The sequence below is a fragment of the Citrobacter sp. CK191 genome (assembly GCF_030333435.1).
Lineage (GTDB): Bacteria > Pseudomonadota > Gammaproteobacteria > Enterobacterales > Enterobacteriaceae > Citrobacter_B > Citrobacter_B koseri.
Genome location: NZ_JAOWFX010000025.1, coordinates 1 through 85646, shown reverse-complemented (window position 1 = coordinate 85646; position 85646 = coordinate 1). Strand labels below are relative to the sequence as shown.

The following is an 85646-nucleotide window of genomic DNA, read 5'->3' as shown; positions in this document are numbered from 1 at the left end:
TTGTTCCGTGTCAGTGGAGGCGCATTATAGGGAGTTATTCCGGCCTGACAAGGGGAAATTTAAAATTATTTTCCGACTGCGTGTTTTTTATTCTTTACGTTTATTTTGCCAACGATTTGTTGGTTAATTGGGCGATGTCGCGGGCAAAATTCGCCACTTGTTCCCAGTCGGTATAGACCACTTCTTTACTCGTATCCGTTTCACCGCCAGACATCTTCATAATGAGTTTAATCATCAGACGGTCATACCAGCGGTAACGAGGGTAACGAAGCGCGCCTGCAATAACGGCGCAAAGATCGGGTCGCCACTGCGAACTCATCAGAAACTTGCGCGCGTAGCTGTTGGTCTGCGGTGTGCGCTTTTCAGGTTTACGCGCGACCAGGTTAACGGAATAAAACGCACTCGGCATCGCGTTCAGGCGCGTAGCATGCTTCTTCACAAACTCCTGGAAAGCGGCATGGTAATGCCCATAACGAATAGAGGCGCCAATCACCACGCGATCGTAACTTTGCCAGTCCAGCTCTTCAGTACGATGGAGATTAATCACATCCGCCCAGATCCCCAGCTCCTTTAATTCCGAGGCCAGATAAGAAGCTATCTCGCGCGTTTGTCCGTCCCGGGTAGAAAAAAGAATCAATGTTTTCACGTGTTACTCCATTATTCACGCCAGAAGGTAGGGGTAAAAAGTACCAGCAAAGTAAAGACTTCAAGACGACCAAATAACATATTGGCGATCAGAATCCATTTCGCAACAGGGTTCATGCTGGCAAAGTTGTCCGCAACCACACCTAACCCTGGCCCCAGGTTGTTAAGGGTCGCCACAACGGAGGCAAACGCGGAAAAGTCATCCACGCCAGTCGCGATAATGGCCAGCATACTGACAATAAAGACTAAGGCATAAGCAGAAAAGAATCCCCATACCGCTTCGAGGATACGTTCCGGTAGCGCACGGTGCCCCAGTTTTATACTGTAAACCGCATTCGGATGGACCAGACGCTTCAGTTCACGGTTCCCCTGTTTGAACAGCAGCAGAATGCGGATCACCTTCAGCCCGCCGCCCGTTGACCCCGCACAACCGCCGATAAACGCAGAGCATAACAGCAGCACCGGCAGAAAGAGCGGCCAGCGGGCGATGCTGTCGGTGGTAAACCCGGCGGTTGTCGCCATTGATACGACCTGAAAGAACGCCTGGTTGAGCGTGGTCAGCGCCGAGTTATAGATATCGTGGAACCACAGCACCAGCGTACAGATCACCACCAGCGTCAACTGAACGCCAATGAACATGCGAAATTCAGGGTCACGCCAGTAAACTTTCAGGCTGCGCCCGCTTAATAAAGAGAAGTGCAGACCGTAGTTACAGCCAGAGATCAGCAAGAAGATAGCCATGATGCTGTTAATGGTCGGGCTATCGAAATAACCGACGCTGGCATCGTGCGTAGAGAAACCGCCAATGGCGATAGTAGAAAAACTGTGCCCAATGGCGTCAAACGCGGGCATTCCGGCGAACCATAGCGCCAGCGCGCAGGCCACCGTCAGTAACACATAAATCAGCCATAGCGTCTTTGCCGTTTCCGCAATACGCGGGCGCATTTTATTGTCTTTCAGCGGCCCCGGCATTTCTGCGCGGTAGAGCTGCATCCCCCCGACGCCGAGGATAGGGAGAATCGCCACCGCCAGCACAATGATCCCCATCCCGCCAAACCATTGCAGCATCTGGCGGTAAAAGAGAATCGCGTGCGGTAAAGAGTCCAGCCCCACCAGCGTCGTCGCGCCCGTTGTCGTTAAGCCGGAGAATGATTCAAAAAAAGCATCGGTAATAGTGAGGTTCGGGCTTTCAGAGAAGATAAACGGCAACGCCCCCACGCTTCCCAGTACGGTCCAGAACAGCACCACAATGAGAAACCCTTCGCGGGATTTAAGCTCGCCTTTCTCCCGGCGGTTGGGCCACCACAGCAGAGAGCCGATCACCAGTGCGACAAAGAATGTCTGCGTGAATGCCCGCCCCGCCCCATCACGGTAGATCAACGCAACCAGTCCAGGGAGGATCATTGTTCCCGAAAATAAAATGACCAACAGTCCAACGATTCGGGTAATGGCGCGAAAATGCATCTCTGCCGCTTCCTTTGTTCTTCAAAATGAGGTGGGATTATTCTTCAATCGCTAACAATTGCAATGAACCACGGCTAAAATCCGCCAGCCTTGCTGAAAATTCATCCACATTCGCATAAGGAAGCGCCACCCTGAGCCGAACGAATGCCTGATAATCGCTGGTAACGATTTGACCGGCAAACTGCCCTAATAATGCTTCTATTCCGGCCAGTTGGCCGTACTCACACTGCAAAGTATATTCGGTTAACGGCGTCTTGCGCTGCGTCGTTAACTGACGCAACGCCTGATTCACGCCGCCGCCGTAGGCTTTTACCAGCCCACCGGTGCCGAGCAGAATACCGCCATAGTAACGCACCACGACAGCGGTGATCTCGCCAACGCCTCTGCCCATTAGCTGGGCAAGCATCGGTTTGCCCGCCGTTCCCGCCGGTTCGCCATCATCAGAAAATCCCAGCTGTTGTGAATCATCCGGCGCGCCCGCCACCCATGCCACGCAATGATGACGCGCATCTGGATGCGCCGCTCTGACAGCATCAACAAAGGCTTTCGCCGCTTCAACGCCGTCCGTGTGGGCGAGCAGCGTAATGAAGCGGCTTTTTTTGATCTCTTCCTCGACAGTGACCGGCGCCGCAGGGATTAACCAGCTGTCCATCACGCCAGTTTCAAATCCCGCGTCATATTTTCAACACCGTTTTCGTGAATCACCACGTTGTCTTCAATACGAATGCCGCCGAACGGTTTCAGCGCTTCAATTTTCTGCCAGTTGAAGTGCTTGCTGAATTGCCCCTCGCGCCACGGCGCCAACAGCGATTCGATAAAGTAGATCCCCGGCTCAATGGTCAACACCATGCACGGTTGCAGCACGCGGGTGCAGCGCAGATAAGGGTATTTCGACGGCGCGGCCAGATGCGTCCCGGTATCGTCCTGCATAAAGCCTGCAACATCATGAACCTGAAGACCCAGTTGATGACCAATACCGTGCGGCATAAACGGCCCGGTGAGATTGTTCTCGACCATCGCTTCTTCGCTGATATCGGTGACAATCTGATGCTTACGCAGCAATTTCGCGATGCGTTGATGGAACTGAATGTGATAATCCACGTAGCTGACGCCCGCTTTCATGGTCGCAATCAGCGCCAGCTGTTCGTCATTCACATCTTTGATTAACTGAGCGTAATCGGTGTCATTGTTTGCCGCCCAGGTACGCGTCAGGTCTGCGGCGTAACCGTTATATTCCGCCCCGGCATCCAGCAGGAAGCTGCGCATTTCAGACGGCGCGCGATGATCCAGTTTGGTGTAATGAAGAACCGAAGCGTGCTCGTTGAGCGCCACGATATTGCTATAAGGCACATCGGTGTCACGGTGGCCGGTCGCGGTCAGGTAAGCCAGGTTAATGTCGAACTCGCTCATACCGGAACGGAACGCTTCTTCTGCCGCGCGATGGCCGTTCACCGCCGTTTTCTGCGCTTCACGCATACAGGCCAGTTCGTAATCCGTTTTGTACGCACGGTAGTAATGCAGGTAATCGATCACCCCTTTCGGGTTGATGTTGCTGGCGGCGATATCCAGTTGCAGCGCACGCTCCGGCACCGGACCGATGTAACCGATATTACCGCGCGCGGCAGGGAGCTGGCTGCCAATACCGTCGGCTTTCGGCAGGGCAATCACCTCTACCTCTTCGGTCCAGAACGACGTGGGCAGCGGCTCAACGTTGTGCCAGTAATCCACCGGCAGGTAGAACCACAGTTTGGGTTTATTCACGCCATCGACCAGCAACCAGCAATTTGGAACCTGTGTGACCGGTACCCAGGCTTTAAACTGCGGGTTAACTTTAAACGGATAGGGATGGTCGTCGAGGAAGACGTTGATAAGCTCGCCGGAGTGAATAAGTAGCGCATCCAGCTTAAAACGCGCCAGTGCGTCACGCGTCCGTTCTTGTAAGGTAACGATATGATTTTTATAGAGTGCGGCCAGTGATTCCATTTTCTACCCTTCTGTTTTTTTGACCTCGAGTCTCCGCATCTTAGCACATCGCTCCGGGAGAGCGTGATTTCTGCCGAGCGTGATCGCATCGGCATTTTTTTAATCTCTCATTTGCATTTTTTTAACACAAAATACACACTCGCTTCATCTGGTATGACCAGATCACCTTGCGGATTCAGGAGACTGACATGCTTTACAAAGGCGACACCCTGTACCTCGACTGGCTGGAAGATGGCATCGCCGAACTGGTGTTCGATGCCCCAGGATCGGTCAATAAACTCGACACTGCGACCGTCGCCAGCCTCGGCCAGGCGCTGGACGTGCTGGAAAAGCAAACAGATTTAAAAGGGCTGCTGCTGCGCTCTAACAAAGCAGCCTTTATTGTCGGTGCTGATATCACCGAATTCCTTTCGCTGTTCCTTGTTCCTGAAGAACAGTTAAGCCAGTGGCTGCACTTTGCCAATAGCGTCTTTAATCGCCTCGAAGATTTACCGGTGCCAACGCTTTCCGCCATCAACGGCTATGCGCTGGGCGGCGGCTGCGAGTGCGTACTGGCAACCGATTATCGTCTGGTGACGCCGGATCTGCGCATTGGCCTGCCAGAAACGAAGCTGGGCATCATGCCGGGCTTTGGCGGTTCTGTCCGTATGCCGCGTATGCTGGGCGCTGACAGCGCGCTGGAAATTATTGCTGCCGGGAAAGACATCGGCGCTGAGCAGGCGCTGAAAATCGGCCTGGTCGACGGTATCGTGAAACAGGAAAAACTGCTTGATGGCGCAATAGCGGTATTACGTCAGGCGATTGACGGCTCACTGGACTGGAAAGCTAAACGCCAGCCGAAGCTGGAACCGTTGAAGCTCAGTAAAATTGAAGCGGCGATGAGCTTTACCATCGCCAAAGGCATGGTGGCGCAGACGGCCGGGAAGCATTACCCCGCCCCGATGACCGCCGTGAAAACGATCGAAGCCGCCGCACGCTTTGGCCGTGAAGAAGCCCTGAATCTGGAAAATAAAAGCTTTGTCCCGCTGGCGCATACCAATGAAGCCCGCGCGCTGGTCGGTATCTTCCTCAACGATCAGTTCGTGAAAGGTAAAGCGAAGAAGCTGACCAAAGACGTTGAAACACCGAAGCAGGCAGCCGTACTGGGCGCAGGTATTATGGGCGGCGGCATCGCTTACCAGTCAGCCTGGAAAGGCGTGCCGGTGATCATGAAAGATATCAACGACAAATCCCTGACGCTGGGCATGACCGAAGCGGCGAAACTGCTGAATAAGCAGCTGGAACGCGGCAGGATCGACGGCCTGAAACTGGCGGGCGTGATTTCAACGATTCACCCAACGCTGAACTACGCCGGTTTTGATCGCGTTGATGTGGTGGTCGAAGCGGTAGTGGAAAACCCGAAAGTGAAGAAAGCGGTACTGGCGGAGACCGAAGACAACGTCCGCCCGGATACCGTGCTGGCGTCAAATACGTCCACCATTCCAATTAGCGAACTGGCAAGCGCGCTGAAGCGCCCGGAAAACTTCTGCGGCATGCACTTCTTTAACCCGGTACACCGGATGCCGCTGGTTGAAATCATTCGCGGCGAGAAAAGCTCGGATGAAACCATCGCTAAAGTCGTCGCCTGGGCCAGCAAAATGGGCAAAACGCCGATTGTGGTCAACGACTGCCCCGGCTTCTTTGTTAACCGCGTACTGTTCCCGTATTTTGCCGGTTTCAGCCAGCTACTGCGCGACGGCGCCGATTTCCGCAAAGTCGACAAAGTGATGGAGAAACAGTTTGGCTGGCCGATGGGCCCGGCTTATCTGCTGGATGTGGTCGGGATTGATACCGCGCATCATGCGCAGGCAGTCATGGCGGCCGGTTTCCCACAGCGTATGCAGAAAGATTATCGTGATGCCATCGACGCGCTGTTTGACGCCAGCCGCTATGGTCAGAAAAACGGTCTCGGCTTCTGGCGCTATAAAGAAGACAGCAAAGGCAAGCCGAAGAAAGAAGAAGATGCGGCCGTGGACAGCCTGCTGGCAGAGGTCAGCCAGCCGAAGCGCGACTTCAGCAATGAAGAGATTATCGCCCGCATGATGATTCCGATGGTTAACGAAGTGGTGCGCTGTCTGGAAGAAGGCATCATCGCCAGTCCGGCAGAAGCGGATATGGCGCTGGTTTACGGTCTGGGCTTCCCTCCGTTCCACGGCGGCGCGTTCCGCTGGCTGGATACGCTCGGCAGCGCAAAATATCTCGATATGGCGCAGCAGTATCAGCACCTCGGCCCACTCTATGAAGTGCCGGAAGGTCTGCGTAACAAAGCGCGCCATAACGAACCGTACTATCCCCCGGTTGAGCCAGCCCGCCCGGTTGGCGACCTGAAAACGGCTTAAGGAGTCACAATGGAACAGGTTGTCATTGTCGATGCAATTCGCACCCCGATGGGCCGTTCAAAGGGCGGCGCATTTCGTAACGTGCGGGCAGAAGATCTCTCCGCACACTTAATGCGCAGTCTGCTGGCGCGTAATCCCGCGCTGGAAGCAGCCGCTATCGGCGACATTTACTGGGGCTGCGTGCAACAAACGCTGGAGCAGGGTTTTAACATCGCCCGCAACGCCGCGCTACTGGCTGAAATCCCCCACTCCGTTCCGGCGGTCACCGTTAACCGTCTGTGTGGTTCCTCCATGCAGGCGCTGCACGATGCCGCACGGATGATCATGACCGGTGACGCACAGGCGTGCCTGATTGGCGGCGTGGAGCATATGGGCCATGTGCCAATGAGTCATGGCGTCGATTTCCATCCCGGCCTGAGCCGCAACGTAGCCAAAGCCGCCGGGATGATGGGGCTGACGGCAGAAATGCTTTCCCGTATGCACGGCATCAGCCGTGAAATGCAGGATGCGTTTGCCGCACGCTCACACGCCCGCGCCTGGGCAGCCACGCAGTCCGGCGCGTTTAAAAACGAGATCATCCCGACCGGTGGTCATGACGCCGACGGCGTGCTGAAGCAGTTTAACTACGACGAAGTCATCCGCCCGGAGACCACCGTCGAAGCGCTGTCGACTCTGCGCCCCGCGTTTGATCCGGTCAGCGGCACCGTGACCGCAGGCACCTCTTCCGCCCTCTCCGATGGCGCAGCCGCCATGCTGGTAATGAGCGAAAGCCGTGCGCGTGAACTGGGTCTGCAACCACGCGCCCGCATTCGTTCAATGGCGGTTGTCGGTTGCGATCCCTCAATTATGGGTTACGGCCCGGTTCCGGCGTCAAAACTGGCGCTGAAAAAAGCAGGGCTTGCCGCCAGCGATATCGATTTGTTTGAAATGAACGAAGCGTTTGCCGCGCAGATCCTGCCGTGTATAAAAGATCTGGGACTGATGGAGCAGATTGACGAGAAGATCAACCTCAACGGCGGCGCGATCGCACTGGGCCACCCGCTGGGTTGTTCCGGGGCGCGCATCAGCACCACGCTGTTGAATCTGATGGAGCGCAAAGACGCCCAGTTTGGCCTGGCGACGATGTGTATCGGATTAGGTCAGGGTATCGCGACAGTATTTGAGCGAGTTCAATCATAGAGCGTTATTTATTGCAGGCCGGGCAAGCGAAGCGCCCCCGGCGACCATGCCGGATGACGACGCTCAGGCGTCTTATCCGGCCTACAACGCAAATGCCACTCTATAACAATTTAGTTGCCGTTCTTCCCGCCTGTCAGGGGCGGGTTTTTTTATTGCTTAGATAAAGGCAAACGCATCGCCAAACAGGCGATCTTCCCGCGCGTTACGCTCATTGCAGAACAGGTCACGAGCGATTTTCGCCATCTCAAAACGACCGGCAATGTAGATATCATGCCCCGCCAGCGTACCGTGATCCTGCAATACCGCAGTTAATACCGTGCCCGTGCGGCCACGCCAGCCTTCTTCCGGTTGCTCTACCACCGGCTCAACGCGCAGATTCGGGTGCTGAACCGAAAGCGCCTCCAGCTCAGCGAGATCGTAGAGATGTTTCTCTTCACGTCCGCCCCAGTAGATCGTCACGTCGCGATTCGGATTACGCGCAAGCGCCGTCAGCAAAATTGAACGGACATAGGAGAAACCCGTTCCCCCCGCAATCAGAATCAGCGGACGCTCTTCATCATCACGCAGCCAGGCTTCGCCATGCGGAATATCGACGACAATTTCTCTGTCTTTCAGAATGCGATCCATCACCGCCATCGCATACAGATTAAGCTCCGAAGCGCCAATGTGCAGCTCAATGAATCCGTGCTCATCCGGCGTGGAGGCCATAGAGAACGGACGCTTATCCCGCTCATCCATTACGACCATCAGATACTGACCAGCGCGAAAGGAAAACGCCGCGTCTGGCACTAAACGAACGCGATATACGGTATCGGTGATAGCTTCTACCGAGGTCACTTTACAGCTTAAGGTTGTCATGCGCTCCCTCTGTCGGGTCTATAGGGCAAAACGATCGCGCCTCAGGCGCCTTTACCGTCGTTAAAGATGGCCAGCTCATCCCAAATCGCGTCAATACGCGCAGTCACTTCAGGATCTTTCTTGATAGGGCGCCCCCACTCACGTTGGGTTTCGCCCGGCCATTTGTTTGTGGCATCCAGTCCCATTTTTGAACCTAGCCCGGAGATCGGCGAGGCAAAATCCAGATAATCAATGGGGGTGTTTTCTACCAGCACCGTATCCCGCGCCGGGTCCATACGGGTGGTGATCGCCCAAATCACATCATTCCAGTCGCGTGCGTTGACGTCGTCATCGCAGACGATAACAAATTTGGTATACATAAACTGGCGTAAAAATGACCAAACGCCCATCATGACGCGTTTCGCATGACCCGCGTACTGCTTTTTCATCGTTACAACGGCCAGTCGATAAGAACACCCTTCCGGCGGAAGATAGAAATCAACAATTTCCGGGAACTGCTTTTGCAAAATCGGGACGAAGACTTCATTCAACGCCACGCCGAGCACAGCAGGCTCATCAGGCGGTCGGCCGGTATAAGTCGAGTGATAAATGGCGTCTTCACGCTGCGTAATGTGCGTAACGGTGAAAACCGGGAAGTTATCCACTTCATTGTAATAACCGGTGTGGTCGCCATACGGCCCTTCCGCCGCCATTTCGCCCGGTTCAATATAACCTTCCAGGACGATTTCCGCACTTGCAGGTACTTCAAGATCGCTGGAGAGACATTTAACCACTTCCGTCTTTGTGCCACGCAGCAGCCCTGCAAACGCGTATTCCGACAGCGTATCCGGTACGGGGGTCACTGCGCCGAGAATGGTGGCCGGATCGGCGCCCAGCGCCACCGCAATCGGGAAACGCTCGCCAGGATGCGCCGCGCACCACTCCTGGAAATCCAGCGCGCCGCCACGATGCGACAACCAACGCATGATCAACTTGTTTTTGCCGATCAGTTGCTGACGGTAGATCCCCAGATTTTGCCGCTCTTTGTGAGGACCGCGCGTCACGGTCAGCCCCCAGGTAATAAGCGGAGCTGCATCTTCCGGCCAGCAGGTCATGATGGGAATACGCTGTAAATCAACGTCGTCGCCAGAGAACACTTTCTGCTGGCACGGCGCGCCGCGTAGCCGTTTGGTCGGCATGTTCAGCACTTGCTTAAACTGCGGCAGCTTATCAAACAGGTCGCGGAACCCTTTCGGCGGCTCCGGCTCTTTCAGAAACGCCAGCAGCTTGCCGACTTCGCGCAACGCGGTGACATCTTCCTGGCCCATGCCCATTGCGACGCGTCTGGGCGTGCCAAACAGGTTACACAGCACCGGCATCGCATAGCCTTTGGGATTTTCAAACAACAGAGCAGGCCCGCCCGCACGCAGCGTACGGTCAGCAATTTCAGTCATTTCCAGATGAGGATCTACCGCAAGCGTAATGCGTTTGAGTTCACCCTGCTGTTCCAGCAGCGTCAGGAAGTCGCGTAAGTCGTGATATTTCATGGCGTCAGTTGTGGCCTCTTTGTAAGCGCCTCATTATACGGCGTTCATCATCGTGATGCTGTATTTTTGTTAAATTAGCGTGAACTCTGACGGTACAGGGGAACCCAGGGGTTATCTACCCAATGAATTTCAGGTTGCGGCGAGGTAGTCAACAAAGAAGCAGCCTGAAATACAACGGGTATAATTAACTTAGCGCATGGCTTTTGTTATGCTTGCGCCCCGGACAAGCGGATAAGAGTTATTATGCAATCCTGGTATTTACTGTACTGCAAGCGCGGGCAACTTCAGCGTGCCCAGGAACACCTCGAAAGACAGGCGGTAAATTGCCTGACGCCGATGATCACGCTGGAAAAAATGGTGCGCGGCAAACGTACCGCCGTTAGCGAACCGCTCTTTCCTAACTATCTGTTTGTTGAATTCGACCCGGAAGTGATTCATACCACCACGATCAACGCCACGCGCGGCGTCAGCCACTTCGTGCGGTTTGGCGCGCACCCTGCCACCGTTCCGTCCAACGTGATTCATCAACTTTCTGTCTACAAACCGGAAGGCGTTGTTGATCCCGAAACGCCCTACCCGGGGGACAGCGTGATTATCACTGAAGGCGCATTTGAAGGTCTGAAGGCGATTTTTACCGAACCGGATGGCGAAGCGCGCTCCATGCTGCTGCTTAACCTGCTGAATAAAGAGGTGAAGCAGAGCGTGAAAAACACCGCGTTTCGTAAAGTTTAAGCGCGCTTTAGAAGGCAATCCCAAACAGCGTTTTGACATTGGCATCCGTTGTGGCCGCCAGCCATTGCGGGTCTTCCCCACGCCAGTGGGCAACGCGCGCAAGAATGTGCGCCAGATGCGCCGGTTCGTTACGCCGCGAAGCCGGTTTAGGCGTGAGATCGCGCGGCAACAGGTAGGGGGCGTCGGTCTCAATCAACAGTTTTTCCGCAGGGATGAAGGGCAGCAACTCACGCAATTCAAGACCGCGACGTTCATCGCAGACCCAACCCGTGATACCAATATAAAGCCCTCTGTCTATGCACTCCTGCATCTCCTTACGTGTACCGGTAAAGCAATGCAACACCGCGCCCGGGAGTTTATCCAGCCACGGCTCAAGCAGCGCCAGAAAACGCGCATGCGCATCCCGACAGTGCATAAAAACGGGCATCTGCAACTCAGCGGCAATGCGCAACTGCGCCTGGAAGGCGCGTTCCTGTTCTTGCGGCGTGGAAAAATTACGATTGAAGTCCAGACCACATTCGCCAATCGCCACCACGTCCGGCTGTCTTGCCAGAGCGACGATCGCGTCTTCAGTTTCTGATTGCCACTGACTGCTGTCATGCGGATGTACGCCAGCCGTCGACCAGCAGCAGGCATAACGCTGCGCCAGTTTTTGCGCCTGCTGGCTTTCGTGCAGATTGGTTCCGGTCAGAAGCATACCTGACACCCCGGCCGCCAGCGCGCGCGTCACCACGTCATCGCGATCTTTCGCAAATTGCGAACTGGTTAAATTAACGCCGATATCAAACATGCTTCCTCCCATATAACAACCGCCCTGACGGGCGGTTGCGTTTATTCTTCAGTTTTCCCGGCCTGCTCAGTCTCGGCCTCGTCATCTTCTTCTCGTGGACGTCGTTTACCGACATAGAAGCGAGAGAAGAACACGCCAACCTCAAACAGGCAGTACATCGGTATCGCCAGCAATGTTTGTGAGAAGACATCTGGCGGCGTCAGCAACATCCCCACGACAAACGCGCCAACCACGACGTAAGGGCGCTTCTTACGCAAGTCCTCAGGGGTAGTTACCCCCATCCAGCAGAGCAGGACAATCGCGACGGGCACCTCGAAAGAGACGCCGAATGCCATAAATAACGCCATCACAAAGCTGAGGTAACTGGCGATATCGGTAGAAACCTGTACGCCCTGCGGCGCGGTATTGGCAAGGAAACCAAACGCGAGCGGGAAGACCACAAAGTAGGCGAACGCCATGCCGATATAGAACAGCAGCGAGCTGGACACCAGCAGCGGCACGACAAGACGACGTTCATGCTTATACAGCGCAGGGGCAATAAACGCCCACACCTGGTACAAAATCACGGGCGCAGACAGGATCAGCGACACCATGAAAGTCAGTTTGATAGGGGTGAAAAACGGCGAGGCCACGTCGGTGGCGATCATCGTCGCACCCTGCGGCATCTGTTCGATCAGCGGCGCGGCAACCATGTGATAAATGTCATTGGCGAAATAGACCAACGCCAGAAAAATCACAATAACCGCAATAATGCAGTTCAACAGACGCTTACGCAGTTCAATCAGATGCGTAATAAGAGGTTGGGTATCATCTACAGCCATGTTTACGATTTATCACTCGACGAGGGGGAGGATTCGACAACAGTCGCGGCGGATTTCTTTTCTGCGTCCATCTCGTTTACGGAAGCGGCTTCCGTCTGTTCAGGCTGCCCGGCATCAGCCGTTTCCGGTGTTTGCTCAGGAGAATTGGCCTGGGTTTCAGCGGCGGCAGGTGTAACCCCTTCATGCTGCGCTTCGTTATCCTTCACCACCGGATTATGGATGGTATGCGCTTCATCGCTCGCTTTTTCAGGATCGTTGGCGCTGTAGGAACGCTTCATCGACTCCGCGGCCTGACGAAGTTCATCCATCGAGGCTTTCAGTTCTGGAGTCAGGTTCTGGAGGCTTGCTTTTTCGACCTTCTTCAGACTGTCCTGAAACTCCTGGAGCTTCAGCTCCTGGGTCAGTTCATTCTGAACCGTGGTCGCAAGGGATCGCAACGCGCGTACCCAGCCCGCTACCGTTTTTACCGCTACCGGCAATCGTTGAGGCCCCAGAACGATGAGGCCGATCACGAATACCAACAGCAGTTCGCTAAAACCGATGTCAAACACGAATTATACCTGCTCTTTATCGTGACTTTTGGCGTCTTCTTTCTTCGCTTCGCCTTGCGCTTCACCTTGCTTATCAGCGATAGATTTAGCGGTAAAATCAGCGTCCTGACTGGTTTTATCCTGCTTCGCATCATCATCGCTCATCGCTTTTTTGAAGCCTTTAATGGACGCGCCAAGATCGGAACCGATGGAGCCGAGCTTTTTGGTGCCAAATAGCAGTACAACGATGACGGCAATGATCAACAACTGCCAAATACTGATACCACCCATACGAGTTCCTCTGTGATAGATGATGAATTATTAAGGTCGCATTATACACGACTTGCCTTGAGCGATGAAAAAATCAGCGAGTTTTACGCCAGCCAATCAGCCAGGCGACTAGGCCTCCAGCCATTAACCAGCAAGGCATCAGCCCCCATTCCGGGCGGCTGACAAGCAGGAATGTCCCACTTAACAACAACGTCGCGCCAATGCCCAGTAAATAGCGGGATTGTCCCTGACGCACATGATTCTCCTGAAGCTCGCGCGCAATCTTATCAACACTGTGCTGTAAATATTTGCCCTGGCGCAAACTGTCATACACCAGTTCAGGTATTTCTGGCATTTTTTCGACCCAGAACGGCGCTTTTTCCTTAAGTGCTCTGGTGAGCGCAGGAATGCCAACCTGATCTTTAATCCAGGATTCAAGAAACGGCTTCGCCGTTTTCCACAGATCCAACTGTGGATAGAGCTGGCGTCCAACCCCTTCAACATACAGCAATGTCTTTTGTAACAATACCAGCTGTGGCTGGACTTCCATGTTAAATCGACGCGCCGTATTGAAAAGGTTTAATAAAACGTGACCAAACGAGATTTCCGCCAGCGGTTTTTCGAAAATAGGCTCGCACACGGTGCGGATAGCGAACTCAAACTCTTCAACATTGGTATCCGGTGGCACCCACCCTGAATCCACATGCAGTTCCGCTACTTTGCGGTAGTCACGGTTAAAGAACGCGATGAAATTCTCCGCCAGATAGCGTTTATCCTCTTTGTTCAGCGACCCCACAATGCCGCAATCAATCCCAATGTATTTCGGATTTTCAGGATGCTCATAGCTGACGAAGATATTGCCAGGGTGCATATCCGCATGGAAAAAACTGTCGCGGAACACCTGGGTAAAGAAGACCTGTACGCCACGCTCAGCCAGCAGCTTCATGTTGGTGCCGTTCTTTTCCAGCGTCGCCACATCCGAAACGGGAATGCCGTAAATCCGCTCCATGACCATCATGTCCTGACTACAGTAGTCGGAATAGACTTCGGGAACATACAGCATGGGGCTGTTTTCGAAATTACGCCGTAGCTGGATGGCGTTTGCCGATTCACGCAGCAAATTCAGCTCATCGATCAGCGTTTTTTCATACTCGCGAACGACTTCGGTCGGGCGAAGGCGTCGTCCATCCGGCAGCAGGCGCGGCACCCAACGGGCAAGACGGTAGATCAGTTTTAAATCGGCTTTAATAACCGGCAGAATATCCGGGCGGATAACCTTAATCACCACCTCTTTACCGTTCGACTTCAGCCGCGCGGTATGTACCTGGGCAATCGACGCAGAGGCTAATGGCTGGATGTCAAAGTCATCAAACCACTCTTCAACAGGCAGGCCGCCCATTGCTTCTTCAATTTGTGCTTTCGCCAGCGCGCCATCAAAAGGGGCGACTTTATCCTGCAATAGCGCAAGCTGATCGGCAATCTGAGGCGGAAAAAGGTCACGACGGGTGGAAAGCATTTGACCAAATTTGATCCACACCGGCCCCAGCTCCTGCAAAGCCAGCCTTAATCGTTCACCCAGCGGTTTGTCTTTATGCCGGTTCGGCATCCAGAATAATGAGTAACGCCATAACCGAAGCGGCAGCGTGATACGCATTTTGGGGATCAGCTCATCAAGGCCGTAACTTAAAAAGGTGCGAATGATGAAATAAAGGCGCCGTACTTCACCTGGCGTCATTTGGCCTCCAGTTTTTCCAGCCGTTTAGTCAGCGCGTCTACTGCACGCTCAACGGCTGCCGTTTCTTCTGCAAACCATGCCACTTCCAGCGGCCCAGGCGCCATACGCCACTCTTCAGTTATCGCCTCAGCGATATAACGCTGCTGACGCTGAATGTTATGACGTAAAAACTTAGCGCCGCCACGCAGGACTTTGCTGATCCCTTCCGCCGCGATATCGCCGGTATAAGGCGCCAAAAGCTCTGCGGGATCGAATTCCGCCAGATCGGCCAGCGCCACAAAATTCTGTACCACCTGAATATCGCCCTGAACCTCCAGCTCGCCGCTGCGAATAAGCGCGGTAAGCCGCTGGCGATCGCGCAATTCAGGCAACACGCTGGCATGCGTGATGACCGTGCAATCAGCCTCGCCTTCCCATGCCCCCAGCACATCGACCTGGCGTTCACTGAACACCAATACGAGCGGCGTCGAAAATCCTTTGAGCTCCACACGCAGCACCTTGTCCTGCAAACGCGCTCTGGCGGATTTCAGCGCCGGTGAACGGTACAGAAAGGTATTGAGCAGATTTTCGATTCCTGCGGTCACGAAGGGTGTAAAAGGCATCCCCGGTCTCCTGTCAGAACTTATAGCCACGATGCAGCGCAACAACGCCCGCCGTCAGGTTGTAGTAATCGACGCTTTCAAACCCGGCGTCCTGCATCATCGCTTTTAAGGTGTCCTGATCCGGATGCATACGGATAGATTCCGCCAGATAGCGGTAACTGTCCGCATCATTCGCCACGACTGAGCCAATACGCGGCAAAATGTGGAATGAATATGCGTCATACGCTTTGCTCAGCGGCTCGATAATTGGTTTAGAAAACTCAAGTACCAGCAAACGCCCGCCCGGTTTCAGTACACGGTACATGGAACGCAGCGCTTTCTCTTTTTCCGTCACATTACGCAGACCAAACGAAATGGTGATGCAATCGAATGTGTTATCCGGGAAAGGTAGCGCTTCGGCGTTGGCCTGCACGTACTTAACATTGCCAATCACGCCAATGTTACGCAGCTTCTCGCGGCCCATTTTGAGCATCGAGTCATTGATATCCGCCAGGATAACGTTGCCGGTTTCGCCAACCAGACGCGAGAATTTGGCTGTCAGGTCGCCTGTACCGCCCGCCAGGTCAAGAACGGTCTGACCACGACGTACGCCGCTACAGTCGATGGTGAAGCGCTTCCACAAGCGGTGAATGCCAAATGACATCAAGTCATTCATGACATCGTACTTTGACGCCACAGAATGAAAAACGTGGGCCACCATGTCAGCTTTCTGCTCTTTAGCGACGGTCTGAAAGCCAAAGTGCGTCGTTTCTTGTGAATCTTCCACCATCTCAGTGCCTGCTCATCAATAAAATGTTCGAGAAGTGTAACAGATTGGGCCAATTTGCCCTACCCTTCAACCGGGCTCCGCTACCCCGAAGGAACTAGTGCGATTGCTGATTTACCCGCTCATCATCAGCACAAGGCGTATCCTGTTGATCTTCAGGAACCGCGCGTAAACGATACTCTTCATCCTGCGAGGTCGCACGTTCAACCAGATCCGGATTTATCTCGCGTTTGATTTCCACCCCCAGCTCACGAAAAGCCTCCGCCTGCGCCAGCACATTTCCACGCCCTGAGGAGAGTTTTTTCATGGCTTGCCGGTAGTTGTCCTGCGCTTTGTCCAGACTCTGGCCGATGGATGACATGTCATCGATAAATAAGCGCATCTTGTCGTAGAGTTTGCTGGCCCTGTCTGCGATGCGCTGCGCGTTACGGCTTTGATGCTCATAGCGCCATAAGTTGGCAATCGTACGCAACGCCACCAGCAACGTCGTCGGGCTGACCAGCATAATATTATTTTTAAGCGCTTCGGTAATCAGTTCGGGCTGTCTGTCCAGCGCCAGTAAAAACGCAGGCTCGACAGGAATGAACATCAGCACATAGTCGAGCGTGCGTAACCCCGGCAACTGCTGGTAATCCTTGCGCCCCAGCAAGCGAATATGGTTACGTACTGACGCGATGTGCTCCTGCAACGCGCTTTCGCGCGTGTACTCATCTTCAGCGTTAAAATAGCGCTCATAGGCAACCAGCGTCATTTTGGCGTCGATGACGACATCCTTCCCTTGCGGCAGACGCACAATAACATCCGGCTGCATACGCGAGCGGGCGTCATTTTCAATACTCACCTGGGTTTCATACTCATAACCTTCACGCAGACCCGAGGCTTCAAGTACGCGCGTCAGCACCACTTCTCCCCAGTTACCCTGGGTTTTATTATCGCCTTTCAACGCGCGCGTCAGGTTCACCGCTTCCTGCGTCATTTGCGCATTCAGCTGTTGTAGATTGCGGATCTCATGCGCCAGGGTGTGGCGTTCACGCGCCTCCTGACCAAAGCTGTCCTGCACCTGGCGACGGAAGCCATCCAGCTGTTCGCGCAGCGGCGTTAACAGGCTATTCAGACTCTGGCGGTTTTGCTCATCAACCCGGCGGTTGCTCTGCTCGAAGATGCGGTTGGCAAGGTTCTCAAACTGTTCGCTTAAGCGCTGTTCGCTGTTGATCATCTGGCGGATTTTATCTTCCGCATGCAGCTGAGTGGCCTCCAGCCGCGTGGTGACTTCACGCAGGTCCGCTTCCAGCGAGGTGTTGATGTCCCGCAGATTGCGCAGTTCGTTATTGAGCAGTTCACACTCCTCGCGCCAGTGTTCGCTTAGTGCAACCTGCTGTCTTGCAGCGCTGAGCGACGCCACAATCTCTTCACGTTCCGCCAGCTGTTCGGCCTTATGCTGCGCCTGTTGATAACTGGCGATCAGCCAGCCTACCCCCACACCTGCCAGCGCCAACACGGCATACAAAATGATTGTGATATCCACCACGCCCCCTGCATCAAGGAATTACCCGCACAAAATAGAATTGTGCTGTATAAACGTCCAGTTTGAAAGGGTTTTCCTGCGAGGCGCTACGCAAAAAGAAAAGGCCGAACGCGTCGGCCTTTCGTGGGGAAGGGAAGAATTACAGCAGACGACGCGCTGCTTCCACGACAATTTTCACCGCATGGCTTTCGGTCTGTTTCATCGTTTCCGCATTCGGGATCTCTTGCTGAGTGCGGTTAACGATAACGCCCGCCACCATACCGGCACGCAGACCCTGGCTTGCGCACATGGTCAGCAGCGTGGCGGATTCCATTTCGTAGTTCATGACGCCCATCGATTGCCACTCTTCCATAGAACCTTTGAAACGACGAACGACGCGGCCAGAGAAGGTGTCGTAACGTTCCTGACCCGGATAGAAGGTGTCAGAAGAGGCAGTAACGCCAACGTGAGTGGTCGCGCCCACGGATTTCGCCGCTTCAACCAGCGCAGTCGTACATTCAAAATCGGCGACGGCCGGGAACTCCATCGGCGCAAAGTGCAGGCTCGCTCCGTCCAGACGTACAGACGCGGTTGTGACCAGCACATCGCCCACGTTGATATGCGGCTGAATAGCGCCAGTGGTGCCGATACGCAGGAAAGTACGAATACCCAGTTGCGCCAGTTCCTCTACCGCAATAGAGGTGGACGGGCCGCCAATACCGGTAGAGCAGACGATGATAGCTTTACCATCCAGCTCAGCACGCCAGGTGGTGAATTCGCGATGAGATGCCAGCTTAACCGGCTTTTCCATCAGCGCGGCGATCTTTTCCACACGCTCCGGGTCGCCAGGGACGATAGCCAGCGTAGCCCCTTGTAAATCATTTTTGGTGAGGCCGAGATGAAAAACATCAGACTTGGACATAAAAACTCCTCTGTGAATCGGGTTTGTCAGAAGAAGCAAAAAGACACTTTACCGAAGAGCTAAAAATAGTTTCGTGACGCTCATCACCATGAAGTAAATAAATTGCATTGAATTACCATGAAATAGTGAGTTATATCACATAAATATATCAATACCGCGCACCATTGCACAAAAGATAGCCTGTTTCAGGCAATGTGATTTGTTGCATGCTGTCTATATTTAACATTGCGCTATTTCCTTAAGGGTACGGAGAATACCATGACAACGATACAACAATCTGGCTTTGCACCTGCTGCTTCCCCCCTTGCTACCACAACGGTTCACACCCCGGATGACGCCATTATCGCAGGCGTAACATCCATTCCTACTCAGGGTGATGAGATGCCCGCCTGGCACGCGCGGCCAAAAGTGAACGATGGCGCGTTACCCGTTGTCATTGTGGTGCAGGAGATCTTTGGCGTTCATGAACATATTCGCGACGTTTGCCGTCGCCTGGCGCTGGAAGGGTATCTGGCTATCGCACCAGAACTCTATTTCCGCGAAGGCGATCCGAACGATTTTGCCGATATCCCAACGCTGTTAAGCGGTCTGGTGGCCAAAGTACCGGACTCTCAGGTACTGGCGGATCTGGACCACGTCGCCAGTTGGGCCTCCCGCAACGGCGGCGATGTGCATCGTCTGATGATAACCGGCTTTTGCTGGGGCGGGCGCATTACCTGGCTGTATGCAGCACACAATCCACAGTTAAAAGCCGCGGTAGCATGGTATGGAAAGCTGGTCGGGGACAAAACCCTGAACTCGCCCAGACACCCGGTGGATATCGCGACCGATCTGAACGCGCCGGTTCTGGGGCTGTATGGCGGGCAGGACACTGGCATTCCCGTGGATACCGTCGAAACCATGCGGCAGGCGCTGCGCGCAGCAAACGCCAAAGCGGAGATCGTCGTTTACCCGGATGCAGGGCATGCTTTTAATGCGGATTATCGTCCAAGCTATCACGAAGAATCGGCGAAAGATGGCTGGCAAAGAATGCTGGAGTGGTTTGCGCAGTACGGCGGGAAGAAATAAACGTTAATTGCCCGGTGGCGGCTATGCCTTACCGGGCCTACAACAGTTGCGATTTCCTGTAACCCGGGTAAGCGCTAGCGCTTCCCGAGCACCGAATTATGCCTGACGCAGATTCTGCGCGGCTTTGACCATGTTCGCCAGCGCGGCGCGGGTTTCCGGCCAGCCGCGGGTTTTCAGGCCGCAGTCCGGGTTCACCCACAAACGTTCCGCCGGAATACGCTGAGCGGCTTTATTCAGCAGGGCTTCAATCCACTCGACGCTCGGTACGTTCGGCGAGTGAATGTCGTAGACACCCGGCCCGATTTCGTTCGGGTATTCAAATTCTTCGAACGACTCCAGCAGCTCCATATCAGAACGCGACGTTTCAATGGTAATCACGTCCGCATCCAGCGCCGCGATAGAATCCATGATGTCATTGAACTCGCAGTAACACATGTGGGTATGGATCTGGGTATCATCCTTCGCCACCGCAGCGTTGATGCGGAAGGCTTCCACACCCCATTGCAGGTAAGCATCCCAGTCGCTGCGACGCAGCGGCAACCCTTCACGCAGTGCTGGTTCATCAATCTGAATGATGCCGATTCCCGCCGCTTCCAGATCGGCAACCTCATCACGCAGCGCCAGCGCAATCTGTTTAGCGATGGTTTCACGGCTCACATCTTCACGCGGGAATGACCAGCAGAGGATCGTCACCGGGCCGGTCAGCATCCCTTTCACCGGTTTATCAGTCAGGGACTGCGCGTATTTCGCCCACTCCACGGTGATCGGTTCCGGGCGGCTGACATCGCCAATGACGACCGGCGGTTTCACGCAGCGGGAGCCATAGCTCTGCACCCAGCCATTCTGGGTGAAAACAAAACCATCCAGATGCTCACCGAAGTACTCCACCATGTCGTTACGCTCGGCTTCACCGTGTACCAGTACGTCTAAACCTAAACGCTCCTGCTCAACGATCGCCTGTTTGATGTGTTCAGCGATGCCGGTACGGTAGTGATTTGCATCAAGGTTGCCCTTTTTGAAGTCCAGACGCAGGCCGCGGATTTCCGTCGTCTGCGGGAATGAGCCGATCGTGGTGGTCGGCCATGACGGCAGGTTAAAACGGTTACGCTGCGCCTGGGCACGTTCGGCATAAGGGCTGGCACGCTGGCTGTCCTGGGCGGTAATCGCCGCCAGACGTTTCTCCACCGCCGCGTTGTGCACGCGGGTGGAGTGGCGACGAGCCTGAATCGGCGCGCTCCACGCTTCAAGTTTTGCCGTGTCGCCGCTGTTCAGCGCATCGCACAGCAGCGCCAGTTCACCGCATTTTTGCAGCGCGAAAGCAAACCAGCTCTTCACTTCCGCATCCAGACGAGTTTCGACGCTCAGGTCGATCGGGCTGTGCAGCAGAGAGCAGGATGAGGCCACCCACAGGTCGCGTTTGCCGACAATGTCCTTAATTTGCGCATATTTTTCCGTAAGATCGGCGCGCCAGACGTTGCGACCGTTAACCAGCCCCGCAGACAGCAGCCAGTCAGACGGCAAACGCTTGTGCAGTTCGGCAACGTCATCTTTACCGTGTACCAGATCAACGTGCAGACCCTGCACCGGCAGCGCGGCGATGGTATCCAGATTCGGCGTGACGCCTTCAAAATAGGTCGTCAGCAGCAGCTTCACCTGGCCTTGCAGCGCATCATACGCAGGCTTGTAAGCATCCAGCCATTCCTGCGGCAGTTCCAGCACCAGCGCAGGTTCATCAATCTGTACCCATTCAACGCCGCGTTTCGCCAGCTCGGTCAGTACCTGTTTGTAGACCGGCAGAATGTCGTTCAGCAGGCTCAGACGGTCGAACGACTCACCTTTCACTTTACCCAGCCACAGGTAGGTTACCGGCCCCAGCAGTACCGGTTTCACCTTGTGACCCAGCGCCAGCGCTTCGTCCACTTCATCCAGAAGCTGAGTCCAGGTCAGTTTAAACTGCTGACCCTTCACAAACTCCGGCACCATATAGTGATAGTTGGTGTTAAACCATTTGGTCATTTCCGCCGCCGCAGCCGGTTCACCGGTCGGCGCGCGACCGCGGCCAATGCGGAACAGAGTGTCGATATCCACCGAGCCGTCGCTGTTCTGATGACGAGCCGGTACATTGCCCAGCAACAGGCTGGTGGTCAGAACATGGTCGTACCAGGCGAAATCGCCCACCGGCAGCAGGTCGATGCCCGCCTGCTTTTGTTGATCCCAGTGGCGCGCACGCAGTTCACGTCCGGTTGCCAGCAGGTCTTCACGTGTGGCGTTGCCCGCCCAGTAGCTCTCTTGCGCTTTTTTTAACTCACGACGCAGGCCAACGCGAGGAAAACCGAGGGTGTGATTGCGGATTGTCATGTTTATTCCTCTCTTATTTCATTGAATCTGAATAGAAAACTCTAAATAGTTCGGCTTGCAGGAAGGCGGCAACGATGCGCATCCCCAGGAGCTTACTGAAGTAAGTGACTGGGGTAAGCGAGGAAGCCAACGCATCTGCAAGTCGAAACATGACGAGTTTTAGACGTCCAGATGTTTACACATCTATAATTGGCAGGTACTGTATATTCCTCAAGCGCAATTTACTCATGCCGAAGTGAAGGACTTTCATGATCGAGATTAAACACCTGAAAACGCTCCAGGCGTTGCGGAATAGCGGTTCGCTGGCGGCTGCGGCGGCTACGCTGCACCAGACCCAATCCGCCTTGTCTCACCAGTTCAGCGATCTGGAACAGCGCCTTGGCTTCCGGTTATTCGTCCGTAAGAGTCAGCCGCTGCGTTTTACGCCACAGGGGGAAATTCTCCTGCAACTGGCAAACCAGGTACTGCCGCAGATTAGCCGCGCCCTACAGGCCTGTAACGAACCACAGCAGACACGATTACGCATTGCGATTGAATGTCATAGCTGTATTCAGTGGCTGACCCCGGCGCTGGAAAACTTCCACGCCAGGTGGCCGCAGGTTGAGATGGATTTCAAATCCGGCGTGACGTTTGATCCCCAGCCCGCATTGCAACAGGGGGAGCTGGATCTGGTGATGACATCAGACATCCTGCCGCGCAGCGGGCTGCACTATTCGCCGATGTTCGATTTTGAAGTACGACTGGTGCTGGCGCCCGATCATCCGCTGGCCAGTAAGACGCAGATTACGCCGGAAGATTTAGCCAGCGAGACGCTGTTGATCTATCCGGTACAGCGCAGCCGACTGGATGTCTGGCGGCATTTCCTGCAACCCGCCGGCATCAGCCCGTCACTGAAAAACGTGGATAACACCCTGCTGCTGATTCAGATGGTCGCCGCCAGAATGGGCATTGCCGCCCTGCCGCACTGGGTAGTGGAGAGTTTCGAACGCCAGGGGCTGGTCGTCACCAAAACCCTGGGCGACGGTTTATGGAGCCGCCTCTACGCTGCAGTGCGCGATGGCGAGCAGCGTCAGGCGGTGACTGAAGCGTTTATTCGCTCGGCGCGGAACCACGCATGCGACCATCTGCCGTTTGTACGGAGCGCGGAGCGACCCACTTCCGATGTACCCACAGGGAAGCCAGTATCACAAGCGCGCCTGTAATAAAACTCGGCCAGTGGGGCTGTTGATGCCAGATCGCCAGATTAACCAACAGTCCCGCAGGCACATGCATATTGTTCATGATGCCTAACGTACCGGCATCCACCTGGGTCGCGCCATAGTTCCACATGAAGTAGCCGATGCCCGACGCCGCCACGCCCAGGAAGATCAGAATGCTCCACTGTAGCGTCGTTTCCGGCATATTCTGCGCGTTCCCCAGCATAGACCAGGCGACAACGGCCACCAGAAATGCCCCGACGTAAAACCAGGCGAACGCGTTATGCTGCGGCATAGGCCGGGTTTCCATCAGACGCTTGTAGCCCACCATCCCGATGGCAAAACTGATATTGGAAAGCTGTACCAGCAGTAACCCCGTCCAGAAATGATCGGTAACCTGGTCGTAACGAATAATCCCAGCGCCGATGACCGCCAGCAACGCGCTGAAGGCATAACCCCAGCGCAGGCGACGCTTGCTCATCAAATCATAAATCAGCGTGATATAAAGCGGCGTAAGGACGGTAAACAGCAGCAGTTCGGAGACCGTCAGATAGAGATAGGCGCGGAAACTCAGCATATACATAATGCCAAGCTGCATCGCCCCCACCAGCATATACAAGCCAATGGTTTTTACGCTATGCCCACGGGTACGCAGAAACGGGAGAAACACCAGCGCTGCCAGCCCAACACGCACCAGCACCGCAAAATAGCTATCAACATGACCCGCGAGATACTCGCCGAACAGGCTAAAGGAGAAGGCCCACAGGATAGTGGTAATGATGAGTAGCGCCACAATGGATGTCTCTTTGAATAAAGGGCACCCATTGTAGCGGAGAGTTTAGTTGACAACTGGTCAACTAAAGAGCAATCGCATTACCGCAAAAAGAGCTTACGCAGATAATGCGGTACGGCATCGTCGGCATTGATGCCAATGATTTCCAGGCCCGGATGCAGATCTTTCAGGCGCTGATGGGCATTGCCCATAATGCAGCCTTTCCCCGCCATCGAGAGCATTTCCGCGTCGTTCATACCATCGCCAAACGCAATGCAATCCTGCAATTTGTAACCCATCGCTTTCGAGACGGCTTCCAGCGCATGCCCTTTCGACACGCCTCCCGCCATCACTTCCAGACAGGTCAGCGTAGAGAAACTGACGTTCACGCGATCGCCCCAACGTGCGTTAATCGCCTGCTCCAGCGGCAGTAGTTTTTCATGCGCATCGCTGGTGAAGAACACTTTGCTGACCCCTTCAGGCTCCAGCATCGCCGGTTCGAACAGCGAATAGTGAAATACTGCTTCTTTGAAGAAACGCATTTCATCCGGGCGGTGGCGGTTCATAAACCACTCGTCATCGCGATAGACGTTAGTCACGATATCCGGGCTTGCATTCACTACGCCAAACAGATCGCTGGCGATGTCGCGGTCAAGGTTGTGGGTGAACACCAGGTTCCCATCGGTGTCATGCACGCGCGCGCCGTTGGAGGTAATCATGTAAGACTTAATCTCAAGATTATCGCGGATTTGCCCCACATCGACGTGGTGGCGGCCAGTCGCGAACACAAAATTCACGCCACAGGCGGTCAATAATTTCAGCGTCTCTTTCGCGTAAGGGGACAACGTGTGATCGGGAGAGAGCAGCGTACCATCTAAATCAGACGCAACAACCTGATACATAAGAAAATTAAACCTCAAGGCAAAGCGGTTTCCGCTGGATGAATTAGTTATGCCTGTCGAAAAATTCGACAATGGCGTTAAGCGCGACTGAGCGCATTGCGTCCTTTTCAAAAAGGATCTCATGGTACGCGCCTTTTATGACAAGCGGTCGCTCTCCCTCTACGGGATGGCCCGCTGCGGCGCGGATTTCACAAAAACGGTCATGCGCGCGGTTATCCACCACACGCTCTTCTTCAGCCTGAACGAGTAGCACAGGGGTTGCGTCATCACCCGCCCCCACCAGAGCCTGCTCACCGGCCAGAATACCTTCACGCACCCAGTGGTAAGTCGGCCCCCCGACGCGCAGCCGGGGTTCATCGGCATAGAAACGTAAATTGCGCCGATAGCGCTGCCGACTGTGCGTTAGCACATTCATACTAAAGGGCAGCGCTCGCCAGCGCCCGGTGCCAATGGCATACCCTTCACGGATTCGCTGATGCCCCTCGGCCCAGTCAAGAATGTGGCGCACCATCCATTCCGGTAAGCGCATCACGATACCAAACATCGGCGCGCAAAGCGCGATGGCATCACACTGGACGGCGTTGCGTTGCAGGAACAGCGTGGCGATAGCGCCCCCCATAGAGTGCGCCAGAATGTAGCGTTTCCGCCACGGCCCCGATTGCACTTCCTGCTGCCAGAATGCGGTTAAGTCATCGACATAATCGTTAAAATTGACCACATGACCACGGTGCGTATCCGACAGCAAACGCCCGGAGCGCCCTTGCCCACGGTGGTCGATGATGAGGACATCAAAACCAAGATGGAACAGGTCATACGCCAGTTCGGCATACTTTACGTAGCTTTCAATGCGACCTGGACAGATGACGATGACACGATCGTTTTTCTTTGCGTGAAAGCGGACAAAGTGTACGGGAACGTCGTCCACGCCCGTGAATTCTGCTTCTTCCCGCTGACGCCAGAAATCTGTCAGTGGCCCCATAGAAAAAGCAGCGAACGCGTTTTCTCTCGTTTCCCAGTCCTTTTGCTGCTGAAACATCGGGTATCCAGCCTCGTTTACCAGGTAAAAATCGTTTTCTTTATGATGCCTGACACAATACAGCGACAGTAGGGTATTGTGGCATAAAAACAGACAATCAGGGAGTTCCTCATGACCTTCGAATGGTGGTTCGCTTATCTGCTGACATCCATTATTTTGAGCCTTTCTCCCGGCTCCGGCGCCATCAATACCATGACCACGGCAATCAGCCACGGCTATCGCGGCGCAACGGCGTCTATTGCGGGTTTGCAGACCGGGCTTGGCATTCACATCGTACTGGTTGGCGTGGGCCTGGGGACGCTGTTTTCACGTTCCGTCGTCGCATTCGAAGTCCTGAAATGGGCGGGCGCCGCTTATCTGATCTGGCTGGGTATCCAGCAATGGCGTGCCGCAGGCGCTATCGATCTCAACACGCTGGCGCACGCACAGTCCCGAAGCCGTCTGTTCAGGCGCGCGGTATTTGTAAACCTGACCAACCCAAAGAGCATTGTTTTTCTCGCCGCGCTATTTCCGCAGTTTATCAAGCCGCAGGAGCCGCAGCTGATGCAGTACGTCGTGCTCGGCATCACAACCATTGTCGTTGATATCATTGTGATGATCGGTTACGCGACGCTGGCGACACGTATCGCAGGCTGGATTAAAGGGCCGAAGCAAATGAAGGCGTTGAATAAGGTATTTGGTTCGCTGTTTATGCTGGTGGGTGCGCTACTGGCGTCCGCAAGGCATGCCTGAGAAACTGGAATAGCGCTCGCAACATAATGTTAATCATATGAGCGCCTGAACCTGGCCTTTCGGGAAAGGTCGCAAACAAAGAAAATTATTTTTTATCATGCTATTGCGTTGCTGACGCCAGTGCCAGAATACCGCCGGACTCTCTTATTCATGGATGATAACGATGGCGGAAGCGACAACTCCACATGATGCGGTTTTTAAAACTTTCCTTTCCTGCGTGGAGACCGCGCGGGATTTTATTAAAATCCACCTGCCGCCCTCATTACTTGAGATTTGCAAACTGGATACGCTTCGCCTGGAACCCGGTAACTTTGTAGAAGATGATCTTCGCCCTTATTTCAGCGACATTCTGTATTCTCTGGAAACCACCAGCGGTCGTGGCTATGTACATGTCCTGATTGAACATCAAAGCTCACCTGACAAACTTATGTCGTTTCGCTTGATGCGCTATGCCGTGGCGGCAATGCACCAACACCTGCAAGCTGGCTACAAAACTCTACCGCTGGTTATCCCAGTGCTCTTTTATCATGGACAACAAAGTCCCTATAAAGGCGCCATGAACTGGCTGGATCACTTTGACGATGCGGATGCTGCCCGGAAGCTGTACAGCAATGCGTTTCCACTGGTAGATATTACGGTCATACCTGATGATGAGATTATGCAGCATCGTAGTATGGCCGCGCTGACGCTGGTGCAAAAACACATCCGCCAGCGTGATATGGTGTTGTTGCTGGATAAACTGACTCATCTGTTTATGCTAAAGGAGATGAGCGGACAACAAATAACCGTGCTGGTAAACTACATGGTGCAGGCAGGGAATACGCAAGATGTTCGAACATTACTGTATGAGCTGGCACAGCGCGTGCCGCAGCATGGAGAAAAACTGATGACAATAGCGGAGCAACTTCGGGAAGAGGGCAAACACATTGCCCTGTTAGATGTCGCAAAAGCAATACTAAAGCGAGGTTTTGAAATCGAAGCAATTATGGAAATGACCGGTCTTTCACAGGATGAATTGCGGCAACTCCAGAATTAAAGAGCATTACCCGCGCGGAGGCCTCCGGCGGGTAACAGGCTTAACGCGAAATAATCAGGTGAATGCCGAAACCGGCAAACAACGCACCGGCAAAACCGTCGATCCACTTCGCCAGGCGCTGATAACCGCGACGCATTTTCGGTAGCGCGAACAGGCTGGCGACCACGGTAAACCAGGCCAGCGTTTCCACGATAATCAACGCGAAAATACCCCAGCGCGCAGCTACGCCGACGTTATCGCCAACGAACAGTGAAAAGACCGATCCGAAATAGATGATCGCTTTCGGGTTCGCCAGGTTCGTCAGCAAACCTTTCACAAAGCTACGACCGCTTTGCGCCAGTTCAATCTGCGGCGCAGGCGCGGCGACGTCCTGTTTTTTCAGCGCGCCACGCAGCATCTGATAGCCCATCCAGCACAGGTACAAACCACCACCCACCATAATGATGGTATGCAGCCAGGCCATTTTCTCGATAATCAGATGCAGGCCGAGCAACGCAACGCCCGCCCAAACCATGACGCCGCAGGTAATGCCCAGCACGCCCATCATTGCTTCCTTGCGCGAGCGGCTCACGGCGGTTTGAGAGACAAAGAAAAAGTCCGGTCCAGGACTCATTAACGCAACGATATGCACCATCGCCACGGTGAGAAATAGCATCAACATAAAAATGACTCGCGGGGGAATAGTTTACCGAGTCACCATCCTGGCACTTTTTTACCTGGCTGACTACTCTTCGTCGTCACCATCGACATGCGCGCGGATCAGCGCCATAAACTCTTTACCGAAACGCTCCAGTTTGCGCATGCCGACGCCGTTAACGCTCAGCATTTCGCTCGGCGAAACCGGCATCTGTTCGGCCATTTCAATCAGCGTCGCATCGTTAAAGACGACATACGGCGGGATATTCTCTTCATCGGCAATGGCCTTACGCAATTTGCGCAGTTTGGCGAACAGTTTGCGATCGTAATTGCCGCCGAAGGATTTCTGCATCACTCGCGGCTTCAACGCGACGATACGCGGCACGGCAAGCTGCAACGGCACTTCGCCACGCAGCACCGGACGCGCCGCTTCGGTTAACTGCAACGCCGAATGTTGGGCAATATTCTGCGTAACCATACCCAGATGAATAAGCTGACGAATCACGCTGACCCAGTGCTCATGGCTCTGATCGCGACCAATGCCGTACACCGGCAATTTGTCATGCGCTAAATCGCGGATACGCTGATTGTTCGCGCCGCGCAATACTTCCACCACATAGCCCATACCAAAACGCTGATTAACGCGATAAATCGTCGACAGGGCTTTACGCGCATCCATCAGGCCGTCGTACTGTTTTGGCGGGTCGAGGCAAATATCGCAGTTGCCGCAGGGTTCCTGCCGCCCTTCGCCAAAGTAGTTCAGCAGCACCAGACGACGACAGGTCTGCGCTTCGGCAAACGCCCCCATCGCGTTCAGCTTATGCCGTTCAATATCCTGTAGCTGCCCGGCGGGTTTCTCCTCCAGACAGCGGCGCAGCCACGCCATATCAGCCGGATCGTAGAACAGCATCGCCTCTGCGGGCAGGCCGTCACGCCCGGCGCGGCCGGTTTCCTGATAGTAGGATTCAATGTTGCGGGGAATATCGAAATGCACCACAAAGCGCACGTTAGGTTTGTTAATGCCCATACCAAATGCGACGGTCGCCACGACGATTTGCAGATCGTCGCGCTGGAACTTCTCCTGCACATCGGCGCGCACGTTATTTTCCAGACCGGCATGATACGCCGCCGCGCTGATGCCGCGACTTTGCAGACGTGCGGCGGTGTCCTCCACCTTCGCCCGGCTGTTACAGTAGATGATACCGGACTTGCCGCGCTGTTCCTGCACATAGCGCATCAGCTGATCGAGCGGCTTAAATTTCTCCATCAGCATATAGCGGATGTTCGGACGGTCAAAGCTGCTGATCTGGATTAACGGATCGTTCAGCCCCAACAGGCGAACAATATCCAGTCGGGTGGTGTCATCTGCGGTGGCGGTCAACGCCATAAACGGCAGGGAAGGAAAACGCTGGCGGAGCTGACCGAGCGCGGCGTATTCCGGGCGGAAGTCATGCCCCCACTGCGAGATACAGTGCGCTTCATCGACGGCCAGTAAGACCGGATTCCAGTGCGCCAGATGCTCAAGGAAGTTATCCAGCATCAGGCGCTCCGGCGCAATATACAGCAGGCGAACCTGCCCGGTTCGGCAACCGGCCATCACCTCATGCTGCTGTTCACGGCTCTGCGTCGAGTTCAGGCACGCCGCCGCCACGCCGTTTGCCAGCAACTGGTCGACCTGATCTTTCATCAGGGAGATAAGCGGCGAAACGACAACGGTGAGTCCGTTAAGCAGTAAGGCTGGAATCTGGTAACACAGGGATTTGCCGCCGCCGGTCGGCATGACGACCAGGCAATCACGACCCGAGACGACCGTCTCAATGATCTCTTCCTGGCCTGGGCGAAACTGTTGGTAGCCAAAGGTTTCCTGTAAAACCTGTTTAGCCCCCAATTCCAGATTCAACACTTCCGCCTGCGCCACATTAACCCCGTTTGCCTGAAATAAAAACAGGCGCTATTTTCAGCGCCTGCGAAAGAAACTGCAATGTTTTAAACACAATCATTGCGCAGATCAGAATATGTCATTCAGCATAACACCCACGCCGACACGCGTCTGATTAAAGTTATAGTCGATTAACGATTCGCCATAGCCACTGTATACCTGGGTATAGAGACGCACATGTTTCGTCATCGGGTAACTTAACCCCACTTCCGCCCCGCCGTAACCGGTATTCCAGTTGTACTGGCCCTTCGCACTCAGCACCGCATCTCCCAGGTGATAGCCGATTTTAAGCTGATAGTAGCCCATATATTTAGTGATATCGGGGTTATCGCCGGTGCCGCCAACGACGTACCACGGTTTCACTTCCATCAGCCAGTTACCGTTTTGCGCCATCAGACGCGTATACAGGCGGTTCCAGCTCCGCGAAGTCGGATCGGAACGCCCGTTGGAGTTATGGTTATACCCCATCTCCACATCGCGCAGCGTCCAGCCTGCAAAGTGGTAATCCGTGGCAAAGCCGAGGAACAACTGCGGTTCGTAGTTAGTCTCACGAAACGGCGAGGACTCTTCGCTGTTGGACAACTGCCACCAGGATTTCTGCGTGTACGACGCCCCCAGCACCGAGTTTGGCCCAACAATCCCACGCCAGAACGGGAAGGCCAGGCTCAGCTGAAACTTCACTTCGTCTTTGCGCGCGTTTTCAGACCAGTTATAAGAGCTGATCGCTTCTTTGTTCAGATCGCTGGTATTGGTGTAGATCAGGTAGTTCGTATCATAAGGATAAAGCGTGAAGGGATTATCATGCACCTGCAACATGTTTGCGATAATACTGCCCTGTACCGCAGGCGCGTCATGAATTTCTTTCACTGTCGCTTCCTGCGCATATACAGCCAATGGCATCATTGCTGCTGGTAATAACCAACCCAAAATCGCCCGCATCGGTCGTGTTCTCCTGAACGCAATAAGTGTTGAATGGTATAATTATCTGCCAGCCATTCTACATACTTACTTAATCCCTGTTTAGTTATCCTCTCTTAAAGTAGAAAACAACAAATAAGAAGCATAATATCAACATTTCATTAACCAATGGAGTGTCTGGATCGTATCTCTTCCGTACTTACCGCTGAGCAGGCCCTGAAACTGGTGGGCGAGATGTTTGTTTACCATATGCCTTTTAACCGGGCATTAGGACTGGAGCTGGAACGCTATGAAAAGGAGTTTGCCCAACTGGCCTTTAACAATCAGCCGATGATGGTAGGCAACTGGGCGCAAAGTATTTTACACGGCGGAGTGATCGCCTCCGCGCTGGACGTCGCCGCCGGACTGGTGTGCGTGGGCAGCACGCTGACCCGCCATGAGACCATCAGCGAAGACGAGCTACGCCAGCGCATGTCGCGTATGGGAACTATCGATCTGCGCGTTGACTACCTGCGCCCGGGCAGAGGCAACCGCTTTACCGCCACCAGCAGCCTGTTGCGCGCGGGCAATAAAGTTGCTGTGGCGCGTGTGGAACTGCACAACGAAGAACAGCTTTACATTGCCAGTGCGACCGCAACTTATATGGTGGGATAAAAACAGGTAAACTGTTGTTACATTTCTGATATGAGTTTTCCCGATGGATGCTAAGCAAACGCGGCAGGGCGTGTTACTCGCTCTTGCCGCCTATTTTATTTGGGGCATCGCACCCGCGTACTTCAAACTGATTTACTACGTGCCCGCAGACGAGATCCTGACGCACCGCGTGATCTGGTCATTTTTCTTTATGATCGCGCTGATGAGCATCAGCCGCCAGTGGTCTGGCGTTAAAACACTGCTGCAAACGCCGAAGAAAATTTTCATGCTGGCGCTGTCAGCCGTGCTGATCGGTGGAAACTGGCTGCTCTTTATCTGGGCGGTCAATAACCACCATATGCTGGAAGCCAGCCTCGGGTATTTTATTAACCCGCTGGTTAACATTCTGCTGGGAATGCTGTTCCTCGGCGAGCGCTTCCGTCGTATGCAGTGGCTGGCGGTGATTCTGGCGGCCTGCGGCGTACTGGTGCAGCTCTGGACCTTCGGCTCTCTGCCGGTCATCGCACTGGGGCTGGCGTTTAGCTTTGCGTTTTACGGCCTGGTACGTAAGAAGATTGCGGTTGAAGCACAAACGGGGATGCTGATCGAAACGCTGTGGCTATTGCCGGTCGCCGCGATTTATCTGTTTGGCATCGCGGATAGCCCAACCAGCCATATGGGGCAGAATCCGCTGTCACTGAATCTGTTGCTGATTGCGGCAGGTATCGTCACCACGGTACCGCTGCTGTGCTTTACCGGGGCGGCGACGCGCCTGCGCCTCTCCACGCTGGGTTTTTTCCAGTACATTGGCCCAACCCTGATGTTCCTGCTGGCCGTGACGTTCTATGGAGAAATACCGGGCGCCGATAAGATGGTGACGTTTGCCTTTATTTGGGTGGCGCTGGCGATTTTTGTGATGGATGCGATTTATACACAAAGACGCAAAGTTCGAGGATAAAAGCGTGCCGATGGCGCGTCGCTTATCCGGCCTACGGATCAGTAGGCCCGGTAAGCGACGCACCACCGGGCGCAATATTACAGCCAGTTCTTACGCTTGAAGTACAAATACGGCGCCAGACCCGCAAGGATCATAAAGATAATCGCGCCAGGGTAACCAAAGCTCCACTTCAGCTCCGGCATAAACTCAAAGTTCATCCCATAGCTGGACGCCACCAGCGTCGGCGGCAGGAACACCACGGATACCACCGAGAAGATCTTGATAATGCGGTTCTGCTCGATGTTGATGAAGCCCATCGCCGCCTGCATCAGGAAGTTCACCTTCTGGAACAGGGATTCGTTGTGCGGCAGCAGGGACTCGATATCGCGCAGAATCTCACGCGCCTGCTCCAGTTGCCCCCCCGGAAGACGCGCCTTGCGCACCAGGAAGTTAAGCGCGCGCTGGGTATCCATCAGACATAAGCGAACTTTCCAGCCGATATCTTCCAGCTCTGCCAGCGTGGAGAGCGCTTCGTCATATTCATCGCCCTGATGCCCTTCCATGATCACGCGGCTTAGTTCTTCCAGATCGCTGTAGATGTTTTCAATTTCATCCGCCAGCTGTTCGATTTTGGTTTCAAACAGGTCGAGCAGTAATTCATAGGCATTGCCGTCCACCATCGCCTGGTTACGGGCGCGCATACGGTACAAGCGGAAAGCGGGCAGTTCGCGCTCACGCAGCGTAAACAGGCGGCCATCGCGAATGGTGAATGCTACCGTGGAGTTACCGGCGTGGTCTTCCGCATCTTCGAAAAAGAAAAAGGAGTGGATGTGCAGCCCGTCTTCGTCTTCAAAGAAACGCGCGGATGCTTCGATGTCTTCCAGTTCAGGACGTGTCGCCAGGCTTTGGCCCAGTTCAGATTGTACGCGCAGTCGCTCGTCGTCGTCCGGTTCGACCAAATCGACCCATACGGCATCAATCAGGGTTTGTGACTCTTCGACTTCCAGCCGGGTCAGTCGATTATTTTCCAGTTGAAATGCGCTCAGCATGACCGGGACTCCCAATGCTTAAAAATATCGGACAGTTCGGGTGGGCACACAGAAACAAATTGGGTTTCAGACCATTAAACAGCCTGACTCAGCGCGACGGGAAAAAGAGAAGGTCGCTGACAACCGCTAAGGCTATCAGCAAAAAGGGATAGCCTTAGGAGTTGATCCTGAATGACAGGATAATGAGCCAGCATCTACTGGGTGTGTCCAAGGCGAATGTCCTCTTAGCGTAATCGTGCGCGCATGTTACGCCAGCAAAAATTTGACGTCAACACGCAACGAAACGCTGAAGAACAATTATTGCCCTTCAGCGTATAAGGCTAGCAGATTATTACAAAATAATGATATTTTTCTGAAAGTTACGCATTTTCGAATTGAACATAAGAAGCAACAAACCATTTAATGCCCTGCCCCTGAAACGCGATTTGCAACCGGGTATGTTCACCGCTGCCTTCCAGATTGACGATCGTGCCTTCACCGAATTTCGGGTGACGCACGCGCTGTCCCAGCTTGTACCCGGTGTCGTTTTCCGCCATCGGGGTTCCCATCCGCTGGTGACTCACCGGACGACTGACCGTGGCACGCAGCCGCACTTCTTCCACACAGTCTTCCGGCAATTCGCCGATAAAGCGCGACGGGCGGTGGTAGACCTCTTTGCCATACAGACGGCGAGTTTCCGCATAGGTCAACGTCAGCTTCTGCATCGCGCGGGTTACGCCGACGTAGGCCAGGCGACGCTCTTCTTCAAGGCGCCCGCCTTCATCCAGCGACATCTGGCTGGGGAACATCCCCTCTTCCATGCCGACGATGAACACCTGCGGAAACTCCAGCCCTTTCGCCGAGTGCAAGGTCATCAGTTGAACCGCATCCTGCCACGTATCCGCCTGCCCTTCGCCCGCTTCCAGCGCGGCGTGAGAGAGAAACGCCTGCAACGGCATCAGGTCTTCATCTTCTTCGTTGTAGCTGAACTGGCGCGTCGCCGTCACCAGTTCTTCTAAGTTCTCAATACGCGTCTGGCCTTTCTCGCCTTTTTCCTGCTCGTACATCATGCGCAGACCCGAGTCTTTAATCACCCGATCGGTCTGAACATGCAGCGGCATATCTGCCGTTTCCTGAGCCAGCGCGTCAATTAGCTCGATAAAGCGTTGCAGGGCGCTTGCGGCGCGGCCAGCCAGCGCTTTCTCCTGCAACAGCTCGCGGCACGCCTGCCACAAGGTTAACTGACGGTCGCGCGAGGTCTGGCGCACAACGTCCAGCGTGCGATCGCCAATACCGCGCGTCGGGGTGTTCACCACGCGCTCAAACGCCGCATCATCATTACGATTGGCGATCAGGCGCAGATAGGAGAGCGCATCTTTAATTTCCTGACGTTCGAAGAAGCGCATACCGCCATAAATACGGTACGGCATACTGGCCTGCAACAGCGCCTCTTCCAGCACGCGCGACTGGGCGTTGCTGCGATAGAGAATGGCGCACTGTTCCAGCGCCCCGCCGTTGTCCTGCCAGGTTTTGATGCGGTTAACGACAAAACGCGCTTCATCCAGCTCATTAAACGCGCAATACAGTGAAATCGGTTCGCCATCAATGCCATCGGTCCACAGCTTTTTCCCCAGACGGCCATTGTTGTTTTCAATCAGGGTGTTCGCCGCGCTGAGGATGTTGCTGGTCGAGCGGTAATTCTGCTCCAGACGAATGGTTTCCGCGCCCGGGAAATCCTTGAGGAAACGCTGGATGTTCTCTACCTGCGCTCCACGCCAGCCGTAAATAGACTGGTCATCATCGCCGACGATCATCACTTTGCCGGTATCGCCTGCCAGCAGACGGATCCACGCGTACTGGATGTTGTTGGTATCCTGGAATTCGTCCACCAGGATATTGGTAAAACGTTCGCGGTAGTGCTGAAGGATATGCGGCTTGTTGAGCCACAGCTCGTGCGCGCGCAGCAGCAGTTCGGCAAAATCCACCAGCCCTGCGCGATCGCACGCTTCCTGATAGGCCTGGTAAACCTTCTGCCAGGTCTGCTCCACCGGGTTGCCGTAGCTCTGAATATGGTGCGGACGCAGCCCTTCGTCTTTCTGGCTGTTGATGTACCACATTGCCTGACGCGGCGGCCACTGCTTCTCGTCAAGGTTCATCGCTTTAATAAGGCGCTTGAGCAGGCGCAGCTGATCTTCGCTGTCGAGGATCTGGAAATCCTGCGGCAGGTTGGCGTCCATATGGTGCGCGCGCAGCAGACGGTGCGCCAGACCGTGGAAGGTGCCGACCCACATCCCGCCCTGCGTGGTTCCCATTAACTGACCGATACGGTGGCGCATTTCCGCCGCCGCCTTATTGGTGAAGGTAACGGCCATAATGGAATAGGGTGAATTATTCTCTACGCTCAGCAGCCAGGCGATACGGTGCACCAGCACGCGGGTTTTGCCGCTCCCCGCTCCCGCCAGCACCAGCATGTTGCTACGTGGCGCAGCCACCGCTTCGCGCTGTTTATCATTAAGGCTTTCGAGCAGGTAAGAAACGTCCATTGGCACCGCCGCGTAAAAGTGTGTTGGGCGGATAAGCGCAGCGCCATCCGCCAAAAAGCTGGGTATATATACAATACTGCTGGTGATTATATCAGCGAGGTCAAAGATGCCAACCGTGAAATTTCGATATGCGGCAGTAAACGGCTGTCAGTGGTCTGCATCAGGTCGGCATTTTCTGGTTTGATCCAGCAGGCCTGCATTCCACAGCGGATCGCCCCGGCGACATCGGTCGTCAGATCGTCGCCGACGTGGAGGATCTCGCCGATCGGCATGTTGAGCTTCTCCGCCGCCAGAGAGTACATGTCGCTGAACGGTTTAGAGCGCCCGTCCGGGCCCGCGCGCAGCACAAATTCGAAGTAATCGCCCAGCCCAAACAGTTCCGGCTGCGCATTGCCGTTAGTAATGGCCACCAGCGGCCATTTTTTTGCAAGCCGCTTCAGCGTGTCATGCGTCACTTGTGGAACATCGATACGACTGCGCCACTTTGCGAAATTGATCATCGCGGCGTTCGCCCCCGCCATTGCCTCTTCCGCTGACAGGCCCGCTTCCAGCATGGCGCGCTCCACGGCGCGATGACGCCATCTCGTCACATCATGATAAATTTCCGGCTCTGCTTCGCGTACCGCCTGACGCAGGCGATACAGGTCGGCATTCTGCAATGTACGCAGCGCAGGATGGTAGTTTTGCACAAAGGTGAGCGCTTCCTGCTCGGTGCGCAGGATAACCGGACGGTTATCATAAAGGGTGTCATCCAGATCGAACGTGAGTGCTGAGATGTGTCCCAAAGGCCGGTAAAAACGCATTATTTCCCCCGTTTGGCGCGTGGATGCGCCGCATCGTACACCGAGGCCAGGTGTTGAAAATCAAGATGAGTATAGATTTGCGTGGTAGACAAATTGGCATGGCCTAACAGCTCCTGCACGCCGCGCAGGTCGCCGCTCGACTCCAGCATATGGGTCGCGAACGAGTGACGCAGTTTATGCGGATGGACATGGCTGTTCAGCCCTTGCTTAATGCCCCACTCCGCAAACCGTTTTTGTACATTGCGCGCGGAGATCCGTTTCCCGAGCTTCGAGAGAAACAGCGCATCGTCATCGCTGCCGAACAGGCCGCGCAGATCCAGCCAATGCTCAATCCACGCCACCGCATTGCGGCCAATGGGCAGACGCCGTTCTTTGCTGCCCTTCCCCATCACCCACACTTCGCCCGTATCGAGATCGAGGTGTTTGATGTCTAACCCCACCAGTTCAGACAAACGCAACCCCGCGCCGTACATCACCTCCAGCATCGCCCGATCGCGTACGGCAAGCGGATCGTTAAGGTCGATATCCAGCAGGCGGTTAATATCATCCACGTCGATATTTTTCGGCAGGTGACGCGGCGCTTTCGGCGCAGAGACGCCTTTCGCCGGGTTGGCGTTGAGTTCACCCTGGCTCACCAGCCAGTCAAAGAAACTGCGTAAAGCAGAGAGGCGCAACGCCAGGCTGGCGGGCCCTAACCCTTTACGGCGGCTACGTACCGCGAAAGCGCGCACCATCGCAGCGTCACATTGTTGCCAGCTTTGCAGACCGGTTTCTCCGGCTAAAGCGATAATGGCATCAAGCTGACGCTGATAGTTCAGTAGCGTAATGGGGCTAAGTTGCCGTTCTACGCCCAGGTAACGCAAGAAGCGCGCAACGTCCTGAGAAAGCGATAATTCGGTCATACACGTTCAATCCAGCGCTCCAGCAGTTCCGGCAACATCAAGGCGATTTCTTGCAGTAACTGTGTCCCCTGCCCCTGTTGGTAATGATGCACATCGCGGCTACTGAAAAGTATGACCCCCAGATCGCCATCACGCCCCAGCATCGACATCGCCACCGAGCCAATCGCTTTGGCTTCAGGCAGCACCACCAGCAGTTCCGGGCCATTCAATGGGCCAAGATAGTGTTGCGCCTGCCCCAGACGCTGGATACGCAGCGGTTCAAAGGCCTGACGGCTTAACGCCAGATGGGTATGATTCGACGGCGCGCCGAGTCGCCAGCGATCGGGAAACAGCCGGATGGTCGCGCCCGCCAGCCCCAGCTCCCGCGCCCAGCGATGAAACCGCATCAGCATTTCATCCAGGCTACTGGCGGAAACCAGCCGTCCCTGCAAATGCAGCAGACGGTAGAACAGGCTTTCGTTGGCATTCGCCTGTTCCATTAGCAGCGTCATGTTCTCTTCAAGAACATGGATATGATTCCGGGCGCGGGCCATGTGCCACTCAACAAGCGACACCGTACCCCGCACGGGATGCGGAACGCGCATCGCCTCAACGGCGCGCGCATTACGGATAAAAAACTCAGGGTTACGCAGTAGATAATCGACGACCGCCCGGTCGTCCAGTTCCATCTGTGTTTCCTGTAGTTCTTCCCCTGGTTGCTTCATAGATGAATAAATCCGTCGTAGACATGTGCCGCCGGGCCAGTCATATACAACGGATGACCCGGGCCTTTCCAGGCGATATCAAGGCGACCGCCAGGTAATTCCACGCGTACTTCTTCTGCCAGCAAACCCTGCTGAATGCCCACCGCAACGGCGGCGCATGCGCCGCTGCCGCAGGCCTGAGTTTCTCCTGCCCCACGTTCATAAACGCGTAATCGGATATGCTCGCGCTTCACAACCTGCATAAACCCAATATTCGCTCGTTCTGGAAAACGCTCATGGCTTTCCAGAACCGGTCCCAGCGTTTCGACTGCCGCCGTGTCGATATTATCGACCTGAATCACGCAGTGCGGGTTCCCCATTGAAACCACGCCGCACAATATTGTCTGCTCGGCCGCTCGCATAATATAGGTCTTTTCCGCTTTGTTGGCGCGAAAAGGAACCTGCGCGGGTTCAAAGTTTGGCTCACCCATGTTCACCCGCACCAGCTCATCATCTGTGACGCTCAGCACCATCCGGCCATTGGCCGTGCTGACGCGGATATCGCGCTTATTGGTCAGCCCTTTCAGACGCACAAATCGCGCAAAGCAGCGGGCGCCGTTACCGCACTGCGACACTTCGCTGCCATCGGCGTTGAAGATGCGGTAATGAAAATCCAGTTCAGGATCGTAAGGAGGCTCGACAACCAGAAGCTGGTCGAACCCCACGCCCAGATGCCTGTCTGACAGGCGGCGGATCAACTCCGGCGAGAAAAAGACATTCTGCGTTACCGCGTCGACGACCATAAAATCGTTGCCAAGGCCATGCATTTTAGAGAATTGCATCATTCACTCCATTTACGCGGGGACAGAAACGTACCGTCAATAGTTCACCTGAGAAGGGCCGTCTCCCGTAGCGCGATCGTTTTGATCGGGCGTCGTTGATTGGATTTGCGAATCAACCTCATGCGTCGGCGGCGGCGCGTTTTTGTCAGCAGGTGGAAAATAGAGCGGGCCTTTCAGACCGCAGCCGGTCAGGCTGAACAGAGTGAGAAGTACAGCGAGTGCCTGAAACACATTTTTCATTATGGATTGCCTGTAAGTTCATGCTTTCTGTTTTCTATCATCGCAGGAGAAGACGTAAAAGCAAGAGTTGGCTGAAAACTGCATCATGAATTCTTCCAGGTTATACTGCCGCCATCACGTAAAAAACGGGAAACAACAATGAACGACAGTGAATTTCATCGCCTCGCAGACACCCTGTGGATGACCATTGAAGAACGTCTGGACGACTGGGACGGCGACAGCGATATCGACTGCGAAATCAACGGCGGCGTGCTAACCATTACCTTTGAGAACGGCAGCAAAATCATCATCAACCGTCAGGAGCCGCTGCACCAGGTATGGCTGGCGACCAAACAGGGCGGCTACCATTTTGACCTGAAAGGCGACGAATGGATTTGCGATCGCAGCGGCGAAACCTTCTGGGATCTGCTGGAGCAGGCCGCGACACAACAGGCTGGAGAAGCGGTGAGCTTCCGCTAAGTTTTATTGCCGGATGGCGCTGCGCTTATCCGGCCTACGTATCTCGCGTCATTTGTAACACCGCCATCCGGCATCATGTTCACGAGAAATACTGCTGCAACAGCGGCGCGTCGTTGTCCTGGTTTGCCGGTGGCACGGCGCTGATGGGCTGGGTACGGAACGGAATAACCTGCTCGCGACCGTCGGTATTCACAATCTGGTAGAACTGCGGCAGGTTGAAGTTGATGAAGCTGGAGCCGTAGGTGAAGCGATCGTGCGACGACGAATAAAAGCGGCTCACGTCGCGTACCAGCTCTTCTTTGCTGCCTTCGCAGTGGTGATACACTTCCGCCCGGTTACTCTCGTCCAGAATATAAATATTAAAGCCTTTCTCATCGCCGGTTTCTTCAAAGAAGAACTGGATGATCCCTTCGCTGGCGAACCCATCCACCACCGACGGTAATTTCACATGGTTGGTCTCAACCTGAACGGAAAGTCCGTGAAGTTTGTTGTGCGAAATCGCGCCGTAAAACTCAATGGCGTTTTCCAGTTTCTGCACCGAAACATTCAGGCGCTCGAAGAACAGCCCCCAGGTTTGACCCGAAACGCGCAGCGCTTTAAAACGTCCGGTTTCCTGGCGGGTGCTGGAGAGGCGCAGTTCAATGCACTCGGAGACCAGTTGCTGTACGCGGGTGCGGATCAGGCCGCGCAGATGCTGGCTATAGCAGAACACTTCCACGCTGTCCGGCGGCGCGGCATCCTGGTGCATTTTACCGAGAATCGTTTTCAGCGCTTCGATCATCGCCTGTTCGCCGTTGAAGTGCAGAGTACGCACTTCGTTCCACGAGTTGCGATACAACAGGTCGACACTGCCGACCAGGCAGTTTTGCTCTTCGCCAAAGCTGAAGACATCCAGCTTACGGAAATCAAAATGCACCACCTGATTGCGGAACGCCGCCGTCGGGTCATATTCAAGGTTAACGATGATCGCCAGATGGCGAATTTCACACGGACTGTAGAGCGCTTTCGGCGTTGGCGCAGGCAAACGCAGCGGGAAATGGTGCGACACATCGGCCACCATCTCCTGCAACTTAGGCAGATCCACAATGCCGTTGCCCTTAATAAACAGGTGGGTACGCGACGTCAGCAAACCGTTAAACCAGGCCCACGCCACCAGTTTGTTCAGGTAGCGGTTATATTCCAGCGGCTGATGGCTGATGATCGAATCCATGTTCGGCGCACGGTTGTAGAGATACCAGCCAGAACGGTTGGCCCGGCCCGGCGGCACATGGATAAAGGTTAGGTTCGGTTCGGAGAGATCCGGTGAAATCTGCGGGTTCACCAGCGTCACTTTGCCCGGCAGGGCTTCAAATGCGGCATACAGTTTACGCGTCAGCACGCCAATATCCTGCGGGCTGGCGCTAACGCTGAGATTGTTACGGCGGGCAAAACGGATCAGATTACGATAGCTCTGCATCATGGCGTCGAGCAGTTCGTTATGCGCTTCGCGTACCTGATCGATCTTCCAGTTCGCCCGGTTGTCGAGCATTGTCAGACGGGCGTCGTCCCATCCCCACTCGTTCACTAACTGACTTAACACTTCACGACGCCAGCCAACGCAGGCGCGTTCGCGGCTCAGTTTCTCACACACTTTTAAGTAGAAACATCGACGGACTAAATCAAGACGCGTCGGATCTTCGATAGCCGTGAGGTATTCGGTCACGCGTTCCAGCATCATGCAATACGGGTCGAGACCAAACGAAACGATCTCGCCGTCATGCAGGCGCTGTTTAATGTCTTTCGCCAACAGGCGCGGATTGGGATATTCCCAGGAGTAGGCTTCCAGCAGCAGCGTTTTCAGCACCGCTTTGTACGGGGAATCGATACTCTTGTACAACTGCCAGAGGCTGGCGCCAAAGTACTCTTCGGCGGAGAGCGAGCTTAATCCGCCCAGGTCCAGCCATTCGTTTGGCGTGAGGACACCCTGCGCGTAAAGCGTCATGACGTAGTCGTCGTAATGCTCTTCTTCGTCGCACGGCACCATATTCCACAGAATACGCTTACCGGCCAGACGCACAGCGGTGCGATAAAATTCGTCGAGCAGCAGGATGTGCTGCGTCGAGCCGCAGTCTTCACCACCCAGACTGCCGCTTTCATTATGGCGGAAACGGTTTTCGTCGATCAGGAAGAAGCTGACTTCCACGCCCAGCGAAGCGGCCCAGCTTTCCAGCAGGCTGCATTTACGTTGCAGCAACTGGCGCTCTTCGCTATCAAGCCAGGACTGGTGGCAGACCCAGATATCCAGGTCAGAAGAACAGCTTTGCCCTACTGAAGATGTACTGCCCATTGAGTACACGCCGGTGATCGGCAGCTCACCTTTCGGCGGGTCCTGCGGGGACATACCCCGGTACAGTTCAAGTTCATTCAGGTAGTGGCGTTGGGTTTCATCAGGCGTGTAAAAGCATATGCCCTTGGGAACGTTACCGTCGAGGTAACCCGGCATCAGCGGATTATGGTAGTGCAATAATGTCGGCAGCAGACTGTATACCTGCTGGAAGGCAGGGCCCATGGCAGCAAGCGCGCGATCCACACGCAATTGATTGATGGCATCCAGTCTCTGTTTCAAAGTCTCAATATAGAGGTACAAGACGTATCGCCTGATGTTGCTACCCGTCATGCGTCTGATTGCCATCGCGAGTGCGGACAACCAAACCATTCGGGATAAACCGTATGTCAAAAATAACCGTTACCTTTTTCATCCTTCTCCCCATTAAGGGGTAAAGACGAAAAAATGGTCTAAAACGTGATCAATTTAACACCTTGCTCATTGACCGTAAAGAAAGATGCACTACATACAAGTGTAGCACCGTTAGCTGCGTGTAAATTCCTTAATACGGTCAGGCGGTTTCTCGTCATTATTCACTGCCAGTCGCGACGCCGCGCCTGATCCTCTTACTCACCTTTGACCGTAACACTGACATCCCACTTGTAAGGATGTTAGGATGGTCCACGGACGATAATGACGGTAACAAGCATGTTAGACAATGTTTTAAGAATTGCCACACGCCAAAGCCCCCTTGCGCTCTGGCAGGCACATTATGTCAAAGACGCGTTGATAGCACAGCATCCGGGACTGGTCGTGGAACTGGTGCCGATGGTAACGCGCGGCGACGTGATTCTGGACACCCCTCTGGCAAAAGTGGGCGGTAAGGGCTTGTTTGTAAAAGAGCTGGAAGTCGCGCTGCTGGAAAAGCGCGCCGATATCGCCGTGCATTCGATGAAAGATGTGCCGGTAGAATTCCCGCAAGGGCTTGGCCTGGTCACGATTTGCGAACGCGAAGATCCACGCGATGCTTTCGTCTCGAACCAATACAACAATCTGGATGAACTGCCCGCAGGCAGCATCGTCGGCACATCAAGTTTGCGTCGCCAGTGCCAGTTGGCCGAGCGTCGCCCGGATCTCATCATCCGCTCGTTGCGCGGCAACGTCGGCACACGCCTGAGCAAGCTCGATAACGGTGATTATGACGCAATTATCCTGGCGGTTGCCGGGTTAAAACGGTTAGGTCTGACGTCGCGTATTCGCACCGCGCTGCCTCCCGAAATCTCTCTCCCTGCCGTAGGGCAAGGCGCAGTGGGCATTGAATGCCGACTGGATGACGCACGTACTCAGGCGCTGTTAGCGCCGCTGAACCATGAAGAAACCGCGCTACGTGTAAAAGCCGAACGCGCCATGAACACCCGCCTGGAAGGGGGCTGTCAGGTGCCGATTGGCAGCTATGCTGAAATCATTGATGGTGAAGTCTGGCTGCGTGCGTTGGTTGGCGCGCCTGACGGTTCGCAGATGATTCGCGGAGAACGTCGCGGATTGCCGCAGGACGCCGCGCAAATGGGCATTTCCCTGGCGGAAGAGCTGCTGGAAAACGGCGCCCGCGCGATTCTGACCGAGGTTTATAACGGAGAAGCGCCCGCATGAGTATTCTGGTCACCCGCCCGTCTCCCTCCGGGGAAGAGTTAGTGAGCCGTCTGCGCACACTGGGGCAGGTGGCCTGGAGTTTTCCGCTTATTGAGTTTACGCCGGGCCGGGAACTGGCAACGCTTGCCGATCGCCTGGCGGCGCTCACGGACAACGATCTGGTGTTCGCCCTCTCGCAACACGCCGTCGCCTTTGCCCACGCCCAACTGCAACAGCAGGGGCTGGACTGGCCTGTGCAACCACGCTACTTCGCCATCGGGCGCACAACGGCGCTGGCGCTGCATACCGTTAACGGATGCGATATTCGCTATCCTCTGGATCGGGAAATCAGCGAAGTCTTGCTACAATTACCTGAATTACAAAATATTGCGGGAAAACGAGCGCTTATTTTACGGGGCAACGGCGGGCGTGAACTGTTAGGCAAAACCCTCACAGAACGCGGCGCTGAAGTCACCTTTTGTGAATGTTATCAACGCAGTGCAAAACATTACGATGGCGCGGAAGAGGCGATGCGCTGGCACTCTCGCGGCGTGACGACGATTGTTGTCACCAGCGGCGAAATGCTGCAACAGCTCTGGTCGCTGATCCCGCAGTGGTATCGTGAGCACTGGTTACTACGCTGTCGGCTGCTGGTCGTCAGTGAGCGTCTGGCGCACCTCGCCCGGGAACTGGGCTGGCAAGATATTAAGGTCGCTGATAACGCCGACAACGATGCGCTACTGCGCGCATTACAATAACTCTCATAATGGGATGCCATAATGACGGAACAAGAAAAATCCTCCGCCGTGGTTGAAGAGACCAGGGAGGCCGTGGAAACCACGCCGCAGCCAGTCAATGCAGAAAAGAAGAGTAAGAACGGCGCCGCGCTGGTATTGAGTGCGGTGGCAATCGCCATTGCCCTGGCGGCGGGCGTCAGTCTGTATGGCTGGGGAAAGCAGCAGGCCGTTAAACAAACGGCCACCAGCGATGCGCTGGTTAACCAACTTACGGCGCTGCAAAAAGCCCAGGAAAGCCAAAAAGCGGAGCTGGAAGGCATTATCAAACAGCAGGCGACGCAACTGGATGATGCAAATCGCCAACAGGCCGCGCTGGCGAAACAGCTGGATGAAGTGCAACAGAAAGTCGCGACGATCTCCGGCAGCGACGCCAAAACCTGGCTGCTGGCGCAATCTGATTTTCTGGTCAAACTCGCCGGACGTAAATTGTGGAGCGATCAGGATGTCACCACCGCTGCGGCGCTGCTCAAAAGCGCGGATGCCAGCCTGGCGGACATGAACGACCCCAGTCTGATCGCCGCGCGCCGCGCCATTACCGATGATATTGCCAGCCTGTCGGCGGTGGCGCAGGTGGACTACGACGGCATTATCCTCAAAGTGAACCAGCTCTCTAACCAGATTGATAACCTGCGTCTGGCCGATAACGACACCGACGATTCGCCAATGGACTCCGACAGCAGCGAGCTGTCCAGCTCGATCAGCGAATGGCGCGTTAACCTGCAAAAAAGCTGGCAGAACTTTATGGACAGCTTTATTACTATTCGCCGTCGTGATGACACCGCCGTCCCGCTGCTGGCGCCGAACCAGGACGTTTACTTACGTGAAAACATCCGCTCCCGCCTGTTAGTGGCGGCGCAAGCCGTGCCGCGTCATCAGGAAGAGACTTACCGTCAGGCGCTGGATAATGTCTCCACCTGGGTACGCGCGTACTACGACACCGACGACGCAACGACCAAGGCGTTCCTTGATGACGTGGATAAACTGAGTCAACAGAGCATCACGATGGACGTGCCGGAGACGTTACAGAGCCAGCCGATTCTTGAGAAACTGATGCAGACTCGCGTGCGTAACCTGCTGGCGCAACCGGCGGCGGCCACGACCGAAGCAGCTCAGGCCCCTGCTCCGCAGGCAGAAGCACCGGCAGCCGCGCCGCAAGGAGAATAATGATGCTGAAAGTATTATTGCTCTTTGTGTTGTTGATCGCCGGTATCGTCATAGGCCCAATGATCGCCGGTCATCAGGGCTATGTTCTGATCCAGACCGATAATTACAACATTGAGACCAGCGTAACGGGGCTGGTGATCATCCTGATCGTTATGATGGTCATTCTGTTCGCCATTGAGTGGCTGCTGCGACGCGTTTTCCGCACCGGCGCGCACACTCGCGGCTGGTTTGTCGGGCGTAAACGCCGCCGTGCACGTAAGCAGACTGAACAGGCGCTGCTTAAGCTGGCAGAAGGCGATTACCAGCAGGTTGAGAAGCTGATGGCGAAGAATGCCGATCACGCTGAACAGCCGGTGGTGAACTATCTGCTGGCCGCCGAAGCCGCGCAGCAGCGTGGTGACGAAGCGCGCGCTAATCAGCATCTGGAACGTGCCGCAGAACTGGCGGGCAATGACACGATTCCGGTGGAGATCGCCCGCGTACGTCTGCAACTGGCGCGCAACGAGAATCATGCGGCGCGTCACGGCGTGGATAAACTGCTGGAAGTTACCCCGCGTCATCCAGAAGTGCTGCGCCTGGCGGAACAGGCTTACATCCGCACCGGAGCATGGAGTTCGCTGCTGGACATCATCCCATCAATGGCGAAGGCCAACGTCGGCGATGAAGAACATCGCGCCATGCTGGAACAGCAGGCCTGGATTGGGCTGATGGATCAGGCGCGAGCCGATCAGGGCAGCGAAGGATTACGCGAATGGTGGAAGAACCAGAGCCGTAAAACTCGCCACCAGGTTCCGCTGCAAGTGGCAATGGCAGAACATCTGATTGAGTGTGACGATCACGATATGGCGCAGCAGATCATCATCGACGGCCTGAAGCGCCAGTATGACGACCGCCTGGTTCTGCCGATCCCGCGCCTGAAAACCAACAACCCGGAGCAGCTGGAAAAAGTGCTGCGCCAGCAGATTAAAACCGTTGGCGATCGCCCGCTACTGTGGAGCACGCTGGGTCAGTCGTTGATGAAGCATGGCGAATGGCAGGAGGCTACGTTCGCTTTCCGCGCCGCGCTCAAGCAACGCCCTGACGCCTACGACTACGCCTGGCTCGCCGATGCGCTGGACCGGTTGCATCAGCCGGAAGAAGCGGCCACCATGCGCCGCGACGGTCTTATGCTGACCTTGCAGAACAATCCTCCGCAGTAATTTCCCATTGCCCGGTGACGCTACGCTTACCGGGCCTGCCAGGTCACCGTAGGCCGGATAAAGCGAAGCCGCCATCCGGCAGTTCTCTTCCGCTTCCCCATAAAAAAACGCCTGCTCAAATGAGCAGGCGTCAAAACAGGTCTGTATGACAACATAAATGGGTGCTTCACTCAACGTTATGTCCATGGTGTTTGATGAGGCGTAAGCGACATCTGTCTGTGGACGATAAGCACCGTAAACGGCTCTGCATCATTCCTGAGTTTATGAGGCACTAAGGCGAACATAAGAGATGGAATGAGCATCTACAGGGATATTATTGCACATTGCATGCCAGGATTGCACCGCCAAAAATAAGGATTCAGACTTTTTAACGTATCAGGCCATTCGCGGCTCTGCGGCGGTTTCTGCCAGCCTTCTTCGCCATAAAAATCCCCTCTTTGTCTCTGAACGGAGACAAATAACACGCAATACCAATAATTATTTATAAATCATGATGTTAGACGTCACCAGATAGCGACAACAGAAGCCTGGAATGTCTCAACATTGCGACAGCGATACAGGGGGCTCGGGAAAGAAGAGGAAGAAGAGGTGAAAACAAAAAACCCCGCCGAAGCGGGGTTCAAAATTGGTCGGCGAGAGAGGATTCGAACCTCCGACCCACTGGTCCCAAACCAGTTGCGCTACCAAGCTGCGCTACTCGCCGATGTACTGCTTTTTTTGAATTTTTAGTTCAACTCTTTAAGTCGTGGTGCGAGGGGGGGGACTTGAACCCCCACGTCCGTAAGGACACTAACACCTGAAGCTAGCGCGTCTACCAATTCCGCCACCTTCGCATTTCACAACTTTTAATAATGGGGTGGCTAATGGGATTCGAACCCACGACAACTGGAATCACAATCCAGGGCTCTACCAACTGAGCTATAGCCACCACTGAAATCTTTTACGCGGTATTAAAACCACCGCAGCTCCAGCACCGGGTAAATGGTGCGCCCGACAGGATTCGAACCTGAGACCTCTGCCTCCGGAGGGCAGCGCTCTATCCAGCTGAGCTACGGGCGCTTAGCGCCGTTGCGGGGGTGGATAATACGGACTTCCCACCCCTCTGTCTAGTGCCTTTTTAAATAAAATGCGCGTTTGGTTACGCTTTGCGCGTTTTGCTGCTTATTCCCCCACCTTGTGGGCAGTTCCGGCGCGATTCAGGCCGAAAACCTTGTAGACGAGCGTGACGGCAAGCAGGAAGATGATGCCGACAAACAGCGACATACGAGTATCTTCATTCAAGTACATACCAATTAAAACGCAAACCAGGAACGCCATCGTCAAATAATTCGCCCACGGGAACATAATAGAACGGAAAGGATGGCTGACCATCGCGTCTTTATGAGCACGACGGAAACGCACCTGGCTAATCAGGATCACGAACCACGGCACCATACCCGGCAATACGCTGGCGCTGTAGACATACACAAACACCCGCTGCGGGTTCGGAATAATGTAGTTCAGGCATGAACCAATCAGCAGAATCGCGATCGACAGCGCCACCCCGGCGACCGGTACGCCATGACGGGAGACTTTCGCCATCGCCGCCGGAAGCTGGCGGTTTTTCGCCAGGGCATACAGCATACGTCCGCAGCTATACATGCCGCTGTTACAGCCGGAAAGCGCGGCGGTCAGCACCACGAAGTTAATAATGCCCGCCGCAGCGGTAATCCCGATTTTGGCAAAGGTGAGTACAAACGGACTACCGTTACTGCCGATTTCGTTCCACGGGAAGATTGTCACGATAACGAAAATCGCCCCTACATAGAAAATCAGGATACGCCACAGTACCTTGCCTACCGCGCTGCGCAGCGTAACCTGCGGATTCTTCGCTTCACCCGCGGTAATGCCGATCAGCTCCACGCCCTGATAGGAGGCGACCACAATACACAACGCCGTCAGGAACCCTTTCCAGCCACCGGCAAAGAAGCCGCCGTGTTCCGTCAGGTTGCCAAAACCGATCGCCTGACCGCTATTGCCAAAGCCAAAGAAAATCACCCCCAGTCCGACCACAATCATCACAATGATGGTGGTGACTTTGATCATCGCAAACCAGAACTCGATTTCGCCGTACAGACGGACGGCGGCCAGATTAGCCAGCGCCACCAGCCCAACGGCGATCAGGGCGGGTATCCATTGCGCCATATCCGGGAACCAGAACTGCACGTATACCCCGATAGCGGTTATTTCCGATATCCCCACCGCCATCCACATAAACCAGTATGACCACGCGGTGAGATAGCCAAAGAAGGGGCTCATGTAACGGTGCGCATAAACGGCGAATGAGCCAGTAACCGGCTCCAGGAACAGCATTTCGCCCATTGAGCGCATGATGAAAAAGACGAACAGCCCGGCGACGATATACGCCAGCAGCACGGAGGGCCCCGCCCATTTCAGCGTACTGGCGGCACCCATAAACAGCCCAACGCCAATCGTGCCCCCAAGGGCGATCAATTCGATATGACGAGCTTCCAGCCCACGCTGTAGCTCCGGTTTTTTCTCTGCCATAAATCCTCTTGTCGTGTTTGCACTCGTTCCGGCGTTGTTGCCGGTTATTGTTATGGGTACATCAAGCGATGCGAATGGTTTCTTAAATTTGGCAAAATGGCAAATGAAGCATTAAAAAAATGCATGTTTTGTGTAAAAAAGGAACAAAAATGTGGGAGGCGGGCAACGTATTAAGCAGAATGCGCTGCCCGTAAGAAAAGCAGCGTTCAGAGATTGCCGGTGTAATGCCAGCGGAGATAGCGCAACAGACGCAGCTGGCGGGTGATACGGCTCGGCTGAGACAGCAGGCGATACAGCCACTCCAGCCCCAGCGTCTGCCACATTTTGGGCGCGCGTTTCACATGACCGGTAAAGACATCGTAGGTGCCGCCCACCCCCATATATAAGGCCTGAGGATGAATCACCCGACAGTCGCGCATCAGGATTTCTTGTTTCGGCGATCCCATCGCCACGGTCACAATCTTCGCCCCGCTGGCATGGATGCGCTCAAACAGCGCCTGGCGCTGCTCAGGTTTAAAATAACCGTCCTGGCTACCGACAATATTGACGTTCCACTGCGCACGCAGTTTTGCTTCCGTCTGCGCCAGCACCTCCGGCTTACCGCCGACCAGAAAAACAGGCGTCCCTTCTTTACCGGCGCGCGCCATCAGTTCTTCCCAGAGATCGGCCCCGGCCACCCGTGAAACCTGCGCCTGGGGGAATTTCTTACGCACTGAGCGCACGACGCTAATGCCATCCGCATATTTAAACTCGGCGGCATCAATCAACGCCCTGACTTCCGGGTCATCTTCTGCGGTCAGCATTTTCTCAGCATTGATCGCCACCAGCGTACCCTGCTTCATTTGCCCATCGGCAAACAGGTAATTCAGCGCATGTTGCATATCGCGCCAGCCAATCAGCTGCAATCCACGAAGTGAATAGAGCGGCGCTGTCGTGTTATCCGTCATTATTATCCTTCAACCTGAGTCTGCGGCTGCGGTTTCGCCCGTTGATGGACCAACCCGGCACAATCGAAAAGCCAGAACAAAAGTTTTGCCACCAGCAGGCAGGCACCAAAAATCACGAGGAAAAAGACCACTCGCGAGACAAAAGAATCCAGCCCTTCTCGCGCCAGAACAATCATATTGAAGATGGCGCCAAAGCAGAAACTGTGCAAAATCGCCGCCTTATAGCGATTCGTCTCGCGGTTGCCAAGCTCATACAGCCAGTCAAACCATTTGATAATCAGCCCAACCGCGACCGCCCCCAGAGGGATAAACAGCGCGCCGCCCATCACCACCAGCGAACCAATCAGCGTGGGGGAAATGGCGAGGCCTGAGTGGTTGTTCAGCACTTCCCAGGTAAAGTAGTTGGCTGAATTCAGCACAATGCCCGGACGCCCAGGCCACAGCCACGAAGGAATAAAGACATAAAAATCACGGACGATCGGCGCCAGTCCCTGGAAATCGATGTTGTCGTAGTTTTGCAACAGCAGCGCCAGGTTCTCCCACGGCGAAAAGGTATCACGGGTCAGATACAGGAAAGTGTAAAACGCCTCATCGCCGCTCACGTTCAGCCCATAGCGCTTCAGCGCCAGCCAGAACATCCCGACAATTCCCAGCACCCCCGCCGCCACCAGCATCCACAGCGAGATCCAGCCACGAATAATGCCGATAAACAGGAAGATGGCAAACGCGATAATGATGTTAGCGCGCGTGCCGCCAACAATCATGTAGGTCAGCAGGCCAAACGCAACGGTACTCACCAGGAAAAACAGCCACGCTTTACTGTCCTGGCGCAGGAAGTAGATCACCAGCATCGCCGGAATAAAGAAGTAGAAGAAGCGTTTCAATGCCACGCCGGAGACTTCGCTGGAGAAGATCTGGCTGTAAGAGTGCAGCCGGAACAGCAGGAACCCATTGTGCATAAAGAAGATGCCAACGCTCACCAATGCAATCCCCATCAGCATGACCCAGGTAAGGTGAGTCTCCACCCGGTTCATGGTAAATAGCGGCTTGCGCGGCACATCCGTCACGCGTTTACGTAAGCGGGTTTTATAGGTCACGTAATAAACGGCATAAAAACACGCGGCGGACAATAACGCCTGCAACAGGATTTCCGGCGGCGCCACGCCGACGTCAAAGCGGAACACCAGCACGCTGGTCAACGGGAAGCCGAAGAAAAAGGTCAGCAAAAACAGCAATGAAAAGAATACGTTGAAGTTAAAGCGCACGCGGCGAAACTCAAACCAGGTCAACGTGGCGATAAACAGCGTAGAGAGCAGCCAGACGACCAGTAACCCGCTAAATTGCATCAGGCTCATGCGGCGTCTCCTGCGGCAATGCGTAACGCGTTATGCCACGGTTCAAGGTAATTTGGGCTAAAGAAGGTGATCCCGCTTTTATCCACGGACGCCAGCTGCCGCTGCGCCTCACGAACCACGCCCTCATTAAGCGCGTCCGTCGTGAACAACACGGGCAGATGCTGTTCCGCCATATCCTGCCAGAACGGGTTCTCACGGTTAAGCACGCACGGGACACCTGCCTGGATAAGCAGGCACAACGTGCCGATTCCCTGCTGACGGGCAAAGATGAAATACCCGAGGTCGCACTGGCGAAGCAGCGCCAGATAAGCATCGAATTCCAGTTTTTCGCTGAGGATGTGTAAATTTTCCGCACTGAACAGCGCCACTCCCGCCTGACGGACTTCATCAATGTACGCGTCGTTATTGGCCGGATAGCCCATCGGCACGATCACATTTACCGTGTCGCCGAACTGCTGATACACCGCGCGTAACGCCGCAATATGTTCGTTACTGCGATCGCCGGAGTTACCCACCAGAACCGTCATTTTCCCTTCACGCGGACGATCGTTTGCCATGTTATTAAGCGAAGAGTCCATTCGCGTCGGGAAATAGAGCAGTTCACCACGCACGCGCGGGTGCTGACGGGCGAAATAGCTCAAATCGCCACGAGTAGCGAACACACAGCCCACTCGATTTTGCGCCATGCGGCGAACGGGGTAAAACAGACGGAATTTCAGCCCACGGGAAACTTCATACAGATCCGCGCCCCAGATGTGCCAGTAAAACTGCTCAGGTTTGATTCCGCCACTTAGCAGCGCCAGCCACAGGCTGGTATTGAACTGACCGTGGAAGAAGAAACGTTGCCGGCGATTGGCTTTCGCTTTGGCGATGACCGCCTCAGCCAGCGTTTTTTTCCCGGCGTAGAAACTCAGCGACAGAGCCGGGCAGCTTTCCCTGAGCCCCGCATCCTGACCTGCAACCATAAACACGCGCGCATGCTCGCTTGTCGCGGCCAGCGCATCATTGAAAAACCGCAGCACGGTTTGATTATGGTGAGGGATATCCGATCCCAGTACGTGAATCAGTACAGTCATGCCCGCCTACGCCAGAGTAAAAACACGCCACAACAGAGAGAGAAATAGACCACATAGGTGGCCATATACGCCTGTGCCGCCCCCAGCGCGCCATGCGCGGGGATCAGCCAGTGAGCGAATGCCATCAACAAAATGAACTGGCTAATCTCAGCCAGAATATAAAACCGCAGCGACGCTTTTGCGATCACCAGATAGCCAAAAACGTACGCGCCCACTTTCAGCACATCGCCCACCAGTTGCCAGGCGAACAGATCGCGCATGGCGGTGAATTTGGCGGAAAAGAGCAGCCAGATGGCGAAATCACGCAGCAGCCAGACCGTAAAACTCGCCGCCGCCACCGCAGGCAGAACAAATTTCAGCGATTTCACCACTTCGCGCGTAATCGCCTGCTTTTCGGTCAGACGCGACAGCGTTGGCAATAAGTACACGCTAAACGAGGCGGTAATAAATTGTAGATAGGCATCGGAAATACTGCTTACGCCCTGCCAGATACCAACATCATCCCAGCTGTAATGCGCCGCCAGCAGGTTTCGCATCATCACATAAGCCACCGGTAGCGTGACGGACGTAATCAGCGCCATCAGCGTAAATTTGCTGAGCTGTCCGGCAAGCCCTTTATCCCACGACGGTTTCAGGTAGCTAAGCGGGATCGCGCCGCGTTTAATCAGCATAATCGCCGCCGGGATCACCACCAGCGCAGGCACCAGCGCCAGACCCAGCAGCGCACCTTCATAGCCGCCCAGACGGTAGCAGCCATAGTAGGCAACAACTCCCACCAGGCTCCCCACAATCAGCGACAGCGCATTCCCGGCAGCGTCACGAAACCCTTTCATCAGCGCCAGCAGCAGGTTCGCCCAGGCGATCCCCATCTGCACCAGCGCCACTAAACGCACCAGCCCCTGGTAGTGGCTGTGCCCAAACAGCCCCTGGCTAATGGGGGCCGCCGCCAGCACGAAGACCAGCGCCAGTAGCGTGGAGAACCCCATCACCATTGCGGATGAAGTGCCCACCACGTTACGCAACCGGGCAGGGTTATCATGATGCTGAGCGACATACTTCGTCACCCCGTTAAATATCCCGGCCCCGGCCAGCACGCCGAGCACGGTCACCATCTGGCGGAAGTTACCCGCCTGGCCGACGCCCGCAGGGCCAAACGACACCGCCAGCAGTTTTACGACCAGTAAGCCTGCGCCAATTTTCACCAGCGTACTGGCGGCCGTCCACAGGGACGCTTTCGCAAGCGACATATCAGGAGAAATAGTTCAGCAAGGTCGAAATCACCGTTCGCTGATTAACGGGAGACAGATTATAAAACAGCGGCAAGCGCAGCAGGCGCTCGCTCTCTTTGGTGGTGTACCGATCTTCGCCACGGAACTCGCCAAACTTGCCGCCTGCCGGACAATCATGTAGCGGGATGTAATGGAACACCGCCATGATTTCCGCTTCTTTCAGGAAGTTGATCAGCGCGCTGCGATCGGTAATATCCCGCAGTTTGATATAAAACATATGCGCGTTGTGCCTACAGTCGTCCGGGATAGAGGGCAGGTCAATACGTCCCGCGTGCGCCAGCGGCGCCAGTGCGTCATAGTAGGTCTGCCACAGCGCCAGACGCTGTTGATTGATGCGATCGGCCGCTTCCAGCTGCGCCCACAGATACGCCGCCTGGAGATCGGACATCAGATAGCTGGAGCCGATATCCCGCCAGGTGTATTTATCCACCTGTCCCCGGAAGAACTGGCTGCGGTTGGTGCCTTTTTCACGGATGATTTCCGCCCGTTCAATCAGGGAACGGTCGTTAATCAGCGTCGCGCCGCCTTCACCACCTGCCGTGTAGTTTTTGGTTTCGTGAAAACTGAAGCAACCGATATGACCAATCGTCCCCAGCGCACGGCCTTTCCAGGTCGACATCACGCCCTGCGCGGCATCTTCCACCACAAACAGATTATGACGCTTCGCAATCGCCATAATGGTGTCCATTTCGCAGGCGACGCCCGCGTAATGCACCGGGACAATGACGCGCGTCTTGTCGGTAATCGCCGCTTCAATCAGCGTTTCATCAATGTTCATGGTATCCGGGCGGATATCGACGAAAATGATTTTCGCCCCGCGCAGCACAAAGGCATTGGCGGTAGAAACGAAGGTGTAGCTTGGCATAATGACTTCATCGCCCGGCTGGATGTCCAGCAGCAATGCCGCCATTTCAAGTGACGCCGTACAGGATGGCGTCAGCAACACTTTAGCGCTACCAAAACGTTGCTCCAGCCACTGCTGGCAACGGCGCGTAAAGCCGCCATCTCCGCAAAGTTTGCCGCTTCCCAGCGCTGACTGCATGTAATCGAGTTCGGTTCCCACCACCGGCGGCGCGTTAAATGGAATCATTTTGTCACCTGTATAACCAGTACGCGGTGCTTTCTACGTTGCCACCGCTCTGTATATAACGTTTAAGCGCGGCGGTGTTGCCCATCTGGGTCGCCACCCGCAATGTTGTCTTTCCGCGAGACTGCGCCCACGCGAGCGCCGCCTGCATTAATTCTGCCCCTGCGCCACGCCCGGTCAGCAGGCCGATGCGCGCATCGGTGTCGTTCAGTTCGCGCAGCGAGACAAACCCGCGAATATCGTTATTCGCCGCCCGGATAACCAGACACTGGTGATCGAAGGTGCCGTGCACGGCATTTTCAATCCACTGAGCATAAAAACGGGCGCTGGCGTCCGGCGCATACCACGGTGCGCGGAAACGGCTTTGCGCAAACGCAGCGGACGCCTGTTGACGTAACGCGGGAATATCGGCAATTTGTGCAATTTCCACGCCAGAAATACGTTCAACGCCAGCGACCGGCAGGCTGAGGTCGACTTCGCCTTCTACCAGCGAAAACCCCAACTGTTGCAGCGCATCTAATTCATCCGTGCACGCAGCAGAAATTTTCGCCTGCACGCGCGACCAGGGTTGCAATGCCTCTGGCGTTAACACCGGCGCGGCAGCGTTCACGCGAACAATGGCGCTATTGACGCCAAAGAACGTATTTTCCCACGTTAATGGTTCAATACTGGCGCGGACGGGCACGGAGTAGCTCCAGTAAATATTGGCCGTAGCCGGTTTTCGCTAAAGAACTGGCGGCGCGTTTTACGCCCTCGTCATCCAGCCAGCCGTTGCGCCAGGCGATCTCTTCCAGACAGGCGATTTTGAAGCCCTGGCGTTTTTCAACCGTCTGCACAAACGTGCTCGCTTCAATCAGGCTGTCATGGGTGCCGGTATCCAGCCACGCAAAGCCGCGACCGAGCAACTCAACCGTCAGCTTGCCGTCATTAAGGTACATCTGATTAATGGACGTAATCTCCAGCTCACCGCGCTCGGAAGGCTTCACGCGCTTCGCATACTCTACTACCTTGCTGTCGTAAAAATAGAGACCGGTCACCGCCCAGTTTGATTTCGGCTGTTTCGGCTTCTCTTCCAGCGAGACCGCGCGAAAATTGTCGTCGAACTCCACGACGCCAAAACGTTCCGGGTCCATAACCTGATAACCAAAAACGGTCGCCCCTTCGGTTCGCGCCGCCACATGACGCAATTTCGGGCTGAAACCCTGACCAAAGAAGATATTGTCGCCCAGTACAAGACAAGACGGCTCGCCGTTAAGGAATGTTTCACCAATGATAAAGGCCTGCGCCAGCCCATCCGGGCTGGGTTGTTCGGCATATTGCAACTCAATGCCAAACTCCGAACCATCGCCCAGCAGACGCTGAAAATAGTGCTTATCTTCCGGTGTGGTGATAATCAGGATTTCCCGGATACCCGCCAGCATCAGTACCGACAGCGGATAGTAGATCATCGGCTTGTCATAAATCGGCAGAAGCTGCTTTGACACGCCGCGCGTAATCGGATGCAGGCGGGTGCCAGAGCCGCCCGCCAGAATGATACCTTTCATGCGTTCCTCCTCCGGGTTTAGCCCTTCAGACCTAAACGTTCACCCTGATAGCTGCCATCCTGCACGGGCTTCCACCAGGCCTCATTCGCCAGATACCACTGCACGGTTTTCCGCATTCCGCTTTCAAAGGTTTCCTGCGGCGTCCAGCCAAGTTCACGCGCAATTTTCGCTGCGTCGATGGCATAGCGTAAATCATGGCCTGGACGGTCATCCACAAAAGCGATCAGGGAGCGATAATGCGCCACGCCCTGCGGTTTTTGTGGCGCAAGTTCTTCCAGCAGATCGCAAATCGTTTCCACAACCTCCAGATTCTTACGCTCATTATGGCCGCCAATGTTATATGTCTCCCCCACTTCGCCCGCCGTCAGCACGCGATACAGCGCCCTGGCGTGATCTTCAACGTACAGCCAGTCGCGGATCTGTTGTCCATTGCCATACACCGGCAGCGGTTTACCCGCCAGCGCGTTCAGGATCATCAATGGGATCAGCTTTTCCGGGAAGTGGTAAGGGCCGTAATTATTGGAACAGTTAGTGACCAGCGTCGGCAGACCATAGGTGCGCAACCACGCGCGCACCAGGTGATCGCTGCTGGCTTTCGAGGCGGAATAAGGACTGCTCGGCGCATACGGAGTGGTCTCAGTAAAGAAATCATCCGTGGAATGCAGATCGCCATACACCTCGTCAGTGGAGATATGGTGGAAACGAAACGCCGATTTTTTCTCATCATTGAGCGTCGCCCAGTAAGTCCGGGCCGCTTCCAGCAGCGTGTAGGTTCCCACGATATTGGTTTCAATAAACGCAGCCGGGCCGTCGATAGACCGGTCAACGTGGCTTTCCGCCGCCAGATGCATCACGTAATCCGGCTGGTACTGCTGAAAAACGCGATCCAGCGATGCCCGATCGCAGATATCCACTCTCTCAAAGGCAAAGCGCTCATGCTGTGCAACTGGCGCCAGCGACATCAGGTTTCCGGCGTAGGTGAGCTTATCCACCACCACCACGGCGTCGGGGGTTTCATCAATGATGTGGCGTACAACGGCAGAGCCGATAAATCCCGCGCCGCCAGTGACCAGAATCCGTTTCATCAGCGCCAGACTCCTTTTGTATCCACAATGTAGCGTTGCCGCACGGCGTCGCCGTTAATCGCTTTAAACGGATGATGGTCAACCAGCATGACCAGCACATCCGCTTCCGCCAGCGCATTTTCCAGCGTGGCTAACGTGCAGCGACCTTCCAGTTTTTTCGGCAACTGATGAATATTAGGCTCTACCACCAGCGTTTCACCGGCATGCCATTGCGCAATCTCCTGCGCAATGCCCATCGCCGGGCTTTCACGCAGATCGTCAATATTCGGTTTAAACGCCAGACCAAAGCAGGCGATTTTGATGTCGCTGGCGCGCTTATTCGTTGCCGTCAGGCAATCCGCCACTGCGGCTTTCACCTGCGCCACCACCCAGTGTGGTTTACCGTCGTTCACTTCACGCGCGGTACGGATCAGCCGCGCCTGCTGCGGGTTTTGCGCCACAATAAACCACGGATCGACGGCGATGCAGTGGCCTCCCACGCCCGGCCCAGGCTGGAGAATATTCACGCGTGGATGACGATTCGCCAGACGAATCAGTTCCCAGACGTTAATCCCCTGATCGGCGCAAATCAGCGACAGCTCGTTCGCAAAGGCGATATTGACGTCACGGAAGCTGTTTTCCGTGAGCTTACACATTTCGGCGGTGCGGGAATTAGTCACCACACACTCGCCTTCAAGGAAAATCTTGTACAACTCGCTGGCACGCGCGGAGCATACCGGCGTCATGCCGCCAATCACGCGGTCATTTTTGATGAGCTCCACCATAACCTGACCCGGCAATACGCGCTCCGGGCAGTAGGCAATGTTCACATCAGCCTGTTCCCCCGCCTGCTGCGGGAAAGTCAGATCCGGGCGCATTTCCGCCAGCCATGCGGCCATTTGTTCTGTCGCGCCCACCGGCGAGGTGGATTCGAGGATGACCAGCGCGCCTTTTTTCAGTACGGGAGCAATAGATTTCGCGGCCGCTTCGACATAAACCATATCGGGGTCGTGATCGCCCTTGAACGGCGTCGGCACGGCGATCAAGTACGCGTCGGCTGCTACCGGCGTTGTTGTTGCCCGGAGGAATCCGCCTTCAACCGCAGTTTTCACGACGCTATCCAGATCCGGCTCAACAATATGGATGGCTCCACGGTTGATGGTGTCCACCGCCTGCTGATTGATATCCACGCCAATAACGTGCTTTTGGCGAGAAGCAAAGGCCGCAGCCGTCGGCAACCCGATGTATCCCAGCCCAATAACAGAAATGGTCGTAAAACTCATAGCGATACCCGATTATTTTTTAACGCGTGTAAAATGCGGCCGCACGCCTGTCCGTCGCCATAAGGATTATGGGCGCGGCTCATGGTTTGATATTCATTTTCGTCGTGCAGCAAACGTGTGACTTCTTCCACAATACGGTGTGAATCGGTTCCCACCAGACGCACCGTGCCAGCGGTAACGGCTTCTGGCCGTTCCGTCATTTCGCGCATAACCAACACCGGTTTGCCTAATGACGGCGCCTCTTCCTGAATCCCGCCGGAATCGGTAAGGATCAGCCAGGCGTGGTTCATCAGCCAGACAAACGGCAGGTAATCCTGCGGCTCAATCAGTATCACATTTTCAACATGACCCAGGATGCGGTTAACCGGTTCGCTGACGTTGGGATTCAGGTGAACCGGATACACAATTTGTACATCCTGATTGGTAGCGGCTATCTCCGCCAGCGCATGACAGATTTGCTCAAACCCCCGGCCAAAGCTCTCACGGCGATGTCCGGTCACCAGGATCATTTTTTTATCGTCACACAGGAAAGGATACCGCTTTGCCAGTTCGGCGCGTAGCGTATCGCTGGCCAGTACGCGATCGCGCACCCAGATCAGCGCATCAATCACGGTATTGCCGGTGACAAAGATGTGGTTATCAGGGATCTGTTCCCGCAGTAAATTCTGCCGTGAATTTTCCGTCGGCGCAAAATGGTACATCGCCAGGCGACCGGTCAAGGTGCGGTTTGCCTCTTCAGGCCAGGGGGAGTAGAGATCGCCGGTTCGCAGCCCGGCCTCTACATGACCGACAGGAATACGCTGGTAGAAAGCCGCCAGACTGGTGGCGAGAGTGGTTGTCGTATCGCCATGCACCAATACGACATCAGGTTTAAAATCGGCAAGAATCGGTTTTAATCCTTCCAGGATTCGACAGGTAATCTCTGTCAGCCCCTGACCCGGCTGCATAATATTGAGATCGTAGTCAGGCACAATAGAAAAGAGATTCAAAACCTGATCGAGCATCTCCCGATGCTGCGCAGTAACGCAGACTTTTGCCTCAAAATGAGGGTCCTTTGCCAGCGCATGAACCAGAGGCGCCATCTTGATGGCCTCCGGTCGCGTGCCAAATACAGTCAGTACTTTCACATCGATTCTCTTCGAATAGGCAGTGAGGGCCTAACCCCTCACTGCTGAGATGTTGCTAAATCGCGCGACGGCGGGTTAATGCGACGCCAGCCCCGATCAGCGCCCCAACAATGCCCCACATAACCATCAGGAAAGCACGGCGCGGGCTATCGCGTTTTACCGGTTCTTCCGGCGTGCGCAAATAACGATAGGTCTGGAAACGCGGGTCCAGCGTCGGCCCCACGTTCAGCGTGTTCAACATGGCCCGGTTTTGATCATAGTCCAGATCGAATGCTGGACCGACAGCCTGAAGGTTTTCAAGACGCGCTTGTAGCATAGGGCGGCCAAGCAAAAACAGCTCAGAGTCGGGTAATTCATCGGCAGGAACATCGGTCGCCGTACGAGAAATATTATGCTGCTCGGCAATTTTGAGCGCCTGTTCAATGCTATGAACACGACGAGAGAAAATGCTTTTCGCCACCTCTTCCTGGCGTTTAACCTGCGCTTTCATCTGGATAGTCCGCGCGGCCCATGCACCCTTTAACTCATCATTCAGATGGCTCGCCGCACGCTGGCTGGCAAACGCCACATACTGGCGAAGCAGGTTGTTGGCATCGGGCGCCGTTTCCGCAATCAGCTTCACGCTATCATTGGTGTTGCGAGTGAAATCGCCTGGCGTGAACTGAATGTTATTGATCATTTCATCCAGCATCGCGGCATCGGCTTTGCTGTTGCCGACCATGCGCTGCTTGTAATAATCGGTCTGTAGCCAGAAATCGCGACGCGTATCCCAGGACGCCAGTTGCATGACGAACTCTTTATACGCTTCATCCATTACCGAAGGCTGATCGGCCGGCGCGAGGCTGGCTTTGATATCAAGGTTGCGCAAAAACTGCTGTTGGGAGTAATAGCCGCCCAGCATATTGACGGTGGGGCGGTCGGAAATCGCCGTTGCGCTCCACTCCTGACGGGCAAAAAACGTATACGCTAACGCAATAAGCGCAAAAGCCAGCCCTATTCCCACAATCCATAGCTTCCCAGCCCACAAGGTACGAAACAACCCACGAATATCCAGTTCATTTTCAGCGCTCACGGCGTGTGCCCCCGGTAATGGTTGTGTCATCGCATCCTCAATTTACTTGGTTATCGTTGGATTGTTATCACGGTTTCTGCGTAGTCTGCGCTTCACGCGCTTAATAAATCTCGCCACCTTCCAGGCACGCTTAATGCAGTAACCGTAAAGGAAGAATGCTAGCAAAAAGAGCACCAACATGACCCATTCTGGAACAAAATGGGAATATTCTGCCAGTACGCCGATTGAGGCCAGAATCGCAGCGGCGAGCGTAATGAGAACAAATGCCTGTCGGGAAGTAAACCCTGCACGCATGATCAAATGATGAATATGCTGGCGATCGGGAGAAAAGGGGCTCATGCCTTTACGCAGGCGACGATACATAATCGCCACCATATCCATTAATGGAATCGCAATAATCCACAGCGCAGTAACCGGGCTGATAGGATGCGTTTTACCCTGCGTGGTTTCCAGCAGGATCCAGATAACCGTGAAGCCAATCAGCGTACTGCCCGCATCGCCCATAAAGACTTTATAACGACGCCCCAGAACACCAAGGTTTAACATGATATAGGGCAGAATCGCGGCGATCATGGCGAAACACCATACCGCCAGACTCGTCTGCCCATCAAACCACAGAATCAGTCCCATTGCGGCAAATGAGACGCTGGACAGCCCGCCAAGTAAGCCATCAATACCATCAACCATATTGAAAGCATTGATCGCCGCCCAGACGGCAAAGAGCGTGAGGAAATAGCCAAAGGGGCCGAGCACCAATTCCCAGGGACCGAAAATATACCCCAGGCTACTGAGATGGAGTTTCCCTATCACCATCATGACAACAGCAATAGCGGCCTGTACCACAGCGCGAATTTTCACGCTAATGTCAAAACGATCATCCAATGCGCCGACCAAAACCAGCACACCAGCAGAAAAAAGGTATAACGATGCGTGCGGAATATAGTAATCCGAGAGAGCAAACATAAAGCTGATTCCTGCGAACACAGAAATCCCGCCAACCAAAGGAACCACCCCCTGGTGCCGTTTACGAAAATTGGGTTTATCCACTAAACCTATCTTGATGGCTACTTTTCGCGCAAGAAAAATAAAAATGGTTGTGAATAAAAAAATACTGATTAGCTCAGATAAAGCAGCGAGTAAATTCACAGTGTATGTGCTCTCAGCATATATCATTTCCTTAAAGTATAATGCGTTACGTCTGTCTCTAGAAGAGAGCATTCAGAACATTACACTTTCGACCACTCGTAGTTTATACAGCCCACAGCAATTCCACATAATGAATGTGATGATGACTTGTTTATTTGACTAACAGATCAGATAAATCGCAAAAGAAAAACGCCACGTAAAAACGTGGCGTTTTCGGTATCAGCCGGACTTACGAGCGCTTCATCATGTCGAAGAAGTCGTCGTTGGTCTTGGTCATTGCCAGCTTGTTAATGAGGAATTCCATCGCGTCGATTTCACCCATCGGATGGATGATTTTGCGCAGGATCCACATTTTCTGTAGCTCTTCCTGAGTGGTGAGCAGCTCTTCTTTACGCGTACCGGAACGGTTGTAGTCGATAGCCGGGAAGACGCGTTTTTCAGCGATCTTACGGGAGAGGTGCAGTTCCATGTTACCGGTGCCTTTAAACTCTTCGTAGATCACTTCATCCATCTTAGAACCGGTGTCGATCAGCGCCGTTGCGATGATGGTCAGGCTGCCGCCCTCTTCCACGTTACGCGCCGCGCCGAAGAAACGCTTCGGACGGTGCAGGGCGTTGGCGTCCACACCACCGGTCAGGACTTTACCGGAAGCCGGCACCACGGTGTTGTAGGCGCGAGCCAGACGAGTGATGGAGTCGAGCAGAATGATGACGTCTTTTTTGTGTTCAACCAGACGCTTCGCCTTCTCGATTACCATTTCAGCAACCTGAACGTGACGGGATGCCGGTTCGTCGAAGGTGGAAGCAACCACTTCACCTTTTACCAGACGCTGCATTTCAGTCACTTCTTCTGGACGTTCGTCGATCAGCAGCACCATCAGTACGCAGTCAGGGTGGTTATAAGCAATGCTCTGCGCGATGTTCTGCAACAGCATAGTTTTACCCGCTTTCGGCGGTGCGACGATCAGACCACGCTGACCACGGCCAATCGGGGAAGCCAGATCCAGTACGCGAGCCGTTAAATCTTCAGTAGAACCGTTACCACGTTCCATACGCAGACGTGAGTTCGCGTGCAGCGGCGTTAAGTTCTCAAAGAGGATTTTATTACGGGCGTTTTCAGGTTTGTCGTAGTTAACTTCGTTAACTTTCAACAGCGCAAAGTAACGTTCGCCTTCTTTTGGCGGGCGAATCTTACCAGAAATGGTGTCACCAGTGCGGAGGTTGAAACGGCGGATTTGGCTGGGAGAAACGTAGATGTCATCAGGACCGGCGAGGTAGGAGCTGTCTGCAGAGCGGAGGAAACCAAATCCATCCTGCAATATCTCCAGCACACCGTCACCAAAGATATCTTCGCCACTCTTTGCGTGCTGCTTCAGGATGGCAAAAATAATGTCCTGCTTGCGCATACGAGCCAGGTTTTCCAGCCCCATATTTTCGCCGAGAGTGATCAGCTCAGAAACCGGCGTATTCTTTAATTCGGTAAGATTCATAATGGTGTGAGTTCTTAAACTTGGGGTAAATCTCGAACTTAATGTTGTGAATGGTATGGCAGGATCATCCATGCCTGTTTACGGCCACCAACTCATGTCTGTTCGCTGTCTGGTCACAGGAAAGTACACAGAACTGAAACGACAAGACGGATTGAGTGACAAGCCAGGAATCTGTTCACTTCTCGCGCGAGAAAAAACGGGAAGCGTTGGAAAAAACAAGACTCAAACTTAATAAGGTATGTTTAATACGAAGTCAACACTAAGTTAGCACGACTCAAGCCGGGCGTCCAGTCATCCGAATAATTTAGGATGCTGGCCACCCGAACATGAAACTTCCGTCTTACGCCAGGTTGGCGTCGAGGAACTCTTTCAGCTGACCTTTGGACAGTGCGCCCACTTTGGTTGCTGCGACTTCACCGTTTTTGAACAACAGCAGGGTCGGGATGCCACGGATACCATACTTCGGCGCGGTGCCTGGGTTTTGGTCGATGTTCAGTTTAGCAACCGTCAATTTGCCCTGATATTCGTCAGCGATTTCATCCAGAATCGGGGCGATCATTTTGCACGGTCCGCACCACTCTGCCCAGAAATCAACGAGGATAGCCCCGTCCGCTTTGAGTACATCCGTGTCAAAACTGTCGTCAGTCAGGTGAATAATTTTATCGCTCATAATAACTCCACAGGAATAAGCCTGGTGTGTTGGTTTCGCCTTCATCAACGACGTGTTGATGTCGCATTAACCAACTAAAGGTTGACTTTATTTCACCGGATACGCTTTCGTAAAGCAATAGTAAGCTGATATTCTACCACACTATGAGCAAAACACATTTAACAGAACAGAAGTTTTCCGACTTCGCCCTGCACCCAAAGGTGATAGAAGCCCTTGAAAATAAAGGGTTTCATAATTGTACGCCCATTCAGGCATTGGCCCTCCCGCTAACGCTGGCGGGTCGTGATGTCGCAGGGCAGGCGCAAACCGGAACCGGAAAAACGATGGCGTTCCTGACGTCTTCGTTTCATTATCTTCTCTCTCATCCCGCGATTGACGATCGCAAGGTGAACCAGCCGCGCGCCTTAATTATGGCGCCGACGCGTGAGTTGGCCGTGCAGATCCACGCCGATGCGGAACCGCTGGCGCAGACCACCGGCCTGAAATTAGGCCTGGCCTACGGCGGTGACGGCTACGACAAACAGCTGAAAGTGCTGGAAAGCGGCGTCGATATTCTGATCGGCACCACGGGTCGTCTGATCGACTACGCGAAACAAAACCACATTAACCTCGGCGCCATTCAGGTCGTCGTATTGGATGAAGCCGATCGCATGTACGATCTGGGCTTTATTAAAGACATCCGCTGGCTGTTCCGCCGCATGCCGCCGGCCAATCAGCGTCTGAACATGCTGTTCTCCGCAACCCTCTCTTACCGTGTTCGCGAACTGGCGTTCGAGCAGATGAACAACGCCGAATATGTTGAAGTGGAACCGGAACAAAAGACAGGCCACCGTATTAAAGAAGAGCTCTTCTACCCTTCTAACGAAGAGAAGATGCGTTTGCTGCAAACGCTGATCGAAGAAGAGTGGCCGGATCGCGCCATTGTTTTCGCCAATACCAAGCACCGCTGCGAAGACATCTGGGGGCATCTGGCAGCTGACGGTCATCGTGTCGGCCTGTTGACCGGCGACGTTGCGCAGAAAAAACGTCTGCGTATCCTCGACGAGTTTACCCGTGGCGATCTCGATATCCTCGTCGCAACCGACGTTGCCGCGCGCGGTCTGCACATTCCGGCCGTAACGCACGTCTTTAACTATGACCTGCCGGATGATTGCGAAGACTACGTTCACCGTATCGGACGTACGGGTCGCGCAGGAGCGAGCGGTCACTCTATCAGCCTGGCCTGTGAAGAGTACGCGCTGAACCTGCCTGCCATTGAGGCTTATATTGGTCACTCTATCCCGGTCAGCAAATATAACCCGGAAGCGCTGATGACCAATTTGCCGAAGCCGTTGCGCCTGACGCGCTCGCGCCCAGGCAATGGACCGCGTCGCACCGGCGCGCCGCGTAATCGTCGTCGTTCAGGTTAACGTAATATATGCTCACTTCCACTTCGCTGTATGCCGCAATTGATCTCGGTTCCAATAGTTTTCATATGCTGGTTGTACGCGAGGTGGCTGGAAGCATCCAGACGCTCACGCGAATTAAGCGCAAGGTGCGTCTGGCTGCGGGCCTGAACAGTGATAATTCGCTTTCCGCTGAAGCGATGGAGCGCGGCTGGCAATGTCTGCGCCTTTTCGCTGAACGCCTACAGGATATTCCTCAACCGCAAATCTGCGTCGTCGCCACGGCAACGCTGCGTCTCGCCGTCAATGCGGGCGAGTTTATCGCCAAAGCGCAGGAGATCCTCGGTTGCCCTGTCCAGGTCATTAGCGGCGAAGAAGAAGCGCGGCTGATTTATCAGGGTGTTGCCCATACCACCGGCGGCGCCGATCAGCGTCTGGTGGTCGATATTGGCGGCGCCAGCACCGAACTGGTCACCGGAACCGGCGCACAAACCACCTCTCTGTTTAGCCTGTCAATGGGCTGCGTCACCTGGCTTGAACGCTACTTTACCGATCGTAATCTGGCGCAAGAAAACTTCGATGAAGCGGAAAAAGCCGCGCGTGAAGTGCTGCGTCCGGTCGCCGATGAGCTACGCAAGCATGGCTGGAAAGTCTGCGTAGGCGCGTCTGGCACCGTCCAGGCGTTGCAGGAAATCATGATGGCGCAGGGCATGGATGAGCGCATCACATTGGCGAAACTTCAACAGCTGAAGCAACGCGCAATTCATTGCGGCCGTCTGGAAGAGCTGGAAATTGAAGGGTTAACGCTGGAACGCGCGCTGGTATTCCCCAGCGGTCTGGCCATTCTGATCGCGATTTTCACCGAACTGGACATCCAGTGTATGACGCTTGCGGGCGGAGCGCTGCGCGAAGGGTTGGTGTATGGCATGCTGCATCTGGCGGTGGATCAGGATATTCGCAGCCGCACGCTGCGTAACATTCAGCGTCGATTTATGGTCGATACCGAACAGGCGCATCGCGTAGCGGATCTGGCGGTAAACTTTCTCGATCAGGTGGAAGATAAGTGGCATCTTGAGCCGATCAGTCGCGAACTCCTGACCAGTGCCTGTCAGCTGCATGAAATCGGCCTGAGCGTTGATTTTAAACAGGCGCCGCAGCACGCGGCTTATCTGGTGCGTAATCTGGATTTACCGGGATTCACCCCCGCGCAAAAGAAGCTGTTAGCCACCCTGTTGTTAAATCAGACCAACCCGATCGACCTCTCTTCCCTCCACCAGCAGAATGCGGTGCCGCCGCGCGTCGCTGAACATCTTTGTCGCCTGTTGCGTCTGGCGATCATTTTTGCCAGCCGTCGCCGTGACGATCTGGTGCCACAGATTACGTTGCAGGCGCAGGATGAGAATCTGACGTTAACCTTGCCGCAAGGGTGGCTGGAGCATCACCCGCTGGGTAAAGAGTTGATCGATCAGGAAAGCCAGTGGCAAAGCTATGTCCACTGGCCTTTGGACGTTCATTAGATGCTGGCTGCCGGATGGCGCTTACGCTTATCCGGCCTGGAAAATACCTACTTCGCTTTTGCTTTCGCCATCATGGCGCGGATATTGGCTATGCTGGCCTGCCCTTTCTGCATCCGCTCCTCGGCCGTTACCACTTTACGCTCCTGCTCCCAGATAAGATCGTCCTGCGGCAGTTCCAGCAAAAAGCGGCTTGGTTCCGGGCGCACCAGTTCGCCGTACTGACGACGCTCTTTGCACAGCGTGAAGATCAGCTCTTTCTGCGCGCGGGTGATCCCCACATAGGCCAGACGGCGCTCCTCATCGATATTGTCTTCGTCAATGCTGCTCTGGTGCGGCAGAAATCCTTCTTCCATCCCCACCATAAACACGTACGGGAACTCCAGCCCTTTCGAGGCATGCAGCGTCATGAGCTGTACCTGATCCAACTCTTCTTCACTTTCACCACGCTCCATCATGTCGCGCAGCGTAAAGCGCGTCACCACCTGGGTGAGCGTCATGGGTTCGTCAAGTTCGTTACCTTCAAGCATTTCGGTCATCCAGCTAAACAACTGGTTGACGTTCTTCATGCGCATTTCCGCCGCTTTTGGGCTCGGCGAAGTCTCATACAACCAGGATTCGTAATCAATACCGTGGATGAGATCGCGCACGGCGGCAATCGGCTCACGCTCCGCCAGACGCTGAATTTCCCCCAGCCAATGGGTAAAGCGGGTCAGTGAATCATAGCCGCGCCCGGTCAGCGTCTGGTTCAGCCCCACATCAAAACTGGCGGTAAACAGACTCTTGTTGCGCGCCATCGCCCATTCGCCCAGCTTTTGCAGCGTGGCCGGGCCGATTTCTCGTTTTGGCGTATTCACAATCCGCAGGAAAGCGCTGTCATCATCCGGGTTGGTCAGTACGCGCAGATAGGCCAGCAGGTCTTTAATCTCCGGGCGGGAGAAGAACGACGTGCCGCCAGAAATTTTGTAGGGAATACGGTTCTGCATAAGGAATTTTTCAAACACCCGCGACTGGTGGTTCCCGCGATACAGAATGGCGTAATCCTTGTATTCAGTCTTATTCACAAAGTGATGGGCAATCAGCTCGCCGGTAACGCGTTCGGCCTCGTGTTCTTCATTGTTCGCGCTCAGCACCTTGAGTTCCGCGCCATAGCCCAGTTCAGAAAAGAGGCGTTTTTCAAAGACGTGAGGGTTATTGGCAATCAGGATATTCGCCGCTTTCAGAATGCGCCCGGAGGAACGATAGTTCTGCTCCAGCTTGATCACCTGTAGCGCCGGGAAATCCTTACTCAACAACACCAGGTTTTGCGGACGCGCGCCGCGCCAGGAGTAGATCGACTGGTCGTCATCACCCACCACCGTAAAGCGCGCGCGGCTTCCCACCAGCAGCTTCACCAGTTCATACTGACTGGTGTTGGTATCCTGGTATTCGTCCACCAGCAGATAGCGAATCCTGTTCTGCCAGCGCTCGCGCACCTCTTCATTACGCTGTAGCAGCAGCGTCGGCAATAGAATCAGGTCATCAAAATCGAGCACATTGCAGGCCTTCAGATGTGCATCGTACAGACCATAACAGTGAGCGAAGATACGGTCGCGCTCCCCTTTTGCGCTTGCCGCCGCCTGAGCGGGCGTCATCAGATCGTTTTTCCAGTTAGAGATCGTCGAGATCAGCTGTTGCAAGATAACTTTGTCATCTTCAATCAGACCGTCAGTTAGCTCTTTCAGCAATGCGACCTGATCGGTATCGTCAAACAGCGAAAAGTTCGATTTCATCCCCAACGCCGCATATTCACGTTTGATGATATCCAGCCCCAGCGTATGGAAAGTGGAGATCATCAGCCCGCGCGCCTCTTTACGCCCCAGCGTTTGCCCGACACGCTCTTTCATTTCACGCGCCGCTTTATTGGTAAAGGTCACTGCCGCAATATGGCGCGCCTGATAGCCGCAACCACGAATCAGATGGGCGATTTTATTGGTAATAACGCGAGTCTTACCAGAACCCGCGCCCGCCAGCACCAGGCAGGGGCCGGTGACGAATTCGACAGCGTGTTGTTGGCCGGGGTTTAAACGCATGGGAATATTGCTCAATCTTCGAACGGGGGAAGGATTGTAGCAGAAAGCAGGGCCGAGGGAGTAACAGGCTGCCCTTTCAGACAGCCTGAAAAGCGTTAATCAGGAGGCGCTGGCGGCAAGCGGCGTATAGCCGTTGCGTTTTGCGCTCAGGACCCAGCTGTACGATCCCATAATCGCAATCGCCGTTAGCAGGACATACTCCAGCGACATCGCATAGACGCCCTGTACCGCGTAAATCACCACGCTAATGACGTCAATAAGCACCCACAGCAGCCAGTTTTCCACATATTTGCGAGTCATCAGCACCATCGCCGCGATCGACAGCACCAGCATGGTGGAATCCCAGAACGGGAACGCGTCCGGCTGTAGCTCTGGCATCGCCACCTGAACCCCTACCGTTTGCAGCATCCCGAGCATAATATGGGTCAGCATGGCGAACACCGGGTCGATAAACCGCGTCATCAGCAGGATGGCGACAATACACACACCGCTCAGCACCAGCGTTTGCTGGCGGGAGAGCCAGCGCACCTTCAGCGCCGCCTCTTGCGCCTCATTCTGACGGCTCCACGCATACCAGCCATAGATATTGGCGGCAAAGAAGAACACCTGAAGCAGCAGGCTGGCATATAGCTGAATCTGGAAAAAGATCGCGGCAAACAGGGTGACGTTAATCAGACCAAACAGGTAATTGATGATTTTTTCCCGGCTGGCGCACCAGATGCACAATAAACCAAAGACCGTGCCGATAGCCTCAATCCACGACAGCGCATACCCGCCTTCGCCGAGAGGAATGTTGACCATCACGTTATTAATACTGAAAAAGTCCATCACTGCTCTCCTTGCTGGCTATCGAAATAAATGGCCTGTAGCGCCAGGGAAATCTGACGTTCTTCACCCCGCAGACACAGCGTTTCCTGTTGAACATAATCATTAATACTGCTGTCCAGACAGCCGTTGTGGGCAACGACCACGTTCAGCAACGACGCCGTACGCAGCCCACGTAATGCGCCGACCACCATCAGCGCCGCCGTTTCCATATCCGCCCCGAGAATGCCGCGCGCTGACCATTCCGCATCCAGTTCAGCTTCACGATCGGTATAAAAGCTGTCGTGGCTGCGCACCAGTCCGCAAATCGCAGGAATGTTCATCTGCTTCGCCTGCTGGATCAACGTGGCGATAAGCTGCGGGTCTGCGCAGGCCGGATAGCAGGCTGGCGCGTAGGTTTTGCTGGTGCCGTCATCGGCGACCGCACCGTTGGCGATAATCAGATCGCCCAGCGCCAGCGTATCCTGCAATGCCCCACAGCTACCGATGCGAATCAGCGTGTCTACGCCAATCTGCCGTAACTCTTCAATGGCAATGGCCGTTGATGGCCCGCCGATTCCCGTCGACAGCACCAGAATCTCAATCCCTTTATATGTGCCGCGCGCCGCCCGAAATTCCCGGTTTTGCCCCAGTATCTCAGGGTTATCAAGAAAGTGGGCGATCCTGTCCACCCGCTCGGGATCGCCGGGCAATAGCGCATACCGCGCACCGGTCATGCTATTGCTTAATCGAATATGGGGTTGCATCTTCTGTCTCCTTACTGTGCTGAGGGACTCAGATCTCCGCCTCCTGTTTCAGTTTTTCAGGGGCTAATAAGACGATCCGCTCACCGTCGGTATCAATAATTTTCAGCGATTTCAGATCGTGCAAAATACGGTTGATACTGCGCGTCGTCGCCGCAAATTCCTGACTGAGATTTTGTTTATCCAGCAAAATCGTGGTCGATTCATCATGTTGATATCGCTGCCATAATGCCTGGCAAACCCGTTGATACAGCGAGTACAAATTGTCGCTGCTGGCCTTTTTCGACAACTGATAATATTGCTGGCTGAAAAAGCGCAGCATCCGCTGGTTAAAATGGTTATCCAGCGTCAGCCAGCGATGAAAATCCGCCTGCGGCAGGCTTAACAACTGAACGCTGCCAACCGCCATCACCGAGCAGATGTAATGCCGCGACTCAAAAATCTCCAGCTCGCCCAGCATGTCGCCTTTGCGGTAATGTGCCTGCCGATAACGGCGCCCGTCTTCAGCTTCGTAAAAGACATCCACCTCACCGGAAACAATCAGCGAGAATTGCCGACAAATGTCGCCCTGACGGCAAATCAGCGCTCCGCGAGGTATTTCCTCAACGCGCCAGCGCTGCATGATGTCCAGCGGGCAATATTTGAGCAGCTCATACAGCTGCGGATCGCGTACGATTTGGGTTAGCCCTGTCAGCCAGTCGCCTGAAAATTCTGCGTTTTTCATTGAGCTCATGTTATCTCTCTCCTGAGATGGAAAGACAGGACGGCTGTCCTGTTGCAGAGGGAATATGTCTGATAAAAGTGTCGTTCATCTCCCGGTTCATTAAACCCGGCGGGACATCTGTCCTGCGATGGCGAAGAGTATATGTCCGACGCCCTAAGGAATGATAAAGTGGCGGGCAACCTTTGAGACATGAGAGCGAAATAATGGCGAAAACCGCAGCAGCACTGCATATCCTGGTAAAAGAAGAGAAGCTGGCGCTGGATCTTCTGGAACAAATCAAGAATGGCGCCGACTTTGGCAAACTGGCGAAAAAGCACTCTATCTGCCCGTCAGGCAAAAGAGGCGGTGACTTAGGTGAGTTTCGTCAAGGCCAGATGGTTCCGGCATTCGACAAAGTGGTCTTCTCCTGCCCGGTGCTGGAGCCAACCGGCCCACTGCACACTCAGTTCGGATACCACATCATTAAGGTGCTGTATCGCAACTAATAAAAAGCCCGGTGAGTATAAACACCGGGCTTTTTTGCCGGATGGCGCTAACGCTTACCCGGCCTACGAAATAATGGCTTTTTATAGGTCGGGTAAGCGTTAGCGCCACCCGACAACCTGTTTAACCAGCTACTGCAATGCGTTTCATATCAGTCATATAGCCACGCAGTTTCTGGCCCACTTTCTCAATAGCGTGACCACGAATCGCTTCGTTCACATCACGCAACTGTGCGTTGTCAACCGCGCCTTCAGCAATCGCTTTACCCAGATCGCCCGGTTGAATTTCAGTCATGAACGCTTTCAGCAACGGTACGCAAGCGTAAGAGAACAGGTAGTTGCCGTACTCGGCGGTGTCAGAGATAACCACGTTCATTTCATACAGACGCTTACGGGCGATGGTGTTGGCGATCAGCGGCAGTTCGTGCAGTGACTCATAGTACGCAGACTCTTCGATGATGCCGGAATCCACCATGGTTTCGAATGCCAGCTCAACGCCCGCTTTCACCATCGCGATCATCAGTACGCCTTTATCGAAGTACTCCTGCTCACCGATTTTACCTTCATACTGCGGCGCGGTTTCGAATGCGGTTTTACCGGTCTCTTCGCGCCAGGTCAGCAGTTTCTTATCGTCATTCGCCCAGTCCGCCATCATGCCGGAGGAGAATTCACCGGAGATGATGTCGTCCATGTGTTTCTGGAACAGCGGCGCCATGATGGTTTTCAGCTGTTCAGACAGCGCATAAGCACGCAGTTTTGCCGGATTGGACAGACGATCCATCATCAGCGTAATGCCGCCCTGCTTCAGCGCTTCGGTGATAGTTTCCCAGCCGTACTGAATCAGTTTTTCCGCATATGCCGGATCGGTACCTTCTTCCACCAGCTTATCGAAGCACAGCAGAGAACCCGCTTGCAGCATACCGCACAGGATGGTCTGCTCGCCCATCAGGTCAGATTTCACTTCCGCCACGAAGGAGGACTCCAGCACGCCCGCACGATGACCGCCAGTTGCCGCCGCCCATGCTTTAGCAATCGCCATCCCTTCGCCTTTCGGATCGTTTTCCGGGTGAACGGCGATCAGCGTCGGTACACCGAAACCACGTTTGTACTCTTCACGGACTTCAGTACCCGGGCACTTCGGCGCCACCATCACCACGGTGATATCTTTGCGGATCTGCTCGCCCACTTCCACAATGTTGAAACCGTGGGAGTAACCCAGCGCCGCGCCGTCTTTCATCAGAGGTTGTACGGAACGCACCACGTCGGAGTGCTGTTTGTCCGGCGTCAGGTTAACCACCAGATCAGCCTGCGGGATCAGCTCTTCGTAAGTCCCCACTTTGAAGCCGTTTTCGGTCGCTTTACGCCAGGAAGCACGTTTCTCGGCAATCGCCTCTTTACGCAGGGCGTAGGCGATATCCAGACCAGAGTCACGCATGTTCAGGCCCTGGTTCAGCCCCTGAGCACCACAGCCGACGATGACCACTTTTTTACCCTGAAGGTAGCTCGCGCCATCGGCAAATTCATCGCGGCCCATAAAGCGACATTTACCCAGTTGCGCCAACTGCTGGCGCAGATTCAGTGTATTAAAGTAGTTAGCCATATCTGTAACTCCGTGATGTTGTGTCGTGCTTATTGTTCGGTTCGCTTGCCGTGTCTGTGCAAGAGAGAATGAACTCACTATATGACAGGAAATTTATTGCGGAAATTGATATATTCACAACATCATATTGCAATTTCTGCAACGTAGACATCGGGAGTAGAGCCAGTGGATTTACGCGATCTGAAAACCTTCCTGCATCTGGCGGAAAGTCGCCATTTTGGCCGCAGCGCGCGGGCAATGCACGTTAGCCCTTCCACGCTCTCCCGGCAGATTCAACGCCTCGAAGAGGATCTCGGTCAGCCGCTGTTCATTCGCGATAACCGTACCGTCACGCTCACCGAAGCGGGAGAAGAGCTGCGAACGTTCGCCCAGCAAACGCTGTTGCAGTATCAGCAGTTACGCCACACTATCGACCAACAAGGCCCGTCGCTGTCGGGCGAGCTGCATATCTTCTGCTCGGTCACCGCCGCTTATAGCCATCTGCCGCCCATTCTTGACCGTTTCCGGGCGGAGCATCCCTCTGTGGAAATCAAACTCACCACCGGCGATGCCGCCGATGCGATGGAAAAAGTGGTGACGGGCGAGGCGGATCTGGCGATTGCCGGTAAACCGGAAACCCTGCCCGGGGCGGTTGCGTTTTCAATGCTGGAGAATCTGGCGGTGGTGCTGATAGCTCCCGCATTGCCTTGCCCGGTGCGAAATCAGGTCTCAGTGGATAAACCCGACTGGTCAACGGTGCCGTTTATCATGGCCGATCAAGGCCCGGTGCGTCGCCGTATTGAGCTGTGGTTCCGCCGTCAGAAAATCAGCAATCCGTCGATATACGCGACGGTCGGTGGACATGAAGCGATGGTGTCGATGGTCGCGCTCGGCTGCGGCGTGGCGCTGCTGCCGGAAGTGGTATTGGAAAATAGCCCTGAACCCGTGCGTAACCGCGTGATGATCCTGGAGCGCAGCGACGAGAAAACGCCGTTTGAGCTGGGCGTTTGCGCACAAAAAAAGCGGCTGCATGAGCCGCTTATTGATGCGTTCTGGAACATTCTGCCCAACCACTAGCCGGATGGCGGCGCAAGCGCCTTATCCGGCCTACGGCTCAAAAGAACGTAGGCCTGATAAGCGCAGCGCCATCAGGCTATCCCGCAAGGAAAAAGCGGAACGCCGGGTTATCGCTTTCGTTGTGGCACTCGTAGCCCAACTCATTCAGCCGGGTTTCGAAATCTGGCTCGTTTTCGCCCAGTTCGAACGCCGCCAGCACACGACCATAGTCGGTGCCGTGGCTGCGATAGTGGAACAGCGAAATATTCCAGTGCGTTCCCAGCGTGTGCAGAAACTTCAGCAGCGCGCCGGGTGACTCTGGAAATTCGAAACTGTACAGACGTTCCTGCAACGGTTTCGATGGGCGTCCGCCAACCATATAGCGCACATGCAGTTTCGCCATTTCGTCGTCGGAGAGATCCACCACGCTGTAGCCGCCTTCATGCAGCAGCGCGAGAATCTCTTTGCGCTCTTCCAGTCCACGGCTCAGACGGACGCCGACAAAAATGCAGGCATCTTGAGCGTCGGCAAAACGGTAGTTAAATTCGGTAACGGAACGGCCGCCCAGCAGCTGACAAAACTTCAGGAAGCTGCCTTTCTCTTCCGGGATAGTCACCGCCAGCAGCGCTTCGCGCTGTTCACCCAGCTCGCAGCGTTCAGACACATAGCGCAGACCATGAAAGTTCACATTCGCGCCAGAAAGCACATGCGCCAGGCGTTCGCCGCGAATATTGTGTTGGGCGATGTATTTTTTCATCCCCGCCAGCGCCAGCGCACCGGAAGGTTCCGCCACCGCACGCACATCCTCGAACAGATCTTTCATCGCTGCGCAAATCGCATCGCTGTCGACGGTGATAATGTCGTCGAGATATTCCTGGCACAGACGGAAGGTTTCATCGCCGATACGTTTAACCGCCACGCCTTCGGCAAACAGTCCCACACGCGGGAGATCCACCGGATGACCGGCATCCAGCGCCGCTTTCAGGCAGGCCGAATCTTCCGCTTCAACGGCGATCACTTTGATTTGCGGCATCAGTTGTTTGATGAGCACCGCCACGCCTGCCGCCAGTCCACCGCCGCCAACCGGCACGAATACGCGGTCGAGATGCGCATCCTGCTGGAGCAGTTCCAGCGCCAGCGTGCCCTGCCCGGCAATCACCATCGGATGATCGAACGGCGGAACCCAGGTGAAGCCCTGCTGTTGCGCCAGATCGATAGCTTTTGCTTTCGCTTCATCAAAGTTCGCGCCGTGCAGCAGCACTTCCCCGCCAAACCCGCGCACCGCGTCCACTTTGATATCGGCGGTCGCCAGCGGCATCACAATCAATGCTTTCACACCCAAACGCGCGGAGGAGAACGCCACGCCCTGAGCATGGTTACCCGCCGATGCGGTGATAACGCCGTGGGCTTTTTGTTCTTCGGTGAGCCCCGCCATCATCGCGTAGGCTCCGCGCAGCTTGAAGCTGTGTACAGGCTGCCTGTCTTCACGCTTCACGAGAATAACGTTGTCGAGGCGCGAAGAGAGTTTTTCCATTTTTTGCAGCGGCGTCACCTGCGCTGCTTCATATACCGGCGCGCGGAGTACCGCACGCAGGTACTCCGCCCCTTCCGGGGCGGCTGACAGGGGTTGCGACTCGGCCATCATCAACCTCCCAGCTTCGATTTATCGCGTACCGCGCCTTTATCGGCGCTGGTCGCCAGGCTGGCATAAGCACGCAGCGCAAAGGAGACCGGACGCTGACGATCTTTCGGCGTCCAGGCTTTATCACCACGGGCTTCCTGCGCTTCGCGACGCGCGGCGATTTCCGCATCGCTCAGTTGCAGTTGAATACCACGGTTTGGAATATCAATAGCAATCATGTCGCCATTTTCGATGATGGCGATATTACCGCCGCTGGCCGCTTCCGGTGAGACGTGACCGATAGAGAGGCCAGACGTGCCGCCGGAGAAACGGCCATCGGTGATCAGCGCACAGGCTTTACCCAGCCCCATCGATTTCAGGAAGGTGGTCGGGTAGAGCATTTCCTGCATACCAGGACCCCCCTTCGGCCCTTCGTAGCGAATAACCACCACATCACCGGCAACCACCTTACCGCCGAGGATCGCCTCAACCGCATCGTCCTGGCTTTCATAGACTTTCGCCGGGCCGGTAAATTTCAGGATGCTGTCATCCACGCCCGCAGTTTTTACGATACAGCCGTTTTCAGCAAAGTTACCGTAGAGCACAGCCAGACCGCCATCTTTGCTGTAGGCATGTTCCAGCGAGCGAATGCAGCCTTCGGCGCGGTCGGTATCCAGCGAATCCCAGCGGCAATCCTGCGAGAACGCCTGCGTCGTGCGGATACCCGCCGGGCCTGCACGGAACATCTGTTTTACCGCTTCATTCTGGCTGACCATAACGTCGTACTGCTCCAGCGTTTGCGGCAGCGTCAGACCCAGCACGTTTTTTACATCGCGATTCATCAACCCGGCGCGATCCAGCTCGCCCAGAATACCCAGTACGCCGCCTGCGCGGTGGACGTCTTCCATGTGGTATTTCTGCGTACTTGGCGCGACTTTACACAACTGTGGAACCTTGCGGGAAAGCTTGTCGATATCGCTCATGGTGAAGTCGATTTCCGCTTCCTGCGCCGCCGCCAGCAGGTGTAAAACGGTGTTGGTCGAACCGCCCATGGCGATATCCAGCGTCATGGCGTTTTCAAACGCCGCTTTACTGGCGATATTACGCGGCAGTGCGGAAGCATCGTCCTGCTCGTAGTAACGTTTAGTCAGCTCAACAATGCGCTTACCGGCATTGAGGAACAGCTGCTTGCGATCGGCGTGGGTTGCCAGCAACGAGCCGTTGCCCGGCTGCGACAGGCCCAGCGCTTCCGTCAGGCAGTTCATTGAGTTAGCGGTGAACATCCCGGAACACGACCCACAGGTCGGGCAGGCGGAGCGTTCGACCTGATTGCTCTGATCGTCGGAAACTTTCGGGTCCGCGCCCTGAATCATCGCATCAACCAGATCGAGCTTAATGATCTGATCGGAAAGTTTGGTTTTCCCGGCTTCCATCGGGCCGCCGGAGACAAAAATTACCGGAATGTTCAGGCGCAGCGAGGCCATCAGCATCCCTGGGGTGATTTTGTCGCAGTTGGAGATACAGACCATCGCATCCGCACAGTGGGCGTTCACCATGTACTCCACCGAGTCGGCGATCAGTTCGCGAGACGGCAGTGAATACAGCATGCCCCCGTGACCCATAGCGATGCCATCATCCACGGCAATGGTGTTGAACTCTTTGGCGACGCCGCCAGAGGCTTCAATCTGTTCGGCGACCAGCTTACCGAGATCGCGCAGGTGAACATGACCCGGCACAAACTGGGTGAATGAGTTCACGACGGCGATGATCGGTTTGCCAAAATCGGCATCGGTCATCCCGGTGGCGCGCCACAGCGCGCGGGCACCCGCCATATTGCGACCATGTGTGGTTGTGGCGGAACGATACTTAGGCATGCGTAATTTACTCCCAGTGTCTGTCTGTTAAATGGGACGGTGCGTGCCGTCCCATTTATTTTTAATTTATGGATTTACCTGATCCAACCAGCCCCATTTATCTTCGGTTTCACCGGTGAAGAGGCCAAAGAATGCTTGCTGAATACGTTTGGTGACCGGACCGCAGCGGCCCTCGCCTATCTGGATACCGTCCACGCTACGAACCGGTGTGATCTCTGCCGCAGTACCGGACATAAACACTTCGTCCGCCAGATACAGAGATTCGCGAGACAGCACCTGCTCACGCACTTCGATATCCAGCTCTTTCGCCAGCTTGATGATCGCATCACGGGTAATACCTGGCAGCGCGGAGGAGGTAAACGGCGGGGTAAACAACACGCCATCTTTCACTTCAAACAGGTTTTCGCCTGCGCCTTCGGAAATATAACCATTCACATCCAGCGCGATACCTTCCTGGTAGCCATGACGACGAGCTTCACTCCCTACCAGCAGTGAAGAAAGGTAGTTACCGCCCGCTTTTGCCGCTGTTGGAATGGTGTTTGGCGCTGCGCGGTTCCAGGAAGAAACCATCGCATCGATCCCCTGATCCAGCGCTTCTGCGCCCAGGTATGCGCCCCACGGGAACGCCGCGATGATGACGTCAGTGCTGTACCCCGGAGGCGGGTTAACGCCCATCCCCACATCGCCCACAAACACCAGCGGACGAATATACGCGCTGGTCAGGTTGTTTTTACGGATAACGTCGCGGCAGGCTTCCATTAGCTCATCAACGCTCTGGGAGACGGGAAAACGATAGATTTTGGCTGAATCATGCAAACGCTGCATGTGTTCACGATGGCGGAACACCACTGGACCTTTGTGAGAGTCGTAGCAACGGATCCCTTCAAACACGGAAGTACCGTAGTGCAGTGCGTGGGACATCACATGAACCTTCGCATCTTCCCAACGAATCATCTCACCATTGAACCAGATGTAATCAGCTTTTTTCGTCGTCATTTTTCTTCCTTTTGCGCTCAGGCGCGGATTTGTTGTGATGTGGTTGTGCTCTGGCAGATAGCAACATGTGCAACATCTACCAGTTTACTTAACTGACTAAACAGTAAGTCGACCGACCGGGGGCTGGCAACGGTCAATTCGATATTTATATTTTGCGCATCGGTGGCGGCTTCCATATTCATGGAGCACACCTGAAAACCACGGTGGCGAACCACGCGTAAAACACGTTCTAACGTTTCCGGGTTGAAACGAGCTGCCACATTGACCTGATGTTGCATCATGATAATTTCTCCAGCATTTCTGAGTTACTGGCGCCAGGCGGCACCAGGGGCCAGACATTCTCAAGTTCGTCGATTGAGACATGAAGCAGGTATGGCCCATCACTGTTCAGCATGGTGTCGAGCGCCGCTTCAACCTGGTCTTTACGGGTGATGTGTTGGCCAGGAATGCCGAAGGCGCTGGCTAACATGAGGAAATCGGGGTTATCGGTAAGGGTGGTTTCGCTATATCGTTCCTGGAAAAACAGTTGTTGCCATTGTCGAACCATGCCTAACCGCTGGTTATCGAGTAAGACAATCTTCAACGGCAACTGCTTGCGTTTTACGGTGCCCAACTCTTGTACATTCATCATGAAAGAGCCGTCACCGGAGATACAGATAACGGTATCATTCGGCCTCGCAACCTGCGCGCCAACCGCCGCAGGCAGGCCAAAACCCATCGTACCTAAGCCGCTGGAGGTGATGAAATTCTCCGGGCGCGAGTACGTCATATGCTGCGCAGACCACATCTGATGCTGGCCCACATCCGTCGTCACCACGCTGTCTGCGGGTTTACGTTCCGACAGCTGTTTTAACAGCAGCGGCGCATAGATGGCTTCACCGGGATGATCGTAACGCCAGGCGTGCTCAGTACGCAGTTCAGCATTGTGCTGGCGCCAGGCGTCAATATTTAACGGTTGCTGTAACGCGGGCAATAATGCGTTCAGATCGCCCTGCAACGCGACATGCGCCTGACGCAGTTTGTTCATTTCCGCCGGATCGATATCCATGTGGATCACGCTGGCGTTCGGCGCAAAGGTATTCAGCTTGCCCGTCACCCGGTCATCAAAACGTGCCCCTACGGCAATCAGCAGATCGCACTCCTGCACCGCAAAGTTTGCCGCTTTAGTGCCATGCATCCCCAACATACCGAGATAATACGGATAGTCGGCATCCACCGCGCCCAGGCCTTTTAACGTGCAGGTCACCGGCATTTGCGTCGCAGCGATAAATGCGCGCAGCGCGGGTACGGCCTGCGCCATGCCTACGCCGCCGCCCACGTACAGCATCGGTTTTTGCGCCTGCGCCATCATCCGACGCGCCTGCTCAACGTCCGCGTGCGGGAAAGCCGTTTCGTTTTCAACGGTGGTGAAATACGGCTCCAGTGAACCATTGGCTAACTGGATATCTTTGGGGATATCAACCAGAACAGGGCCAGGACGACCCGAGTTAGCAACCCGGAAAGCCTCAGCCATGATGCGCGGCAGCTCTTCCAGCGATTGCACGAGGAAGCTGTGCTTAGTACATGCCAACGACAGCCCCAGCACATCAACCTCCTGAAAAGCGTCCGTTCCGATGAACGGAGCGGAAACCTGACCCGTGATGGCCACAACCGGCACGGAATCTAACAGTGCGTCAGCCAGACCGGTGATCAAATTGGTAGCGCCAGGGCCGGACGTGGCGATACAGACGCCCGTTTTGCCCGTTGAACGCGCATAGCCGATTGCCGCCATCGCCGCACCCTGCTCGTGACGACACAACAGATGTTCCACGCCGCCGTCATACAACGCATCGTAAACCGGCATAATTGCGCCACCGGGATAACCAAAAACGGTTTCAACGCCCTGTGCTCGCAAAGCATGTACCACCCACTGTGCCCCATTCATAGCTACATCCCCGCCGTAAATCTGGAGAAACAGAATTTTATGCTATTAGTCATTATCTGCTCCTCGTTTATGTTTTTAAGGTCAAAAAAAACCCCCGGACCTTTCGGTGCGGGGGTCTTAGTTCGTTAAGGCTTGATTTCTAAGCCTTTCCTCGTCCAAGTGCAGCCCCGCACGGTGGGATAATAATCACCACCACGCTAATCACGACCAGGCTAATCACTCGTAGAAGGGCTGTCATTTTTGTCTATTCTTGCATCTTGTTCGAAGGAATGCCTAAAGAGTTACCATAGCTTTCGCCAATAGCACAAGATATTTTTATTTTCATTTTTCTGACGCAGCTAACGGTTTAGCAAAAAATCATTGTTTTTTATACAAAAAACAGGAAATGAAAAATTTTCACTTTTTGCCTCATGAACAACAGCAACCCCCATCTTTTTTTCGCATCTGTTATTTTTTGCGAGCACGCTTCCGAACAGCAAAGCATATTTTGAAAACGCGATAAAATTACCTGAATATGCGCCGAAAATTAACAATCGTGCAGGATATTTCTGGTTTTTAATGCAGCATAATTCTCTCAACGGGAGGAGTTATGTCACTGTCGATTGTTCACACACGCGCCGCACTTGGCGTTAATGCGCCGCCAATAACCATCGAGGTGCATATCAGTAATGGCCTGCCGGGTTTAACAATGGTTGGGCTACCTGAAACGACGGTAAAGGAGGCCCGGGATCGGGTTCGCAGCGCAATCATCAATAGCGGGTATGAATTTCCGGCGAAGAAAATCACCATTAATCTGGCTCCGGCAGATTTACCCAAAGAGGGCGGAAGATATGATTTACCTATCGCAATTGCGCTTCTGGCGGCGTCAGAGCAACTTACAACAAATAAGCTTAATGAATATGAACTGGTGGGCGAACTGGCCCTTACAGGTGCGTTACGTGGCGTTCCAGGCGCGATATCCAGTGCAACCGAGGCGATTCGGGCAGGCAGACATATCATTGTTGCAAAAGAGAATGCAACAGAAGTTGGGCTAATCAGCGGAGAGGGATGCCTGATTGCAGATCATCTGCAAACGGTATGCGCATTTCTGGAAGGGAAACGGGATCTTGAGAAACCAGTCTCTACCGATTCTGACGCCTGTTTACTGCATGACGATCTCAGTGATGTTATCGGTCAGGAACAGGGGAAACGAGGCCTGGAAATCACGGCCGCAGGAGGGCACAACCTGCTGCTGATAGGCCCGCCAGGTACGGGAAAAACCATGCTGGCCAGCCGCATTAATGGGCTACTGCCATCATTAAGCGACAAAGAAGCGCTGGAAAGTGCGGCGATTCTCAGCCTGGTGAACGCTGATACGGTACAAAGGCAGTGGAAACGACGTCCTTTCCGCTCGCCTCATCACAGCGCGTCATTAACGGCAATGGTAGGGGGAGGTTCAATACCCGCGCCAGGAGAAATATCGCTGGCGCACAACGGTATTCTGTTTCTGGATGAACTGCCTGAGTTTGAGCGACGCACGCTGGATGCGCTGCGTGAACCTATTGAGTCTGGTCAGATACACCTTTCGCGCACCCGGGCAAAGATCACCTATCCTGCGCGCTTCCAACTGGTTGCAGCGATGAATCCCAGCCCGACCGGTCACTATCAGGGGAACCATAATCGCTGTAGCCCGGAACAGACGTTGCGCTACCTCAGCCGTTTATCCGGCCCCTTTCTCGATCGATTCGATCTCTCGCTCGAAATTCCCCTGCCACCGCCCGGTATACTCAGCCAGGCAGCGGTGAAAGGCGAGGACAGCGCTACAGTGAAAGTACGGGTGATATCCGCACGGAAACGCCAGTACGAACGACAGGGGAAGCTAAACGCCCATCTGGACAGCCAGGGTATACGAAAGTACTGCTCTCTACACAGTGATGATGCGCACTGGCTGGAGGAGACGCTGATACATCTGGGATTGTCTATACGAGCCTGGCAGCGCTTACTGAAGGTTGCCCGTACCATTGCCGATCTGGAACAAACGGAGAATATTACGCGCCTGCATTTGCAGGAGGCTGTGGGCTATCGGGCAATAGACAGGCTACTGATTCATTTACAAAAACTACTGACGTAAAAAAAGGGCATTTCGCCCTTTTTTTATTAATCGTCAGATTCGGTGTAGTCTTCCGCACCTTCCATCTGCGGTTTACCGCCAGACAGAGTGTGGAAACGTTTTGGACGCTTAATACGCGTCATATATTTAGACCAGACGCGTTCTGCTTCTGTCACCGGCTCACGTTCGCCACGGCATACCGCGACAAACAGTCTCTCTTCTTCGGTTACTGGCTCACGTTTCCCCAGATCCAGCTCATTGAAGGCATAACCATGACGTTCAAGCAGTTGTGCCTCTTTGATGGTGAAATCACCATGACGAGAGAATCCGCGTGGATAATATTTGTTGTCGAAATATCGATTAGTCGTCGTAAAGCTTTCCGCCATCCTGCACGCTCCTAATTCTTTGGCCGAGCTATTTATGGCGCGGAGTATTAGTTACGCTTGACAGAGTGTAAAACAAAAGATTTAAATCATTACGACAAATAATTTTGTGGAGAGCGTTGTGGATACGGAATTGTTAAAAACTTTCCTGGAAGTTAGCCGGACACGCCACTTTGGACGAGCGGCAGAAGCGCTCTACCTGACCCAATCGGCGGTCAGTTTTCGGATAAGACAACTGGAAAATCAGCTTGGTGTGAACCTGTTCACCCGGCACAGAAACAATATCCGCTTAACCGCAGCAGGTGAAAAGCTACTACCCTATGCAGAAACGCTGATGAATACGTGGCAGGCGGCACGTAAGGAAGTGGCGCATACGTCGCGGCATAATGAGTTTTCTATCGGTGCCAGCGCTTCTCTGTGGGAGTGCATGCTCAATGGCTGGCTGGCACGCTTATATCAGTCTCTGGAGCCGCAAGCCAGTCTGCAATTTGAAGCCAGGATCGCTCAACGCCAGTCGTTAGTAAAGCAACTCCATGAACGTCAGCTTGATCTGCTCATTACCACCGAAGCGCCAAAAATGGATGAGTTTAGCAGCCAATTGCTGGGACATTTCACACTCGCATTGTATTGCAGCAGCCCATCACAGATGAAAGATGAATTAAATTATCTGCGTCTTGAGTGGGGGCCTGATTTTCAACAGCATGAAGTGGGTTTGATTGCGAGCGATGAGGTTCCCGTTCTTACCACCAGTTCAGCTGAACTGGCGAGACAGCAACTGTCTGCTCTTAATGGATGCAGTTGGCTTCCAGTTGGCTGGGCCAAAGAAAAAGGCGGGCTTCATACCGTTGCCGACAGCGCTACGCTTTCACGCCCGTTATATGCAATATGGCTACAAAATAGCGATAAACATACGTTGATCCGCGATCTGTTAAAAACAAACGTCCTGGAAGATTAAAGGGACAGCAATGGCAAGGATGCCGGGAAAGGAGTTGAATGGATATGCTGGGGGCCGTTTTTCAGGCAAAAAAAATCCTTAGCAAATGCTAAGGATAATTTTCTGGCAGGGGCGGAGAGACTCGAACTCCCAACACCCGGTTTTGGAGACCGGTGCTCTACCAATTGAACTACGCCCCTAATTAGGGTGGCGGAACGGACGGGACTCGAACCCGCGACCCCCTGCGTGACAGGCAGGTATTCTAACCAACTGAACTACCGCTCCAC

At 54.6% G+C, this 85646-nt stretch carries 79 protein-coding genes, 6 tRNA genes and 1 pseudogene; 20 read left to right on the top strand and 66 right to left on the bottom strand.

Going from position 1 to position 85646, the window contains the following annotated elements:
* Positions 1-100: 100 nt before the first annotated feature.
* From hemG to pepQ, 4 genes are read right to left on the bottom strand one after another with little or no spacing between them, the layout of a single operon-like run.
* Positions 101-646 carry a menaquinone-dependent protoporphyrinogen IX dehydrogenase gene (hemG, locus tag OGV82_RS06830; protein ID WP_047459942.1) on the bottom strand — a complete coding sequence of 182 codons (546 nt, stop codon included), beginning with the start codon at positions 644-646 and terminating at the stop codon, positions 101-103.
* Positions 647-657: 11 nt separating this feature from the next.
* Positions 658-2109, bottom strand: coding sequence for a Trk system potassium transporter TrkH (gene trkH, locus OGV82_RS06825; protein WP_012131195.1), 1452 nt, complete (start codon positions 2107-2109; stop codon positions 658-660).
* Positions 2110-2146: 37 nt separating this feature from the next.
* The gene (locus OGV82_RS06820; RefSeq protein WP_101744385.1) at positions 2147-2761 is read right to left on the bottom strand and encodes an IMPACT family protein; all 615 of its coding nucleotides are present in this window, start codon (positions 2759-2761) and stop codon (positions 2147-2149) included.
* Positions 2761-4092, bottom strand: coding sequence for a Xaa-Pro dipeptidase (gene pepQ / locus OGV82_RS06815; protein WP_047459946.1), 1332 nt, complete (start codon positions 4090-4092; stop codon positions 2761-2763). Before pepQ ends, OGV82_RS06820 begins: the two co-directional genes overlap by 1 nt.
* Before the next feature lie 188 nt (positions 4093-4280).
* On the opposite strand from pepQ, the gene fadB reads away from it, so the two are divergent.
* Both fadB and fadA read left to right on the top strand, forming a co-directional pair.
* Entirely contained in the window at positions 4281-6470 is a 2190-nt protein-coding gene (gene fadB, locus OGV82_RS06810; protein WP_047459949.1) for a fatty acid oxidation complex subunit alpha FadB, read from the top strand.
* A 9-nt stretch (positions 6471-6479) separates the two neighbouring features.
* Positions 6480-7649 carry an acetyl-CoA C-acyltransferase FadA gene (gene fadA, locus OGV82_RS06805; RefSeq protein WP_047459952.1) on the top strand — a complete coding sequence of 390 codons (1170 nt, stop codon included), beginning with the start codon at positions 6480-6482 and terminating at the stop codon, positions 7647-7649.
* Between the two features lie 156 nt (positions 7650-7805).
* On the opposite strand, the gene fre is transcribed toward fadA, so the two are convergent.
* Both fre and ubiD read right to left on the bottom strand, forming a co-directional pair.
* Positions 7806-8507, bottom strand: coding sequence for an NAD(P)H-flavin reductase (gene fre / locus OGV82_RS06800; RefSeq protein ID WP_012131188.1), 702 nt, complete (start codon positions 8505-8507; stop codon positions 7806-7808).
* A gap of 41 nt (positions 8508-8548) precedes the next feature.
* Positions 8549-10033, bottom strand: a complete 1485-nt coding sequence (gene ubiD, locus OGV82_RS06795; protein WP_012131187.1) for a 4-hydroxy-3-polyprenylbenzoate decarboxylase — start codon at positions 10031-10033, stop codon at positions 8549-8551.
* Between the two features lie 243 nt (positions 10034-10276).
* On the opposite strand from ubiD, the gene rfaH reads away from it, so the two are divergent.
* Positions 10277-10765: a transcription/translation regulatory transformer protein RfaH gene (gene rfaH / locus OGV82_RS06790; RefSeq protein ID WP_012131186.1), complete on the top strand. Its 489-nt coding sequence runs from the start codon at positions 10277-10279 to the stop codon at positions 10763-10765.
* A gap of 7 nt (positions 10766-10772) precedes the next feature.
* On the opposite strand, the gene tatD is transcribed toward rfaH, so the two are convergent.
* From tatD to udp, 9 genes are all read right to left on the bottom strand, one after another.
* Entirely contained in the window at positions 10773-11555 is a 783-nt protein-coding gene (gene tatD / locus OGV82_RS06785; RefSeq protein WP_047459956.1) for a 3'-5' ssDNA/RNA exonuclease TatD, read from the bottom strand.
* 41 nt (positions 11556-11596) lie between these two features.
* Entirely contained in the window at positions 11597-12376 is a 780-nt protein-coding gene (tatC, locus tag OGV82_RS06780; protein ID WP_012131184.1) for a Sec-independent protein translocase subunit TatC, read from the bottom strand.
* Between the two features lie 2 nt (positions 12377-12378).
* Positions 12379-12927 (bottom strand): Sec-independent protein translocase protein TatB, encoded by a 549-nt coding sequence (gene tatB, locus OGV82_RS06775; RefSeq protein ID WP_012131183.1) that lies wholly within the window; start codon positions 12925-12927, stop codon positions 12379-12381.
* Positions 12928-12930: 3 nt separating this feature from the next.
* The gene (tatA, locus tag OGV82_RS06770; RefSeq protein ID WP_012131182.1) at positions 12931-13197 is read right to left on the bottom strand and encodes a Sec-independent protein translocase subunit TatA; all 267 of its coding nucleotides are present in this window, start codon (positions 13195-13197) and stop codon (positions 12931-12933) included.
* Positions 13198-13270: 73 nt separating this feature from the next.
* The gene (ubiB, locus tag OGV82_RS06765) at positions 13271-14911 is read right to left on the bottom strand and encodes a ubiquinone biosynthesis regulatory protein kinase UbiB (protein ID WP_012131181.1); all 1641 of its coding nucleotides are present in this window, start codon (positions 14909-14911) and stop codon (positions 13271-13273) included.
* A complete protein-coding gene (gene ubiJ / locus OGV82_RS06760) occupies positions 14908-15513 on the bottom strand; it encodes a ubiquinone biosynthesis protein UbiJ (RefSeq protein ID WP_047459960.1) in 606 nt (201 codons plus the stop codon). The genes ubiB and ubiJ overlap by 4 nt, the downstream gene beginning before the upstream one ends.
* 13 nt (positions 15514-15526) lie before the next feature.
* Positions 15527-16282: a bifunctional demethylmenaquinone methyltransferase/2-methoxy-6-polyprenyl-1,4-benzoquinol methylase UbiE gene (ubiE, locus tag OGV82_RS06755; protein ID WP_012131179.1), complete on the bottom strand. Its 756-nt coding sequence runs from the start codon at positions 16280-16282 to the stop codon at positions 15527-15529.
* 94 nt (positions 16283-16376) lie between these two features.
* On the bottom strand, positions 16377-17804 hold the full coding sequence (gene rmuC, locus OGV82_RS06750; protein WP_047459964.1) for a DNA recombination protein RmuC: 1428 nt from the start codon (positions 17802-17804) through the stop codon (positions 16377-16379).
* Positions 17805-17943: 139 nt separating this feature from the next.
* On the bottom strand, positions 17944-18705 hold the full coding sequence (gene udp / locus OGV82_RS06745) for a uridine phosphorylase (RefSeq protein WP_012131176.1): 762 nt from the start codon (positions 18703-18705) through the stop codon (positions 17944-17946).
* Positions 18706-18963: 258 nt separating this feature from the next.
* On the opposite strand from udp, the gene OGV82_RS06740 reads away from it, so the two are divergent.
* On the top strand, positions 18964-19773 hold the full coding sequence (locus OGV82_RS06740; RefSeq protein WP_012131175.1) for a dienelactone hydrolase family protein: 810 nt from the start codon (positions 18964-18966) through the stop codon (positions 19771-19773).
* A gap of 96 nt (positions 19774-19869) precedes the next feature.
* On the opposite strand, the gene metE is transcribed toward OGV82_RS06740, so the two are convergent.
* On the bottom strand, positions 19870-22131 hold the full coding sequence (metE, locus tag OGV82_RS06735) for a 5-methyltetrahydropteroyltriglutamate--homocysteine S-methyltransferase (RefSeq protein ID WP_047459971.1): 2262 nt from the start codon (positions 22129-22131) through the stop codon (positions 19870-19872).
* A gap of 248 nt (positions 22132-22379) precedes the next feature.
* Between metE and metR the strand changes: the two genes are divergently transcribed.
* Positions 22380-23333, top strand: a complete 954-nt coding sequence (metR, locus tag OGV82_RS06730) for an HTH-type transcriptional regulator MetR (protein WP_012131173.1) — start codon at positions 22380-22382, stop codon at positions 23331-23333.
* Here metR and OGV82_RS06725 read toward each other — a convergent pair.
* The 3 genes and pseudogenes from OGV82_RS06725 to pldB form a co-directional block, all read right to left on the bottom strand.
* A complete protein-coding gene (locus OGV82_RS06725) occupies positions 23221-24120 on the bottom strand; it encodes a carboxylate/amino acid/amine transporter (RefSeq protein WP_012131171.1) in 900 nt (299 codons plus the stop codon). The genes metR and OGV82_RS06725 overlap by 113 nt on opposite strands.
* Positions 24121-24200: 80 nt before the next feature.
* Positions 24201-25001 carry a sugar/pyridoxal phosphate phosphatase YigL gene (yigL, locus tag OGV82_RS06720; protein WP_012131170.1) on the bottom strand — a complete coding sequence of 267 codons (801 nt, stop codon included), beginning with the start codon at positions 24999-25001 and terminating at the stop codon, positions 24201-24203.
* A gap of 46 nt (positions 25002-25047) precedes the next feature.
* Positions 25048-26037: pseudogene (gene pldB, locus OGV82_RS06715) on the bottom strand (lysophospholipase L2); the annotation flags it as partial.
* Positions 26038-26148: 111 nt separating this feature from the next.
* Here pldB and rhtB point away from each other — a divergent pair.
* Together rhtB and OGV82_RS06705 are read left to right on the top strand one after the other, a co-directional pair.
* Positions 26149-26769 carry a homoserine/homoserine lactone efflux protein gene (gene rhtB / locus OGV82_RS06710; RefSeq protein ID WP_047459975.1) on the top strand — a complete coding sequence of 207 codons (621 nt, stop codon included), beginning with the start codon at positions 26149-26151 and terminating at the stop codon, positions 26767-26769.
* 157 nt (positions 26770-26926) lie between these two features.
* On the top strand, positions 26927-27805 hold the full coding sequence (locus OGV82_RS06705; protein ID WP_502873742.1) for an Rpn family recombination-promoting nuclease/putative transposase: 879 nt from the start codon (positions 26927-26929) through the stop codon (positions 27803-27805).
* A gap of 40 nt (positions 27806-27845) precedes the next feature.
* Here OGV82_RS06705 and rhtC read toward each other — a convergent pair whose 3' ends face one another.
* From rhtC to pldA, 3 genes are all read right to left on the bottom strand, one after another.
* On the bottom strand, positions 27846-28466 hold the full coding sequence (gene rhtC / locus OGV82_RS06700) for a threonine export protein RhtC (protein WP_012131165.1): 621 nt from the start codon (positions 28464-28466) through the stop codon (positions 27846-27848).
* 63 nt (positions 28467-28529) lie between these two features.
* Positions 28530-30359 carry an ATP-dependent DNA helicase RecQ gene (recQ, locus tag OGV82_RS06695; protein WP_012131164.1) on the bottom strand — a complete coding sequence of 610 codons (1830 nt, stop codon included), beginning with the start codon at positions 30357-30359 and terminating at the stop codon, positions 28530-28532.
* 90 nt (positions 30360-30449) lie between these two features.
* Entirely contained in the window at positions 30450-31319 is an 870-nt protein-coding gene (gene pldA / locus OGV82_RS06690; RefSeq protein ID WP_047459983.1) for a phospholipase A, read from the bottom strand.
* A gap of 165 nt (positions 31320-31484) precedes the next feature.
* On the opposite strand from pldA, the gene yigI reads away from it, so the two are divergent.
* Complete coding sequence (gene yigI, locus OGV82_RS06685; RefSeq protein WP_024130101.1) at positions 31485-31952, top strand: acyl-CoA thioesterase YigI; 468 nt, start codon at positions 31485-31487, stop codon at positions 31950-31952.
* 43 nt (positions 31953-31995) lie between these two features.
* Positions 31996-32889, top strand: a complete 894-nt coding sequence (gene rarD / locus OGV82_RS06680; protein WP_047459986.1) for an EamA family transporter RarD — start codon at positions 31996-31998, stop codon at positions 32887-32889.
* Positions 32890-32966: 77 nt separating this feature from the next.
* Here rarD and corA read toward each other — a convergent pair whose 3' ends face one another.
* The 8 genes from corA to lptM form a co-directional block, all read right to left on the bottom strand.
* Entirely contained in the window at positions 32967-33917 is a 951-nt protein-coding gene (gene corA, locus OGV82_RS06675; protein WP_012131160.1) for a magnesium/cobalt transporter CorA, read from the bottom strand.
* Positions 33918-34071: 154 nt separating this feature from the next.
* Positions 34072-34128: a YsgD/CorL family protein gene (gene ysgD / locus OGV82_RS06670; protein ID WP_213164972.1), complete on the bottom strand. Its 57-nt coding sequence runs from the start codon at positions 34126-34128 to the stop codon at positions 34072-34074.
* 148 nt (positions 34129-34276) lie between these two features.
* Positions 34277-36439, bottom strand: coding sequence for a DNA helicase II (gene uvrD / locus OGV82_RS06665; protein ID WP_012131158.1), 2163 nt, complete (start codon positions 36437-36439; stop codon positions 34277-34279).
* An 86-nt stretch (positions 36440-36525) separates the two neighbouring features.
* Positions 36526-37242 carry a 5-amino-6-(5-phospho-D-ribitylamino)uracil phosphatase YigB gene (gene yigB / locus OGV82_RS06660; RefSeq protein ID WP_012131157.1) on the bottom strand — a complete coding sequence of 239 codons (717 nt, stop codon included), beginning with the start codon at positions 37240-37242 and terminating at the stop codon, positions 36526-36528.
* Complete coding sequence (gene xerC / locus OGV82_RS06655) at positions 37242-38144, bottom strand: tyrosine recombinase XerC (protein WP_012131156.1); 903 nt, start codon at positions 38142-38144, stop codon at positions 37242-37244. Before xerC ends, yigB begins: the two co-directional genes overlap by 1 nt.
* On the bottom strand, positions 38141-38848 hold the full coding sequence (locus tag OGV82_RS06650; RefSeq protein ID WP_012131155.1) for a DUF484 domain-containing protein: 708 nt from the start codon (positions 38846-38848) through the stop codon (positions 38141-38143). The genes xerC and OGV82_RS06650 overlap by 4 nt, the downstream gene beginning before the upstream one ends.
* Complete coding sequence (dapF, locus tag OGV82_RS06645; RefSeq protein WP_024130100.1) at positions 38845-39669, bottom strand: diaminopimelate epimerase; 825 nt, start codon at positions 39667-39669, stop codon at positions 38845-38847. Before dapF ends, OGV82_RS06650 begins: the two co-directional genes overlap by 4 nt.
* Before the next feature lie 36 nt (positions 39670-39705).
* Positions 39706-39909 (bottom strand): LPS translocon maturation chaperone LptM, encoded by a 204-nt coding sequence (gene lptM, locus OGV82_RS06640; RefSeq protein ID WP_012131153.1) that lies wholly within the window; start codon positions 39907-39909, stop codon positions 39706-39708.
* 138 nt (positions 39910-40047) lie between these two features.
* Between lptM and cyaY the strand changes: the two genes are divergently transcribed.
* Entirely contained in the window at positions 40048-40368 is a 321-nt protein-coding gene (gene cyaY, locus OGV82_RS06635) for an iron donor protein CyaY (RefSeq protein ID WP_047459992.1), read from the top strand.
* 79 nt (positions 40369-40447) lie between these two features.
* On the opposite strand, the gene cyaA is transcribed toward cyaY, so the two are convergent.
* Positions 40448-42994: a class I adenylate cyclase gene (gene cyaA / locus OGV82_RS06630; protein WP_012131151.1), complete on the bottom strand. Its 2547-nt coding sequence runs from the start codon at positions 42992-42994 to the stop codon at positions 40448-40450.
* A gap of 387 nt (positions 42995-43381) precedes the next feature.
* On the opposite strand from cyaA, the gene hemC reads away from it, so the two are divergent.
* Genes hemC through hemY form a run of 4 tightly spaced genes read left to right on the top strand, consistent with a single transcriptional unit; the run spans position 43382 to position 47462 of the window.
* Positions 43382-44323: a hydroxymethylbilane synthase gene (hemC, locus tag OGV82_RS06625; RefSeq protein ID WP_047463827.1), complete on the top strand. Its 942-nt coding sequence runs from the start codon at positions 43382-43384 to the stop codon at positions 44321-44323.
* The gene (gene hemD / locus OGV82_RS06620) at positions 44320-45060 is read left to right on the top strand and encodes a uroporphyrinogen-III synthase (RefSeq protein WP_047459995.1); all 741 of its coding nucleotides are present in this window, start codon (positions 44320-44322) and stop codon (positions 45058-45060) included. Before hemC ends, hemD begins: the two co-directional genes overlap by 4 nt.
* A gap of 21 nt (positions 45061-45081) precedes the next feature.
* Positions 45082-46263, top strand: a complete 1182-nt coding sequence (gene hemX, locus OGV82_RS06615) for a uroporphyrinogen-III C-methyltransferase (protein WP_047459998.1) — start codon at positions 45082-45084, stop codon at positions 46261-46263.
* Between the two features lie 2 nt (positions 46264-46265).
* The gene (gene hemY / locus OGV82_RS06610; protein ID WP_047460000.1) at positions 46266-47462 is read left to right on the top strand and encodes a protoheme IX biogenesis protein HemY; all 1197 of its coding nucleotides are present in this window, start codon (positions 46266-46268) and stop codon (positions 47460-47462) included.
* 626 nt (positions 47463-48088) lie between these two features.
* Here hemY and OGV82_RS06605 read toward each other — a convergent pair.
* The 20 genes from OGV82_RS06605 to trxA form a co-directional block, all read right to left on the bottom strand.
* Positions 48089-48165: transfer RNA gene (locus OGV82_RS06605), tRNA-Pro, on the bottom strand.
* Between the two features lie 43 nt (positions 48166-48208).
* Positions 48209-48295, bottom strand: a tRNA-Leu gene (locus OGV82_RS06600).
* A 19-nt stretch (positions 48296-48314) separates the two neighbouring features.
* Positions 48315-48390 (bottom strand) — tRNA-His (locus OGV82_RS06595).
* A gap of 54 nt (positions 48391-48444) precedes the next feature.
* Positions 48445-48521: transfer RNA gene (locus OGV82_RS06590), tRNA-Arg, on the bottom strand.
* A gap of 102 nt (positions 48522-48623) precedes the next feature.
* Positions 48624-50009: a bifunctional threonine/serine APC transporter ThrP gene (gene thrP, locus OGV82_RS06585; RefSeq protein ID WP_047460003.1), complete on the bottom strand. Its 1386-nt coding sequence runs from the start codon at positions 50007-50009 to the stop codon at positions 48624-48626.
* Positions 50010-50215: 206 nt separating this feature from the next.
* On the bottom strand, positions 50216-50956 hold the full coding sequence (wecG, locus tag OGV82_RS06580) for a lipopolysaccharide N-acetylmannosaminouronosyltransferase (protein WP_012131145.1): 741 nt from the start codon (positions 50954-50956) through the stop codon (positions 50216-50218).
* Between the two features lie 2 nt (positions 50957-50958).
* The gene (wzyE, locus tag OGV82_RS06575; RefSeq protein WP_012131144.1) at positions 50959-52311 is read right to left on the bottom strand and encodes an ECA oligosaccharide polymerase; all 1353 of its coding nucleotides are present in this window, start codon (positions 52309-52311) and stop codon (positions 50959-50961) included.
* Positions 52308-53387, bottom strand: a complete 1080-nt coding sequence (locus tag OGV82_RS06570; protein WP_047460006.1) for a TDP-N-acetylfucosamine:lipid II N-acetylfucosaminyltransferase — start codon at positions 53385-53387, stop codon at positions 52308-52310. Before OGV82_RS06570 ends, wzyE begins: the two co-directional genes overlap by 4 nt.
* The gene (wzxE, locus tag OGV82_RS06565) at positions 53384-54634 is read right to left on the bottom strand and encodes a lipid III flippase WzxE (RefSeq protein WP_047460009.1); all 1251 of its coding nucleotides are present in this window, start codon (positions 54632-54634) and stop codon (positions 53384-53386) included. Before wzxE ends, OGV82_RS06570 begins: the two co-directional genes overlap by 4 nt.
* Position 54635: 1 nt before the next feature.
* Positions 54636-55766 (bottom strand): dTDP-4-amino-4,6-dideoxygalactose transaminase, encoded by a 1131-nt coding sequence (rffA, locus tag OGV82_RS06560; protein WP_047460011.1) that lies wholly within the window; start codon positions 55764-55766, stop codon positions 54636-54638.
* 4 nt (positions 55767-55770) lie between these two features.
* Complete coding sequence (gene rffC / locus OGV82_RS06555; RefSeq protein ID WP_047460014.1) at positions 55771-56448, bottom strand: dTDP-4-amino-4,6-dideoxy-D-galactose acyltransferase; 678 nt, start codon at positions 56446-56448, stop codon at positions 55771-55773.
* Entirely contained in the window at positions 56426-57307 is an 882-nt protein-coding gene (rfbA, locus tag OGV82_RS06550; protein ID WP_012131139.1) for a glucose-1-phosphate thymidylyltransferase RfbA, read from the bottom strand. Before rfbA ends, rffC begins: the two co-directional genes overlap by 23 nt.
* Positions 57308-57324: 17 nt before the next feature.
* On the bottom strand, positions 57325-58392 hold the full coding sequence (gene rffG / locus OGV82_RS06545; RefSeq protein WP_047460017.1) for a dTDP-glucose 4,6-dehydratase: 1068 nt from the start codon (positions 58390-58392) through the stop codon (positions 57325-57327).
* Positions 58392-59654: a UDP-N-acetyl-D-mannosamine dehydrogenase gene (gene wecC / locus OGV82_RS06540; protein WP_012131137.1), complete on the bottom strand. Its 1263-nt coding sequence runs from the start codon at positions 59652-59654 to the stop codon at positions 58392-58394. The genes rffG and wecC overlap by 1 nt, the downstream gene beginning before the upstream one ends.
* The gene (gene wecB / locus OGV82_RS06535) at positions 59651-60781 is read right to left on the bottom strand and encodes a non-hydrolyzing UDP-N-acetylglucosamine 2-epimerase (protein WP_012131136.1); all 1131 of its coding nucleotides are present in this window, start codon (positions 60779-60781) and stop codon (positions 59651-59653) included. The genes wecC and wecB overlap by 4 nt, the downstream gene beginning before the upstream one ends.
* Before the next feature lie 55 nt (positions 60782-60836).
* The gene (gene wzzE / locus OGV82_RS06530) at positions 60837-61883 is read right to left on the bottom strand and encodes an ECA polysaccharide chain length modulation protein (RefSeq protein ID WP_012131135.1); all 1047 of its coding nucleotides are present in this window, start codon (positions 61881-61883) and stop codon (positions 60837-60839) included.
* A gap of 12 nt (positions 61884-61895) precedes the next feature.
* A complete protein-coding gene (gene wecA, locus OGV82_RS06525; protein WP_490927046.1) occupies positions 61896-63026 on the bottom strand; it encodes a UDP-N-acetylglucosamine--undecaprenyl-phosphate N-acetylglucosaminephosphotransferase in 1131 nt (376 codons plus the stop codon).
* 202 nt (positions 63027-63228) lie between these two features.
* The gene (gene rho, locus OGV82_RS06520) at positions 63229-64488 is read right to left on the bottom strand and encodes a transcription termination factor Rho (protein ID WP_002437993.1); all 1260 of its coding nucleotides are present in this window, start codon (positions 64486-64488) and stop codon (positions 63229-63231) included.
* Positions 64489-64566: 78 nt separating this feature from the next.
* Complete coding sequence (locus OGV82_RS06515; RefSeq protein ID WP_223849128.1) at positions 64567-64659, bottom strand: rho operon leader peptide; 93 nt, start codon at positions 64657-64659, stop codon at positions 64567-64569.
* A 169-nt stretch (positions 64660-64828) separates the two neighbouring features.
* Positions 64829-65158, bottom strand: coding sequence for a thioredoxin TrxA (gene trxA, locus OGV82_RS06510; protein ID WP_001280776.1), 330 nt, complete (start codon positions 65156-65158; stop codon positions 64829-64831).
* A gap of 143 nt (positions 65159-65301) precedes the next feature.
* Here trxA and rhlB point away from each other — a divergent pair, with 143 nt between their 5' ends.
* Both rhlB and gppA read left to right on the top strand, forming a co-directional pair.
* Positions 65302-66567 (top strand): ATP-dependent RNA helicase RhlB, encoded by a 1266-nt coding sequence (gene rhlB / locus OGV82_RS06505; protein WP_012131132.1) that lies wholly within the window; start codon positions 65302-65304, stop codon positions 66565-66567.
* Between the two features lie 8 nt (positions 66568-66575).
* Positions 66576-68060, top strand: a complete 1485-nt coding sequence (gene gppA, locus OGV82_RS06500; protein ID WP_012131131.1) for a guanosine-5'-triphosphate,3'-diphosphate diphosphatase — start codon at positions 66576-66578, stop codon at positions 68058-68060.
* A 47-nt stretch (positions 68061-68107) separates the two neighbouring features.
* Here the strand turns inward: gppA and rep are convergent, their stop codons facing one another.
* The 4 genes from rep to OGV82_RS06480 all read right to left on the bottom strand — a co-directional run bounded on the left by rep (position 68108) and on the right by OGV82_RS06480 (position 72430).
* Entirely contained in the window at positions 68108-70129 is a 2022-nt protein-coding gene (gene rep / locus OGV82_RS06495) for a DNA helicase Rep (RefSeq protein WP_047460028.1), read from the bottom strand.
* Positions 70130-70228: 99 nt separating this feature from the next.
* On the bottom strand, positions 70229-70957 hold the full coding sequence (gene pnuC, locus OGV82_RS06490) for a nicotinamide riboside transporter PnuC (protein WP_047460031.1): 729 nt from the start codon (positions 70955-70957) through the stop codon (positions 70229-70231).
* Complete coding sequence (locus tag OGV82_RS06485; RefSeq protein ID WP_047460034.1) at positions 70957-71700, bottom strand: nucleoside phosphorylase; 744 nt, start codon at positions 71698-71700, stop codon at positions 70957-70959. The genes pnuC and OGV82_RS06485 overlap by 1 nt, the downstream gene beginning before the upstream one ends.
* 28 nt (positions 71701-71728) lie before the next feature.
* Positions 71729-72430, bottom strand: coding sequence for a Crp/Fnr family transcriptional regulator (locus OGV82_RS06480; RefSeq protein WP_047460036.1), 702 nt, complete (start codon positions 72428-72430; stop codon positions 71729-71731).
* A 194-nt stretch (positions 72431-72624) separates the two neighbouring features.
* Here OGV82_RS06480 and ppiC point away from each other — a divergent pair, with 194 nt between their 5' ends.
* Positions 72625-72906: a peptidylprolyl isomerase PpiC gene (gene ppiC / locus OGV82_RS06475; protein ID WP_001140251.1), complete on the top strand. Its 282-nt coding sequence runs from the start codon at positions 72625-72627 to the stop codon at positions 72904-72906.
* 121 nt (positions 72907-73027) lie between these two features.
* Here ppiC and ilvC read toward each other — a convergent pair whose 3' ends face one another.
* Entirely contained in the window at positions 73028-74503 is a 1476-nt protein-coding gene (gene ilvC, locus OGV82_RS06470) for a ketol-acid reductoisomerase (RefSeq protein ID WP_012131124.1), read from the bottom strand.
* A 165-nt stretch (positions 74504-74668) separates the two neighbouring features.
* On the opposite strand from ilvC, the gene ilvY reads away from it, so the two are divergent.
* Positions 74669-75559 (top strand): HTH-type transcriptional activator IlvY, encoded by an 891-nt coding sequence (gene ilvY, locus OGV82_RS06465; RefSeq protein WP_024130093.1) that lies wholly within the window; start codon positions 74669-74671, stop codon positions 75557-75559.
* A gap of 76 nt (positions 75560-75635) precedes the next feature.
* On the opposite strand, the gene ilvA is transcribed toward ilvY, so the two are convergent.
* The 7 genes from ilvA to ilvL form a co-directional block, all read right to left on the bottom strand.
* The gene (ilvA, locus tag OGV82_RS06460) at positions 75636-77180 is read right to left on the bottom strand and encodes a threonine ammonia-lyase, biosynthetic (RefSeq protein WP_047463829.1); all 1545 of its coding nucleotides are present in this window, start codon (positions 77178-77180) and stop codon (positions 75636-75638) included.
* Positions 77181-77182: 2 nt separating this feature from the next.
* Positions 77183-79033 (bottom strand): dihydroxy-acid dehydratase, encoded by a 1851-nt coding sequence (gene ilvD, locus OGV82_RS06455; protein ID WP_047460043.1) that lies wholly within the window; start codon positions 79031-79033, stop codon positions 77183-77185.
* A 66-nt stretch (positions 79034-79099) separates the two neighbouring features.
* Positions 79100-80029: a branched-chain-amino-acid transaminase gene (ilvE, locus tag OGV82_RS06450; protein WP_047460046.1), complete on the bottom strand. Its 930-nt coding sequence runs from the start codon at positions 80027-80029 to the stop codon at positions 79100-79102.
* 17 nt (positions 80030-80046) lie between these two features.
* Entirely contained in the window at positions 80047-80310 is a 264-nt protein-coding gene (gene ilvM, locus OGV82_RS06445; protein ID WP_012131119.1) for an acetolactate synthase 2 small subunit, read from the bottom strand.
* Positions 80307-81953 (bottom strand): acetolactate synthase 2 catalytic subunit, encoded by a 1647-nt coding sequence (ilvG, locus tag OGV82_RS06440; protein WP_047460048.1) that lies wholly within the window; start codon positions 81951-81953, stop codon positions 80307-80309. Before ilvG ends, ilvM begins: the two co-directional genes overlap by 4 nt.
* A 2-nt stretch (positions 81954-81955) precedes the next feature.
* Entirely contained in the window at positions 81956-82006 is a 51-nt protein-coding gene (gene ilvX / locus OGV82_RS22860) for a peptide IlvX (protein ID WP_202401504.1), read from the bottom strand.
* A gap of 86 nt (positions 82007-82092) precedes the next feature.
* Positions 82093-82191: an ilv operon leader peptide gene (gene ilvL, locus OGV82_RS06435; RefSeq protein ID WP_001311244.1), complete on the bottom strand. Its 99-nt coding sequence runs from the start codon at positions 82189-82191 to the stop codon at positions 82093-82095.
* A 351-nt stretch (positions 82192-82542) separates the two neighbouring features.
* Here ilvL and OGV82_RS06430 point away from each other — a divergent pair, with 351 nt between their 5' ends.
* Positions 82543-84063 (top strand): YifB family Mg chelatase-like AAA ATPase, encoded by a 1521-nt coding sequence (locus OGV82_RS06430; protein ID WP_047460055.1) that lies wholly within the window; start codon positions 82543-82545, stop codon positions 84061-84063.
* A 26-nt stretch (positions 84064-84089) separates the two neighbouring features.
* On the opposite strand, the gene maoP is transcribed toward OGV82_RS06430, so the two are convergent.
* Complete coding sequence (maoP, locus tag OGV82_RS06425) at positions 84090-84428, bottom strand: macrodomain Ori organization protein MaoP (RefSeq protein ID WP_012131115.1); 339 nt, start codon at positions 84426-84428, stop codon at positions 84090-84092.
* A 106-nt stretch (positions 84429-84534) separates the two neighbouring features.
* Between maoP and hdfR the strand changes: the two genes are divergently transcribed.
* Positions 84535-85380 carry an HTH-type transcriptional regulator HdfR gene (hdfR, locus tag OGV82_RS06420; RefSeq protein ID WP_012131114.1) on the top strand — a complete coding sequence of 282 codons (846 nt, stop codon included), beginning with the start codon at positions 84535-84537 and terminating at the stop codon, positions 85378-85380.
* A gap of 103 nt (positions 85381-85483) precedes the next feature.
* Here the strand turns inward: hdfR and OGV82_RS06415 are convergent.
* Together OGV82_RS06415 and OGV82_RS06410 are read right to left on the bottom strand one after the other, a co-directional pair.
* Positions 85484-85559 (bottom strand) — tRNA-Trp (locus tag OGV82_RS06415).
* Positions 85560-85567: 8 nt separating this feature from the next.
* A tRNA-Asp gene (locus OGV82_RS06410) sits at positions 85568-85644 on the bottom strand.
* Positions 85645-85646 lie beyond the last annotated feature (2 nt).

Bases quoted from the DNA above. Each gene is read 5' to 3' on its own strand.
- tatD (WP_047459956.1), bottom strand. From the start codon at position 11,555: ATGTTTGATATCGGCGTTAATTTAACCAGTTCGCAATTTGCGAAAGAT.
- pnuC (WP_047460031.1), bottom strand. From the start codon at position 70,957: ATGGACTTTTTCAGTATTAATAACGTGATGGTCAACATTCCTCTCGGC.
- ilvC (WP_012131124.1), bottom strand. From the start codon at position 74,503: ATGGCTAACTACTTTAATACACTGAATCTGCGCCAGCAGTTGGCGCAA.
- thrP (WP_047460003.1), bottom strand. From the start codon at position 50,009: ATGGCAGAGAAAAAACCGGAGCTACAGCGTGGGCTGGAAGCTCGTCAT.
- ubiD (WP_012131187.1), bottom strand. From the start codon at position 10,033: ATGAAATATCACGACTTACGCGACTTCCTGACGCTGCTGGAACAGCAG.
- wzzE (WP_012131135.1), bottom strand. From the start codon at position 61,883: ATGACACAACCATTACCGGGGGCACACGCCGTGAGCGCTGAAAATGAA.
- cyaY (WP_047459992.1), top strand. From the start codon at position 40,048: ATGAACGACAGTGAATTTCATCGCCTCGCAGACACCCTGTGGATGACC.
- maoP (WP_012131115.1), bottom strand. From the start codon at position 84,428: ATGGCGGAAAGCTTTACGACGACTAATCGATATTTCGACAACAAATAT.
- trkH (WP_012131195.1), bottom strand. From the start codon at position 2,109: ATGCATTTTCGCGCCATTACCCGAATCGTTGGACTGTTGGTCATTTTA.
- OGV82_RS06650 (WP_012131155.1), bottom strand. From the start codon at position 38,848: ATGAAGCAACCAGGGGAAGAACTACAGGAAACACAGATGGAACTGGAC.
- xerC (WP_012131156.1), bottom strand. From the start codon at position 38,144: ATGACCGAATTATCGCTTTCTCAGGACGTTGCGCGCTTCTTGCGTTAC.
- rffA (WP_047460011.1), bottom strand. From the start codon at position 55,766: ATGATTCCATTTAACGCGCCGCCGGTGGTGGGAACCGAACTCGATTAC.
- OGV82_RS06570 (WP_047460006.1), bottom strand. From the start codon at position 53,387: ATGACTGTACTGATTCACGTACTGGGATCGGATATCCCTCACCATAAT.
- gppA (WP_012131131.1), top strand. From the start codon at position 66,576: ATGCTCACTTCCACTTCGCTGTATGCCGCAATTGATCTCGGTTCCAAT.
- ilvM (WP_012131119.1), bottom strand. From the start codon at position 80,310: ATGATGCAACATCAGGTCAATGTGGCAGCTCGTTTCAACCCGGAAACG.
- ilvE (WP_047460046.1), bottom strand. From the start codon at position 80,029: ATGACGACGAAAAAAGCTGATTACATCTGGTTCAATGGTGAGATGATT.
- ilvA (WP_047463829.1), bottom strand. From the start codon at position 77,180: ATGGCCGAGTCGCAACCCCTGTCAGCCGCCCCGGAAGGGGCGGAGTAC.
- OGV82_RS06430 (WP_047460055.1), top strand. From the start codon at position 82,543: ATGTCACTGTCGATTGTTCACACACGCGCCGCACTTGGCGTTAATGCG.
- fadB (WP_047459949.1), top strand. From the start codon at position 4,281: ATGCTTTACAAAGGCGACACCCTGTACCTCGACTGGCTGGAAGATGGC.
- uvrD (WP_012131158.1), bottom strand. From the start codon at position 36,439: ATGGACGTTTCTTACCTGCTCGAAAGCCTTAATGATAAACAGCGCGAA.
- ubiE (WP_012131179.1), bottom strand. From the start codon at position 16,282: ATGGTGGAAGATTCACAAGAAACGACGCACTTTGGCTTTCAGACCGTC.
- OGV82_RS06740 (WP_012131175.1), top strand. From the start codon at position 18,964: ATGACAACGATACAACAATCTGGCTTTGCACCTGCTGCTTCCCCCCTT.
- OGV82_RS06480 (WP_047460036.1), bottom strand. From the start codon at position 72,430: ATGAGCTCAATGAAAAACGCAGAATTTTCAGGCGACTGGCTGACAGGG.
- pldA (WP_047459983.1), bottom strand. From the start codon at position 31,319: ATGCGGGCGATTTTGGGTTGGTTATTACCAGCAGCAATGATGCCATTG.
- rep (WP_047460028.1), bottom strand. From the start codon at position 70,129: ATGCGTTTAAACCCCGGCCAACAACACGCTGTCGAATTCGTCACCGGC.
- rhlB (WP_012131132.1), top strand. From the start codon at position 65,302: ATGAGCAAAACACATTTAACAGAACAGAAGTTTTCCGACTTCGCCCTG.
- pepQ (WP_047459946.1), bottom strand. From the start codon at position 4,092: ATGGAATCACTGGCCGCACTCTATAAAAATCATATCGTTACCTTACAA.
- ubiJ (WP_047459960.1), bottom strand. From the start codon at position 15,513: ATGCCTTTTACACCCTTCGTGACCGCAGGAATCGAAAATCTGCTCAAT.
- rhtB (WP_047459975.1), top strand. From the start codon at position 26,149: ATGACCTTCGAATGGTGGTTCGCTTATCTGCTGACATCCATTATTTTG.
- corA (WP_012131160.1), bottom strand. From the start codon at position 33,917: ATGCTGAGCGCATTTCAACTGGAAAATAATCGACTGACCCGGCTGGAA.
- wzxE (WP_047460009.1), bottom strand. From the start codon at position 54,634: ATGTCGCTTGCGAAAGCGTCCCTGTGGACGGCCGCCAGTACGCTGGTG.
- udp (WP_012131176.1), bottom strand. From the start codon at position 18,705: ATGTCCAAGTCTGATGTTTTTCATCTCGGCCTCACCAAAAATGATTTA.
- rfaH (WP_012131186.1), top strand. From the start codon at position 10,277: ATGCAATCCTGGTATTTACTGTACTGCAAGCGCGGGCAACTTCAGCGT.
- hemY (WP_047460000.1), top strand. From the start codon at position 46,266: ATGCTGAAAGTATTATTGCTCTTTGTGTTGTTGATCGCCGGTATCGTC.
- rho (WP_002437993.1), bottom strand. From the start codon at position 64,488: ATGAATCTTACCGAATTAAAGAATACGCCGGTTTCTGAGCTGATCACT.
- metE (WP_047459971.1), bottom strand. From the start codon at position 22,131: ATGACAATCCGCAATCACACCCTCGGTTTTCCTCGCGTTGGCCTGCGT.
- tatC (WP_012131184.1), bottom strand. From the start codon at position 12,376: ATGGCTGTAGATGATACCCAACCTCTTATTACGCATCTGATTGAACTG.
- fre (WP_012131188.1), bottom strand. From the start codon at position 8,507: ATGACAACCTTAAGCTGTAAAGTGACCTCGGTAGAAGCTATCACCGAT.
- rhtC (WP_012131165.1), bottom strand. From the start codon at position 28,466: ATGTTGATGCTATTTCTCACCGTGGCGATGGTGCATATCGTTGCGTTA.
- ilvG (WP_047460048.1), bottom strand. From the start codon at position 81,953: ATGAATGGGGCACAGTGGGTGGTACATGCTTTGCGAGCACAGGGCGTT.
- fadA (WP_047459952.1), top strand. From the start codon at position 6,480: ATGGAACAGGTTGTCATTGTCGATGCAATTCGCACCCCGATGGGCCGT.
- wzyE (WP_012131144.1), bottom strand. From the start codon at position 52,311: ATGAGCCTGATGCAATTTAGCGGGTTACTGGTCGTCTGGCTGCTCTCT.
- hemD (WP_047459995.1), top strand. From the start codon at position 44,320: ATGAGTATTCTGGTCACCCGCCCGTCTCCCTCCGGGGAAGAGTTAGTG.
- ppiC (WP_001140251.1), top strand. From the start codon at position 72,625: ATGGCGAAAACCGCAGCAGCACTGCATATCCTGGTAAAAGAAGAGAAG.
- rfbA (WP_012131139.1), bottom strand. From the start codon at position 57,307: ATGAAAGGTATCATTCTGGCGGGCGGCTCTGGCACCCGCCTGCATCCG.
- wecA (WP_490927046.1), bottom strand. From the start codon at position 63,026: ATGATATATGCTGAGAGCACATACACTGTGAATTTACTCGCTGCTTTA.
- trxA (WP_001280776.1), bottom strand. From the start codon at position 65,158: ATGAGCGATAAAATTATTCACCTGACTGACGACAGTTTTGACACGGAT.
- dapF (WP_024130100.1), bottom strand. From the start codon at position 39,669: ATGCAATTCTCTAAAATGCATGGCCTTGGCAACGATTTTATGGTCGTC.
- yigL (WP_012131170.1), bottom strand. From the start codon at position 25,001: ATGTATCAGGTTGTTGCGTCTGATTTAGATGGTACGCTGCTCTCTCCC.
- ilvD (WP_047460043.1), bottom strand. From the start codon at position 79,033: ATGCCTAAGTATCGTTCCGCCACAACCACACATGGTCGCAATATGGCG.
- wecG (WP_012131145.1), bottom strand. From the start codon at position 50,956: ATGACGGATAACACGACAGCGCCGCTCTATTCACTTCGTGGATTGCAG.
- yigB (WP_012131157.1), bottom strand. From the start codon at position 37,242: ATGCGTTTTTACCGGCCTTTGGGACACATCTCAGCACTCACGTTCGAT.
- rarD (WP_047459986.1), top strand. From the start codon at position 31,996: ATGGATGCTAAGCAAACGCGGCAGGGCGTGTTACTCGCTCTTGCCGCC.
- metR (WP_012131173.1), top strand. From the start codon at position 22,380: ATGATCGAGATTAAACACCTGAAAACGCTCCAGGCGTTGCGGAATAGC.
- wecC (WP_012131137.1), bottom strand. From the start codon at position 59,654: ATGAGTTTTACGACCATTTCTGTTATTGGGCTGGGATACATCGGGTTG.
- OGV82_RS06485 (WP_047460034.1), bottom strand. From the start codon at position 71,700: ATGCAACCCCATATTCGATTAAGCAATAGCATGACCGGTGCGCGGTAT.
- hemC (WP_047463827.1), top strand. From the start codon at position 43,382: ATGTTAGACAATGTTTTAAGAATTGCCACACGCCAAAGCCCCCTTGCG.
- ubiB (WP_012131181.1), bottom strand. From the start codon at position 14,911: ATGACGCCAGGTGAAGTACGGCGCCTTTATTTCATCATTCGCACCTTT.
- hemX (WP_047459998.1), top strand. From the start codon at position 45,082: ATGACGGAACAAGAAAAATCCTCCGCCGTGGTTGAAGAGACCAGGGAG.
- lptM (WP_012131153.1), bottom strand. From the start codon at position 39,909: ATGAAAAATGTGTTTCAGGCACTCGCTGTACTTCTCACTCTGTTCAGC.
- ilvL (WP_001311244.1), bottom strand. From the start codon at position 82,191: ATGACAGCCCTTCTACGAGTGATTAGCCTGGTCGTGATTAGCGTGGTG.
- OGV82_RS06820 (WP_101744385.1), bottom strand. From the start codon at position 2,761: ATGGACAGCTGGTTAATCCCTGCGGCGCCGGTCACTGTCGAGGAAGAG.
- rffG (WP_047460017.1), bottom strand. From the start codon at position 58,392: ATGAAACGGATTCTGGTCACTGGCGGCGCGGGATTTATCGGCTCTGCC.
- tatA (WP_012131182.1), bottom strand. From the start codon at position 13,197: ATGGGTGGTATCAGTATTTGGCAGTTGTTGATCATTGCCGTCATCGTT.